The sequence below is a fragment of the Rhodopirellula europaea 6C genome, from assembly GCF_000338295.1.
Taxonomy (GTDB): Bacteria; Planctomycetota; Planctomycetia; order Pirellulales; family Pirellulaceae; genus Rhodopirellula; species Rhodopirellula europaea.
In genome coordinates, this window is record NZ_ANMO01000094.1 from 1 (window position 1) to 93704 (window position 93704).

Here is a 93704-nt window from a genome sequence, read left to right on the forward strand (position 1 = left end):
CGTTCGCAGATGAAGATGATTCGCAACGTGCTTCTGCTGATGTTCACACTGCTGAACTCAACATTTTGTTTAGCTACCGACCAAGTCTGGGACAAAGTCGTCGTCGAAGGTAAACAGCAATACGTTCGTGAACACCCTTTGGCAGGCTATTGGACAAGAGAGAATCGTCCGCGATTCGACCCTATTAGCACTGCAAATTGGAAAGGTTACACCACGCGGTGGGAGATACGTGACTCGACACTTTACCTGACTTCCTTCGACGCCACTATTGATGGGCAACCAGTCGATCCAGAATCGATATTCGGCGAGGGGAAGCTTCCAATCCCAGCAAATTGGTTCACTGGAAAGCTGACTGTTCTTCGCCGCGGATTTCCTGTGCCCTTCGACAAGCCACATTTTGCGTCGGCTTCTCTGTACCTAATCGAACGTGGCAAGGTGTGCCAGATGCGGTATGAATCACGGATGCGTTTTGAGCTTCCGCAGGGGCGACACGAATTTACATTGAAACGTGAATCCGGTCAGTTCATCGTCTCGAATCCGCGATCAAACGTGAAGGAGATTCCGGAGGTGCTGACCGGTGATGTTGTCCATGGTCTTATCGACCGGAACGGATTTTCGCTCAATTTCACAGACGAATCTGACGAGCTTGCAAATGCACTGCTGCGCGGAGACACTGGTAATGAGTTCACACTCTTCCTTTCCACCCCGCTTCGAGCCGATGGCATACGCGCGGTCAAGATCAAACGTGAACACCCACTGCGAACCAAGCGATGAACCGAAGTCGCGGAGTCGTCGTTTTTACAATGGAAAATCAATCGCCGCGACTCGGTTATCGCGGTCGTTATCCGACTGAAGATTTCTCCTCGTGCCTAGATTCGGAATCCGCACTTTACTCATCGGCGTCACCGTTTGCGCGGCTGGCCTTGCGTTGTACCCGTGGCCGCAGGCTGCGAAAACGACCACTTTCGAGGACCTGTCCACGCATCCGATTGTAGTAAGAACTGTCATTAGCGAACTTGAACGCATGCCCGGTGGATGCTCGCTTGAAGAGTTTGAACTTAAGCTGAAGGAGATCGGCAATGTCAGAGTTCCGCTGGAGCACTGCAAGGACTTTGAGTTCTATTGGTCAATCAATACCGGATCATTGAATGCTCCACATTTCATAATCGCTGGCAACTTCGCACTCCATGACGGATATCGTCTCACCCACGCTACGGTTAACATTGTTGAGAAGTTGGGAGGCGCGTGGCGCACAATCTGGTTGGCGGATTACGCATCAGAAACTCCCGATTTGCTTCCACCTAGGATTCGTGGCCAAGGGAATCCGGGCGGATAACCATGCCATCCACCGAAGGACGGCATGGCGCGGTTATAAATGGAAATCACATTGGCCGTCCTCGGTGATGGCGGATGTTCTGGCACTGAGGACCCTACCTCATCATGCATATCACCCGCCTCGCTGTCGCTCTGCTTTCCGGGTTCGTAAGCGCATCGGCGTTTGCCGTCGAGCCGCTCGCGGCAGCCCAGCGACGGATCGAAGAAACGTGGAAGCAGGAATCGAATGCAGGACACGCTGCCTCGGATCGACTCAAGGTGCTTGCTACCGTCATTCAAAACGAATTGAAGATTGACGCGCCGATTTGGTGGAAGAAGCAAATAGCGGCAACGCTGTCAGACAAACCGTCCAATGCCTCTCCTCGAATCAAAACGAATGCGACGATCGAAGAACGAGGTCAGTCTCCCAATCATCGACACGTAATTGTCATGAACGACGGACGCGAGTTTCCAATTGATTTACTCCCAGGCGATTGGGAGTGGGAAACTGAGTATGCCAACGTTTACAAGCACAAGGATCATGCTTACGTCTTGAAGACCGGAGGTGGACTCAATCCGTACCCTGTGTTCAAGGTCTCCACGCTCAGTGGCAAGCTTGTATGGCAGACAGAGATTTCGGGTTTGCCTTGGGTCGACATTGCTGGTGGATTGGGCAGGCATCGTACTGGCCCTCTGATCCACGATGGGGACTTTGTTGTGTTCTCCGCGCCAACCTGCGGCACTGGATACGCGTTCGCGATCGACGACGCAACGGGTGAGTTGCGGTGGCAATTTCATGTTGACGTCCAGGGTGATCCAAACGCACCCTTATTTGGTAATCCACCGTAATCTCGCAACACTAAGCCAGAACAATGACAATCGGGATAGGGGCCCGGTTGCCCGGGACCCCTCCCACACCACCTAGCATGCGGGACCGCACTAGGCGGTTCGTCGCAAGGATGCAAACGACTTCCAACGCTCTTCTAGATTCAACAAGCCCTCGGCGGTCAGGTACTCGATCGATAAAGCCCGCTGGACGCCCGACGTCATGGAAAGACGCCAGGCTCCCTTGCCGCTCAACGCGAAGCCGCGAGCAACACGAGCGGACACGCTCAAGGAAGTCAGCTTCTTTAGCCGAGTCTTCGCCTTCCTCCACTGCTTCCAGTAGCAAGCTCGAACACGTCGCCCCGGTGTTGCCTGATGAACAGGGCACTTGTCCAAGGTCACGAACGTTGTCCTGACTTGATCCAGTGCAGAGCATCCCAGCCAGCCCGACGCGTGAGAACGAAACTCGCGAAGACGCGATGACATGGACACGCCTCGGCTCTTACCAATGATCCTTCCGGCTCGCTGCAGCGAGTGGTCCTAAAGCGAAGATCAGCGTCAGCTTGACTCGGTGATGCATACACTGGGTAGGTCTTTTCGTTGGGCCGTCGATTCGGCATGTCGAGAACTGTCACCACTGTCGGGGTTGCACCAGCTCAATTCAACGACGACCTTGGCGACATCGGCGCACCAAAGTAGGCGACCCTCAAATGTCGCCATTCCCATAAGGGACCATAAGCGACACGCCCTTCTCTGACGAACAGGGCGAGTCGCAGTTGATTAATCGTGCGTTTAGTCAGCGAGCAAGTTCTCGGCACACGATGTCGTCGAACACTCTCAGCCAACAATGGTCACATGCGAATGTTGGCTCCGCTGGGCATGCTGCCACCAAAGCATTGCACTAGCGGTTCGATGCCCCTTTGCGGGACGTTCGCACATTCGGCGACGTCATTGATGCGATCATGTTCGGGATCCAACAACGCGTGAAGGAACTGCATGGTTAATAGCTCTGGGGGCTAAAAAAAACGCTGCCATGCCCACCGTCCGGGAACGATGGGCATGGCAGATTTGACTGGCCTGGCGATTGCTAGTGAACCAGTTGATCCTTGAGCTTGCCGATCAGTTCGCTAGCTTGTTTTAGTGTCAGATGCTGCGGCGAGGAGACGCCGTAGACCTCGTCCAAGTGGGAAGCCAACCGCGTGTTGGTCTTCGACGCGATCGCATGGATCGCTCGTACCTGAAGCGGCGTCCAGGATCGGAGCCATCTGATCATCGGCCGGCCGCTCCTCGTCGTTGACCGCCACACCGCGAGCGATCTCGAGCAACTGGCGACGGTTCGGTCTGGCGTGCTCGACGGTGACAAAGAGTGTCGCCAGTTCCACCGGCAGCTGAACGACTGGCGACAAAATCACCACAATGTTGCGGGTCGTTTTGCCGGAGACCACCGCGTGGTGGATCGCTTGCACGATCTCTGCCGACTGCAGGAACCGATGAAAGTTCTGCAGGACCAGGATGTTTGTCCCTTCGCCTTCGCGGTTTCGAAACGCATGGATCGCTGATAGCGGATCCTCGGCATCGGCAATCGGTGGGCTGAGCCCTCGGTCGATATCCCACGTGGACAGGCTCCACTGCTCGACACCGCACAGCAGTGCCAGTTCGGAGATCGCATCTTCGTGTTCGTGCGAGTGAAGGTACCATCTTTCGATGATACGACCAAAGGTGACGATGAATGCCCGGTTTCTGAACTGGGCGTTCCAAGCCAACTACGCGCGATCATTTTTCGCGACGAGAGCGAATGGCCTAACGCGATACGGGCTAGGTGCGCAAGCACTTGGCGAATGGGACGTTCCAATCCCAAGCGAAGACGAACAAAAGCAAATCGCGTCGTTCCTTGACAACGAGACGGCGAAGATTGATGCGTTGATTGAGAAGCAGCAGCAGCTCATCGCCTTGCTCGGGGAGAAACGTCAGGCCGTCATCAGTCATGCGGTCACCAAAGGCTTGAACCCCGACGCCCCCATGCGAGATTCCGGCGTCGAGTGGTTGGGCGAAGTGCCCTCGCATTGGACGGTTTGCCGATTGAAGCACGCTTTCAGCTTCTTAACTTCCGGTCCCCGTGGGTGGTCAGACTTGATTACAGACAACGGAACGAGTGTCTTTCTCCAAAGTGGCGACTTGAACGATGAACTCGGACTTCGATTGGATACCGCTAAACGAATTACGCCACCGACGAATGCTGAAGGCGTCAGGACAAAGATGCAAGATGGCGATGTCGTCTGTTGTGTCACCGGCGCGAACACTGGACGGGTTGCCGTTGCGACGAAACTAAACCAAACCGTCTTCGTAAACCAACATCTTGCGTTGATCCGGCCAAGACACGATTTGGCACATCCGCGATTTCTCGCCACGCTGCTCGCCGCGACGCCGACGAGGACGTACTTCGCAGTAAAACAGTATGGCCTTAAAGAAGGCTTGAGTCTTACCAATGTTGCTGAGACTCCGATTTGCCTTCCGCCAGTTTCCGAGCAAGAAGACATCGTTAACTATCTCGATAAAACCGAGAGTAAAATGCGGCGACTTCGCGAGATTGCCGACGACCAAGTGGAACTTCTCCAAGAACGCCGCACCGCACTCATCTCCGCCGCCGTCACCGGCAAGATCGACGTGCGTGGCTGGAAGCGTCCTTCCGCAGCTCCCAAAAAAGAAACCGAAATGGAGGTCGCATGAACGTCACCTCCCCGCAGCAGATTGACATGTGGCTGGCTTCACCGTCGGAACACCAACGGCTGGAGTTCAAGGAGGCCAAGGAACAGTTCGACAACAAAAAGCTGTACCGATATTGCGTGGCAATCGCCAATGAAGGCGGTGGGCATCTGCTGCTTGGTGTGAGTGATGCTCCGCCGCGGCGGGTGGTCGGCTCGCAGGCATTCAACAATCCGATCGAAATGGCTGAGAAGCTTTTCCGAGCAGTTGGTTTCCGGGTCGACATCGAAGAGGTTTCTCACCCAGATGGTCGCGTGGTCGTCTTCCACATCCCAACACGCCCCCTCGGGACGGCCTACGCCTTTGAAGGTGCCTACCTGATGCGGGTTGGTGAAGCCCTGATCCCCATGTCCGAAGACAAGCTCCGCCGAATTTTTGCCGAAGGGCAACCCGATTGGCTCGAGACACCGGCCAAAGATGGTCTGTCAGCACAGGATGTCGTGGACCTGCTTGATACGCAAACGTTCTTCGAGCTCCTGAATCTGCCCTACCCAAGTGACCGCCAGGGAGTCTTGGACAAGCTCGGTGCCGAACGCCTCGTTAGTGAAACTGCGAGCGGCTTCGCAATCAGCCACTTGGCAGCAATTCTTGTCGCCAAGGACCTGCGGCAATTTGATGACGTCTCACGCAAGGCTCCACGCGTCGTGACGTACAAGGCAAAGGACAAGCTCGACACGATCGCGGACAAAACTGGCAACAAAGGCTACGCAGTCGGCTTCCAGGGGTTGGTTCGGTACGTGATGAGTCAGTTGCCGCAGAATGAAGTGATTGAGAATGCGCTGCGGATTGAAAGCAAGCTGTTACCAGAAGTTGTCATCCGCGAACTCTTGGCCAACGCATTGATCCATCAAGACTTTTCCGAGGGTGGCGTTTCACCCATGGTTGAGATCTACACCGACCGGCTTGAGATCTCCAATCCCGGCGAGCCTTTGGTTCCGGTGGAACGGTTCATCGACGGTTATCAATCACGCAACGAGCGACTGGCTGACTTAATGCGTCGGTTCGGTATCTGTGAGGAAAAGAGCAGCGGGATTGACCGGGCCGTGCGTGCGGCGGAGGTCCATCAACTACCGGCCCCTGACTTCCAAGTCAGTTTCAAGCGAACGATTGTCGTGGTGTTCGGGCCAAGAGCATTCCGCAAAATGGACCGGGCGGACCGCATCCAATTTCGAGCGAGCAAGGGAGGGACAGAGAAGCATCGTGCCCGAACGAAGCGTCATATCGAGGAATTTCGTGAGGCTGGTGGATGGCGTCGGATCACCGAGATTGATGCGGATGCCGTGACGAAGCACGTAGGCGAGATGATGTCTCGCAATGCGGCTGCTCGAACCATTCAAGGTAAGCTCCAATCGATCAAGTCGTTTACGAAATGGCTGGCCGATCATCACCGGCTTCACATCAATCCGTTGTCGATGGTACGCAAACCTGACCCCAACGCAGACCGCCGGCATGAACGTCGAATGTTGCTTCCAGAGGAATGGCAATGGATCGTGACAGCACTCGATCAACAACCAATTGACCGAAATAGCATGTCAGCACATGAACGCGTATTGCTCTACCAGACCGCGATACAAACGGGCTTACGGGCGACCGAACTGGCTGAACTGACTCGTAGCAAACTCATACTGCTCCGCGGTACGCCCCATATCTTGTGCGATGCGGCTGGCACGAAGAACCGTAAACCCGCAAGACAATTCCTCGATCTCAACCTCGCCAACCAGTTGAAAGACCATGTCGCCACGAAGCACCCTACGGCATCGGTCTTCGGCATCGGTAGCAAGGAAGAACTCTCGCGGGGCCTGCGAGCTGACCTTGCCGCGGCAAGGAAACTTTGGCTGCGATCTTTCACGGACGAACAGGAACGCATTGAGGCCGACGCCTCAGATTTTCTTCAGCGAACCAACTACGACGGTGCTCACCTTGTTTTTCATAGTCTGCGGCACACTTGCGGGGCATGGCTGGCGATGAGCGGGGCACACGTCAAGACCGTTCAGACGATCATGCGCCACGGCTCGATCACCCTGACGATGGACCGTTACGGGCACCTTTTTCCGGGTGAGGCCGAGGGTGCCGCGTCAAAGATTGCGGCGATGCTGGGCAAGCCCAGACAACATGCCAACTTGCCTGCGTTGGGGTAGTCCGTGACTTCCGCTGTCCCTGGGAAACAGCTATCCTGCCAAACTGGCGGGTTAAAACTCGCGCAGGGATGGTGCCAAATCTGTCACCATGGACCTTTGAAAGCCCGTGGCGGCAGGTCGAAATCACGAAAAACACCGTAAATCACGCACCTGCCCAGGTGGTGGAATTGGCAGACACAGGGGACTTAAAATCCCCCGGACGTTTAGTCCTTGCGGGTTCGAGTCCCGCCCTGGGTACTTCTTTGCGACGTCGCGGAACCGATTGCGACGCGGCGTTTGAATTTGAAACGCCGCTTTCCGCAGCGTTCGTTTGGACATCGATCCCGTCCAAAACTTCTGACAAAAAAAGCCGCTCCGGCGTGAGCGGGGATCGCTTACGCCGGAACGACTTGAGTTGATTCGCTGACCTAGACAGGATCCTAGCGAGCCCATTGACTGAATGAGCTCCCGGGTGCCTGCGTTCGCTCAGGGAGCGACCGGCAAATCAAAGTCGCCGGACAAATCGCGGTAGACACAGTGAATGTGGTTGGCTGGGTTGCCGGCTGGATCGGCTTGCGTGTTCACAAACTCGATCAAGAATCGTTTGCCTTGCACTCGGTAGTAGTGACCGATGCCTGGCTCGAGGGCGCCCGCCCAAGCAAAGTGCACCTTGCTCCAACCGTCTGACTCAATCTGTTGTGAACGTTCGGCTGCGACTTCTTCGGGTGCGACTTGGACATACAAATCGACCAAATCACGAAGTTGCTTTTGTTGATCCGGGTTCAAACTCGAGTAGGCAATCCCTTCGGGTTCCCCAACTTCGGGCTGAGGTTCACCGGCGAATCGAATTTCTCCCAAAGCTTCTTCGGCGATGCGGGCGACCTTAAGCTGTTTCGCATCCAACGAGTTCACAAGCTTGAACGCGAGCTGTTCTTCTTGGTTCAGAACAGCAGTGCCTTTGCCAAGCGTGACACTGGTTTCGTTTTTGACAACCGCTGGGTTGGTCGCCATGAACTGCGGTGTGGAGTCAACAACCTTTCCACCACGGCAAACAAAGTTCAGCGACAAGTGGTGCCCTTCGAATGACAATCCCCATCGTGCGTCTTCGCCTTCCGCTTTCACATCGCCGAACAACGTGACGTAGTAACGCTGTGGGTTTCGTTCCCAAGTTCCTTTGCCGGCTTCCATTTCATTGAGGACTTCCTCCAACAACATAATCCGGTTGGCTTTGCTGTAACCGGCTTCGCTGAGTGCGGAACGCAAAAGACGCAAAGCGGCGGTTCGCTGAGCATCGTTCATCTGCTCGAGCATCAAACCTTTGCGTTCTTTCTTTGGAATGAAGTGCCAGCCGACTCGTTTGGGCGAGTCAAACGCCATCACAGCGTCGGCCTTTTGTTCGGTTGTCAGCGTGTCCAAAAACGCGACGGCAAAGGTTTGCATTTGTTCGGCGGGAGAAGCCGCCAATTTCCAACCGGCGAGTCCAACGACCGCGACGGCGAAAAGAGAAAGCGTGGCAAAACGAATTTTGTTCATGGCGGGGAGGTGAAAGGGAGGAAGTGAGTCTCGGAACGGCAACCGATCCGAAAGGAGGGAACCCGGCGGAGCGGGAAATCAGCCACGTAGGGTAATTGATTCCGTCGTGGGAAACACTCTCAGCGGGTGCCACAATTTGCCATGAGGACGAAGAATTGAGACCAATTCCCCCCAGGGGCCGGCGGAAGCGTCCGATCGATCGACTCCGATGCAATCCGAAACATCGGTGTTTCGATCGAACGTGTCGACTTGATCGATGCAGCCAATCCACTCTTCCGGCAATGGCTCAGCCGGCGTTTCAGGCGTCCCAGCAATCCGAATTCCAGCTTGAAGCATGCCAATTTGCTGCTTGTCCAGGTTGATCGCCGGCATGTGCGTCAGGCCCTCGATCGGCGGTCGGAGGTATTTCAGCATCGGTTCGGGCGACTTCTTTTCGCGGTCATCGTCATCGAACATGAACTCGCAATCGAGCGTGTCGTCCAGAGTGAATCGCCCGACCTCGTTTCGAATCAACTTGGTCATCACCGCCGCGCAACCACAAGCGGCAGCGACATCCATCCCCAGCGTCCGCAAGTAAGTCCCCGATCCACAACGAACGTCCAATCGCATCATCGGTGGCTCGTACGAAATCAGCTTCACCGAGTCGATGAGAATTCGACGCTTGGGCATTTCGAAATCTTCGCCGCGACGTGCTCTTTTGTGAGCCCGTTGCCCGTCGACCTTGATCGCCGAATGGGCCGGCGGGATTTGCTCCACCACGCCGTGAAAGTCCTTCAGCACTTGCTGGATCTCCGTCGCAGTAGGCAGCTTCACGTCCGTCTGCGTGATCACCTCGGATTCCAAATCGCCTGACTCGCTCGATACACCGAGTTTAAAATCAGCGAGATACCGTTTGCCGTGCTGCAGCACCCAAGGTGTCAAACGTGTCGCCGATCCAATCGCCAGCAACACCAACCCTTCCGCCAACGGATCGAGCGTTCCGGTGTGCCCGACCTTCAACTTGCGGAGTCCGAATTCACCGCGCAGTCGTCTTTGGGCGCGGTTGACCAAATCCCTTGAAGTCGCGCCCGCCGGTTTGTAGCAAGGCAAAAAACCGAGCGGGGAATGTTCGCCGTTAGGGTCCATAAAAACGCGTCAACTCAGTGAATAAAAACGACATTGAAAATAAAAAAGCACTGGGCCATCCAAGAACGGACAACCAAACGCTCCCCCCGGTTCAAACCGAAATGGCTCGCAGATACAGGTGACTGACCAAAGCCAAAATGCTCTCGACAACAATGAACAGAATCCTCGCGGTGATCACGCACAACAAGGCGTGAGTGGGATCGGTCACGGTTCCCAACACGATCAATGTCACCCACTCGCGAACGCCGGCGCCACCGGGCAACAACGACGCAAAACCGAGGACCATGCCAAGGCTGATGGCGGCGGTGGCAACGGTCAGCAACTCGTGACCAACAGGCAATCCATTGTAAGCGGGAATGGCCTTCATCACGCAAGCAAAGGACAACCCGATCAAACACCAAGACAACAATGACCAGGCCCAGCCCGACATCAACCGGGGCCAGGTGATCGCGGAAGAGACATCCGCCGCGGCGGTGGACGAAGTGGTTGATCGATCTGCACGTGGCGCTGCACCGGTCGACTCACCCGTCGATTCAACAGATCGAGACCGAGCCCGTCGCTTGCTCACCAATTCGATGACGCGACGCATCACGGGAGGAAGAGTCGGTATGCAAGCGGCCACCGCCATCGCCGACGCCGCCCATTTCACCCACTGAGGAAGTGGTGTCGACCACATCAAACATCCCGCCAGCGCACCACCGACGGACATCATCAACAGCGTTTCGAAAAACACGCATGTGGTAGCCCGACCGATCAGAAGCTGCCTCGACGGGGTGTCTCCCATCACGGCAGGCAAACTGGCCGTGTTAGACGTCGACACCACCGCGGACACACGAAGCACCACCACCATCGCTTTGCCGGGGATGTACTTCCCCGCGTGCCCGAGCAACTGAGCGGCAGTGGCTCTCATCAACGAACAGGGAACATGGAATCCGCGCAGGGCTCCATGCAACACGCAAGCCGGTGGCAACAAACCAACGGCGTAAAAGATCGCCGCCAGGATGATCGATCCCAAAGAAACGTTCTGCCACGTCGGAAGAGACTCCAGCAACCGAGTCCGTTCTTCGACCAGCGATTGCCGATCGGCCGAAGATGTGTCGACTGAATCTTCGCCGTATGGTTGATCGATTGCGGACGGATTTGTGGCCAGCAACTCTTCATCGAGCGCGTCGACGCGAATTTGCACCGCGGCGACTTCGGTTCGCCAACGCTCGATCGCATCCTTGGCCGCCAAAAGCAATCCAACGACAACCAGAACTGCAATGAGTCGTTTGGCCCAGCGCATCCATCCAGCAGTCCGCCGAACGGGAGCAGGCTCCCGCGATTCGGATTCGGCGGAATCAACCACAGATCGTTGGCTCGGATGATTGTGCCATGAAGTGGCTCAAACGAATGGTCTGACTTCCGGCCCGCGAATCGGTTCGATGGATGAATCGAACTCGCGGACCGGTTGAGCAGACAGGTTCATTCGCTCCAAGAGCAACGAATCAGTTGTCAGCGAGAGGTTCTTTTTTCTCGGTGATCACTTCGGTCTTTTCAGACATCTCTGCGTTCAACTCGATGTAGCTCTGCCACTCTTCAGGCAGATTATCTTCGTGGAAAATGGCTTCCACGGGACACTCCGGTACACAGGCTTCGCAGTCGATGCACTCTTCCGGGTGGATATACAACATCTGTTCGCCTTCGTAGAAACACTCCACAGGGCAAACGACGACGCAATCGGTGTACTTGCATCCCGAGCAGGGTTCAGCAACGACGTGCATGGTCTAACCTTCCAGTTTGATTGAGAAATGGAACGACCCAACTGAATCGTTCTCGCACTATATCGGTTCGAGCAAGGCCGTAACTTCGATCAAAACAAACGTGCTCTGAGCGACTATCCTCGCAGTTCGCCTATTTTGCCATTTCCGCCGTCCCCGGCAAACCCGCCTCCATCGACAATTTGGTCACTTTCAACCTGATGCAATCTTCTTCCGCCCGTTGGCAAATTCGCACTCGTCCCAATCGTCACTACCCGTTTTTGTCGCGACACCCTTGGGTCATGGCCAACGCATTGGCACACGCAACGCTCCGCGAAATGACTCCCGAGGTCGAAACTGACGACAGCCAGTCACCACCTGCCGACACGAATGCCGCCGCCGAAACGGACCAACAGGCTGCTGAATCGGATCCCAACGATCGCCAACTTCCGGTGTGCGGTGACATCATCGATTTGCTCGATTACGACGGAAACTGGATCGCTCGCGGATTGATCAACCCAGCCAGCCGTCTGCGAATCCGACTTTATGCGTTCTCATCGGAAGAACAAATTGATGACGCAATGTGGGCAGAACGCATCGAGCAAGCTGTTGCGCGTCGACGATTGACCGGCGCACCCAACCCGCAAGGTGGCGAACGCCTGATCTTCAGCGAATCCGATCGGATGAGCGGTCTGATTGTTGACCGGTACGCCGATTGCCTGAGCGTCCAAATCACTGGCGGAGCCCTGATTCCGCGAACGGAAATGTTGATTCGCGAGGTCACTGCTGCGGCGGCCCGCCATCAAACGCCTTGCCAACGAGTCTTGGTTCGGATGGACGACGCCACCGTCAAACACGAAGGCGTCTCGGAAGAAACCTTGGCTGAACTTCAGTCGCTCACCACCCTGGATAGCGAAGCCGATTCGACCGTGTGGTACCAACACAACGGTTTGGAGATGGCGATTGACTTGCAAGACGGCCAGAAGACTGGCGGCTATCTCGATCAACAGCTCAACCATGCCGCCGCAGCCAGCTACATGGCCGACCGGCGAGTACTCGACATCTGCACCTACACGGGTGGGTTCGCACTGGCCGCGGCGCGGGCTGGTGCCAAAGAAGTGGTTGCTGTCGATAGCAGCGAGCGAGCCCTGGACATCGCCAAACGCAATGCCGAACGCAACCAATTGACGAACGTTCGATTCGATCAAGGTGACTGCTTCGATGACCTGAAAGAACGGCGTGATCGTGGCGAACAGTTCGATGCGATCATCCTCGATCCACCACGATTTGCTGGCTCACGCAACCAAACTAACGCCGCGCTGCGAGCCTACACGCGGCTGAATGCCTCGGCGGTCGATTTGCTGCCACGAGGCGGAATTTTGGTCACTTGCAGCTGCTCTGGCCGAGTCTCTCGAGCGGACTTTTTGAACATGCTGGTCGACGTCGGACGGAAGCGAGGTCGCGACCTTGTTGTTCTCGAAAGTCGTGGCCCTTCACCCGATCACGTCTTCGCGGTCTCGTGCCCCGAGAGCGACTATTTGAAGTGCATCATTGTTCAGGCGATTTAACTGGCTGCCGAATATGCGATCTTTCCTTTCGGAATCTTGAAGAATTTCGGTGCGGGGTAGGATCGCGGAACGCGCATTTCAACTATAACGGACGTGTACTTGTGACGGCTTGGAAGTCAGCTACATCATTCGGCGTTTGCCTTGCTTTTCTCCGACGCCTAACAATCGTAAGCATCACTCCAGATCGAGGCCCGCGGTGTCCAGCGTAACGATCAAAGTCCTACACGGCGCCGACCGTGGAAAGGTCTTCGAGGGGATCGAGCCTCCCCTGACCATCGGGCGAGAGGAGGGGAACGACATTCAGCTCAATGACGAGCGGGTCAGTCGTTGTCATCTCAAGATTCAGAGGGACAACGAGCGATTGGTGTTGACCGATTTGGATAGTACGAACGGTACCAAGGTCAACGGGACAGAATGCCAGCTGAAGATTCTCCGACACGGCGACTTGGTTGCGGTCGGCCGCAGTCTGTTGTTACTAGGATCCGAGGAACAGATAGCAGCGCGGCTCCAGGCGATCGGTGGCGGCAGCAAGGGTGCGATTCAGCGAGACGTTAAGTCGTCAGACGAATCGATGGCGGTCGATCTTCGCCAGGACCCAAAATCCCCCGTTCCCGTCGATGCGTTGCATGTGGAAGATCTGCCGGCAATTCCAGATGATTTGACTCCTGGCCAAAAAGCACAACTGTGCGAAATCCTGGATTACCTACAATCTCGACTGGAAAGATTGATCGAATCTGCGACCACGCAGGAGGATTCGGAACAAGTCGTGCTACAGCAGGCTGCTTGGCAACGTCTGCTCGATGTCCAATCGCGGCTGGCGACCCTCAATCGAAAAATCACCGATCCGCAGTGGCCCTGAGCAACCTGTTCTCGTGGGCTGACTAGCGATTCGCTTCCGAGTCATCGACCTACGAAAGAACACTTTGAGCTCTCCCCAATCCAATCTCGCTCCGCCTGCTCAAAACACCGCTTCGTTGACCGCGAATTCGTCCCCGACTGATGCTGGCCAATCGCCCGCGACCGAATATCGCGAGCTGCGGGCCCCCACCCAGACCCTGGGAACCCTGATCGAACCACCGATCTGCGACGCGGAATTGCTGCTGAAGAACAATCTGGCGACCGCACATGCAGAAATGCCCGCCGGATCATTCTGGTCCGATTTGCGAAAGGTCGCTCGAGAACAACTAGTCGGCGATGCCCGGCGCTACACCTCTTCCTACCGGGACGTTGCCTCATTCTGCGCAGACCAACCAATCGGGACCGGCGAAAACAATAGCCGTCCTATCGTGATGGCGGGCCACCAACCAACCCTGTTTCATCCCGGGGTTTGGTTCAAAAACCACACGCTGCAAAAAGTCGCTGGCGAATGCTGTGCGTTGCCAATCAATCTGGTCATCGACAACGATGTGGCCGCGGCGAGATCGATTCGCGTTCCGCAATTGCGACCACTCGCCAACCTAGCGGGTGATGACGCGGATGCTCCCCTTCGGGGGACATGGCAGAGCGTCCCGTATGACCAAGGCGGCGAAACGCTCCCGTTTGAACAAGCACAAATTCGAGACAAGGATCTGTTCGATCACTTCGATTCGGGCGTCCGCCGCCTGATCGCGCCGCTGGTTTCCGATCCGTGCGTCACCGCTCTGTGGAAGCACGCACGCGAAGCGATCGCTCGTTGCGGCATCGCCGGATGTGCCCTGGCTCAGGCTCGTCATGCTCTCGAAGCGGAAATGAATTGGCAGACACTCGAGATCCCTCTCGGGGTCGCCGTCCGTGGCCTGCCGTTCGCTCGCTTCGTGATGGAAATCATCGACGAAATTGAGCGATTCCAATCGGTCTACAACGGATCGGCCGATCACTATCGTGCTTGGCACGGCATCCGCAGCTCGGCTCACCCGGTCCCCAATCTTGGATTGCAAGACGGTTGGTACGAAACACCGCTGTGGGTCTACGGCAACAACCAACCGCAACGTCGCGGCGTCTGGGTTCGCCGTGAGGGCGACCAATGGCACATTAGCGATGCCCCATCCGGAAACACTGGATCGAACTCGGGTTCCGCCGGAACGATTTCGGTCAAGGTTTCAGCGACCGACCGTCAACTCGCATCGACTCAATTGGCCGAGGCGGCATCTCCAGAATTCAAACTCCGTCCTCGGGCCCTGATGACGACGATGTTTGCGCGATTGGTTCTCAGCGATCTGTTTTTGCACGGAATTGGGGGCGGAAAATACGATCAGCTCGCCGACCGCATCATCACTCAGTTCTTTCAAATCACCCCGCCCGGACTGCAAGTCGTCTCAGGAACGATTCGGTTGCCCGGCCAGGAACCTGACCATTCCCGCGAAGATTTGCGACGGGCACTGCTGCGGAAAGAACGTGAACTTCAGTTCCAAGGTGAGAAATGGCTCGACGATTCGAACTCGGATCAGAAAGCACTTCGCGATCAGAAACTCGAATTGCTCGACCAAATGCCAACGTCGGGAAGCCGACGGAAGTGGCATCATTCGGTCTCTCGCCTGAACGCTCAAATCACCCTGCAGCTCACCGAACAACGTCGCGAAACTCGCGGTCAATTGGCACGATTGGACCAAGAAGCGGCAACGGAAAAGATTGTGTGCAGCCGCGAACTTTCGTTTTGCCTCTTTCCCTTGGAATTCCTTCAAGAATCCTTTGCCAAAATGGCATGAGCGTGACGATTGGAGTTGTCGAGCGCTAATTTTTCGCTATTCTCTGCCGTTTGCCGACGAACAAAGTTGGTTTTTGGCATCAACATTTAACCCGCGAGTAGCATCGGATGAAGGTCGTTAGTAGCATTGGAGCGTTGAAGTACCGCCACCCGGATTGCCAGGTGGTCAAGCGACGCGGCCGTATTTACGTGATTTGCAAGAGCAATCCAAAGTTCAAGGTCCGTCAGGGCGGCGCGAAGAGCAAGAAAGCCCGACGCTAGGCAATCCGTCTCGTCGAAGACCGGGTGACTTGGTTCGGCGCCTTTTTCGATGAGACCGGCATTGTCACGCCCCATATCTTCCATGACTCCCCAGCCTTCGACGCCCAGTGATTCACTGGCAAACGGTTCGGGTGAGCGCTCGACGGAAGATCTCGATCCGAGGAAAGCCCGCATCGCTGCGGCGGAAGCTTTGGATCACAGCCCCATCAATCACCCGGCCGTCTCATCGATGGCGAACAATCAAGACGTCCACCAGATCGACGTCTGCGAGTTCGCAAGCCTGTCGCGTGACGACCTTGAAAGATGGGAACAAATCCGATCTCTGCGACATGAGTTTGCACCGCCATTTTTCGCCGCCCGTTTCGCCGCGGCGGTCAACGCCGTTCGAGGCGATGTGCTGACCGCCGTTCTTCGATCAAGCGACGGCACTCCCCTGGGTTTCTTTCCCTTCCATCGAGTTGGCGGCGTCGGCGTTCCAGCGGGACGTTTTCTCAACGACGCTCAAAACGTAATCGCGATTCCCGGTCTCGAAATCGACTGGACCGCGATCGCACGAGCGGCAAAAGTTCGTGCCTTCAATCTCCACGCGATCGTCGGAAGCGATCCGGACTGGGTCGACCGCTATCACTTGCAATCAGTCAAAGCTTTCCGGGCCGACTTGGGAGGGGATTCGGGCGACTACCTCAGACGCCTTGAGAAGGAACACCGAACGATTGGCAAGCAGGGTCAAAAGACTCGCAAGCTTGGCCGCGAGATCGGCGCCGTCCGGCTCGAGATGGACTGCCGTTGTCCCGATATTTTAAAGCAGACCATTGCTTGGAAACGCGCCCAATATCAACGCACCCACATCTTGGATCTATTTCTTCCCGAATGGACCCGAGATCTGATCAAGACTCTTCACGAAAACTCGCTCACGCAACCTGGTCTGCAGTCCGATTCGGCTGTCGCGGGTGACGACTTTTCCAGCGAATCCCTACGTGGAATTTGCTCGGTGCTGTGGGCGGGCGACCGTCCCGTTGCGACCCACATCGGAATGATCGAACACGGACGACTGCATTATTGGTTCCCGACCTACGCCCCAGAATTCGCGAGATACTCTCCGGGAACGGCCTTGTTCACCGAAACGATTCGGGCCGCAACGCAGCATGGGATCGACTGCGTCGACATGGGCTACGGTGAGCAGCAGTACAAGACAAAACAAACTGGCACCACAACGCAGGTTGTTCATGGAACGATTACCGACTCACGATGGCACCGAATCGCTTTCGCGGCGGAAGCCACCATGGTCCAGGCCCTCAAACGCGTCCCAATGAAAGAGACGGTGAAACGTGCAATTCGGAAGATCAACCCATCGGCGGGTATCAAGAAACTAAAATAGCTCGCCGTTTCCGACGAGCTATTTTCGATTTCAGTTTGCGGCGGTTTGCCGCGTCGGTCACTGCTTACTTGCTTGGTGGCAACAGGACCGAATCAATCACGTGGATGATGCCATTGCTGGTCATCACATCAGTCTTCACGACCTTGGTCTTGTCGTTCAGCATCACGGTGCCGTCTTTGACTTCGATGCTGACTTTTCCGCCGAGGGTTTCGGCTGAATCCAAGGTAACAACCGTCTTCGCTGGGACTTTCCCTGCAACGACGTGGTATTTCAAAATCGCAACCAACTGATCCTTGTTTTCGGGTTTCAGCAGGCTTTCCAGAGTGCCCTCAGGCAGCTTTTCGAAGGCTTCATCAGTGGGCGCGAACACGGTGAACGGGCCTTCGCCGCTCAGCGTTTCAACCAAACCGCCGGCTTTCACCGCGGCAACCAAGGTATTGAACTTCGCCGCAACCGCGGTTTCGACGATGTTCTTCTTCGATGTTTCGTTGTGGTGGTCCGCTTGTACGGTTGCGGGCAGAACAAACAGAGCCAACGCAGCCAAAATGATCTTCTTCATCGTAATATCCTAAGTCTCGAACATGAGGTGGGAACTCGAGCTTGAAAGAAGCAGTCCAGCGACGGCCGTGGCCGAACTGCCTCACTCGATTGGCTGATTCGCGAATCGCTGGACTGTACGTCTCGGACAAGCGGCAACCGGAAAGATTTTTCTGAAACGGTGATAAAGACCGCCGTTTCAACTTTGACTACAAATTGCAAATGTTGCGAAACCTCAACGCACACGGCGGGTTAGAACTTTTGAATCAACTTTGGTTTCAGTTTGTACGCCCGGCACTTCCGCTCAGGTGACGACTGATTCCCCGCTTCTCATCTGACCATTTCGAAGGGTTGCCTAACAATGAGCCGTTTGTCCCAAGCCCAACTCGCTCCTAAATTGCGTTTCATTGCCATGCTAGCGATGGCCGCTGGCCTTGCGTTCCAGTCGGCCTCCATCGCGAATGCCCAAGGCCGTGGTGGCCGAGGCGGTTTTCCAGGTGGCGGCGGCGGAGGCGCCATGTTCGGCGGTCGCGGTGGCGGATCCACCCTCGGCCTGCTGCGCGCTGAAAAAGTTCGCGAAGAACTCGGCATCGACGAAAATCAAACCGAAGCCCTGAAAAAGCTTGAAGAACAATCCCGCGAGCGATCGCGACCAGATTTCGACTTCCGCAACGCATCGGAAGAAGATCGCCGCGAGTTCTTCGAAAAAATGCAGTCGCAGCGTGAAGAGCAAGAAAAAGAAACTCGCATGCAGCTTCAGGAAGTCCTGACGCTCGAGCAAATGGAACGGCTCGATGAAATCGGCATCCAGGCGCAAGGCTTGATGGCACTGTCGTCGCCCGAAGTCCAAGAAGCCCTGACGATGACCGAAGAGCAAAAGAAGAAGCTCACAGAGATTCGCTCAGGAATGGAAACCAAGATGCGTGAAGAAATGCGTGAGATCATGCAAAGCCGCGATCGCGAGAAAATGCAAACCGCGATGGAATCGATGCGTGAGAACATGGAAAAAGAAGTGATGGCCGTTCTGACCACTGAACAAAAGAAGAAGTTCGAAGAGATGAAGGGTAAACCATTCGACCTGGAAGCCCTTCGCGGTGAACGTGGTGGTCGCGGCGGACGTGGCGGAGCAGGCGGCGGTGCTCGTGGCGGACGCGGTGGAGATGGTGGCGAGCGTGGCGGCCGAGGTGGACGTGGCGGTCGCGGCGGAGAATGATCCCACCTGAAAGCCACACTCCTTTCAATCAACGCCTCGCTCGTGACTGATTCATGGGCGTCGACATGGTTCGAAACCGAAACGACTCAAGCCGCATGTGTTATCACATGCGGCTTGTTTCATTGGTCAACTGAGTTTTGTTTGATGAGTTTTGTTTGACGCCCGGGCGAAGGCTGCTCTGGCCGATTCGTCCGTCAGGCTCGAATCGAATCAATCTGCTGGGCATCCCGCGTCTTTGGACCAAGCCGATCCTTGGTGCCAAAGGCGTCCAACATCGTGTTGTAGACATCAATTCCCTCCGCCCCAACGTCCATGATCTGGCCCGTCTTGAAGCGACCATTGGCGCCGGTGATGCAGTGGAAAACTCCCGACAACTCTCGCTTCACATCGTTGTGGCGACCATCTCCTGATTCGGTTGAGATGGTGATCAACGAGTTCTCCAAAATCGTCCGCCCATTTGGCTCTTTACACTCATCGCTATCCAATGCACTCAGGAAGTAAGCAACCTCCTGCATCTTCATGTGAGCATGAGCACGGAGCGCCTCGTTCTTCTTTTTCTCGTTGAACTTGTGCCACCACTCGTGACTGCAGCCTTTGTCACCACCGGCGTTTTGCTGCTGCGCATCATCAAATTCCCACAGCTTTTTACCGTTGTACATGTAGTCGCCGGTAAGACGGATTCGTTCGCCAGCAGCCAGGAACGTCAGTGCACCAAAGCGAACGCGATCCATCTGAACGGCCAACGCATAAACGTCCGACAGCAAACGCCATTCGGATGAAAGTTGCTCCAACGTGATATCGATGCCTTGGCCACCGGGATCAGCCGGTCCGCCATGCGGAATGATCGAACGAGGCGGGATTTGCGGCCCGCTGGATTGCCGATGCTTCATCGCAAACGCGCGTTGCTCAAATTCGCGAATGCGATCCAAATGATCCGCCACGCGGGCGCGAGACGATGCCCCGAGAGGCGAGTTGGCACCTGTGTAGTGCCGATAATCTTCGACAACCGTGTCCAACACGCTTCGCTTCAATCTCTCACTTCGATCGCCACCTGCCAAAGCGACGCCGCCAAAAACACGCTCAAACAGCTCGCGAGGCTTTTCCTGAATCGTTGCCGCAACGGTTCCGTCCATGTTGTAACTATGGACATAGCGTCCAACCCGCGATCGGCGAAAGAATGTTCCGCCGACCAATGTTGGCACCATGCCCTTTGGCAGACCGTCGGGATAGTGAGCGCGGCGAATCACCTGGTCAATGGACGGGCCGCCGGACTTGGCTTCGCCGTCGGGTGGTTCAGCCGTGAAAGCAGCGGTGGCGCCATCGTAGTGTGCATTGATGCCTTTTTCGTCGCAGCGAACCTGATCGACCTCCCGCATGATCAGCAACTTCTTGCTTAGCGGCTGCAGTGGCTCAAGAACCCCTCGGAACCCTTCCTTCTGCAACGGCGCAGGAATGCCCAAACCGAAGAACACGTTGAACGCACGAACCGGAATTTCCGGCGTCGCATTCGCGGCCGACGCAGTCGAGGTCAACATTTCTTCCAGAAGCGGCAGGCCAACCGTGGCGGCGCCCACGCTTCGAAGCATCGTGCGGCGGTGAATCCGTTTGTTCTTCATGATGGGTCCTATTGAAAACACTTGGACAGGTGAGCCAGGAACAACGCCCAGGCCAAGACTGCTGATTCAAATTGCTTGAGATGCTTTGGTTACGGTTCGTCCTGCGATCGAGTCTTCTGCACCAGATCGCTCATCACCACCGCCGTGATCAAATCGGCGTACCGACCGCCCGCACTCGTAGCCGCCTGATGAATCTGCTGTACCTCGGTTGCATCACGGGCACCCAAAGGTCGCCCCATCGCGAATTGTGTCACTTTCCACGTCAGAGTTTCGCGAACGCGGTCGCTGGTCGACAGCAGCTTCATCAACTCAGAGGGCGTCGTGTATGGCTGCGGCTTTGCTTCGCCGGGGACCACGAGCTGACCTTCTGAACGAAGCTGATTGCCAAACTCGTCTTTGAGATGAAACGCCCCCAGACCATCGAACTGCTCCAAGCCGAACGCGAGCGGCTCAAACTTGATGTGACAACCGCCGCACGATTCGTTCTGAATCCGATCCTCAGCGACATCGCGATGAGTCATCCCGGGTTTGGGTGGCACCGGCGTCGTATCGACGCCCGGCGGAGGTGCACCGATTACTCCACGAAGCAAGTCTCTCATCACGAACAGACCTCGCGTGACCATGGACGCATCATCGCCCCCAATCGTCAGCACGCTACCTTGCGTCAACAAACCTCCCCGGACGGGTTCACCCGACAGATCGTATCGACGAAGCCCACCTTCCTGCGGCTTCAATCCGTAGTGCTTGGCCAACTGAGGAGTCGCGTAGGTGAACTGTGCGTCGAACAAATCGCTCATCGGACGCCCCTGCTTCCAGACCAACTCTTCGAAGAAGGCGAGCGTTTCGGCACGCATGTCCCGCCCCAATTCCGGCGTCCATTCAGGAAACCGCTCTTGGTTGGGCTGCATGTTGGTGAGCCGGTCCAGATTCAACCAGTCGGCTGCGAACTGCTTCGACCGCTCGACGGCTCGTCGATCCATCAGCATTCGCTCCACTTCCGCTTGGCAGCGATCTTTGTCCGCGAGTCGTCCATCTCGAGCTGCCTTCAACAAGGCTTCGTCTGGCGGCCCGCCCCACAGGATGTAGCTCATCCGCGACGCCAATTCAAAGTCGGTGACTCGCTGGTTTCCACCTCCGTCGGGCTGCGTTTCGATGCGATAAATAAACCGAGGCGATTGCAACATTGCCTCGACCATCAGCCCAACACCTTGTTCGTAGTCGCCGCCCGCACTTGCGACCGCAGTCAAAATTCCGCTGTAGTTGGTTACCTCGCGATCGTCCAACGGACCACGCAGCAACCATTCACCCGCCGCCGCGACAAATTTTCTCGCAGTGGCATCCGTGTTCAGACTTTGTGACTTTGAAAAACGCTTGGCGAACTCGAGCACATCCATTCGCTGAACGATCATTTCCGCAAGCTGCGAATAAGCCTCCACATGCTTCAAGTCCACGCTCAGGTTGTATGCGGTGTTGCTAAACCCGTCGGCTCGCAGATCTGGCGGCAACAACCGCGTTGCTTCTTTGGCGATATCCACACCAACCGCACTGCGAACCGTTTCGATGTATTCGGAAACGGTAAGACGCTGAACCCAATGGTCACTTGCCCCTGGCTTGGAGGCGTAAACGGCGGGATCGATCATGTCGATCGACCAAACCGCCCCATCATCTATCCACTCTTTGATCACTGCCTGATCGGATGCCGAGAGGCCGGGCCCCTGCGGCGGCATGTCGCCGGAAACAATCTGCTCCCACAGCGGGCTTTCTTCCGCGTTGCCAGACAAAATCACTTTCCCGCTTTCGCCGCCCTCGAACGCGGCTAATTTGCGAGACAGATCCAGGTCACCTTTCTTCGAGCCGGTATCGTGACACTCCAAGCAATGGCGGGCGAACAAAGGAGCCACCTTTGTCGCAAATGTTTGCTCCGCTCTCGCTAGTTCCCGACGTTGAGCTTCGTGCGGGTCGATACCAGCTTTCGGACCGGCGGAATAGTTTTGCGAGATTTCCGCGCTGCTCAATGCTCGGGAATAGATCGCAACGAGATGAAACTCACCCAACCAAGGCCGTTCTGCCTTTCGCTCATTCGCCAAAATCAATGGAAAGCCGACATTCCAATTGCTCAGCCGCCCGTCCACTTTCCTCGACTCAGTTTGTTCGCCGTCGACATAAAAACGCACTCGACCGTCACTTCCCCGAGTGAAGACCACATGGGCGAGTTTCGTTTCGGCCTTTCCATTGCCACTGCCTGTATCAGGAATTCCGTTGTCGCTGGTCGACGTTGCTCTCAAACGAAACTGATACCGATCACGCTCCTGCCCCAGTGTGAAGTTTCGCTGAACTGAGCTGCTCGACATCGAAACGATTCGAGCAGGCCCCTTTTGAGAAGTGTTCGTTGGCTTGATCCAAGCTTCGATCGTCAATGCGTTGGACCGCTTGCACTGCGTGGCCAACTTGGCAGCCGAATGGACCGATTCGATCTTGGTTGCCGAACGCACCACCAGGGCGCTGTCTTTCCAAGTCACCGCGGATGGTTTCTCGATTTTCAGATCCAGCGATTTCCCGCTGCCGCTGCGATCTTTAACCACGTCGCCTTCGCCTTCCTCAAACGTATAAAACGCCGAGAGACCAAGACTGACCCGCGTCGCATCCGCCGCGGATGCTGGTGGAGCAGACACCTGCACGATTACTCCACACGTGATGGCAACGAAGACACACCAACGCAGTTCCATCGCGATTCTTCGCTCATTCACCATTGATCGATTCGCTAGCTCGCAGGGCGTAGGCGCTAGCCTTGATGCCAACACCGCCCCCTACTGTAACGCAGCACACCGCAATTTGCTGGTAACGGGCAGCACGAGGCCACCGAGAGACGCTTCAGAACGTTGCCAGTAATGAGGCGCCGGCAACACTGCACAGACGAGGGCCCTCAAAAATCCGTGGCTATGGCAGTCGTTTCGCCCGAGATAGATCGAGCTTGAGCCATTGAAAATCGAGTCAGTCGCAGAGCACGACGTATGCGATTGCTTGTGTGCGACACCCACCGAGACTCAAGTGAATCGCATCAATCTCCGCTTCTTCCGCCAACTCCGCGGCGATGCCATGCAGCTCAATCGAAGGGCCTTCACTTGGATGCGTCGCGATTTCAATGTCAGTCCAACTGACGCCTCGCCGATGACATCGCAGTGCCTTGAAGACGGCTTGCTTGGCCGCCCACCGGCGAGAGAAATGGCCTGTCGCGTCGGGCCGTTGAGCACAGTGGTCAATCTCGGCTGCCGTGAAGACACGCTCTAGAAATTGCTCTCCGTGTTGCTGAATCATTTGAGCGATCCGAGCACACTGAACAATTTCCGTCCCGACTGCCACGATTGCCATTGGTTAACGCAATCCACAATTGCGTCGGGCCCGGTCAACCACGCTGGCCGCGACCTCGCGAGCCCGCTTGGCACCTTCGGCCAAAATATCTCGTACTGTATCCAGGTCTGATTCCAATTCTTCACGCTTCGCTCGAGCCGGGGCAAAGTACTCTTCGCTCACTTCGGCGACGGCTTTCTTGATTTCGCCATATCCAAACCCGCCGGCGCGATACTTCGCTGCCATGGCCTCGACCTCTGCCGGACCAGCGAACAACTGATAGAGCTGGAACAAATGATCGTCGGTCGGATCCTTGGGATCTTCCATTGGCCGACTGTCAGTCACGATCCGCATGATTTGCTTGCGAATCTTTTTCACGTCGCCAAACAGCGGCAACGTGTTGTTGTAACTCTTGCTCATCTTCTGACCGTCGGTGCCGGGAACCTTCGCGCCGACGTCCAGTGTCTTCGCCTTGGGCAACACAAACGTCTCGCCGAACGCATGGTGAAATGAACCAGCCAAATCACGACAAACTTCGATGTGCTGAACCTGATCCACGCCAACCGGAACGATTTGAGAGTCGTACGCCAAGATGTCAGCAGCCATCAACACCGGGTAAGTGAACAAGCCAGCGTCAGCGGGCAACCCCTTGGCCTTTTTCTCTTTGTAAGCGTGGCAACGTTCAAGCAAACCCATCGGCGTTCCCGTCATCAGCAACCAAGTCAGCTCGGCTACTTCGGGGATATCGGACTGCACGAAGAGGTTGGCCTTGGAAGGATCCAATCCCAACGCCAACAAATCCAACGCGGCATTGATCACATTTTCGCGAAGCACTTCCGGTTCACGAACAGTGGTCAGGGCGTGCAAATCGGCGATGAAGTAAAAGCCCTCATTGTCTTCTTGCAAATCAATGTATTGGCGAATCGCACCGAAGTAGTTTCCCCAGTGGGGACGACCGGTTGGCTGGATTCCCGAGAGCACTCGCATAGGTCAGTCAAACAAAGAAGAAATTTCGATCAAAGAAAGCAACTCAGAACCTCTCAACTTAACCAAATCTCACGGCTTCGGGAGATCACCCCCCGACAAAGAATTGGCTTCGACGCGAAATTCAAAATCGTCCATCGTGATGGGCGACGGGGATCGCGAAACCAGCCTTTGCAAACGGAAACAACCAGCGTGTCATGCGAAGCTCACGGTCGCCCAACCGGCTATCAATTCGATTCAGTTTTGCTCGGAGCATCCACTGCGGGTTCATCGTCCGATTCAAGCAACTCATCCAGAGCTTCCAACATCTTGCGACGAGGTTCGGGATCGTTGGCTGGAAATCCTAGGTCTCGTGCAACAAAGCCAGTCTTTGGATGCAGAGAATTCGGGTTCAATCCGATCTCATCGAGCGGCTTGCGTTTCAAGATCATGATCGTCGCAGCCGCCAAATCTCGCACTTGGGCCTGAATCTGATTGTCTCCGATGAACTCGAAATCCGTCACCGGACGCTCGTCTTTTAACCTCTCACGCACCGTGTTCACGTTGCTCTCATCGCCAAACCGGCTGATCAGCTGCAACGAAAAGGCAACTTCATCGATGCCGGATTCCGCTTGCTGGACAATCTTTTCCGCAAACGGCAGCGTTCGTTCCAGATCTCTCTGCAGCGATACCCATAAAACCTCGGGCCGACTCGCTTGGTTGCAACGCGGGATCCACCCCGCCAAAAGAACGCGAAAAGGTTCGGCCAACTGGTCGTCCCGAAGAACCTCCGCCGTGACACTCATTCGCAACATCCGCAGCAAAGCTTCTTCGTGGATGTTCGACAGTTTTAATTCGGGATCGTTGAAGCAAAGCAGCATCCCGATCACGTCCGGTGCTGACGGCAACTGCGACTCAATCCACTGACGCCGCTGAACTCGCGCGATCACCTTTTCCAAAGCGGCCATCCTGGCCTCCGTGCTGACCTCGAGTGCCTGAACAAGATCTTCGTGCCTGAGCATCATCTCGACGAAGACTTCTCGCAGTCTCGGTCCATCTCCCAAAACCTGTTGAAAAACTTCCCAACCTTCGAACGATCCGGGCTCGCCCTCGAGAAACGAATCGATCCGTCCGGCGACGGCACTGTTGACGATTCCCGTCGCAACATCTTCCGCTCGAAGACGCACTTCCAAATCATCGTGCTCGATCGCCGCGATTCTCAGAGCCGGGAGAGCGTCATCTGCTAACTTCCTTAAACCAGCGGTCGCTTGTTCACGAACAGCAAACTCGGGTGCACCAAGCTGTGAGATCAATTCGGCGATTTTGATTCGTCTCGCCTGTTCCTTGTCTGATCCTTCCGTCTGCTCTCCGGGGTCCGATTGGTCTTCGCCAAACCCTGGTATCACCGTCGGAACGTCCTCTGGCATGACCGCCTGAGCCTGAAAGACGCTGGCAATTTTCTCCGGGTCCATCGGGGGCTTGCGAAACGACTTCATAGCCACGCGATCCGTTCCTGGATCGCTCTCACTCGATTCCGCTGCCGGATTGGAATCGGTTGGCGAATCAGCTTCGCTGGCTTGCCCGAATGCGACCGTGGGTGACAGCACCAACACTGCAACCACCAACGCGGACGAACGAATCCATTCGGTCGTGAGAAAGGTTGAGAACAAAACGTCTGCCTAACGGGAAAGGTTTGCGTAACGGGAAATCTGGACGGCAACCGCTCTTTGAAGTGTACCAAGAACCACGCTCAGACAGCAGCGATCCTGGAACCGCCACTTTGGCCAGAGAATTGTTCGGTTTCGAAGATTGGCCCCCCGGAGGAACGCCTAGCTCTTCCGGGCGGCGAGCGTGCCGAATACGGTCCGCCCCAAAAGGCGAAAAAGCGAGGCAGAAAATCGGTTGCCCAAAACTGACGCCGTGGCTAGGCTGAAGGCACGTCGTGGAGAAATCGCATCCCCTCCACTGTGACGTTTGTTTAGGGATTTGCGGCCGCTTGCAGCCTCACTGCTAAAAAGCCAACACATGAAACCGATCGCAATCGATCCGGTCGAAATGACCGATCATGCGTCCCGCGCCGCGGGACCTTCTTCCACGGGTTTGTCGACCCAGTGCGTTCACGGGAACATTGATCCCGATTCGCCTTCGCGACAACACGCCGAGGGCGCTATCACGGCACCGATCTACTCGGCCTCGACTTTCACGTTTGAGTCCACTGACAAACTTTTAGATTTTGTCGAAGGTCGCGAGCAACGCGAAGAGTACGGGCGGTACGGGAATCCAAACGAACGTTTGGTCGAACAGAAACTGGCCGCACTCGACAACGCGGAAGACGCGGTGGTTTATTCCAGCGGCATGGCGGCGATCGTCGGGTTGCTGATGAGCCGCTTGTCATCCGGCGATGAAATCATTTTCTTCGACCAGTGTTACCACCGCAGCCGTGAATTCTGCGGCAAGCACTTGGCGAAGTTCGGTGTTGTCACCCGACAGGTCCCGACCGGTGACTTTGCCGCGATGGAAGCCGCGATCACCCCGCGAACCAAGATGCTGGTCAGCGAGTCGCCCACCAACCCGCACCTGACATGCGTGGACCTGGAACAGTTTGTTGCTTTGGGCAAAGCACACGAAATCGAAACGCTGATCGACGCGACTTTGGCGACCCCGCTGAACGTTCGCCCGCTGGATCACGGCGTCGATTACGTTTGGCACTCCGCCACCAAGTACCTCGGCGGGCACAACGATTTGTTGGCGGGAGTCATTTCTGGCCGCAAAGAATTGCTGGATCCGATCCGTGCCCTCCGCGGTTGTTTGGGAAGCGTGACGTCGCCGCACAGCATGTACTTGCTCGAACGCGGATTGAAAACGTTCTCGTTGAGGATGCAACGTCACAACGAAAACGGTCAAGCCGTGGCCGAATTCCTCCATCAGCATCCCAAGATTGAACGTGTCTACTACCCAGGTTTGCCAAGCCACCCGACTCACGCAATCGCCAAAGAACAAATGCTGGGATTCGGCGGCCTGATCACTTTCACGGTCAAAGACGCTGACTGGAAAACCACGTCTCGCGTGGTCGACGGAGCCAAAATTGCTCGCATCGCTCCCAGCCTCGGTGGCACCGAATCGTTGATCGAACAACCGCTGGTGATGAGCTATTTCCATTACAGCCCGGAAGAAAGAGCTTGCTTTGGAATCGCTGACAACATGATTCGATATTCTTGTGGCATTGAAGATTCAGCAGACTTGATCGCGGATCTGGATCAAGCGTTGGCGGCGATCTGAGATGAGCTCTTCCAACTCGAACCACAAGTTTCGAACTCGCGCGATTCACGTCGGCAACGAAGTGGATCCACAAACCGGCGCGGTTGTTCCGCCCATTCATTTCGCCAGCACGTTTCGCCAACCCGGCGCGGGCGAGTGGGGCCAATACGACTATTCACGCAGCGGCAACCCAACTCGGACTGGCCTGCAAGACACGCTCGCCTCACTCGAAAACGGTTGCGGATCGCTGGCGTTTTCGTCGGGCATGGCCGCCATTCACGGGGTCACCATGCTGTTGGAATCCGGTGATCACGTCGTTGCGGGATCTGATATCTACGGCGGTGCCTACCGATTGCTGCACCAGATCTGCAATCGCAGCGGCATCGAAGTCACCCTGGTTGACGTCACCGATTTAAACGCGATCGAAAACGCGATCACCGATCGGACCAAGCTGATTTGGACCGAATCGATCGGTAATCCTCGGATGACGATTTCCGATTTGCCGGCGATCGCTCGCTTGGCCAAGTCCAAAGGAATCCTTTCAGGCGTCGACAACACGTTCGGCACCCCGGCACTTCTGCGACCTTTGGATTTTGGCATCGACATCGTGATGCACTCGGCAACGAAGTACCTGGGCGGTCACAGTGATTGTTTAGGTGGAACATTGGCGGTCGCAGATTCCGAGCTCTACGACCAGCTTTACTTCGTCCAGAACGCGACCGGTGCCGTGCTCGATCCTATGAGCAGTTTCCTGATTTCGCGTGGGCTGAAGACTCTCGACCTGCGTGTTCGCGAGCAATCACGAACGGCACTTCGATTGGCGAAGTGGTTGGAAGCCCATTCCATGGTTCGATCCGTGCTCTACCCAGGTTTGGCATCGCACAACCAGCACGAGCTGGCCGGACAATTGTTCGGGCAACACCAAAGCGACTCAGATGAAACGCACTTCGGTGCCATGATCACGTTCGAACTGGATGCGACCTTGGACCAAGTTCGCGAGGTTTGCCAATCGACCGAACTGTTCCATTTGGCCGTCAGCCTCGGTGCGGTGGAGTCACTGATCGAACAGCCCGCCACGATGTCCCACGCTTCTTACGCACCGGAAGCTCGCGCGGCTCATGGGATCACCGATTCGTTGATCCGTCTTTCGGTTGGTCTGGAATCGCCTACCGATCTGGAAGCAGATTTGGATCGTGCGATCTCGATCATTGGTTAGCCCCCTCGTCTGTCGGGTGGAATTAGCCCAGGACTGAATCAGGTTGCCGCATCACTGAGAGCCGTCTCAGCGAGGGCTCGCTTTGCTCAGCGACTTTCGGATGCGATTGCACTAGAATATTGGCTGCGAATTCGCCCCCGCCTGCCGCCTGCCTGATTCCGTCCACCATGCGTTTCCCCGATCTGTTCACCTCCCGCGATGCATCGCGAGCTGCTGCATTGCAATGGATCGCGCGGCAGGCGGTCGAGGGACTGACCGCGGGACGCCATCGCTCACCCCACAAAGGGTCCAGCGTCGAGTTCAAAGAACACCGACCTTACGTTCCCGGCGACGAACTGCGAAACATCGACTGGCGTGCCTTCGGAAAGAGCGACCGGCTCTACATCCGCGAATTTGAAGAAGAAACCAATCTGCGGTGCACGTTGTTGGTCGACCGCAGCGGCAGCATGAAGTACGCCGGCAGCCGAGCTTTGCAACTGACCGACTCCAGCACATCGATTGGTAAACGCAAACAAGATTACGCGACCGCGGTTGCGGTCGCGATTGCATACATGATGCTTTCCAGCCAAGACGCGGTTGGACTGATGACATTCGACGACCGCATTGGCGACTCGTTGCCTCCGCGGACGACGCCCTCCCACTTGCAATCACTGCTCGCGATTTTGGCGGGCGATTCGGGTGGAGGTGAAACGGACTTGGGAACCGTCATTCGCCAAGCGATGTTGAAACTCCCTCGCCGCTCGCTCGTGGTGCTGATTTCCGACGGCCTCGGCGACCCGGAATCGCTGGGCAAGGCACTGGCTTCTCTGCGAGCTCAACGCCAAGAGGTCGTGTTTCTACAAATTCTCGATCCCGACGAAATTGACTTTCCTTTTCATGACCGAATCGAATTTCGCGACTTAGAAAACACTGATCATCGCGAAATCATTGACTCGAGACAGATTCGATCTCGCTACATCGAGTCACTTCAGCGTCACAATGCGACGTTGGAAGCGGCCTGTCGTCGCAACCGGGTTGACCATGCATTGATCACCTCCGACGTGCCAGTGGTCGATGCACTGGCTCGTTTTGTGGCGTTGCGTCGCGGAGGCGGAGTCAGTGGTGCTCTGAGCCTGAACACCCCGGCCGCGACCAACTCGACGCCACCGACTTACAAAGCCGTTGCATCAAAATTGAGTTCATCGCCGGAGGACATTTCCTCACGATGAGTTTTCTCAATCTCGGACTACTCGCCGGCGCACTGGCGTTCGTGGTTCCACTGGCGATTCACCTGCTCTTTCGCAGTCGTTATCGATCGATGGACTGGGGAGCCATGTTCTTGTTGCAGGATGTCGTCGCGAAAAATCGGCGACGCATGCAGTGGCATCAATGGATCTTGCTCGCACTTCGATGCGCGATCCCCATTCTGCTCGCTCTCGCGATGGCACGGCCGTTGCTTTCTTCCGCTCGAGCGTTGCCTGGTTCCGAGCCGTTGACTTTGATTTTATGCCTCGACGACAGTCGTTCGATGCAAGCCTCCGGTCGCTTGGATCGCGTCTTGCAAGCAACCAATGGACTGATTGAAAACCTGTCCCGCGGCGACGAAGTCATCGTCATTCGAACCAGCCGACTCGCCGCATCGTTCCAACGTTCTGCGCCGCGAGATGCATTGGCGGAACTCACTGAAGTACAATTCGCCGGCCCACCCGCTGACTACACCAATGCGTTGACCGCTTGCCTGGATGCCTGCAAAGAGGCATCTCATCCCAGCCGCCGGATCGTGATCTGCAGTGACTTTCAATCCAATGGCTTGGCCGCTGGAAACCGATGGATTGATGCCGTGGAGGACGCCCAGGTTCGCCTCGAACGAATGACGCCCACGCCGCGAGTGGATTTGCTCAACGTGTCACAGACGGACGATGTGCTGGACAACGTTGTCGTTGAGTCACTGTTGCCCAATGCACCTGCGGTGTTGAAAGATCGAGCGGTCAGCTTCACCGCGAAAATCCGCAATGATTCCGATCGGCCGATCTCGCGATTGACTGGACGCTGGATTTACAACGGGCAATCTGTCCAAACGACCAACGTCGACATCGAACCCCGAGGCATGGCCGCCGCCTCGTTTACTCTCACCCCCGAAACATCCGGTGATCACACGTTGGCCTTTGCCATCGAACACACCGACGCGATTGTTTCTGACAACCGCCGACGATTGGGGTTTCATGCCTCGCCTCAAATTCGCGTTTGGTTGGTGGATGGAAACCCTTCGGACGAACCACTGCAAAGTGAAACGGATTTCCTGCGATTGGCTCTCAGTCCCTTCGCATTCGCGAGTGTCAACCAAAACTCGCAAGCAAGCACCAATCCACGTTCCGATCTCGTCAGCAGTCGGGTGTTCACAGGATCGCGATGGAGCAACGAACTTTCGCGGGCGATCAACACCACTGATCGTCCCGATGTGATCGTCTTTGCCAACGTCAAACAAGTTGGCTCGCGCCGTGACACTGACAACGATTTGCTCGATCGCTATCTCGGCATGGATGGGAAGATCGTTTTCTTCGACGGTGATCAAGTGGATTCAAAGTCCTGGAATGATCAGTCATGGTTGCCAGCCAAAATCGATCGACTCATCACCGCGTCCGACGTCCAGGCAATCATCGAAAACGAAACCACGGTCTCGGCTGAAATACAAGAGAACCTTGGCTTCACGATCGAGCCGCCCCGAGGCCGACAAAGTGTTTGGGGATCGCTGCAAGATGCGGGCGACGGGATCTGGGAAGAGGTGCGAGTCGGTCGGTATCGCCGCTTGTTGATCGATGACTCCAATCCCGCGACCACCACGGTTCTGTTGCGAACGTCGGACCAAGCCGCTTTGGCAATTCGTCGATCCAACGTGATTCAATTTGCAATTGGATGCGACGCGGAGTGGTCAACGTTGCCGCTGCGGGCTGTGTATCTCCCGATGATGCAGCAATTGATTCTGGACTTGGTGGGAAACCAAGAATCCATGAATGTGGTCGCTGGACAACCGATGCTCGTCCCAGGAACGGCCTCAACGTGGACGGTCGTCTCGCCTGATGGTTCCACGTCGACGCTGCAAACCAACCCACCCTCCGATTCTGATGCGACGACCGACGACCAACGGTCCGGTGTCTTCAGCGAGACGCAGCTTGCCGGGATCTATCGCTTTCGACCGGACAGCGAATCGCAATCGGACAATTCGACTTCATCGCAAACGCTTCTTCGAGTCGCGGAGATTCCCGCGGAAGAATCTGACCTTCGATCACTGGAATCCAGCCAAATCGAAACCTTCGCGAACCGATTGAACGCCCGTTTGTTCGACTCGCCCGAAAGCTTGATCGAAGCGACAGCGACGGATCGTTTCGGCCAAGAGATCTGGCGTCCGATGATGTTTCTGGTGCTGCTGGTGCTGATCACAGAATTGCTTTGGCAACAGTTCGCCGGGCGCCCAAAATCAGCTGCGACCGCTTGGAAAGCTCCCTTCGCGTCCGCCGGGAGTCGTCAATGATCCCGGTATGTCCTCGACCGAACATCGCCAACCTGCGGTTCTCTTGGGACCTGCCAGTCTGGGCGATCCTTGCCATCGCGATTACCACTGGGTTGGTCGCTGCGTGGCTGTACTTGCGCGAGACACGGCAAATCCCCGGGACTTCGGCTTGGTTGCTGCCTGCCTTGCGATCCACCGCGATCATTCTGACGATCCTGCTGTTGGTCGGTCCGATATGGCATCACCGACAAGTCACCGGCCAACCGGCTCGACTCATCTTCGCGGTCGATCAATCACTCAGCATGAGCGTGCGTGACTCGTCCGATCCACAATCACCCGACCGACTTCAGCGTTCAATGGAACGGCTGTTCGGCAAAGATGAAAAGGATGGTTGGATTGAAACACTTCGGTCAACTCACTTGATCGACGTCATGAGCTTTGATGCGACCGCTCAATCACGTTGGAAGTCATACGATCTCGACGACGTCGCTGCGGAATCGCTTGCCGAAACGGTCCTCGTCGAAGCCAACGGGTCCACCACCAATTTGTCCGCGGCCCTTCGGCCGGTGCTGCCGTCGACCGGCACCGCCGAACCGAACGAATCCCAAAGTGTCGCGAACGACGATTCCCAAACGACCGGGTCTTCGTTGGCGGTGGTGTTGATGACTGACGGTCGTGATTCGGCAGGCGTGGATGACGCGTCTGACTTGGCTTGGCAACTTTCACAATCAGGATGGCAAGTCCACACGATCGGGGTCGGCAGCGTCGACGAACCAACCGACATTGGAATTACGAACGTACTGCATCCTGAAAGAACCGCTTCGGATGGACGTCTCACCGGAACCATCGTTGCCAAACACTTCGGCGTGACCAACGAATCACTTCAAGTCGAACTTCGATCCGGTGAAAACGTTGTCTGGTCGGACACCTTCGTCGCTACCCAAGACGGACAAACGGAAGTCGAGTTCGATCTTCCGATGAAGCCGCTGACCAACCAACTTGCTGACAACGAAGTGCGAGGTGTCGATCGCGACAGTGTCGTCCTTCCTTTTTCTGCCTCGATTCGTCTGACAGATCAACCGAACCAAGCGAGTCTGAGCCAACCCGAAAATGACCGCTGGGATTTCCGAGTCGCAGCGGCCAGTCGCGATCGTCGCCTGCTGATTTTGGACGGTTCATCACGATGGGAAACTCGCTACATCCGAAACCTGCTTTCTCGCGACCCCGCGTGGCAAGTCGACACGGTCCTGTTCGGTCCCGGCACAGATTCGCCGGTGATTAAGCGAGGCGGTGACGAAGGCGATGTTCCCGCAACCATGGACGATTGGAACCGATACGACGCGGTCGTCTTGGGGGAAGTCCCACCGGAACAATGGACAACAATGGATTCCGATGGGTTGCGAGAATTCGTTCGCCGTGGTGGAGGGCTGATTCTGCTCAATGGACGATACAACCGCCTGTCCAGAATCGAATCACTGAACGAACTCCTGCCAGTCGAATTCGTCGCCGCGGCTCCCACGTCCGAAAACGACGATCTGATTCGATACCAAAGACAACAACCCGCGGTTCAGTCGATTGGCCCGACCACGACCGGTCGATCTCAGCCAGTGATGCTGCTCAGTTCCGACGTTCAATCCAACGGTGAACTTTGGCGAAGCATGCCGGTGCCTTCCGTCATTCCGGTCACGACCGCCCGCGCGGATTCGGAGGTTTGGGCGGACGCATTGGTGGAACCGACCGACACATCAACACCGACCGAAAATCGAGTGCCCTGGTTGGTCACACGACTGTTTGGTGCGGGGCGAGTCTTCTTCTTAGCGACCGATCAAACATGGCGTTGGCGTTACAAGATCGAAAGCCAGCTGCACGGTCGATTCTGGAATCAAATTTTGACCGCCGCGATGCAGCCTCCTTATGCCGTGCGGGATGACTATGTTGCTATCGGGACGGACCGAATCGATTACGAGGCGGGACAATCCGCGTTGATCCGAACTCGACTTCTCAACGATGCACAAGGCGTCAATCTTGACGCCGGGTCAAACTCGTCCACCACAGTCGATGCGCTATTGATACGAGACGACCAGATCATCGCCACGATTCCCATGAATCTCGATGACGCTTTCAGACAAACTTACTTGGCCCAAACGGCGCCGCTTCCGCCCGGTGCCTACCACGTACGAATTCGAGCGAGTGGCTATGACGCATCGGCTTTGAAAGCCACAACGCCCATCTGGGTCAAAGCCACTCAAAACAGCGAACTGAATCGTGTCGCGGTTGACGAAGCGACTTTGAGAGAAATCGCGGGCGCCGGCGAGGGCAGCTATTACCACGAGTCGTCTGCGGAAGATGTTCTGAGCCAGTTGATACCGTTGTCCCGTGGACAAATCATCGAAACTGACACGTTGATTTGGGAGTCATGGTGGCTGTTTGGTGTCATCCTGGCACTCCTGGCAACCGAATGGTGGATGCGTAAAAAGGTGGGATTGGTATGAGCGAAGTACCGTATGGAATGACGGGGCAATTCCCCGCCTCGAATCACCAGACCCCCAGCGAGATGCTGCCAGCGACTCGCGAAGCGTTACGTGTGTTCGCCCGACGTCGTGCGACACTGCAGTTTTGCCGTGGCATCGCCATGGGTGCGACGGCGTTGATCGCTGGAGTGGTTCTTCTCGCATTGGTCGATCACTTTGCGAGGCCGACGACTCTTCCGCGAATCTTGCTCAGCCTGCTCGCCTATGCCGTTGCCGGATGGGTGGCCTATCGCAATGGGATCGCATCCGCCTTCCAAAGTTCACCTTCCGAAGTTGCCGGCAGTTTCGAGGTCGCTCAAACCAAACTTAGAGGCCAAGTCCTTTCTGCAGTCGAATTAAGCGAAATCGATCATCTGAATGGATCGCCCGACTTCAGGCGAAAGCTGCAAACGCATGTTGCCAATCAACTGAGCGGTATCGAAGTGCGGCACTTGCTGCCGTGGAAGCTGATTCAAAGTGCCACGTTGATGCTGTTCGGTTTGGTGGTCGTGATCGCATCCTTGGGATTAATTTCAACACTCGAACTGCCACGGCGGTTTGCCCGCGTGTTGCTCCCGATCGCACCGATCCAAAGAGCATCGCTGACGAAGATTCATTTGATTCAACCAAACCCGCCTTCCGCGATGGTTGCCGAAGGAGATCTGGTCGGCGTGGTGGCGGAGATCGGACGATTGGGACGTTCCGAAGTCTGGCTAGAAATTCGAGACGATGCCGGTGAAGAGCGCCTGCGAATGGTCCGACGTTCGACGGATGATCAATCACAGATCGATTCGAACGATACCGAACTCCCAACCTATTCTGCTAATCTGCCGGTCCAGCAGACTCCGGTCGACTACCGCATTTTGGCGGGTGATGCGGAGACGCTTTGGTACACGCTGACACCTCAACCACGGCCTCGCGCGACATCGTTCGAAAAAGAGTATCAGTACCCGACGCACCTCAAATTGCCGAACGAAACCGTTACAGAAGACCATGGTGATCTGACAGCTTTTGTCGGTACAAAGGTCACGATGAAGGTCAGCTTTGACCAACCCGTTCGCGATGCCGAAATGCGTTTTTCTTCGCGGGGCACCGGATTGGCGTTGTCCCCCAACCCTTCGAACGAACATCAGTTCGAAATCACGGTTCCGATCTCCACTCCGGGCAGCTACCGACTCGATGCGGTCGGATCTGACACAGGGCTGAACAATCCGTTCTCGCCTCGCTACACGATCGATCCGGTGATCGATCGCAATCCGATCGCGATGTGGGACGACTCAACGCCACGTCGACAAATCGTTTCTCCCGCTGCGGTTCTCTCATTGGTCGGGCATCTCGAAGACGACGTGCCGATGGACCACGTCATTCAGCAAATTCTGCTGGAAGGCGAAGGAGTCACGGAAATCAAGAAGTCATTGGACACCCCAAGCCGATCCGCTCGCGTGGAATTGGAATGGGACCTGGCACGCTTTGATGGACGCGAAAAACCTGATGTGACGCTTCCGTCTGGTAGTCGACTGAAAACTCGCCTGATCGCGGTGGATCGATCTGGGCATCGCGGTCAATCCAATTGGATCGACATCTTCATCGCACGTTCGGACTTTGATCCCGACCGACACCAAGACCTGATTGAACACCAAGATCTCTCTCGACAAATCACCTCCTGGTTCGAAGAACTGAACCTGATCGGTCAAGGCATGCAAACGAGCATGAAGGAAGCGATCGATTCACCTGACACGACTTCGTTTCTACTCGAGGCCGATCTCTCGGATCAAATCCAATCACTTAGGAATCAATGGGAATCGATCTCGGGATTCGACAATGAAGACAGCACCGTCGCTCCCACCAACAAATCCCCTATTTCAATCCGCAAACGACTGACCTTGTTGAGCGATCCAGTATTGATCGATCAATGGTCACAACTGGATTCCGCAGCGAATTTTGCTCTCCAACAACTATCGTTTCACTACCAAGCCTGGCAACAAGTTGGCAAACAGTTGCCAGGAAAGGAATTTGCCCCCGAACGCAAACGGCTGGCCGGATCACATGTTGGTGATGTGCGGTCGATCGTCAACTTGACCTCTCGCTCGATCGATTTCACCAAAGCGATTCTCGCGATTGATTTGGCGAAGGGGGTCTCGCGGGACATGCAAACGATCCAGAACAGCGCAAAGATGCTCGGTGACATCGCGGCCAACGTTCCGCTCACCAGACTGCCAGGACAAAGTGAACTCATCAACCAACAGTTGCTACAAGTCAGCCAATTGCTGAAATCGATGGAACCGGATCTGCCCGAGAACGTGAACGGTTCGCATGAGAATGTTCATCGATTCATCGACGACCGTACTCGGATGATTTCAGACGGTCGTGATCGACTCAAGACTTCGCAGGATGGCAGCGCCGAGGCTCCATTCCGCCACACGATGCGTCAGCTAGCGAATGATATTGAATCGCTACGAAACCAAAGTTTGTTCAATGGGAACATCAACAACCAAATCGCTGCAGCGACAACGGAGTTCACTGCAGAACCGCTGGGCTGGGCCGGTCAATTGCGTTCACTCAACCGCACCGGAAAGCAATGGCTCGATCAAACCAAGAAGAGTGCTTCGCTCGAGGAACGAGGCGATTCGAATGACCTGACCGAGTCAAGAAACATCGAACGGCTGCACTCCGAGCACTTTCAAAGATTGCATGATGCGATCCTTGAACGACTCGATCGATTGGAGCGAGTGGAAGAAGCTCGAAGTGACGCCCAAGTCATCGCGAGCGCCGACCTCGACCTCATCACTCGCACCATGAACGCAATCATGTCTGAGGGATTCGTCCCGCCGGAAAGTTCAAACCTTGATGCGGTGGCTTTCTTCGACAAAGTCTACAAGGCCGTCATGACTTTGGACGCTGGAAACAAACTGCATCGCCTTGAAAAGCAATTGCAGTTTGTGGCGAACCGAGAACGCTATTCAGTCGATTCGATCGACGCGGTGATTCAACAACCGATTCGTTTGAAACACGTTCAAGTCGCCAATGAAATCCCAATGGCCCAAATCCGCCATGTGGGGCTGGATCAAGAAACCGGGCAGCAGCTCCAAAACACCCGCTGGAATCAGGATGCAACCCAGGCACGCGAACGTTTGGACAACCGACGTTGGAAAAACCAACTTCCGGTATCGGCCGCCATTCCTATCGAATCCATTCTGACGACTTATCGATCGGCGTGGAACGATCTTGATCCGCTGATGGAAGAAGCTCGTGCATTCCTTCGCGGCCTGACTCCGAGCTTGTCGGATCAAGCACGCGAGGCAGCCGAGGAAGCCAAGCAACAAAGCGAGACGATCGAAGAAGACCAAACCAAACGCCCCGATTCACCCGAGCAAGTCGCAGCAGACGCGGAATCGAAATTCGATGAATTGAAGGAACAAATCGGCGCGGTCGCTGAACAGCTCGCCGACCGAGCCAACAACGCGGACTATTCAAAAGCAGATGAGGCCCAGGTCGCTCGCGATGCGGACCAAGCGATAGCCGCCATCGAAGAACGAACCGAAAAAGTTGCCAGCCAGCTTCGCGAGAATCAACCCGACGAAGCAGCCGAATCGTTGAGCGATCTATCCAAAACGCTCGACGCCATCGCGGATCACTTTGAGGCAGTCGACTCGGACGAAGACACCTCGGCGACTCGCGAAGCTCTCAACGAAATGTCTCCGGCCTCCGAGTCCGTCTCGCCCATGGACAACCAGTTCGACGCGGCGGAATCGGTTGCGAAGGCCAATCAAATGACTCCGGAGCAATTGCTCGAACAGCTCAAAAAGAAGCTCCTCACCGACCAACCGATGCAGGAATCTTTGCAAGACATCACCGAGAAAACGATTCGCGCCGCGGAACAAATGATTCGCGAAGCGGCGACCGAAGAAACCAGCTTGCGTCGCAACTTGGAACGGTCCGACGCCGAGTTCTCTGAACAGAAGCGGATCGCTCGCAACGAATTGCGTTCGCTGTCGGATCGCACAAACGCCGTCCGCGATCATCTTCTCGCAATGGCGGAGCAGGCCAGCGGTTGGTCGAACGAAAGTGCGACTCAACAAAAAATTCAACAACTTCGCCAGCAGCTGTCGTCAGCGACGCAGAGAGCCAACGATGTCCAGCGTGACGATGCGTTGTTGGAAGAACTGCAAGACGCGAACGAATCACTTCGCGATGCCGTGGAAGACGCGGCAAAACAGACATCCAAGATCAACGAAAAAGCACAGAAGTCGCAGAAGAATGCGTTGCACAACAACGAACAATCGCGAACCAAGGCCGCTCGGCAATTGGAGGCGATCCAGCGACGTGGCAAAAACCAATACCTGCAGTCACTGCAAAGGGCAAACCAGCAATGGAGCCGCAACGTGGAAGAGGCGGGACGCCGCATTCAGCAAGCACAGAAACAAGAACGCAACGCTCAGAACAGTTTGGATCGAGCCCAAGACAAACTGAAGAAACAACCCGACGACGAGTCAGCCAAACAGGAGGTGGCGGAGAAGCGAGCTCAGGTCGAAAACGCCCGAAAGGGCGCCGAGGCAGCCAAACAAACTCGCGACTTGGCACGCAAATCAGAAACCGAAGCCAAGCAACGATTCGAAAAGGCTCGCAATCGCATGGTCGCCAACTTGGACGCCGAAAACCCTGCGGCCGAAATGCTTTCGCGAGTCACTCAACAAGCAACCGAAGAGCTTCAAGACCTAGCCACCTCACTCGATTCCGTCCAAGAATCACTGTCGATGGAAGACTCTTTGAGTTCACCTGAATCAGCCAACAAGGCCTTGGCCGACCAGCAAAATCGTCTCCAGCAATCCGTCGCGATGGCAGCCGAAGAACTTCGACGAGCAGCACGGCACGAAGAGCGACTCGGCAACGCAACGTCGGCCGAGAAACTGAACGATGTCGCGAAAGACGTTGAGTCGGTCAATGAGCAACCGATGAGCGTCGCACAACAATCGCTGCAAGCAGGGAAGGCCGAACAAGCGAACCAACAACTTGCCGACGCTGCCGCTCAACTGCGAAAAACGGCTGACTCTCTTGCTCAGCAGAACACCGACGCATCGGCCGATGAAAACCAATCCGAAGAGGCCTCCGACGGCGAACCTTCGTCGCCTCAAAGCGAAAAGCTCGCCAAAACGCTTGACGAATTGGATCGTGCTCTCAATTCGCCACCGCCAGAGATGGGAGACAACCAATCGGAATCGAGCGAATCCCAATCGTCGCAATCGCAATCAGATTCCGAGAACCAGCCTTCCGATCAATCCTCAGAAGGTCAATCCTCTGAGGGTTCGCCCGGCCAGCCCCAATCGGACGCGTCTTCCAGCCAACAGCCGAATTCGCAATCAGGTTCCAACCAACCGGAGACTTCCGGGCAAGCTTCTTCCACGTTGGCCGAAGCTGCTCAACAAGCCATCCGCAATCTGGCTCAGCAAAGACAGCGACAACTGCAGCAGATTGCTCAGGCGGGCGATCCATCTCAACCGTCTGACCAGAAATCATCGCAACAAAGCAGCTCCCAAGCGAACAACCCAGCAAACGACTATTCACAGTCACAGGACAATTCGTTGATTGACGCGAGTGACTGGAACATCGCTGACGGGGACTGGGGCGAACTGCGTGAACGCCAGACCGATGAAGTCATTCAGGATCGAAAGGTTCGTATCCCGATGACGTATCGCAAAGCTGTCCAGGCCTACTTCGAAGCCGTCTCTGCCGAAGCTGCAAAGACCACCTCCTCCAAATCATCGGGCAGGTGATTGCTATGCACTCCACCAAACGCAACCATCTGGACCGCAGGGCTTGGCTGAACCACCTACTTGCAGGAACCGGTATCGCGTGTTCGAGCTTGCTGGACTCAAACACATCGTCATTCGGCAGAAAAACCTTCGCCGAAGAAGATCTGACAGACCTCTATGTTGACGATGCGATTGACCAATCCGTGGACCGAGGCGTCAAGTTCCTCCTGCGATTACAGAAAGACGATGGCTCTATCGCGGACCGCGGTACCGCGACCGCAATGACATCGCTCGTCATCATGGCGTTGGCTTCGGTGGGAACCATTCCCGAACCGGGCACTCCGGAAGGGCGAGCGATGAGCCGAGCGATTGAATTTGTGCTGCAGCCTCGCAACCAAACCAAAGGCTACTTTGGACATCACGATGGATCGCGGATGTACGGGCACGGCATCACCACACTGATGCTGACTGAGATTTTGGGAATGGGTGCGACCATCGACCAAAACGCACGCATCCACAACGCGCTCGTGCAGGCCATCCAAGTCATCTTGAAGTCACAAGCGGTTCGCAAACCGCAACGACTGCAGGGTGGATGGCGATACAAACCCGACTCCAGAGATTCCGACTTGTCGGTTTCGGTTTGGCAAGTCATGGCATTGCGATCGGCAAAGAACGACGGATTGGATGTTCCCGCAGAAGCCATCGATTTCGCAGTCGAATACTTGCAAGAATCCTACACCTCACCGCTCGATAAAAATGGCCAACCTCGTGAAAAGGTTGGTGGTTTTGCTTATACACCGGGCACCCATCACCCCGCTTTCACGATGACCGCGGCTGGGTTGTTAGCCATGCAGACCTGCGGCCGCTACGACTCGCCGCTGGTGGGAGGCTCCGCCGCGTGGTTGCTCGAACACCCGCCACGGACGAATGAACGATTCTTTTTCTACGGCATGTACTATTACGCCCAAGGCATGCACCAAGTCGGTGGAGAAGCCGCGGAAACAGCGGCCAAGTTGGTTCCCGAACTGCTGCTGAGACTGCAAGCGGACAACGGGTCGTGGGTCAGCCACCAGGGCGAAGAACGCAACGTGGGCGTTGCCTACGCGACTTCTTTGGCGATCCTCAGCCTCAGTGTTCGCTATCACTACCTACCGATTTATCAACGCTGATCGTTGGAGAGTCCCGTCATTTGGGGCCATCAAACTCGTCTGGCAACTGGCAAAGAGCCTTTTCACGCCGAATCGCGGCTTGGTTTTTAGGCGTCGAAATCCAAGCGACCGAATTGGATTGACAATCGGATGCGACGCAGGAATACTACCGGCAACGTTACGTGGTGCCGGTGTTCCAAAGCTTGGATCACTGGAAACAGGGAACTTCGGTGAGATTCCGAGACGGCCCGGCCGCTGTATCCGACGCGAAGCTGCTGACTTGGCATCTTCCAAGCAAACATTCCTCTTGTGCCATTGTCATTGATCGGAATTATCCGTGACGGACGAGAAGGCGAGCGTTTGCGAGTTTGCGTCGGGAGTCAGAAGACCTACCACGAAACGGACACTATGTGATCTTCTTGGGCGAGATCGGTGTCGAGGCGAAATCCTTTTTTCGCTTGGCTGTTTCGTTGAATCCCAGTTCGAATTCTGAAGGCAACTTCCGCGCGGGTCCATCTCGTTCGGTAAGCACAGAGTCGGACTGACACGATCGCTTCGCATGGTCCCGTCCGCTCAAAAGCATTGCCACCGCTATCGCTGCGTTTCCGCCCGTGGTTTCACCTTGGTCGAATTGCTGGTTGTGATCGCCATCATTGGCGTCTTGGTTGGCTTGTTGCTTCCCGCCGTCCAAGCGGCTCGCGAAGCCATGCGGCGTGCGTCCTGTCAAAACAATTTGCATCAAATCGGTTTGGCTCTGCACAACTACCATGCGGCCCACAACAAGTTTCCGCCCGGCGCAATCGAGGTGCGACCTCAATTCCCAAACGGAAAGCAATTGGCGTGGTCTGCGTTCGTTCTGCCGTTCATGGAACAGTCGGGCCTGCATGAACAGATCGATTTCAAGTTGGCGTTTGATGCGCCAGAAAACGAACCTGCCGCGGCGACCGTCTTGCCGGGATTTCTTTGCCCGAGCACACCTCGCTCCGACGGATTGATGCAGGGACGTGGAGCCTCCGACTACGGCGGAATCTACGGCCAACGCATCACCGGCCGCAACGATCCTCCCAATGGAATGATGCTTCACGACCGAGCTCTCGCGATGCGAGATGTTTTGGACGGAAGCTCTCATACCGTGATGATTTCAGAAGACGCGGCCTTTCCCGATGGGCAGTGGATCAACGGACGCAACTTGTTTGACCAAGCGTTCCCGATCAACAAAGCACCCAAATTCGAAAACGACATGCGTAGCTTTCACGTCGGTGGCGTGATGATCCTCCGCACGGACAGTTCGGTCACCTTTCTGACTGAACAACTCGATCTGCAAATCCTGGCCGCGCTCTGCACGCGAGCCGGACACGATGACGCCACCCTGTAAAACACCATTGAATCAATTCTTTCCGGATCTGCCGTGAACCCTTTCAAATCAACCCGCTTTGCTCGTCGGCACCAACTGCATCTGGCCATCGAGAACCTCGAATCACGTCAACTTCTTGCCGCCGGACCTTACGCTCCCGCCGCAAACGAAGTTGGCTCGACCGCAATTGATCGAGAATCACCTTCGATCGTTGGTTGGGCGACCGGAGTCGCGGAATACAACGCGGGTGCAGAAGTGGACGCTGTTTGGCAGGACACATCAAAAGCCCTCGGTCCGGCGGAAGGTCAATCGGGAAGCATCGTATCGCTGGGACGATCTGGTTCACTCACGTTGACGTTCGACGATCCCATTCGAGACGGCCTGGGGTTTGACTTTGCCGTGTTTGAGAACTCGTTCTCCGATACCTTCCTCGAACTGGGCTACGTGGAGGTCTCGTCAGACGGAGTCAACTTCGTTCGCTTCGAGAGCGACTCTCGCACCGACTCGGCTGTCTCCGCATTTGGTTCGCTTGATCCAACCAACCTGAATAATCTGGCGGGCAAGTATCGAGGCGGATTCGGCACACCGTTTGACCTGCAAGAACTTCGCGGCACCGCCGGTCTCGATGTCACCGCCATCACGCATGTGAAGTTGGTCGACATCTTTGGCGACGGATCATCGCTCGATGGACAAGGTGACCCAATCTACGACCCAACTCCGACCGTTGGCAGCGCGGGACTGGATGTCGATGGCGTCGCGGTATTGAACGCGAAAGAGACCGGCGCCGCGACAGTCGACTTCGAAACATTGGGGGCCTCGCTGGGTGCATCGGTCTTCTCCAACCAAGCACCTGATGGTTTCGAAGAAGAAGAATTGCTGCTCAACAACGACTTTGACGCCTTGTACGGAAGCTGGCAGGGATGGTCAATCTCCAAAGCAATCGACACCACCACTGCTGGATTCTCCAATCAATACAGTGCCATTACGGGCGTAGGACACGACGGCTCGGACAGCTATGCGGTTGGGTTCTACTCGGAATACGCCGAGGCCGAGAACCGTCCCACCATTCAATTGGATCCCGAAGTGGGATCGCAGTTTGATTCGCTGTGGATCACCAACACAACCTACGCGGCTCTTTCGATGAGAGACGGTGATCAATTCGCAAAAAAGTTTGGTGGTGCCAGCGGCACGGACCCTGATTTCTTCGAAGTTGACATTCATGGACTCAACGCAGCGGGCGATTCCATCGGCATCGTGACTGTTGCTCTCGCAGACTTCCGTTTCGCGAATTCTGCTGACGATTTCATCGTGGACGAATGGGTTCATGTCGACCTGTCCTCTCTACAAAACGCTCAAGCACTTCAATTTCAAGTTCGATCATCTGACGTCGGCGACTTCGGAATCAACACGCCAACCTATTTCGCTGTTGACGACGTGGTCTTGCGACGGCCTCAGGTTGCTTTGGATTTGGCGGGCACCGATCTCTTAGAGTCTGAATCGATGACCGGCCGCGTCTCGCGACCATCACTGGACAGCAGTTCGCCGATGACGGTTTCGATCGCCAACTCGGACAGCTCACTGGCCAGCCTTCCCGCCCAAATCACGATTCCGGCGGGAGCCGACTACGCCGAATTCACTGTCGCGACTATCGACGACGAGCTGGCCGGACCGGACCAGCAAATCAGCCTGACCGCCACCGCGGACTTGCAAGCCCCGCGGATTCGCGAGCTGAACATTCTCGACGACGATGCGACTGGACTGGCATTTTCGAGCGACTCCATTCAGCAAACTGAGGGTGAGTCCGCGACCACACTCACGCTTCGCCGAAACGATTTAGACCTATCTGCCCCGCTGGCCGTCTCGCTTTCCGTGACGCCCGAGTCTCGGCTGAACTACCCCGCATCGGTTAGCTTCCCGGCTGGCCAACGTGAGGTTTCAGTCACGGTCTCGATCACAGACGATGCCAAACATTCGCCGACTCAGACCATCGAACTGGTCGCCAGTGCGGATGGTCGCGCCGATTCAGTGGTCGCCGTGGAACTACTCGACGATGATTTGCGAGCGTTGACCACCACCGCACCTTCCGCTTCCTTGAACGAAGCCAATCCGGACCAAACCATCACCGCGATCATCCGTCGCAATGATGCATCGCTTGACGATCCGATGACGGTCTCACTGACCAACCCAAACCCAAGTTTGCTGACGATGCCATCGTCGGTCGTAATTCCATCGGGCTTTGATTCCGTCGAAGTATCGATCGGTGTCCTCGACAACGACATCGTGAACACCGGCAGCACCTTCACTGTTGTTGCCACTCACGCGAACGCTACAAACGCCGATTTCGATGTCACGGTGGTCGACGATGAAGAACCCACCTTCGAGCTGGTTCTTCTCGATTCAAACAGCGACACACTCGACCAAGTAACGGAAGGCCAATCCGTCCGACTGTCTGTTACTCGACCAGCTGCGAACGTCGACGAAACCATCACGGTGACGCTCAGCCAATCGCTGAATGATCGAGTCGATGGACCGCTCGAAGTCACCATTCCCGCCGGTGCATCTTCAGCTGAAGTGACATGGACCGTGGAAGCAGACCAGACTCTGACGGGCAATTTGGACTGGGTCATCGAAGCAAGCACACCGGGCTATGGAACCGCGAGACTGGAAACAGTCGTGATCGATGCCGATTCGCCGACACTGGCTTTGGTGGGTCCAACCGAGTCGCTCTCAGAGTCCAACGCAATATCGATCGGCGACTTCGAGTCATTTGGGCAATCTTTGGCAACCGGTGAATTCATCAACAACGCCGGTCCATCGGGCATGTTCGTCAATGGCGACCTCACCTTTGGAAACTCGTTCAGCAATGCCTTCGGCTTTGACAGTTGGTCCGGTTTCGCGATCAGTCGTGGATCGGACACGACAACGCCAGGCTTTTTCAATCAGTATTCCGCGATCACAGGCGAAGGTGATCGCGAATCGAACACCTACGCCATCGGTTTCAATGGAGCTGACACGGTTATCCGGCGTTCCGATGACTCACGTCCTTTTGAATCCATTGCGGTCACGAACACGACCTACGCAGCATTGTCGATGCTCAATGGCGATGCCTTTGCCAAGCGGTTCGGCGGCGAGTCAGGCGACGATCCAGACACGTTTGTTTTGACGATCATTGGTAAGAACGCTAGCGGAGAATCGATCGGAGAAATCGAATTCCATCTGGCCGACTATCGAGCCGAAGACAACTCGCTGGACTACATCGTCGATGAATGGACCACGATCGACCTGACGTCGATCGGAGCAGCAACCGAATTGCACTTTGAGATGGCGTCCACCGACGTCGGTCAATTCGGAATGAACACGCCGGGTTACTTTGCGATCGATGACGTGCAACTAGCAGCACCGAACGATGGCTTGCCCCAAATCACTGTCCAGCGTCAAACGCTCAACGATAGCGAGTCTCTTGAAGTCAGTCTGACCTCGGATCGAACCGATGTCTCGCTTCCAGAGACCGTCGTCATCCCGGCTGGCCAGAACAGCGTGACCGTTCCGATCCGATTGATTGACGATCTGCTAGCCGAAGGCGACCAAGACGTTCTGATCACCGCGTCAGCAGACGGCTTCGAACCGCAAACCATTGTTTTGACGGTTGAAGACGATGACGCTCCAACGTTGACAATCACTCACGCTTCGAACGATTCGCTGAATGAGTCAACAAGAGTCATCGTTGACATCGAAGATGCTGGCGCAAACCTAGATGCGGAATCATTCGACAACGGTTCAAACCTTTCTGGAAAAATTGAATCGGGACCACTCGAGTTCCCCAACTCATACAACGACGAATTCGATTACTGGAGCGGTTGGGCGGCATCCAACGTGACGGACGTGACAACGTCGGGCTATGGAAACCAGTACGCTGCCTACTCCAACTTGGACGCTGAGCAACCTGGTGGCGGTGAAGATTCCGACACATTCTTGATCGGAGCGGGCAGTGGTGGTACGGCTCCCAGCGTCACGCTTCCAGAAACCCTGGGCGACGCGAGGTTTGAATCCATCGCAATCACAAACAGCACCTACGCTGCCTTGTCGATGTTGGAAGGCGACAGTTTCGCGAAGCGTTTCGGCGGAGAAACCGGAGACGATCCCGACTACTTCTTGCTGACGATTGTCGGACTGAACTCATCGGGTGAGACCGTTGGCACGATCGACTTTTATCTCGCCGACTATCGATTCGCAGACAATTCGCTGGATTACATCGTTGACGAGTGGACCACCATCGACCTGACGTCGCTGGATGGAGCCTCGCAACTGCGATTCGATCTGTCTTCGTCAGACGCCGGCGACTTCGGAATGAATACTCCAGCCTACTTCGCCGCTGACAATGTCGTCCTCGATCAAGTGACAGAAACGCCGACCTCGGTCGTGATCCACCGAAACGACGCGGATCTATCGTCGGCTCTTTCAGTCACATTCGAATCTGACGATGCACGATTCGCGATTGATACTCCGATTGAAATTCCGGCCGGAGCCGACTCCGTCCGCGTTCCTGTGTCGATTTTGAACGACCGAATGGTCAATTCAGACGGTACCGCGACCTGGACTTTCTCGGCGGATGGTCATGACAGCGGCACGGCTGTGGTTTCCGTTCAGGATGACGAGATCCCTGGAATCGAAATCACTAGCCTGCAGTCCCCGTCGCAAATCGTTGAAGGGGCAACGGCAGATCTCTACGAAGTGCGTCTGACAGAAAAACCGGAATCCGATGTGACGATTTCGATCGACGCATTCATTGAATCGATTGATGCTGGCGAGCAGCTATCGATTAGTGCCTCCGCATTGACGTTCACCCCCGACAATTGGGATGAACCGCAAACGATCGCCGTTTCCGCTAACATGGATTTTGCGCAAGAGTCGGACCAAACCGTTCAACTGACCTTCGAAGTCGACGCTGACCTCAGCGATTTCGGTTACACAGGCGTTTCGGCCGAGCAAGAAACCTTCGCTCTCATCGACTACCAGCCGTCCGAGTTGAGCCTAGCGGTCGAGGAAGGCGAGCTCGTTCTACGAGACAATCGCGACAGTACCGTTTGGATGTCGAATGCTTTGAATGACGAGTTCGACCTCGTTCTCAATGATGAAGATCAAACTCTGGCAATTAATTCACTTGCGAGTGCGACCGGTTTGGTAACGATTGATCTAGGTGACGGAAACGACCAAGTCACGCTCGACACAACTTGGTTCACGTCGATTGACGGCGGAGACGGATTCGATCGTTTGGTGCTTCAGCCCAGCGATGGCGTCCCGAACGACAGCCAGCCGCAAGAAATTGACCTCGCTGCATGGTTGCAAAATCGCGTGGTTGGTTTTGAAGAGTTCGTGTTGGGTGCATCCGGTGCCGCTGAACCTCTGACATACCAACTGGACTCCGCACGCCTGAATTCGCTGCTGGGAGCAACCGCACCAACAATCACCAGCATTGGAAGTCAAAACTTAAGACTGACCGGCAGTTGGCAACTCGGAGTTCCTATCGTCGGGGACGGTTTGGTTCGCCAACGCTTGGTCTCTGACAACATCGAAGTTCACGTCATCACCAGCACTCCATGGCAAAACGCGATCCGCAGCGAAGATGTCAACGCCAATGGGGAAGTGACAGCGCTCGACGCATTGACGGTCATCAACCGCCTTAACTCAGGTGAATCCAATGAGTTGTCGACACCAAACGATCCGAACGAACTGATCGGTCGATTCTACGATGTCTCCGGTGACGGACGCGTGTCTGCACTGGATGCTCTGAAAGTGATCAACTATCTGAACGGTGACAACGCTTCTGGAGAACAACTCACCGCGTCGCCGATCAGCGAGTCACCGAACGTTTCGCCCGCTCCATCCGGTGACCAATCGGCCGCCCCGGCCGTATCAAGCGAAACTGGCACCAACGCTGACCAACGGAGCGAAGTTTTCGCTTCGATCGTTGATCGCACAGACCTGCTTGGGGCCACTTCCGATTTGCCGTTTGTTGGTTCCAATTCGACCAAGCTGTCCCTCGACCGGATTGACCAACTGTGGAGCGAAACAGGCCGCGATTCTGACGAAGAATCGGCCTCGTCTGAGAGCGTTGACTTCACCAATTACCTCGAGTTATTGGGTGACCAAGCGTGACCAAACAGACTGATACTCCGCGTTCGCCCTGCGTTGGGGTTTGCCAAGTGGACCAGCAACGGTTGTGCGTTGGTTGTTCCCGAACTTTGGGCGAGATTGGCCGATGGTCGATTGCATCTCCCGAAGAAAAACGTTCCATTCTTGAGTTGGTACGCCAGCGGCGGTCCGCTCAAGCTCCGTCAATCCAAACAGTGCCTAGCCAACCAAACAGTGCCTAGCCAAGCCAATTCGTGAAGCCGCGTCACACGTCGCGGCTCGGCCGATTGGCCGCCCCATTTCCGTACCTTTGATTTTCCCGATTGAGTGTTCCTGTGAATCCAAATAACAACCTGCAACGTTTTGCAATCGTCTTGAGCATGATCGGCATCGCCGTCGCGTCTCGTTTGCTCCCGCACCCACCCAATTTCACGCCTCTGGCAGCAATGTGCCTGTTTGCCGGTGCGGTGACAATCTCGCCAAGAATCATGGCTGCGGCTGTGATCGTCGCAATGTTGGTCAGCGACTCGATGCTCGGGTTCCACTCGCTGATGCCGGTGGTCTACGGTTGCCTTCTGGCGAACTTCGTCATCGGTCGCAAACTGCTGGGTGCGAATGCCAACGCGATGAAAGTGGTTGCTGGTTCGCTGATCGGCAGCGTTCTGTTTTTCCTGGTCACCAACTTCGCCGTCTGGGTCGCGTTCTACCCCTCGACGTTGACGGGATTGGCCGCCTGCTTCACCGCCGCGATCCCCTTCTTTCAGTACACCCTGGCGGGAGACCTGGTTTACAGCGGATTGTTCTTCGGCGTGTACGCATTGGCGACCAGCGGGTTGACCGTAACCCAGGGCAAGCTCCAGCGAGTTAGAGTTCCCGTACGAACTGGTGAATAGTCTCGTCTAGTTTGGAAATTCCACCGAACTGGAATCCGAGTGATTCCAGTTTGGCAGATGACATCTCGCGACCCGACGATTTGGGTTCGCCTAGAATCTTCGCTCGAGCTCCCGTGATTGCCATGACTCGTTCGGCAACTTCATGCTCGGAAAAGAAACGATCGCAGCAATTGTAGGTTTCTCCCGCAATCGCATGATCAGTCGCGAGCAAGGTCGATATCGCCGCGGCGACGTCCGCGACATGAACGACCTTGCCGCCTCCTTCGGCTCGAACGGATTCGCCTCGAGCCACTGACTGGATCAGCCCGTACCATTTTGAATCCTGGACGGGATCCTCCACCCCGTAGATGGAAACCGGCCGGAGCGTCGCTGCATTCAGACGACCAGAACTACCGTAGGCATGGACCATCGTTTCCATGGACGCCTTGCACGCACCGTACAGCGAACCTGGACGAAGCGGGTGTTGTTCGTCCAACGGAATGCCGTCGACGACGTTTTGGTGCACGGCCCCCGACGAAACGAAAATGAATCGCTCAAGCGCTTGGGCACAAGCCGTCTCGAGGAGCGAGATTGACCCCATCAGATTGGTTTGGATGTAGTCGAGTGGCTTGTTTGGAGCACTCATAAAACTGTCGCCCTCACGAGCCAGGGCGGTATGAACCACGGCGTTACAACCAGACACCAATTGCTCGATTGACTGCGGATTATCCAGCTCACCTTGGACCCAATCGACGCCCTCCAACCGCGGGGGATCGTTCTTGCGGGTCCATCCTCGAACAGAATGACCGTTCCGTAGCAGGTCAGAAACGACGTGTTGACCTAAAAAACCGGTTGCGCCGGTGACTGCGACAAGCATCAGAAAACCCGAAATGCGAAAATGAACCCACTTACAAGCCGCTAGCGTTCCCACAGGGCACGCAAAACGCTTTTTGACTAGTTGACTTTCGAAAGGATCGTTAGAACGTGGGCTTCCGCCTGAAACGTTTATCCATTGAAAGCTGTCCTTTGTCTTCCACCGCATCCCCTTCTCAAGACGCCGGCACCGATACCTCGAGCAATACCGCCGTTCGAGATGAGATCCGAAATGTCGTCATCATCGCTCACGTTGACCACGGGAAAACCACACTGGTGGATTGTTTGCTGCGGCAAAGTGGACAGTATCGCGATGCGGAACTGAAAGGGGAACGGATCCTCGATTCGAACGACATCGAAAAAGAACGCGGAATCACCATTCTGTCGAAGAACATCGCGGTTCACTACCGCGGTGTGAAAATCAATCTGATCGACACCCCAGGTCACGCGGACTTCGGCGGCGAAGTCGAACGTGTTGTCCAAATGGCCGATGGTGCACTGGTGCTGGTCGATGCCGCGGAAGGCCCCATGCCACAAACTCGGTTCGTGCTCGAAAAAGCACTGCAAGCCGGCGTCAAACCGATCGTTGTGGTGAACAAAGTGGACCGCCCCGACGGCCGTCCTCCCGAAGCTCTCGATGAAGCTCTCGAATTGCTGGCCGATCTGGGTGGAGAAGAACAACTCGACAGTGCGGCTTACGTTTTTGCCAGTGCGAAAGAAGGCTACGCGACTGACGATCCAGCCAAACCCACTGAAGACATGCGTCCGCTGCTGGACCTGCTGGTTGACCATTTGCCTGGTCCAACCGTCGATACCAAATCTGATTTTCAGATGATGGTCACGACGTTGGATTGGAGCGAGTACGTTGGCCGGATCGCCGTCGGCCGCGTCAACGCGGGAACGATCCAGACTGGCCAAGCGGTGGACGTCCACACGATTGATTCGTCGGGAAATCCAATCGTTCGAAAGATCAAAGCATCGGGTCTGTACGTCTTTGACAAACTAGGCCGAGTCCCCGCCGAATCCGCTGGTGCTGGCGACCTCATTGCACTCGAAGGGCTTGATGACGTCGAAATTGGTGACACGATCACCGCGCCGGAAACCGGCAAAGCTCTACCAAGACTGAAAGTCGATGAACCGACATTGGAAATGGTCTTCAGCGTTAACTCATCGCCCTTGGCTGGCCGAGAAGGCAAGTACGTTACCACCCGTCAAATCAAAGCTCGCTTGGAGAAAGAACTCGAACGCAATGTTGCTCTTCGAGTTTCGATGATCGAAGGTACCGAAGCCTACGCCGTCGCCGGACGTGGTGTGCTTCACCTCGCCGTATTGATCGAAACGATGCGTCGCGAAGGTTACGAACTGAGCGTCGGAAAACCTCGTGTGGTCTTCAAAGAGATCGACGGCAAAAAGCACGAACCATTCGAAACCCTTCGCGTGGAAGTCCCCACCGAGGTGATGGGTCCGGTCATGGAACTTGTTGGTCTGCGTCGTGGTCAGTTGGAAGAGATGAAGCAACGTGGTGAATACAGCCTTTTGCGATTCATCGTTCCATCGCGTGGTCTGATTGGTTTGCGAACCCGACTGCTCAATGCAACTCGCGGCACCGCCATCATCCACCACCGCTTTGAAAGCTATCGCGTGGTCGAGGGCGACGTCCCTCGTCGAGCCAACGGTGTTTTGATCTCGATGGTTGGCGGCAAAACCATGCCGTTCGCCCTGTTCGCCTTGCAAGATCGGGCTGAGCTGTTTGTTCCGCCGAGCACCGAGGTTTACGAGGGAATGATCGTCGGCGAAAACGCTCGTGAAAACGACATGACGGTGAACCCCTGTCGCGAAAAGAAACTGACAAACATGCGTGCCAGCGGTAGTGATGAAAACGTCATCCTGAAGCCACCACGTGATATGTCGTTGGAAGCTGCCCTTGAGTACATCGAAGACGACGAATTGGTCGAGGTGACTCCAGAATCGATTCGCTTGCGTAAGATTTTGCTGAAGGAATCCGATCGTCGTCGGCAAGGCCGCAACGGCTGATCCTGATCGATGCAGTTGCTTTTAGTTCGACACGCGGAAAGTGAGAACAACGCGAAACCGGTTCATAATCGCGTTTGCGATCCGAGCATCACCGCTCGAGGTCGCTTGCAAGCTGACTGCTTGGGTAAATGGATGTCTGGACTGGCGATTGATCAGTTGATCACCAGTCCCTTCCTTCGCACCCTCGAAACGACTCGGTCAATTCTTCAGCACGCTCACGCCCCGCCGCGCCGGTATCCAGTCTCGGTCTGGCATGACGTTTTTGAAAATGGTGGTTGCTACCATGGCCACCACGAAAAGAACTTCGCAGGCGCCCCTGGGCTCAACCAATCCGCAATCCAGTCGTTCTTTCAAGAGATCGCTGCTCAATTCCCCGACCGTGATCCGCCTCCGTTGACATTGGATCCGGAGATTGATGAATCGGGCTGGTGGGGCGGAAAAGATCGCGAGCTTCCCGAGGAGATGCAAGCACGCTCTCTCGCGGTGATCAAACGGTTTGAACAAACATTCGCTCAACAGCCTGACGAGGAAATACTCGGCGATCGAGAAAATCCGGTCGTGGTGCTGATCGCTCACGCCGATTTTTTGCGTGAGATGCTTTCACAAATGTTGGCGGGACGAGTGGCGATGGATGCCATTGGGCCAATCCCCAACACCTCGATCACTTCTCTACAATGGTCAACAATGGGCTGGAAGTTGACGTCCCTCAACAGTGTCACGCACTTGCCACCGAGACTCGTCACGGGTCATCAAGCGTTGCTTTCTTAAACCTTCGCTTTTCTTCGGTGGAAGCAGACCCGAGGTGATACCGGCGACGTAGACGTAGCAGTCCATCGCAATGGCATTGTTGTTCCGTTGCCAGTTTCTTTGAATCACACTGCCTTCATCATGCTTCTGATCGATTCGCTTACCAAACGATTCTCGATCGAAAGCGGGACCGTCCATGCCGTTGATGGGCTTTCGATGCGGGTAGCTCCCGGTGAGGTTTTTGGACTACTTGGTCCGAACGGGGCCGGAAAAACAACTACCTTGCGGATGGTGCTGGGACTGCTGGAACCGGACGAAGGCTTCGCAGAAGTTGCTGGCATCCGCACTTCCAAGGATCCTTTTGCTGCGAAGGCGAAACTTGGGTTTGTCTCAGCCAGCGACGGAGTCTATCCGTGGTTGTCGGTTCGCGAGATGCTGCTTTACTTTGCGGACTTGTATGGCGTCGCGCCAGACCAAGCGACCGCGAGACTGAAAGAGCTTGCTAGCGTGATGCAGATTGAGGCACTCCTCGACCGTCGCGCCGGTTCGCTCAGCACGGGTCAGCGCCAACGAGTGACCTTGGTGCGAGGCTTGATCCACGACCCTCCTGTGATGCTTCTAGATGAACCAACCCGTGGACTCGATGTCGTGGGGGTGCAGACAATCTTCGAGTACATCGAACATCTGCGTGCTGCGGGAAAGGCGGTTGTGGTCTGCACTCACCGACTGGACGAAGCAGAGCGTCTGTGCGACCAATTTGGGCTGCTGCATCGCGGCCGCATTCGTTATCGAGGCACATTGAATGACCTTCGAGAAGAAACCGGACGAGAACATCTTGTTGAGATGTTTGTCGATCTGATGAATTCCACTGACCCGGCGTTGACCGAGGACCACGCGTGAAACTTTCCTGGTCCCGGCTCGGCCGGCTCACTCAAAAAGAACTTCGGGAAACCTTGCGTGACCGACGGACGATGCTGACTTTGGTCATGATGCCATTGTTGGTTTATCCATTGCTCAGCATGGCGTTGAACCGCTTCTTGCTTTCGTCCGGCATGCCGGCGGAGCAAGCATTCATGGTCGGTGTCTCATCGCCTGATGAGCGAGATTTCTTGCAGACGCTGATCGAAGATCCTCGCAGCGCACCTCCGGAACCCATCCTGAAGGTCAACGGCGGTCAATTGGCTCGGTTTGAGGTGGTTGTGCCAGAAGAACTCACACCCGAAGAAGCGTTGTCTCAAAACCTGCTCGACATTGCGGTGCAGTTTCAACACGGCCCAAGCTCCATTCAGTCGATGGAGATCGTTTCGTACAACAACGATCAGGGCAGCAGCACAGCTCAGCGAATTCTGACCGAGCGTTTGCAGTGGTTGCAGCTGTCTGAAAGCCTTCAAATCGTTCAGCGAATTGATCCCAATTATCAACCGATCGATTTGAGAATTCGATCGATCGGAGAGAAAGCATCAGGATCCATTCTTGGCACGGTGATCCCCTTGGTTCTGGTTTTGATGACCATCACCGGCGCCGTTTATCCAGCGATCGACCTGACGGCTGGTGAAAGAGAGCGAGGCACGATGGAAGCACTGATGGCTTCTCCTGTTCCGCGTTGGTGGGTGTTGCTTGCCAAGTATCTTGCGGTTGTCTTCGTCGCCTTCCTCACCGCGATGGCAAACTTGCTTGCCATGTTCGTGACCATGAAGGTGACAGGACTGGTCAGCATGCTGGCGGGTGATTCAACAGTCGGGCTGCTGCAGATCACGCAGATTCTCGGTCTACTGCTGCTGTTCAGCTGCTTCTTCTCGGCGTTGTTACTTTCGCTTACCAGCTTCGCAAAGTCGTTCAAAGAAGCACAGGCATATCTGATTCCCGTGATGCTGCTTTCGCTTGGCCCGGCGATGCTTTCCCTGATGCCAGGCGTGACACTGGAGGGACCGCTGGCCGTCGCTCCGCTTCTGAATATTGTTTTGCTCGCTCGGGACATCCTATCCGGCACCGCCACCACCGCAGGCGCGGTCGTGGCCGTCACCAGCACACTGTTCTATGCGGCGGCGACTTTGGGCATTGCCGCGCGACTGTTTGGTAGTGACGCGGTTGAGCGAACTAGCCAGAAATCATTTGGTTCGCTTCTTCAACGGCCCGATACGGTTACCAATCATCCCAGCATGAGCCAGGCTGGGTTGGTTGTCGCCTTACTGCTGCCAGCCTCATTCCTGATCTCGAACGGTTTGATGCAGTGGCTGCGAATCGTGTCCGATTCCATCTCGGTTGGTTCACAGCTGTTGCTAAACGCATTGAGCCTGATCTTGGTTTTCGGTTTGATTCCACTTTTTGCAACTATCATTGGAAAGCATCGCATCCGATCGACGTATCGATTCGTGATGCCACCGCTTGCGTCAATTCTGGGTGCCATTGTCTTGGCGGGAGGAGCCTGGGCGTTTGCACATGAAGCCTTGGCGTTGGCCGACCAGTTTGGAATCGCCCTTCTTTCGGACGACCAAATTGAACGCACAAGGTCTTTGCTAGACAAATGGAAAACGGTGCCACCATGGCTACTCTTGTTGACGATGGCGGCAACCCCGGCTCTCGTCGAAGAGTTCTGCTTTCGAGGCTATTTATTCTCCGCATTCTCGGCTGTCCTTCGCCCTTGGCAAACGATCTGCACGACCGCATTGCTATTTGGACTCTTCCACGTCTTTGTCGGCAGCACGTTGTTGGTCGAACGCTTTCTACCCACCATGCTGCTTGGATTACTGCTGGGATGGGTCGCCTTCCGAACCGGCAGCGTCTGGCCAGGAGTGGTCTTGCACTTCTTCCATAATGGAATGCTGGAATTAGCCGCGCGTTATCATGACAAGCTCGATTTCCTCGGGCTCAGCGATGCAGATGGCTCCAAGCACTTGCCTTCCAGCTGGCTCGTTGCTGCGGCACTCATGGTCATGATTGGCATCGCGATTGTCGCATGGTCGACACGAAGACAAGCCAGCGAGAGCTCAATCCAGAACTAGCTGGTGTGCACAGCTTCAACTTCTTCGCTTCCCACAAGCGTGTCGCTCGTTGAAGCGGATGCCGCGTTCGTCTTCTTCTTGCGAGCGGCTGCGTTTTTCTTCCCAAGATTGTCAACCAAGTAGCTGACCTGGGCCTGCAACTCTTCCGCATGCTCTAAGAAATAACTGAGCTGAGCCAGCGATTCGTGTGACGAATTGGCAATGACCTCTACCTTGCCGATTGGCACCGACTCGTCTTCCCCTGGTCGAGTTGCGAAGAGCGGGATTCGGACAACGCTTTGCATTGACTTCTCCGGCAAACGGATACTTTGCCAAGTCGCATGATAGCCTTCGTGCAACCAAGCCATATTCGCGTCGATTTGCACTTTTGCGAGATCATGCCGTTTCGCGAATTCGACCAATGGTTCCCAGACTGGTTCCCAGCAACCATCGCCTTGAATCTGGACACTGCGCAAATGCTTGGCTGACTCACAATCCTTCGGACGCACCGCAAATGAATGGGCAAAGTGGTACAGACGCCCGAGAAGAAGGCGACACTCCGAATGACCGAACGTTCGAGTCAGAACCAAGAAGCCCAAAACGGCTCCTGCTCCCAGAAGAACCAGCCAGTCTTGATTGAACCGAACTGAGAGTACCGCGATTGTTGAGCTAAGCGTGCAAAGGCCAGCAACCACCAACAACATCCCATTTGGACCGAATTTTTCGTTCAACAGGTGATGCAAATGTCCTCGGTCCGTTGCATACATACTGCGTCCCGTCATCCATCGTCGAATGATTGCTGCAGAAGAGTCGAACAACGGCAGAACCAAAATCGCGACCGGTGCAGCAACGACAACCGCGGACTCCTTCAATGAGCACCACATTGCCAAGACGCCGACCATCAGCCCGATCATCATGCTCCCCGCGTCGCCCAAAAAGATTGTGGCGGGCGGGCGATTGAAGACCAAGAAGCCGAGCAGTGCGCCACATAAAGCAGTTGCCGCAATGACGGTAGATGCAGAGTGTCCACTCGATGCACTTAGCAATGCCAGCCCGCCGCAAACAAACGCGCCGACCGTGGTCGCCATGCCGTCGGCTCCGTCAAGCAGATTGAGCGCGTTGATCGCGAGCAACAACCACAAGACACTGACGGGAATCGCAAAAATCCCCAAAGGAATCTCGAAACCGAAGAGCGAGATCGATCGCATGACCGTTCCACTTCCCACAACGATCATCGCGATGACGCATTGAGCGAGTAGCTTCTGTCGGCCACGCAGTGCCCACTTATCGTCAATCAAACCAACGATCAAGATCGCCGACGAGGCACCCAGCAAAACAAACCAACGAGATGACAACTCCGTCATCTTGCCGAATTCCGCCCAACCACTTTCGTAAGCGATGCCAACCAGGAACGCGATACCGGTCGCGATGAAAACGGCTAACCCGCCCGCCAATGCGATTGGCCGATCATGCAGTTTCCTCTCCGCATCTGGGTTGTCCACCAATCCCACTCGAATTGCGAATGCACGCACCACCGGCACCAGTACCAGCATCGCGATGAAAGCAGCGGCAAGAGTAACGAGGATGAATGGTGTCATTGCTAGTTGATTCAATCAGAGAAGGGCATTTTGACACGGTGAAGGCAAAGAATGTCATGACAGGAACGATGTCAGCTGATGACAACCGGTAAACCCTGTGTGACAAGAATAGCTCTTTATTCTAGTACAACGTCTCCGTGATGCATCATCTTACGCGTCCGCTCGAAAGCTATCCCCCGCGCGTACGAAAAGTTAACGGAACTCCGCGAAAATCGTATTGGGCAATCGTTCCAAACCGTAAATCTCCCCGAATCAGGTGTCCCAAGAAGGGGCCACCGCCCCTCCCAAATACCGAAAACACAAGGAAACCAGCAGGCGGACACCTGTGGTTCCAGTGCCCCCCGGAACAGTCTCACTAACCAGGCGGACTGCTAGCACCCCCATTTCATGCACATTTGGCTAAACCGGCATCGCAGAAGGGGCGATAAAGAGTGCGGGGACTTCGCCTGCTAGCAGAATCGCTGCAAACGGTGCGACCCTGATTCCAAACGCCGTTGCAGCCAGTTCGAAGGGCAAGATGGCGGCTGGAAATGTTGCACGCACGAGTCGTGTGATCCAGATAGATCCGCCGCTAGGGGAGCCGGCATTATGACCCAGCTTAATCGACATGACGCGTCCGTCCGCCCGAAGCTATCGAGGCGAAACATCATTCGTCAAAGAGCTCAACGAGCCTTCTTGGCGAGTCTTGCGGCGGGTATTTTGACAACGGGGATGACCGGCTGCACCATCATGGGTGGCCTGCAATCCAAGCTGACTCGAAGTGAGTGCATCGACGACTTCATGGTCTCGCATCGCAACAAAGTCATGGCAGAAAAGGCCTGGTTGCGAAACGCTCACTGCCACAAAAAACACCGCCATTCGAAAGACCTCCGAAAGGGTTTTATTGATGGCTACATGGAAGTCGCGACCGGCGGATCTGGGTGCACTCCCGCGGTCGTGTCTCCTGACTACTGGGGTTGGAAACATCAATCTGGCGATGGGCAAAGTGCCGTCAATGCTTGGTTCGAAGGTTTCCCACTCGGAGTGAAAGCCGCTGAACAAGACGGAATTGGTTACTACAACCAGATCCGTATTCAAACCCCAATGCGACCAGCTTCGGCGGCTATGACCGGATCAATGGCCCCAACGCCAGTTGCTCCTGTACCGCCCATTCCAACGGCCAATGTCTTGCCGCCAGGCATTCAGTTGGGTGAAGGTGAAACTCTTGTGCCAGGCCGAGTCACGTTCGAAGAAGCAAACGAACTGACCGGTACAAACGTGGACATGAATCACGTGAAACAGCAAGCACCGCCTACACCGCCTGCAATCAAATCTGTATCACCGAAATCGAATATCACCAACGATCCATTCTCACAGGTTGCACCTTCGCAAAGTAACGAAACCTTGGTTGCGGAAGGTGCTGGAGCAATGCTGAGTGACATCCCACAAGAAGGTGGCGATCAATTTGGTGATCCGACCGACATCAAACAACTGTTCCCGGATGTTGACAGCGTTTCGTCTCCTCAAGACACCAGCGCATCAGACCTTGTCCCGCGGACAAAGCAAACCCCGGTTAGCACTGATGTGGCAGAACCAACCCAAGACGAAATTGATTCGGTAATCGAAGAGATTTTCGGACGGCCAGATCGCCAGGCCCAATCAAATGAAGCAGTCGAATCGCCTGCAAACAATCAATCGATGCAATTCTTGTTCGATTGATTTCTGACCGTTCCTCAACCACAGACCAGTCCGGGCGGCTTTGCACCCGATTGCACTTTCAGAGAGTTCAAGGATGAACATCAACCTCTTTCAAACTCGAGTGTGGAAACACATTCGCACCACGGTTGGACTTGGCGTGGCCGCCTCGCTGGTCGCTTCACTGACCGGCTGCTCGTCACTGACCCAGCCAATCGATGGTGTTCCAGCTCACCGATTGCCGCCCGAATTCTTTCCGGCACCCAAGAACAACTTGGTTCCGGTTGATATCGCGTTGCTGTCTCTTGAGCCACCACGAGACTACCAGCTCGGCCCCGATGACATCCTCGGTGTCTACATTGAAGGCGTTCTGCCTTTCAATCCGCCCAACACTCCACCTGAGCCACCTCCGGTCAATTTCCCGGAACAGGACAGCACCCTGCCACCGTCGATTGGTTACCCAATTGCGGTTCAGGATGATGGAACTCTGTCGCTGCCGCTGATCGAACCCCTTGAGGTCGAAGGCCTCACGCTCGATCAAGTCCGCGAAAAAATTCGTGAAGCCTACATCGACAATGACATTCTGCGAGAAGAAAAAGCTCGTCCGATTGTCACGCTTATCAAGGAACGAACCTACGATGTGATCGTGGTTCGGGAAGATGGATTGGGACAGGGAAACCAACGGAACCTCCAGACGCAGGCGAGTGAGTTCATTCGGGGCACGGACAATTCCGCCAGCGGCGGCTTGGTCAAACTTCCTGCGTACAAGAATGATATTTTGCACGCTCTGGTTGAAACCGGCGGTTTGCCAGGTCTGAACGCAAAGAACGAAGTTCGGGTTCTGCGAGCCAGCGAAGCTGACAAACGCAAACGAGCTCAGTTTGTTCGAGACTTCTACGCGTCTCAACGCAACGCCATGCTCGACCCATGTGTTTGCCCGCCGGAACTTCCGCCAGACCCATCGATCCTTCGCATTCCATTGCGACTTCCACCTGGAGTGATCCCAAACATCACACCGGAAGATGTGGAACTGCAAGACGGCGACATTGTGTACATCGAAAACCGCGAGACAGAAGTTTTCTACACTGGTGGTTTGTTGCCCGGCGGCGAGTTCCCACTCCCTCGTGACTATGATCTCGACGTCCTCGGTGCGATGGCTATCGCAGGCGGTGGCATCGGACAGACGACTGGCGGTGGAGGAGGATTCGGAGGTGCACGGTCGGTTGGTGGAGTTCCACCTGGAATGCTGTATGTGCTTCGTCAGACACCATGCAACGGACAAGTTGCAATCGAGGTTGACCTTGCCCGGGCCGTCAACGACCCGCGAAGTCGCCCACTGGTTCAACCTGGTGACACTCTGATTCTTCAATACAAATGTGAAGAAGAAGTGCTGAACTTCAGCCTCGGTACATTCTTCACCTACGGTATTCAAGAACTACTGCGAAACTAGTCCTCGACCGACGATCGAGTCAAACAAACGAAACGTCGCCTCTACCCAGGGGCGACGTTTTTTCGTTGACCAAGCGGCTCCCGACCGGCCTCACAGCTTCACAAGCAAACTTGATCCCAGTCGGCTCACCCAAACCTCTGGAACAGGAGCCTCAAAAGTCATCCGCTCTTTCTTCGTGGGATGCATGATGGAAAGCCGCCAACTATGAAGTGCGATCCCAGTCGGCCAAGACCGCTCGCTTCCATATTTGATGTCGCCCAAAATGGGGAACCCAGCCTCGGACCATTGCAAGCGAATTTGATGCTTGCGGCCTGTGAGTGGCTTGACCTTAAGAAGCGTTGACTCGCGGTCGTACCCTGAAACTTCGTACTCCAGACGAGCCTCCTTGGCATCAGCTCTGGAATGATGAGCCACACACATGCGGTGAGCTGCATCGTCTTTGTAGACATCGTCGACCAAAGAGCCCTGTTGCTGCTCGACTCGGCCTGCGACAACCGCGAGGTACGTCTTCTTCGCTCCATCGCCAGAATGATTGGCGAACTGAGGCGTGAGTCTGCTGGCCGCTTTACTGGTTCGGGCCATCACGATGACACCCGAAGTCATCGAATCGAGCCGACTCACAATTCCGAGATAGACCTTCCCCGGTTTGTTGCACGTCCGTCGGATGTAATCACAACCGAGCGAATGCAAAGTCGGCTGCCCAGCAGCTCCCATCGTCGCTAACTTGGTCGGTTTGTTTACCACGAGCAAATGGTTGTCTTCGTAGATGACGTCGACTTCGCTCATGTTTCTCGAATCCCAAAATAGAAAGTTTCGCCACCGATGGGTGAGTCAGCCAACGCGAATTTGAAGTCAGGCAAGCGTTCGCTGGACCAAGCCCAGAAGATCCTGCAGGACGTATTTGGGTATCGCTCATTTCGCCCCAGCCAATCTGCCGTCATTCAGCACGTTCTCGCTGGTGAGCACGCCATGGTGATCATGCCAACAGGACGTGGCAAGTCGATGTGCTTCCAAATTCCCGCGTTGCTGGGGAGCGGCACCGATCTGACGTTGGTACTTTCTCCGCTGATTGCTTTGATGCAGGACCAGGTCGATGGGCTGGTAGCAAAAGGCGTCGACGCGACGCTCATCAATTCCTCTTTGGATCGAAGTGAACGCGAAAAGAGGCAGAAGAACTTACGCGACAACCAATATCGTTTGCTATACGTGACGCCTGAACGATTTCGCAAACCTGAGTTCCTAGACGCAATTTCGGGCCGAAACATTCAGCTGCTCGCAATCGATGAGGCACACTGCGTCAGCCAGTGGGGCCACGACTTCCGACCAGATTACAGCAGAATCGCCGACATCCGGAAACAACTGGGCTCTCCCACCACGATTGCCCTGACCGCGACGGCAACCGCGGAATGCCGGGCGGACATCGTGGATCAAATTGGCCTGGCCGAATGCGAGATGAGACTGTTCCATGAAGGGATTGATCGTCCCAATTTGCGGATCGACGTCGAGTCCGTGATGGGCGAGAACGAAAAATACGAAACGATTCTCGAGGCACTTTCGGCCCCACCATTTTCTCCAACCGACGATACGCCCGTTGGCGGCGCTATCATCTACTTCTCGCTGATCAAAACGCTGGACCGCTTCAGCGACCTGTTGTTGGCACGGTCTATCGATCATGTCTGCTACCACGGCGATCAATCACGAAAGGATCGCCGTCGGATACAAAACGAATTCATGTCCGGCGAACGAGACCTCGTTTTGGCCACTCCCGCATTTGGAATGGGAGTCGATAAAGAAGATATTCGGCTGGTCATCCACGCTGAAACCCCTGGATCGATCGAATCCTATTATCAGGAGATTGGTCGAGCGGGCCGTGACGACAAACCAAGCCGCTGCCTTTGGCTATACGATCAAGACGACTTGATGACGCAGATGCAATTCATCGAGTGGGCCAACCCCGATGCGGATTTCTACGACCGTCTCTTGTTCGCTCTGGAACATCATGCGGATCGATGCACTGCCTACGGCTTGGACTGGCTTCGCAAGGAATTGCAACGGGTCAGTCCACATGACCACCGGGTCGACACAGCCATTGCGATGCTCGATCGACATGGTGTTGTCGCAGGCCCAAGAGAACCGGAATGCTTTCAGCTGATTGGCGTTTTGCCAGAGAAGTTCCGTGACAACGGTTGGCTGGCGGAGAAACGACAGCGAGATCAAAAACGTCTGTATGCGATGGTGCAGTTTGCAGCGACACCAGCAGAGGAACGCCAAGCGTTCCTCAATCGGTACTTTCTAGAAAGCACGATTATTGGTTGAGACAGCTAGGCCACCTGATGCTTCAAACAAATCCAACGCCTGCACGGTTTCTGCGACATCGTGCACACGGATGACATGAGCCCCCGCCGCTGCAACCGCCATTGAAACGGCCAACGTGCCAGCCATCGGGTTGTACTCGTCATTCAAATTACGTTCATTTCGATCCAAAACTTTGCGAATGAAACCCTTTCGGGAATGACCAATCAAAATGGGTGAGCCGATGGAAGCAAAACGATTGGTCGCTCGCAGCAAGGTCAAATTGTGGTCGTGTGTTTTCCCGAAACCGATGCCGGGATCGAGGCAGATTCGCTCGGGCTCGATTCCCTGGTCCAAACAAGCCTGCCGTCGAGCCAGCAAGTACCGCTCGATTTCATCAACAACGTCGCGGTAGCTGGGATCGTCCTGCATCGTCTGCGGAGTGCCCTTCATGTGCATCACACAGACGCCAACACGTGTCTTGACGACGACCGCCGGCATTTCCGGATCGCCTTCCAGACCACTCACATCGTTGACGATCTCCGCGCCCGCCCGAATGGCTGCATTGGCGACGGACGCTTTGCTGGTGTCGATACTGATTGGAATGGCCAAGCAATTCGCCAACCGCTCGATCACCGGCCCCACTCGTTCCGTCTCAATTTCCGCATCCACCGGATCGCTATACGGCCGCGTGCTTTCGCCGCCGATGTCGATCAAGTCGGCTCCATCAGCCTGCATCTTCAGAGCGGTTTCGACCGCTAGGTCCAATGTTTCCGAGGTGGTCAGCTGCTGACCAGGAGAAACAAATCGACCACCATCCGAGAAGCTATCTGGGGTGACATTCAGAATCCCCATCACCAGCGGACGCCGGCCGATTTCTAAATCGCGCCGAGAAGTCCGCCAAACAGCACGCTGCATCATGTGTAGCGAACGTTCTGGTGTTCAGGTTCGAAGAAGGCAGGGAGCATCGAATCCACTCGCAACAACCCTTCGCGAGTCAACTTCACTTCATCTGGATGGATCTCCGCCAACCCTTCTTCAACGTAGCCTTCCCAAACCGATTTCCAATTTTCGACGATATCAACGCCGAACTTTGACTGAAAATATTCGCGTTCGAGGAACCCACGCTTGAGCAACAAAATCATCTCGCGGATCAGTGCTTGATGCTCGGTCGGTACAAACCCACGTCCCAGAGGCAGCTCTCCACCTTCGATCGCACCGAGGTACTGCTCCATGTGCGGCAAGTTCTGGTAGTTAGCTCCTGCGGCGTGGCCGAAACTCGCGATTCCGGTCGCCAACAAATCGGCACCTCGCCACAGATTGTCGCGATACGAAAAGTTAACTTTGCCCGTATCTTTGACCAACGTGTAGGCACTGCTGACTTTGTAGCCCGCCGATGTCATTTCGTCGAAGGCATAGCTGACCCAGTCACGCTTGGTCTGCCAATCCGCAACAGGACTTTGAATTTTGTTGCCCAAGATGTCGGCGCTATAAACCGTGTTAAACGGCAATTCCATTTGGTAGATCGTCACACTCTCCGGTGACATGTCGATCGTTCGCCGGATGTTGTCTTTCCAGTTTTCCCAGGTTTCTCCGACCATTCCCGAGATCAGGTCGATGTTCACGTTGGGGAACTGAGCTGCTTCGATCCATTCCCAGGCCGAGAAAACTTGTTTGGAAAGGTGTGCTCGACCGTTCTCTTCAAGCAACTTGTCAGAGAAGTTTTCGATTCCCAAACTCAATCGGGTCACGCCCAATTGCTCTCGCAACGTTTTGACCTTGGTCTCACTCAGCGTGCCCGGTTCACACTCAAACGTGACTTCTTCGGCACCATCCCAAGTGATGTGCTCACGCAATCGATCGGCCAGTTTCGTCAATTGTTTCGGGGACAGAAAACTGGGTGTCCCTCCGCCGAAATAGACGAAGCGGAACGGTCGATCGCCCATCACTGGCAACTGACTGACCATCGAAATTTCATTGCACAACGCGTCGACATAGCGCTGGACTTCTTGTGCTTTGACGTCAGTGAAGACTTTGAAGTAACAAAACTTGCAGCGTTTCCGACAGAACGGGATGTGCAGGTACAACCCCAGCGGATTTTCGCTCGTCGGCGCAGAAGCCATCCGCTGCTTCACTTCATCGAGCGAATCCGCCTTCCACTGACTGTAGGGCGGATAATTACTGATGAAGTAACTACCGACTTCAGTCTTGCTGCCTTCGGGCTGTTTTTCGCGAGACTCGTCCTGGGTCGATGCAGTCGTCATAGGTTTCCCGTTTGCGTGCGAATGGTCTACTTCAGAATAGTCGATTGGCTGCAAACACCGAACCGGTGAGCTCCGAATCGAGTTCAGAAACGCATTTCTTAAGAATGTTTACTTCGGCCCAAAACTTCGAACCACGCCTTCGTCATCCGCGATGACCAAGCGTTCCCCTACGATGGCGGGTTCGCCGATGAAGGCCCCCCGAATCTCGAAATTCCATTTTTCATCCCCATTCTCAATCGACAAACGCAAGAGTCGTCCGTCGGTGGAAGCGACCCAGACATCGTCACCGGCGATAACGGGCGAGGCATCAGCACGTCGTTTCAGTGTCACCCTCCAGCGCAGTTTGCCCGTTGATCGCTCGATCGCATCCACCGTCTTGTTTCGGCTCGTGACGATCACCACATCATCATTCACCGCAACACTGCCGCGATATTCTTGGGCTCGATCCGGATCGCTGTACTCCCACGTCGGCATGCCGTCCTCTTCGGAATCGTTCTGCGGAGCGAAAGCGTACAAAACTCCATCCATGATCGGCACAAACAATTTGCCGTCACGGATCGCTGGCGTGCTCCCAGTTGGTCCGCCAAGTGGAATTGCATCCCGCGAAGCCTTCCCGGTGGTCAAATCCACCACGTGAAGGCCACCGTCGCACCCGCCCAAATAAGTCTTCCCATCGCCGACAGAAGCTCCACACCGAATTTGATCGCCAGTTTCGTATTTCCAAATCAGCTCTCCAGACTTCATCGCGAAGCAATACAAGCTGCCGTCCTGACTAGTCACCAAAGCTCTTGGTTGCAGCTCGATTTCACCGGATGCTCCAAGACGACGCAGCGTATAAAACGATGGCGAAGCACTGATCTCTCCATCCGTCAAACCTTTCCAAAGCTGCTCCCCCGAGGCTGGATCCCAGGCGACGACATTTCCTTCGACGTCGCCCGACACCAAAACGGTGGTTTGAGTCGCCGACCATGCATCGATCTGTTCCGTCGTCATCGGAGTGGTCCCTTCGGGCAGATCACCGGCATCCAAAACATTCACCGCACCAATCGCCTGGCTGATGTTTTGCGGAACGAACAACGAAGGCGAAGCGACGAAGCCTGTGTCCAGCTCGTGACGCCAGAGTGATTCTCCCGTCGACAGTTCGAGAGCTTCCATTCCGCCCATCACATCGACGACAAAAACATGCTTGCCGTCGCTGACTGGAGCCGCCTCGATTGCCTCGGCGGTTTTCGTTTCCCATTGCAGAACCAACTCGTCTGCAACTCCCTTCGAGCGAGCACCTGTTGCGGCAAAATCGCCTCTGGAGGTGGGCCAAATCTGTGAGCTGAGATCCTCTGCCGTCACCGATGGCAAAACGAATCCACCCAGCAGCAAGGCAAAGCAGCAACCGAAGCGAAGCATGGCGGGAACCTTTCTGGCCGACGAGTTGTCTTGGAAGCGTTGAAACGTGTCTTGGCGGCAGTAAAACATGGTCAATTCAGCACAATTTGTGACATTGAGATCGGCCTCCCGTACTGCCCTTCGGAACGCTGCCGACTATTATAACCTCGTGGCGAAGTCTCGCCCCATCCATCCTCCATCCCGACCACCGAACATTTATGATTTGTGTCAGTCTCGGCCGCGCCCGCCACAAACGCATGATTGCCGAACACCAGTTCTTGGTCGAACAAGGTGCTCAGCTCGTTGAACTGCGTCTCGATTACATTTCCCGCGCCGTCGACCTGAAACGATTACTCAATGACCGTCCGGGCCCCGTGGTCGCCACGGTTCGCAGGAAAGAAGATGGCGGTCGGTGGGAACGATCCGAACAAGATCGCTTGATGCTTCTGCGGAGTGTCATCGCGGCGGGTGCCGAGTACGTCGACATCGAAGCCGACGTCGCGGCTCAGATTCCTCGCTACGGCAACACCAAACGAATCATCAGCTACCACGACTTCAGTGGCACGCCGGAGAACTTGGACGAATTGCACGAGGCCATGGCCGCCGAAGACGCGGACATCGTCAAAATCGCGTGCATGGCGAATTCATTCTCGGACAACATCCGAATGATCAACCTGTGCAAGAACGCGAAAATTCCGACGATCGGAATTTGCATGGGCGAAATCGGCATGCTGACGCGAATTCTTGCCAACCGCGTCGGATCTCCGTTCACCTACGCAACGTTCAGTTCCGACAAAAAGCTTGCCCCCGGCCAGCTCAACTGGAAGGAAATGAACAGCGTTTATCACTACGAAACGATCAAGGAAGACACTGCGTTGTTCGGCGTGATCGCGGATCCGGTCGCCCACAGCCACAGCCCATTGATCCACAACGCCGCGTTCGTCGATGCGGGACTGAACGCACGCTACCTTCCACTTCGCGTGCCGAAGGATGATCTACCATCTTTCATGAGGACCTGCAAAGAGCTGGGTATCCAAGGAATTAGCATCACAATTCCTCACAAGGAATCGGCGTTGCAATACTGCACGCAAGCCGAATCCAGCTGCACGGGTATCGGGGCGATTAACACGATGATCTTCAACGGCGACGATCGCCTCGGCTACAATACCGACTATCGCGCCGCAATGGATTGCATCGAAGAATCGTTCAAGATCGAACGAGGAACCGAGAACTCGCTGCAAGGCAAAACGGCTTTGGTCCTCGGCGCCGGCGGCGTCTCGCGAGCCATCGCGTGGGGCCTACGCCAACGCAAATGCGATGTCACGATCAGTTCGCGAACCCGCGAACGGGCCGAAATGTTGGCTGCTGACATCGGTTGTCGTGTGATCGACTGGGAAGAACGCCACGAGGCCAAGGTCCAGCTACTGATCAACGGGACGCCCATCGGTATGCACCCCGATGTCGACAACACCCCCTTCAATCAATCGGCACTCAATCAGTTCATGGTCGTGTTCGACACGGTCTACAACCCTGAAAACACCCTTCTGATCAAACAGGCGACGCAGAAACAATCTCGTGTGATCACGGGCGTCGATATGTTTGTTCGCCAAGCTGCGTATCAGTACAAGCTGTTCACCGGACAAGAAGCGTCGATCGAGTTGATGCGAAAGAAGATCAAAGAGGCAACCAACCCAGTTCGCCTGAACTAGGACGGAAACGGCGTCGCTTCAATGCTCGACAGATGAGCCTTTAATTCCTCAGATCGACAGCATTCGGTTGCGAGCCACGACGGGCCACTTCTCGATCGCTCGATGATCACGCACGCATTCCGCGTGCTGATGCAGTGCGACGGTCGGACAAACATGCACGGGAACTCCGTACAAAACGTCACCACAACGAAGTCGGCAAGGCAGCTTCGTTCTCAGAACCATGTGCTCTTCGTTGTGGCCAACAACCTCGTGATCGGCGTCGAAGTTCAGCCAACGCACGCGAGGCAGCGGCATTTCTGACGCGATCGACTTGTGTCCGAGATCCAAACAAACGTCGAACTTGGTCGGCCGACTGATCACGCGAGTCAAAACCACTGCGGCAGGTTCGAAGGGCATTGAGGGCGAAAAAGTAGGCTGGCCCGCATCCCACAATACGGTCGTTCCTGCACCGGTCTCAACTTTCACTTGTCGAGCACGTGCGTCCGCCTGCCAAAAAGCTGACGTGGGCGTTCCACCAGCGACCAAACTCATCCGATCGCCACTCGCTCGCTGGATCTCCTCAAACCAAGTCCAGAATGGCTTCACGACTTCGTCGAATTGACGCCTCAATTCTTCCGAGTCGGTGTCGTGCAGATGACCGTCGTAAACATGGATCCCGGCCAACCGAAGGTGATCGCTGGCTCGGATCGAGCGAACCAATTCAGTTGCAGCATCGGTAGGTGCGATGCCCGTCCGATGCATTCCGACATCAATGTCAATCCAAACGCTTCCCTGCGAACCGGCCGCTTGAAACGCTGATTCCAAGTTCGCCACAACCGATGGGTCATCCACGAGGCAGGAAAGCTGACAACTCGGATACTGTTCGACCAGCTTCACGAACCGTCCGATGTTTGGCCCGACCGGCTGAGCCGCCAAAAGGACATCCGCCGCCCCAGCTTTCGCGGTCATCTCGGCTTCCGCGATCGTTGCGGATTTGAAACGAGTGATTCCAGACGCGATGCTCAACTCCACGATGGCGGGCATCTTATGAGTTTTGACATGCGGCCTTAGCTTGTCCGCTCCGCCCGCCATCTCAATCATTCGGTCCAAGTTGGCTTGAACTCGGTCGGCGTAGAGCAACAATCCAGGCGAGAAAACCTGGTCAACATTGTTCACTTCGTACCAGGGGCTCGATTTGGTTGCCGTAGAAATGCGAATTCGATCAGTCCAATGTTTCAAGTTCAACGGGCAAGACCAACTCGGTTCCCTGACGAATCACGGTCAAGTCGACAACATCGCCGCTTTCATAGTTCTCAAAAATCAGCGTCAGGTCCGAGGTCGATGCGACAGCCATATCATCGACCGCGACAATGATATCGCCCAGGACAATGTCTCCGAAACGAGTCCGACGGGTCGGACGCAATCCCGCTCGCTCAGCGTTGCCGCGCTCAGGCATATCCAGGATCAAGACTCCGGGTGGAAGCTTGAACCGCTTGCTCATCGAATCGCTTGCAACCGTGATCGCGATTCCGGGACGAATGATACGCCCGTGTTCGATCAGTTCAGGCACGACCCAACGAACCGTATCAACAGGAATCGCGAATCCGATTCCTGCGTAGGCGCCGGACGGGCTGTAGATTGCGGTGTTCACACCAATCAATTGCCCCGATCGATCCAACAATGGTCCACCGCTGTTTCCGGGATTGATAGCGGCGTCGGTTTGAATCACATCTTTGATCGGCACCCCGGAGTCCGATTTGATTTCGCGACCGAGTGCGCTAATGACTCCCGTCGTAAGCGTTTGATCCAGCCCGAACGGATTGCCGATGGCGAGTGCCGTCCGACCAACTTCTAAATCAGCCGACACACCGCGCGGAATCGGACGCAAACGTTCCGGTGGAGCGTCGATCAGCAGAACCGCCAAGTCTTTGTCCGGAGCGACACCGACTAGCTTCGCAGGAAAGCTGGTTTGATCATCGAACGCGACCATCGCGACGTCTGCATTCTGAATAACGTGGTTATTGGTCACAATGTGTCCGGCTTTGTCCCAAACAAACCCGGTCCCACTGCCTTGCGGGATCTCCTGCACATTCATGCTGAAGTAGTCGCGTGCGACCTTCGACGTCGTGATGTGAACGACGGATGGAGACGTGACGCGAAACAATTCGATCGTTCGCGTTTCTGAATCGGCCAGGTTGCCGGCAGAAGGAACATGCACAGGAATATCCGGTGCAGCCTCAGGCTCTTCAACTACTTTCGAAGCCACCGCCGGTCGTTGAGTTTCGACCGCAGCTGGAACCATCCGCTCAGCGTTGGGACGCCAGAACAAAAGGCCAGCCACCATGAACATCAGGCCCAAATTCATGACAGCCAAGACAACGATGGCGGATCGTTTCGAGGCCGACATCACGACGCGGTGAGACTCCAATCGCGACGTTGACGACTGCTAGGAATCCCCATTTTCTTGCGGTATTTCGTGACCGTCCGGCGAGCGACAGTCATACCAGCCTTCTTCAACTCGTCGACGAGGTTCTCGTCACTGTAAGGTTTGCTCTTGTCTTCTTTATCGATCAGCTCTTGCAGTTTCAAGCGGATCGTGTCCCAAGCAACATCATCGCCGTCTTCGGTCTGAGTTCCACCGACGAAGAACCGACGCAACGGAAGAATCCCGCGAGGCGTCTGAATCCACTTGTCGTCCACCGCGCGACTGACCGTTGTCACGTGGACACCGACCTTGTCCGCAATTTGTTGCATCTTCAGTGGCTCAATCGCTTCCGGACCTTCATCCAAGAACCGTTTTTGATGCTCGACGATTGCCTCGGATACCCGAGTCAAAGTACTTCGCCGCTGCTCGATCGAATCAATCAACCACTGCGCACCGTTGATCTTTTGTTTGATGAATTCTCGTTCCGCATCCGTGCAATCCGAAGCTTGCAATCGACGGCGGTAATACTCGCTGATGAACAACGTTGGCACACGATCATCATCCAAGCGAACTCGGTACTCGCCCGATTCGTCTTGTTCCAAAATGATGTCTGGTGTCACGTTCGGAACATAGGTCTCCAAGAAAGCAGCACCAGGCTTCGGATTCAAGAGATGCAACTCTTCGCGAAGCTCTTGGATCAACTCGATTGAGAAACCAGTTTTCTTGCTGATCTGCGGAAGCCGGTTCTCTGCCAGATCATTGAGATGCGATCGAATCAAAGTCGACAGCTCATCGAAGTGCGCGACCGAAGGATCCAACTGCGATATCAAGCATTCACTCAGATCGCGAGCGGCGATACCACTTGGTTCCAATGACTGAACCACGGCCAACGCTTCTTCAGCCTTCTCGTAGTCTTCTTTCGAGTGTCCCGATGGCAACAGATCGGCCAACGGCATTCGCAGATAACCGCCATCGGAAGCGTTCAGCGTGCTGATGATGCGTTCGGCAATTTGCTCCACCTCATCATCAATGTCCATTTCCGCAAGCTGATGCAGCAGATAGTCATTCAACGACTCGGGTCGTGACTGAGCGTTAGCCATCATGTCGTGGCGACGGTCAGCGTCTTCGGACATGCGGTTTGCACTTTGACGAAACGAATCATCAAACGTGCTCGGCAAATCCGAGTCCATGTTCAGCAAACGCTCGAAGTCATCCTTGTTGTCGTGATCGTTGTCGACAACAAGTTCCTTTTCGTTCTCGCTGCGAGTGTCCTTGTCCGGGACCTCATCGTCGCCATCGTCCGGGTTCAATGGATCCCCGGTTTGTTGCTCCAGCAAAGGATTCTCGTTCATCTCCTGCTCGATGCGTTCCTGCAATGCCAACGTGGGCATCTGCAGGATTTCCATCGACTGGATCATCCGTGGAGCGAGTTTTTGTACTTGGCTTTGCCGGGCCTGAAGCCCCACTGACATCCGCATGAGAATCTTTTCTGAAATGCGTGACGTGAATCGAAGGGAAGGTCGCCACCTCAGCGAGAACCGAGTGAGCGAATTCGGTGCCAATTCATCACTGGCATGAGGATTATAACCGCTGTCTACCCGTCAACGCATCGGCAATTATCTCACGATTGGCATATTCCAGGACACTGCCCGATGTAATCCCACGAGCCAAACGAGTGATTTCCACCGGAAATTCCTGCATTAAGTTCGATAAATACAGCGAAGTGCCATCACCTTCGACCGTCGGATTGGTCGCCATGATGATCTCAGAAAAATTTCCGGTTCGCACCCGTTCCACGAGTGAATCGATGGTCAGTTGGTCGGGCGTGATCCCGTCGAGGGGTGCAATTCGACCGAGCAGTACGTGGTACAGACCGGAATAAACGCCCGAGGCATCGAGACTGAGCAGATCGCGGGGCTGTTCGACGACGCACAAGCGGGTCGCGTCCCGTTTTGGATCCGAGCAAATCCGGCACAACTCCGTCTCGGACAGGTTGTAGCAAACCGAACAATAGCGAACGTCGGTGCGAACCCGACGAATAGCCGACGCCAGTGCTAACGCCTCATCCTCATGGACTCGCAACAAGTGAAACGCCAAACGCTCAGCACTTTTGCGACCGATCCCCGGAAGCTTGCTGAGTTGGTCGACTAGATCAGAGACCGCACCGGCATGTCCGCTCATCCATTGCCGCCCGTCAAACTCGACAGCAGCCCATCAACACCGGGCATGTTCAAATCCATGTCCGACGCAAGTTGGCTGATCGCACTGGCGTACAGTTGCTTTGCAGCCGCGCCCGCCGCGTTGGTTGCGTCACGGATGGCATGCTGAAGGTCTTCGGGGGCAACCACTTCGCCGCCACCAACGCCCAAAATCTCCGGCGCAATTTCGACGGACTGAACTTCACCAATCCCATTCATGACAACTTCAACGTGATTGCACGATGAACTGGCCGAGACACGCTCGCTCCGCATTTGCTCGTTGAGTTCCTGCATCTTCTGCGGGATTTCTTGCAGCTTGCCAACCATCGATGCGATGTTGCCGAGATTGCCGAGGCCTTTGAACATGGGTCCAATCCAGTGGAACGAGAGTCAGGGATGACAAATGAAAGAGTATGAGTAGAAGGACAATCGAATCGACCAGCCTCACCCGCGAGGAGTGTCGACTCGAACGATTTCTGCCCCCAGCAATTCCACGCAAGACTGAACCAACGGATTGGCTTGTATCTCACGCATTCGTTGCATTCGATTTTTGTTCTTCGGTTTCGCCGCAGCGACCGGTTCGATTTTTTTGACAGCGGTCGCCTCAAACTGCAAGGTAGCACGCCGGCCAGTCACCCGTGAAAGCGTACGGAGGATTTCCTCCTTGTGCTCAGGCATCTGGCAACGACTGAACGCCAGCCCAGAGTTGCCGGGAAAGATCAACCGGAGCACACCGGGTTCGGGCGAATCAACGCGTTCAGCGGCCTTTGCCAAAGTCGCCGTCATCGGATCCATCTCTTGCAAAACCTGAGACCAACTCGATGTCGCTTCGTCGCCGGAAATCACGGGATAACCGTCGGTGGATGTCGTTGATTCGGTCGCGGTGGCCGACTTTTCCGCGCCCTCACTCTGCGGTGGTGTCGCGACAGCAGCGGCAACGCCACTGGATGAAACCGCCTGCGATTGCGTTGCGGGCTGCGAAGATGTCGCCGCGGCGGGAGCCGAATCGACGGTAGGAGAACCAGACGGAGCCGCCGCAGCGACCGAGGCGGTCGCACTCGTCGCGGCTCGATGATCCCCGGATGGTGCGGCTGGAGAGTCCACCCGAACCTTCGTGTCTGAACCGACGGCGGGCGAAGCTGAATTGGATGGGCCCGCAGATGGCGGCACTGCAGCCGCACTCGGTGTCGAGCTAGCTACCGCGGCTCGCTTTTTTTTTCGCCAGCTGATTTACCACCACCAGCTCCCGACGCTGCCGCGGTCAAATCGGAGATCGCTTGCAAATCGGGCAGATGGCAAACCTGAATGACGGTTGCTTCCAGCAAGACGCGGGCATGAACGCTATGTCGGATCCGCACCAGCGTTTCGTCGACCAAGCCGACAATGGCGAGCACCGTTTGCAACCCCCAGCGTCCGGCCAGCTCGCCGAGCGAACCGTGCATCGATACAGCCGCGTACCTCATCAACGATGCTTCGCACCCAACGGCGACCGCCATCAAATCGCGGAAGTAGCCGAGCATCTGTTCCGCCAGACGCCCCGCGTCGACACCCGCTGCGATGGCTTCGTCAATTTGCGAGAGCGCCGCCGAGGCATTTCGATCAGCCATCGCCTCTGCCAATCGATGCAGTCGTTGATCGTCGGCCGTCCCCAACATCGTGTGGACATGGTCCGCCGTCAGATGACCATCGCTAAAACTCAGCACTTGCTCGAGCAGCGACTGGCTATCTCGCATCGACCCAGCAGCGCGACGCGCCAACAACTCCAACGCTTCGTCTTCGACTGTGTTGTCTTCGGCTTCAACAATTTCACGCAAACGCTGCACGATCTTGTCGCTTTCGACCGGAGCGAAATCGAATCGTTGGCAACGGCTGAGCACGGTGATCGGAATCTTTTCCGGATCCGTCGTGCAAAAGATAAACTTGACGTGCTCGGGTGGTTCTTCGAGCGTCTTCAGGAGCGCGTTGAACGCGGCTCCCGTCAGCATGTGAACCTCGTCGATAATGTAGATCTTGTACCGCGATCGACTGGGGCGGACACCAACGTTGGCTCGCAGCGATCGAATCTCATCGATACCGCGATTGCTGGCACCGTCGATTTCGATCACATCGACGTCTTCTCCGGAATCGATCGCCTGAGCGACGTCGCTTTCATTGTCCGGATTCGCGGTCGGACCATCGGGGTGATTCAGAGCTTTGGCAAAGATCCGAGCCGTGCTGGTCTTGCCGACACCGCGAGCCCCCGTGAACAGGTAGGCGTGCCCCACTCGAGAAGTTTCGATCGCGCCCTGCAAAGCACGGGCGACGTGATCCTGGCCAACAAGTTGCGTGAAGTCCCGTGGCCGATATCGTCTCGCGACAACGACGTAAGAACCGTTGTCCGCAGATTGATCGTCGCTCACAGATTCACGTGAAGTCGTAGAAACGGGCAGGAAAACGGCTGGCAATTGCGTCTGCTCGGTGGCGGCAACCCTCACACAAAGTTACACCGCTTATGGCTGCTCCAGTTAAGGCCTGACCAGGTTCACGACTCACAGTCGCAAGGGTCGCCACCATCGAGCAGATCGCAGCATCCAGTGTAAGACAAGCATCGGATTTGCGAAACCCTTCCCGAACTCAGTTTGAGGAAGTTGCTGCGTGATTCGCTTCATCGCATCGATCGCAGTTTTCGGTTACTCTGAACAGCAGCGGTGGCCGCTATCGGCGATGCTCTGGCCCAGTCTATTCTGCAAACGATTCGTCTATGAATCTTGCGAAATGCTGTCGCTGGAGCGAAATAAGAGCCCACTCGGGTGAATCTTGTCGGGAATGAAACAGATGGAAAACGGGTTCGAATCCCAAACAGAAATCACCTCCGACCCCATCGACGAGATTGAGTTGGAACCAAGCTGGAACGCTTGGCAATCACTCCCGGAGAGATGGCAGCAGAACCACGGGTCGCTGCTAATGGCTTTCGCGACACTCGTTTTCCTGACCGGAATCGGAGTCCTCACCTACCGACAAAACCAATTCCGCCCACCAGCTTTTCCCGATGCGTCTAGCATCAACCCTCCCAGCAACGAACAGTTGACCGCCCTGGATCTTGCCAATGGCGAAGTGTCTCTCCAAGCAGCAAACAGCTCGGCCGACCAAATCATGATCCGCGTGATCGGTGCGATCCCAGGTGACGCATTGGTTTGGCTGGCGATCTACAACGCGGAGACTTCATTCAACGACCCGGAAAATGCCTTGGTTGCCGCTCAAGTTCCCGTTCAGCCAAACGGAGTGGCCGCTTGCACGATCCCCATCGAGCAACTGCCGACACGATTCGCCATCGCGGCGTTTCATGACACGAACAACGACGGTGCATTGTCACGGAACCAATTCGGCATCCCCGCCGAACGTTACGGATTCAGCAACGACGCACGTGGCAAGTTCGGACCGCCCGCATTTGAAGAGGCGGTCATCGATCGACCCGCGAATGGCGAAACGCCAATCGAGATTCAAATCTACTGAACGATGCCTTCGGCAAACGTATGTTGCCGAAACGAGCGTCGAATCAGCCGGCATCCTTCTTTAGGTGGCTTCTGCAACCAACGGTGGTCGCCTTCGTTTGAGCTGTGACGCTAGCAGGAAAATCAGCAACCCCGTCCATACGAACACAAAACCAATCTTGCGTGGCAAATCGAGTGTCTCACCAAACAAGACATAGCCAACCAAGAACTGCAACGTCGGACCGATGTATTGCAGGATCCCCATCAGCGACAAATCCACTCGCTGAACTGCCGCCGCGAAAAACGCCAGCGGTGCGATGGTGATCAGCCCAGCACCAAGTAGCATCCCAAATTCGGTCGTGGTGCCGGTTTGCATGGTGGACACACCGTCCGCCAAACGCATTCCCAAGTAAATCGCTGCCGGAACCACAAGCAGTGTGACCTCCACCATCAAACCGAGCAGCACTGGCAGCGAGGCTTTCTTCTTGACCAGCCCGTAGATCGCAAACGAGCTCGCCATCGCCATCGAAACCCACGGCAAACCTCCGTTGCCAACCGCCATCACGGATACACCGACTGCTGCGAACCCGACCGCCATCCACTGAGGCCATCGAAGGCGTTCGCCCAAGACAACGACTCCCAACACCACGTTGAGCAATGGGTTGATGTAGTATCCCAGCGATGCTTCGAGTACCCGATTGTTGTTGACCGCCCATATGAAAGCCAGCCAATTAATCGCGATCATCACAGCCGCGATGAAGTAAACCGCCCAAACGTTTCGACTGCGCAGTTGTTGGCAGACGGCCTGAAATCCGCCCCAGCGGCCACGCCACAGCATCACGGGCAGAACCAACCCCAACGTGACAAACGACCATACGATCCGATGGCAAACCAATTCCATCGAGTCGGCATTGCCAATTTGTCGCCAGTAGATCGGGAACAGCCCCCACATCGTGTGAGCCAACAAGGCGCACACCAATCCGATTTTTAGCTCACCGCTATGCGAATGCTTCGTTGGCTCAGCCACCGGCGTGGCTTACGTTGGAACTCGCTTCACTCGTGACACTGTTTGCATCCAACATTTCGCAAATTGACTGAGCCAATTGCTTGACGTGCGGATCCTGCACCATGCTGTGGTGATGACCAGGCGTCGAGATCACATCAACACCTTCGGACAGATGTGACCATCCTCGATCGGCACTGCCTTCGGTTTCAAACGGCACGTCAGTTGGCCGGAACAGAACGATCCGCGTCTCGATGGGTTGCATCTTGTACTGCGTGGTTAATTTCAGATGGTGGTGGAACAGCGTCTTCAAGTCGTCAATCGCCCGAGCAGCCACATCGGCGGGTGTGTTTTGGTCAAGCACGCCCAGCTTCTCCGCATGTTGCCACAAGAAAGGCAATTGCTCTTCGCTCGGTAGTTGCAGCAATTCATCCAACGACAAATCGATGCCGTATTCCAATCCCACGTTGGCTTGGTCTTCGGCGGGAACCAAATCGCTGGCCCCGCTTGGAATGGACGAATCCAGCAGGATCAGCCCCTCGACCTCGTTTCCATCGGCGATCAGTTGTTGCGCAACTTCCATCGCAATGACTCCGCCGACCGACCATCCGCCAATCACATACGGACCTTCAGGTCGAACCGAGCGAATCGCCTCGACATATTCAGCCGCCATGGCCTGCATCGTCGATGGCAATTCCTCTTTTCCATGCAATCCCCTCGCACGAATCGCGTACATCGGCTGGTCGTCCGGCAGATGCGCCGCCAGCTCTCGATAGCAAACAACGATACCGCCAGGTGGGTGGACCATGAACAACGGAGTCCGGTCGCCAGTCACCTTGAGCGGAGCCAGCAATTCGTTCAGTCCATTGTTTCGCAGATTGGATTCGTCCGCATAGAAGTCCACCGACGCCTGTCCAAATCGCCGCGACAATTCGTTTGGATAGAGCGACGCCAATCGCCCTGCCATGGCAGAAATATCGGCGAGATCAAACAACAATGAAGATGGAACATCAACGCCCAAGTCTTCGCTCAACCGGTTCGTCAGCATCGCGGCCTGAAGCGAGCTGCCTCCGAATTCAAAGAAGCTTTGATTGATCCCAATCGAGTGCACTCCCAAAACGTCGGTCCAACGATCCGCGAGGTGTTGTTCCAATTCGGTGCGTGGAGGCTGATGAACCGACAGATCAGATGCATCCGGTGCAAAGTCGGGCAGGGCATTTAAATCGACTTTGCCGCTCGCCGTCATCACGAACGAGTCGACTTGCTGCATGTGCGCTGGTCGCTTGTAAGGCGGCAAGTGCTCGGCCAGATGATGCTGCAGCGACAGCACCACATCATTCCAATTGGCCTGATGAACCACCGCGCCGTTGACATTTGAGTTCGCTATGACATCACCCGAATCTAACTCAACGAACGCAATTGATTTCGTCGCCGCGGAATCGCCAATTTGGCGGGGCACCACGGCTGCCTGTGCGACCGCAGGATGATCCCGCAAAACGGTTTCGATCTCGGTCGGCTCAATGCGATAACCACCGACTTTGATCTGCCGATCCATGCGTCCCAGCACTTCGACCAATCCGTCCACTCTTCGGCGTCCTTGATCGCCGGTCAAATAAGCTCGTCGTCCATCGGGAAGGTTCACGAACCGTTGTTTGGTCAAGGATTCATCGCCGAGATAACCATCAGCCAACCCGGCTCCAACTAAAGTAATTTCACCGGCAAAGGTGGGTGGAACTTCCAAATGATTTGCATCCACCACAACCACATCGGTGTGATCGGCTGGTAAACCAACCGGGATGCGACGATTCGAATGCACGTCGCTGATGCGATACGCAGTCGCTTCCACCGCAGCTTCGGTCGGGCCGTAGCAGTTCCAAATCTGGGCTTCGCTGCTTCGGCGAATCAATCGCGGCAAACTCTCGGGCATCGACTCGCCACCGATCCACACATGGCGTAGCGAATGGCAGTGAGCGAACTTGCGATGCGATGCAATCAGATCAATCCAAGAAGGCACGCCGACCAGAACCGTCACCTCATCGCGAATGATTTGCTCCACAATGGAATCAATGTCTGCCACGTGTTCCGCATTGGGCCAAATCACTTCGGCACCTTGCGAGTAGGCAAACAAGGTCATCCCCAGCCCCGCATCGAACTGATGCGACAACGGCATCAACATTTTGTCAGCGGAATTCAACGGCGTGATCCGACTTCGCCAACGCAGGGTATTTGCAATCGCACCGTGCGAAACGATCACGCCCTTTGGCACGCCAGTCGTGCCCGACGTGTAGATCACGTAGGCAGCATCCTCACTTGAGACCCTTGGTGACTTCGCATTTCCGTTGGCCGAGGACTTGCCATTCCCGTTGGACGCACCATTTTGCGATCCCGTGAGCTGATCCCAAGTCAAGCTCTCAACCCCCGGAATCGCTTTGCTGCCGGCTTCATCCACCAGGATTGTCTTGGCGTTTGTTTGCTCGAGCACCAAATCAAGCAACACAGACGGACGAGTCGAATCCAGTGGCACTGGAACCGCACCAATTTGCTGCAACGACAAGATCAAATCCATCGCCCGCTTGCCAGGTTTGGCAACCACAGGAACAAAATCGCCAAGCCCAACATGATGCGAACGCAAACGGCGAGCAATCAACTCTCGCGTCGCGATTGATCCTGGAACAACCGGTTCGGTGGAGCAAGAAAGCGAAGGGCTGGCCGGCTTCAACTTCGGTGAACGGAACAAACGATTGAAAGATCGGCGTCCATTGCTACCCGCCGGCGCTCTTTCGCAAGAACCTGATACCGTCGACTGCTCAGTCCGATTGGCGGCCTGGGCGATCAGTCCGTTCAGTGTCTTCGGCTCATCCGTCGCCGCACCATTTCGCGATGCCTTCGAATTGGCATCGGGTCTCGCGGAGGCTTTGACGGCCGTAATCGTCTCGATCGGTGCATCGGGTTTGGCAACCAATTTCCCGAGCAACGAGACGAATTGATCCGCCATCGCTCGCATCGTGTCGGCTTCGTACAGATCCTCGCAATAAACAATCATCCCACCGAGATGGTCGCCAGTCATCTCGAAGATGAATTCCAAATCGTAGTGACAAGTTTGGTGCGGTACCGGATAGCTTTCCTGCCTCAATCCTCCGATTTCTTTCACCTCGGTCGCGGATGGGAACAAGTAACCGGCTCGTCCCTCCTCTTCCCGGACGTGAGCTTTCTCAAACGTGCAAGAAACCTGGATCAGAGGACTGCGTCCCGTGTCGCGAGGTGGATCCACGTCCCGAACGATTTGTGCAAATGGATACTCCTCATGTTGCATCGAATCGACTAAACGATCGCCAGCGCGACGCACCAGATCAACAAACGTCGGGTTGTCGGAAACATCCGCGACCAACGGCAGCATGTTCACAAAGAACCCAACGGTGTCTTCCAAATCCGAATAGGTCCGGCCAGCGAACGGACTGCCGATAACGAACTTGTCTTGGCCGCTTGCTCGCTTCAGCATCACTTGAAGGGCCGCCATCACCACTGATGACGATGTCACCTGAGCCTGCTTGGCGACCCGATTGATTGCTGCACCAACCTCTTCGGCACATTCGATCCCAACCACTTTCGCGGATTGAGTGAACGTGGTTGGACGAATGCGGTCAGTGGGAATTTCCAATACTTTCGGGACGTCGGTCAGCGTGGTCGTCCAGTATTCCTTCAACGACTGACCTCGCGGCGAATTCAGCAAATGACGCTGTCGCAACACCAGTTCGAAGTAGTCCTTCTCTGGTGGAATGATGGCCGGCGAATCTCCCACCAAATACTGTGGGTAGAACTGTTTGATCTCACCAAGAATCAAGATCAGCGACCAGAAGTCGACAACGATGTGATGCGTGGTCGCAACCACCACCCAGTCGTCTTCTGCCAATTGAAACACACGGATTCGCATCATCGGTCCATTCTGCAAGTCGAATGGACGTTGAGTTTCCGCAATCACTGATTGAAGCAGTTCATCTTCCGTGTGCATGCGACCGTTCGATGTCGACCAGTCCTCGACGACAAACTCAGGTTTCAATTCGTCGTGAACGATCTGCTGCAGTTCACCTGACGAATCAGTGAAAGTCGTTCGCAACGCGGCATGCCGCTGAACCACGCCCTCGATCGATTTCCGCAACGCGTCGACGTCCAACGTGGATCGCAAACGAGTCGGCAGGAACACGTTGAACGCAGTTCCGTTTCGATTGCGACGAAACGCGTACCAAAGCCCGGTTTGTTGATCCGACATCGGATAGCGCTGACGATCTTTCATCGCCGGGTCATCAGCAATAGCCTCCTGAACTCCAGCTCCAACGTGCGTGGACGCACCGGATGCGTCACCGGTTTCCATCGCCAACGATTCGCTGAGCGTGGCAACCAAAGATCGCAGGCTGGACCCTCGCATCAATGCACCGATTTGGAGCTTCAGCTGCAACTGCCCTTCGATCCAGTTACGAAGCTCAACCGCCATCAAGGAATCCAACCCCATCTCCAACATCGGCCGGTCCGCATCCAACTCGGCGACGTTGCCACCCAGCAACGAAGCCAGCTTCACCGAAACAACTTCGTGCAGACATCGCTCGCGATCCGCTGCTGGGATCTGCCGCAGCGATTCGCCATTGATCGTTTGCTCGGCATCGTTGCCACCGCGAATCAAGTGCGCGAACCGTGGCGAGACATCTTTGGTCAGCCCTAATCCTCGCCAACGCGACCAATCCATCCGCAGCACACTGCACTGGGTCGCTCCGCGATGCAGCGCACGAGCCAAGCATTCCGTCGCTTCCGTCGACGAGAAATCCAACACACCCTGCCGTCGAAGACGTTCACTCAGTTCTTCGCGTTCCGCCAAGTAACCGACTTCGCCGAGGTGTCCCCAGTTGATGACGGTCGCGGGAAGACCGGAAACTCGACGGTGATGAGCCAATCCGTCCAACAACGCATTCGCGGCGGAATAGTTGGCTTGTCCAGCATGCCCAAACACACTCGACAGCGACGAAAACAAAATGAACTGATCCAATACACGATTGCGAGTCGCTTGGTGCAAATTCCATCCGCCCAACACCTTCGGCCACAACACTCGATCGAGAGTCTCACGATCGAGGTCGACAATCATTTTGTCTTCCAGCACCATTGCCGTGTGCAACACGCCACGCAAAGGCGGCAACTCTTCATCGATGTGATCGAGAGTCCGCTGAATGTCATCGGGATTGGTGATATCGCATGGCAACACGACAACCTTCGTTCCGCGAGAACGCATCCGTTCGATTGCTGGAACAGCTTCGTCGCGGATCGTTTTGCTTCGCCCGCTCAAAACCAATGTGCCGGCACCGGATTCGGACATCCAATCCGCCACCCGCAATCCGAATCCGCCCAATCCGCCAGCCAACCAGTACGTGCCATCGGCTCGGAACTGATACTCGCCCTCGTCTCGAGCTCGCACTTTTGTGGGTGGAGCGGTGTAGTCGACGATCACCTTGCCGATGTGTTTGGCCTGCTGCATAAACCGGAAAGCGGAAGCTGCCTCGCTCGCCTCAAACCGTTTGGGTTCGTGCCCGCGATATACCTTCGAATTGAACTTCTGAACCACCTCGCGCAAACGCTTGCCCATGCGTGCGGCTTGCTGCTGAAACAGCTGATCCAAATCGATCGCAAAGAACGCGAGGTTGTTGCGTAGCGGGTACATCCCCAAAGATTGATCGGCGTAGATATCCCGTTTGCCAATCTCCAAGAATCGACCACCAACGCGAAGCAAACTCATCCCGGCGGGAATCGCTTCACCCGGCAGCGAATTGAGAATCGCATCAATCCCCGGTTCCCCACGAGCCTCAGTCAGATTCGCGATTTCGGAAACGAAGTTCAACGATCGCGAGTCGTGAACGTGTTTGACGCCCATCGATCGAACATGATCGCGCTTGAGATCGCTTCCCGCGGTTGCGAACACTTCGACGCACAATTCTTGAGCCACCTCGATCGCCGCCAGGCCAACACCGCCGCTGGCCGCATGAATCAAAATCGATTCATCATCTCGCAACCGAGCACACGTGTTCATGGCGTGATCCGCGGTCAGCCACGCGACTGGGATAGCCGATGCATCAACCAGATCGATTGCCGTGGGAGCTTTCGCGACCAATGCGACGTTGACCACGACATGCGTCGCAAAACCGCCGGGTGCGACCGCGATGACTTCATCACCGATTGCGAATTCGTTGACGTTTTCGCCAACCGCTGTGACAATACCGCTGACTTCGGCACCCAACGCGACTGGCCCCGGTGGCAATCCGGGGTACAAGTCCAACACCTTCATCACATCGCTAAAGTTCAGCCCCGCGCCGGCAACTTGAATTTCAACTTCGCCGGTTCCCGGTTCGGCACGACCGAATGCCTGGTGCTTCAGTTCGTCAACTCCCGAAGCGGCTCCTTTCATCAGACGGCTTGCGGGACGCTCATCCGATGCAAGAAGAGCATGTTGCAGTTCTCGGTGCGTGTCGGGCACAAAACGATGCAAGTAACGCACGCCATCCCGCAACATCACCTCGTCTTCCGCATCGTTCCGCGACCATTCAGCAGCCAATCCCTGCAAAGGCAGATTCGCGTTCGGATCACAATCAACCAAACGTGTCTGCAGCGATCCAATCTCGCTAACAATGACTCGGCCAATTCCAACCAGAGGCATCTGAATCGCTGAAACAGGCTGATCCAGCTCGTCACCTGATTGAGCCCCCAGGGTAACCATGGTCAATCGCGTCTTCGGCCGATCGGTGATCGCCTCCCAGCTTTGGACCAAATTCAAAGGAGCCCGCGTGGTCAACAGCGTGCTGTCTCGCAACGCGTCACTGGCGTCCGTTGCAGACATCGCCTCCAACGACAGCGGATCCACCGCATCGATGGCCCACAAGTACACCAAGTGCCAGTTGTCGCTTGATCCACAAACCCCAAGCTCTTCCCACAACTGCGAATACGACTGCTGATCATCAGCATCGACCCAGTAACATTCTTCCTGGACCGATTTGTCACCGACAAATTGCGTCGGCTGTTGCGATGGATCTTGAATGGGGTGAACCCAAATGAAATCTTCGCGAGACTTGCCCCATCCGCGAACAAGTTCATCCGCTAAATCGGCCGGCGAGAATACGACGAACTTTTCGTTCGCTGCGGTGGAGGTTTCCTCCGATTCATCAGCCTGCCAACGATAGCGATACATCAGGTCTTTGGTCGACTGCTCGCTTTCGGCGCCCACTCGGCGGCTTTCAAATCGACTGATCGACCCAACATGCGTCCCGTTGTCCAGGAACAAATCCAGGTCCGCCAACAGGCGATGTTCTGTCTTCAGTCGAATTTTCGCGTGAACGATCAGATCGCGATCCAAACCAGCCGATTGAATTTGATCCAAATCAACTTGGACATCTTCCATCTCATGCGGCAAATACAAACCGCCGGGTGAACGGCCAAACAACGGATCGCAAACGACCATCGCGTGGAAGCAACTGTCCAGCACCGCGGGATGAACGAGGTATAGCGACGCTTCCGCATCAAACGCTGGCGTGCGGACGGATTCATCCAACCGCACCTTCGCGATTGATTCTCCGTCACGCCGGACACCTTCCCGGATTCCCTGAAATGCTGGTCCGTAGTTCAAACCAATCGACTGACAATACTCATAGCAATCTTCGTCATTGAACGATTGCAAACAACGCTCTCGCCCAGCTTCCAATTCCGCTCGCTTGGCGTCGGCATCGATCGGCGACGGAGTCCCGTGGGTTGCCGCCAGAAGTGACGTCCATTCCTCGCCCGGAATTTCGCGATATCGAATTTCAATCGAACGCCGATCTCCCGCCAACGATGTTTCCAAACGATGCGGTTGCGACTCATCCAAAATCAGAGCATTGAGCAATTGCAAACGCTGCAAACGAATGCGAGTCGGCGCCGGGTCACCTGCTAATTCGCTAGTTCGCGATAGCACCGCAAGCGATCCTGCCAGTGACATTTCAAGTCCTGCCGCGGCAGGGAACATCGCTGCGCTACGGACCCTGTGATCGAACAAGTAGGCTTGATTGTCGCCGTCAATTCGGCCACGAAAGACAGGATCGGCTGACGGCTCGGCGTCACCCAACAACGGATGAACGGCTGTCATCAATCGACTACGCCGCGATTGCTCCGATTCCGTCCACAAACTTTGACGCTGCATCGGATAGAGCGGAAGTTCAGCCCGCTTGCTTGGCCGCGAAATCAATCCCGACCAATCTAAATCAAACCCAAACGCGAACAAGTCACTGACGCCATCCAGCCACTGACTCTCGTCGTGGTCAAACAACTCCGAATCACCGGCAGTTTGATCTGGCTTTGGACGACGCGCCGTGGCAATCAATTGAATGTTCTGCGACGTGTGGCCATAACACTCCGTCGTCGCGAAAGCCAGCACCGGGTGCGGCCCGAGCTCAATTCCGATGCCATAGCCGGACTTTGCAGCTGTCATCACCGCGTCGGCAAATCGAACGCCTTTGCGAACGTTCGTCCACCAGTAGTCACCGGCCAAGGAATCCGTTTCGTCGATGGCTCGCCCCGTCACGGTTGAGATCATCGGAGTGTGCAGAGGTCGAGTCTGAATCCCATTGAGCGACCGCAACAACTCCTCGCGAACGGGGTCCATTTGCGGACTGTGGAACGCGTACTCGACCGCCAAACGTCGGCAAAAAATGCCGTCTTCTTCGATCGTAGTCGCCAATCGTTCAATCGCTTCGCTGTCGCCTGACAATGTGATCGACGCCGGTCCATTGACCGCGGCGATAGCGACTGAATCTGGCATTTTCGGATCGATCTTTGCAAGTTCCGCGATTCGCTTTTCGGCTTCTTGCTCGGTCAGTCCCACGGCGATCATTGCACCGCGACTGGTGGCCAGATCCATCGTTCGGCCGCGATGGATCGCCACTTGGCAGGCATCCGCAAAGTCCAATCCACCTGACAAATGTGCCGCAGCAATTTCGCCGACGCTGTGCCCGATGATCAAATTCGGGCGAACACCAACCGACGCCCACATCTCGGCTTGCGCAACCTGGATCGCAAACAAAGCCGGCTGCGCGATGGATGTGCGATTCATCCGGGTCGTTTCCGAATCGCGATGAAGCTCATCGATCAAGGACCATTCCGACGCATGCTTTCGAAACTCGGCATCAATGCGTTCGATGGTCTGGCGAAACACCATGTTGTCTCGATAGAGCCCACGTCCCATCGCCCACCATTGTGGTCCTTGGCCACAACACAAAAACACGACGCCCTTTTCGCGTTCGTCACTGCTCAATCGCGACGGAACAACAGAGGCCTCGTTTGCATTGTCGCTCGATCGCAATGACTCAGACAAATGCGACAGTTCATCACGCAGCGAATCGAAGTCTTCGCCAACAACCAATGCGCGGACATCGTGATGCGTTCGGTGATGAGCCGCCGTGCCTGCGACAGCAGCCATATCAAGTGAATCTTCACCGGCCGTGGTATGTTCAGCCAGCCACTCTTTCCAGTGACTTGCAACATGCGCGAGAGACTTCCGATCAGTCGCTGAAACGGGCAAGACAATCGAGTTGGTTTGCCGATTCGGGCTTTCCACTGTGCGGCCAGGGTCAACCACAACGGAACGGTTCGCTTTCGTTTCCCGCGGGGCTTCTTCAACAATCACGTGACCATTGGCGCCGCCGTAACCAAAACCATTGATGCCCGCGATTCTCGCAGGACCATCAGCGATCCAAGGTTCCAGTTCCGTCGGGATATGAAGGTTCCAACCGCGTAGATCGATCTCCGGATTTGGTGTCTGCAGATGCAGGTGAGGCGGAATGGCTTGGTGGTGCATCGACAGCGCGACCTTGATCAAACTCGCGATTCCTGCGCCGGCTTCCAGGTGCCCGATATTGGTTTTCACCGAACCGATGCGGCAAGGTGATTCGCGGTCCTGATCGCTCGAGGCGATAACCCGTCCAAGAGCCCCCGCTTCGATCGGATCCCCAACCGCGGTTCCGGTCCCGTGAGCTTCAAAGTACTGGACGTCTGACGGATCAACCTCGGCCAACTCACACGTCCGTTTGACCAAGCGTTCTTGTTGCTCACCGCTGGGGACAGTCAATCCGGGTGTCCGGCCGTCTTGGTTCAGCGCCGTCGCTCGAATCGTGCAATAGATTCGATCGCCATTCTTTTGCGCTTCACGAAGCGGCTTCAGCATCACCATTCCCGCACCTTCACTGCGGGCATAACCGTTGGCGCGTGAATCAAACGTCTTGCAGCGTCCGTCGGGTGACAACACGCCAAGCTGACTGAAGGCGACATAAAAGTCGGGCATGATCAGCGCATTGACGCCGCCGGCAAGTGCCGTCTCGGCTTCACCGTTCCAGATCGCTTGGCAAGCCATGTGGAGCGCAACCAAAGACGACGAGCATGCCGTGTCAACAGCGACGCTGGGACCACGCAAATCAAAGCAATACGAGATGCGATTGGCGGCAATGCTGCTGGATGATCCGGTGTTCGTGTACGGCCCCAACTCACCGCGATCTTCAAAACTCAGGCTGGCGACCGCGTAATCGATGCTGCTGATTCCGGTGAACACGGCGACCGGTCGACCGGCCATAGAACCAAGCGGAGCACCGCCGTCTTCCATTGCCCGATAAGCGACTTCCAACAGCATTCGTTGCTGAGGATCCATCGCCGCCGCTTCACGAGGCGAGATACCAAACAACGTCGGGTCAAACTGATCTATGCCGCGAACGTAGCCGCCCCATTGGCTCTGCGTTTTACCAAGCATTGGCTCATCGGGCCGGTAGAACTTCTGCAAGTTCCAACGGTCCTCGGGCGTTTGGGAAATGGCATCCGTTCCCGATGCCAGCAGATCCCAAAATGCGGACGGATCATTCGCATCCCCGGGGAAGCGACAACCGATGCCCACAACGGCAAGTGGTTCGTTCCTCACGCCAATCCCTACCTTCGAAAAGTTCGTTTGTGTCCTAGGTCGATCGCTCACCGGTCATCCCTGGTGGCGAAGAGCATCTGTTGGTCGCATTTGCGACGCACGCCAAATGGGCAACGATGCCCCCAAAATCCCAATCCCTAAACCAACCGCCATGCCTCGAACCCACACGCTGGTTGCGATGGTCGGTTGCAGCAATCCACCCGTAGCTTCGCTGTTGGCCAACACATTGAGCAACAAGCTGGCACCAATCCCACCAAGGACGGACGCCAACAAAGCGAGCATCACCGATTCACACAGAATCACGCCAGCGATTCGCTTTGCCGGCCAACCGATCGCTCGCAGGATTCCGATTTCACCGGTCCGCTCCAAAACGCTGGTCATCATTGTGTTGAGCGTTCCGATTGCACCAACCAGCAACGCGATCGTCGATGTCATCCAAGCCATCGCGCCGGCCAACTGCATTCGCGTGTCGGACCGCACAAATTCGTCCGTTGCCAAAGGCAGCAATTTAGCGTCCACCGCTGTGATCCGCTTCACGACGGACTCGACCTGCGCCGCTTCGATGGACTCATCCAGCACCACGTTGATGTAGGTGATTTGCCCGTCTCGTCCGGCCAACTCCTGAAGTTGTTTCAGCGGCACGATCATGGATCCATTTTCCCAAACGCTTCCGCTTTGAAAAACGCCCGCGACCAAGAACGGTTCGTCGAACAAGTTCAAGTTCGCTCCGGGCTCGCAATCCAAACGGCCCGCCAAATTCTCGCCCAAGTAAACCTGCCCGATTGTCTCGGCATTCTCCGCCAAGCCCGGATCAGCAGCACGCATTTCGTAATCGGTGAACAACCACGAATCCGTTTGCATGCCCATTGCAGGAATCCCATAAACCTGCTGGTCTTCCGCCGACAAGGTTTCCAACAAGACTCCCGCCGCATCGGAGACGCCTTCGACCTGGGCGACCTCCGCGACATAGGACTCTTCCAGCGAACTGCTTAAACGATCCGCAGATCCCTGCCGTGAAACAACCACGTCGACGCGATGCGATTCGTAAACGCCTCGAAAGGACTCCGTGAACCCTTCGGCCACGCCCGACAAAGCCATCACCGAACCGATCGCCGTGGCCAACGCCATCAGCGTCAGTCCCGTTCGCAGCGGTCGCCGCCACAGGCCTTTGAGCACGAAACCAAAGTAGGACAACGGATCACCTAGAAATCAAAAACGAAACATCTGGACAAAGAATTCGATGACAGAGCCAGAGCACTTCCGCTGGGAAACGGCACAGGAAAGCGGTGTGGGGCAAAACACACCGTGAATCAGGGCATTGTTCACGTTCCACCGCAGATCGATCGGACGACAAATCGGCTTAAATTCAATGGTTCAAAGGTACCACCCAGCGTTGGATCACGAAAACCCTCTGAATTTTGGCTATCGTAGTGACGACGCTCAAACGTCCCCTCCCCACATCCCCTCTCCCTCGCAAGTGACCCCCATGCCGAGTTTCACGCTCTCATTCCCTTCAATGCGAAATTCTCGCCTGAAAACCCATGGTCTGTCGGCCGCCTCCGCCGCACTGGCCGGATGGGCCCTTCTCTTCCCTTCCATCGTCACAGCCCAAACCCGTGGGCCAGCCGAAAACGCCGCCAAACAAGATCGTTTTCACATTACCGCACGGGCATCCGAGATCGATCCCCGAGTGAAGGCCTACCCGGAAATCAACTTTTTGATCGAAGACGCCAAGGGAAAACCCGCCGATCAACAGCAGGCGATGTTCAACCCCAACGTCAATTCGCGAGGCCAATTGGTGATTTGGTTGATGGGCCACAACTCTCAACTATTCGAGAAATTGGGCGACTATGGCCTGCACGCCATTCGAGTCCACTACGCCAACAAATGGTTCAGCATCTGCTGCCAACAGAATCCTGTCCCACCAACCTGTCGCGGCAACATGCGGCTGGAAGCAGCCACCGGCGAAGACTACACCGACGAAGTCGACTTGGCCAAACCGGATGGGATGTCCGAGCGAGCCTTCCAATTCGTCCGTTGGTTGGCCGAGAAAAACTCACCGGGAAACTGGGAGCAATTCCTCAACGACGACCGTACGGATCTGAACTGGGACAAAGTCATCGTCGCCGGCAGCTCCCACGGTTCGACGACCGCCTCGCGTTTTGCAAAGCACCAACGGGTCGCTCGCGTTGTCGCGCTGTGTGGGCCGCGAGATCAGCATCAGAATTGGCAAGCTCTTCCATCCGCGACGCCACCCAATCGCTATTTCGCGTTCTCGCATGTGCTGGATGGTGGCTGGGTCGATGACCACTATTGCCGCAGCTGGGAAATGCTCGGACTCAACGCGTTTGGCCCCATCGTTAACGTGGACGAACAATCTCCACCTTACGGCCACACACGTCGGTTGATCACCGATTTCGACGTCAACGGAGATGCCAAACGAGCCCACAGCAGCGTTCAACCAGGTCGCTCCGCCGCCAAGGATCCTCAAACAGGCGAATACAAACACGAGGCCGTCTGGCGATACCTATTCACTCATCCGGTTGATCAAGTCGGAACGCCGGTCGATCGAGATCCCGACTGCACTCACGACCAAAAACAGTGAGCGAAAAAGGTCGTCTCTTTAAATCAGGTCAGTGAGAACGTGACCATGCACATCGGTTAAGCGACGGTCAACACCGTCGTGTCGCACCGTCAGTTGTGTGTGATCGATCCCCAACTGATGCAAGATGGTCGCATGAATGTCGTAGACCTGAGTCGAATGGGCTCGGTCGAGCGGCTTATAACCCCAAGGATCCGATTCGCCCGACGTGATGCCGCCGCGAATTCCGCCGCCGCACATCCAATTCGTGAACACATATGGATTGTGGTCGCGTCCTTTCTGACCTTGCGTGCTCGGCATACGGCCAAATTCAGTCGTCCACAAAACGATCGTGTCGTCCAGCAAACCGGTTCGCTTCAAATCTTTGATCAATGCGGCGGTGCCAACCGCCATGCCTTGGGCCAACGGGCCATGGTCACGCTCAATGTCTTCATGCGAATCCCAATTGCGTCTCGGAAAACCGTTGTCGTTGCCAGACCAAATCTGAACGAACCGGACACCACGCTCAAGCAAACGGCGCGCGATCAGACACTTCCGCCCAAAGTACTCGGCCTCTTCGGCTGGATTGATCTTGTCCGGATAAGTCGCACCAATCCGATCCAGACCGTACATTTTCATCGTCTCCGCGGTCTCGCCTGAAATGTCCAAGGCTTCGGGTGCATGCAACTGCATCGCGGCGGCCAACTCATAAGATCGAATGCGTGCGTCCAGCCGTGAATCGCCCGGGCGTTCTTGCAGATAACGATGGTTCATTCGATTCAACATCGCCAAACCCTCTCGATCACCTAGTGCCGAAATGAAATCGGCTCGCGCGGAGAGGTCATCGATCGGATTGGCACGTTGGGGAAAAATGGTGGTTCCTTGCGCCGATGCGGGCAAGAAAGCTGCTCCCCAATTCTTTGGCCCGTTACTGGCGAAACCTCGGTGGTCCGGGAGCACCACAAAAGTGGGCAGGTTCTCATTGATCGCCCCGAGGCCGTAGCTGACCCACGAACCCATTCCCGGAAAACCTGGACGCTGAAAACCGGTGGCTTGCAAGTAAGTGGCCTGAGAGTGCACGCCAGTTTTTCCGACCATGTTGTGCACGAATGCAATGTCGTCGACACAATCACCCAGTGGTGCCACCACCTCACTGAGCATCTTGCCTGATTGACCATGGGGCGAAAAGCGAAATGGCGATTTCATCCATGGCCCCAGACCGTCTTGGAATGTTTCTACCGGTTCGCCGAAGTCGGATTGTTCGCCGTGCAGCTTTTCGAGCAATGGTTTGTGATCCCACAAATCAATGTGGCTGGCGGCTCCTGCCATGAACAGTTGCACCACACGTTTGGCTTTGGGTGGATGGTGCAGCA

At 55.6% G+C, this 93704-nt stretch carries 60 protein-coding genes, 1 tRNA gene, 1 other RNA gene and 1 riboswitch; of the genes, 32 read left to right on the top strand and 30 right to left on the bottom strand.

The genetic code is table 11. The features are described from left to right. Window positions 1-774, top strand: a 774-nt coding sequence (locus tag RE6C_RS07850; protein ID WP_039961539.1) for a hypothetical protein, incomplete at its 5' end; no start/stop codon positions are given. Between the two features lie 666 nt (window positions 775-1440). Beyond that, window positions 1441-2163 (top strand): PQQ-binding-like beta-propeller repeat protein, encoded by a 723-nt coding sequence (locus RE6C_RS07860; protein WP_008655426.1) that lies wholly within the window; start codon window positions 1441-1443, stop codon window positions 2161-2163. A gap of 90 nt (window positions 2164-2253) precedes the next feature. On the opposite strand, the gene RE6C_RS07865 is transcribed toward RE6C_RS07860, so the two are convergent. Continuing rightward, window positions 2254-2625, bottom strand: coding sequence for a hypothetical protein (locus RE6C_RS07865; RefSeq protein ID WP_008655427.1), 372 nt, complete (start codon window positions 2623-2625; stop codon window positions 2254-2256). A 641-nt stretch (window positions 2626-3266) separates the two neighbouring features. Beyond that, complete coding sequence (locus RE6C_RS07870; RefSeq protein ID WP_008655429.1) at window positions 3267-3902, bottom strand: AAA family ATPase; 636 nt, start codon at window positions 3900-3902, stop codon at window positions 3267-3269. On the opposite strand from RE6C_RS07870, the gene RE6C_RS07875 reads away from it, so the two are divergent. The 3 genes from RE6C_RS07875 to RE6C_RS07890 all read left to right on the top strand — a co-directional run bounded on the left by RE6C_RS07875 (window position 3865) and on the right by RE6C_RS07890 (window position 7277). Beyond that, window positions 3865-4866: a restriction endonuclease subunit S gene (locus tag RE6C_RS07875; RefSeq protein WP_160167195.1), complete on the top strand. Its 1002-nt coding sequence runs from the start codon at window positions 3865-3867 to the stop codon at window positions 4864-4866. The two genes, RE6C_RS07870 and RE6C_RS07875, sit on opposite strands and share 38 nt — an antisense overlap. Continuing rightward, window positions 4863-7040, top strand: coding sequence for an ATP-binding protein (locus tag RE6C_RS29440; protein ID WP_008655432.1), 2178 nt, complete (start codon window positions 4863-4865; stop codon window positions 7038-7040). Before RE6C_RS07875 ends, RE6C_RS29440 begins: the two co-directional genes overlap by 4 nt. Window positions 7041-7192: 152 nt before the next feature. Beyond that, window positions 7193-7277, top strand: a tRNA-Leu gene (locus RE6C_RS07890). Between the two features lie 228 nt (window positions 7278-7505). Here the strand turns inward: RE6C_RS07890 and RE6C_RS07895 are convergent. The 4 genes from RE6C_RS07895 to RE6C_RS07910 form a co-directional block, all read right to left on the bottom strand. Then, window positions 7506-8552: a DUF3500 domain-containing protein gene (locus RE6C_RS07895; protein ID WP_008655434.1), complete on the bottom strand. Its 1047-nt coding sequence runs from the start codon at window positions 8550-8552 to the stop codon at window positions 7506-7508. A gap of 78 nt (window positions 8553-8630) precedes the next feature. Then, on the bottom strand, window positions 8631-9677 hold the full coding sequence (gene truB / locus RE6C_RS07900) for a tRNA pseudouridine(55) synthase TruB (protein ID WP_008655435.1): 1047 nt from the start codon (window positions 9675-9677) through the stop codon (window positions 8631-8633). A 91-nt stretch (window positions 9678-9768) separates the two neighbouring features. Next, window positions 9769-11025, bottom strand: coding sequence for a lysylphosphatidylglycerol synthase domain-containing protein (locus tag RE6C_RS07905; protein WP_008655438.1), 1257 nt, complete (start codon window positions 11023-11025; stop codon window positions 9769-9771). 139 nt (window positions 11026-11164) lie between these two features. Further along, complete coding sequence (locus RE6C_RS07910) at window positions 11165-11440, bottom strand: ferredoxin family protein (protein ID WP_007333249.1); 276 nt, start codon at window positions 11438-11440, stop codon at window positions 11165-11167. A gap of 179 nt (window positions 11441-11619) precedes the next feature. Between RE6C_RS07910 and RE6C_RS07915 the strand changes: the two genes are divergently transcribed. From RE6C_RS07915 to RE6C_RS07935, 5 genes are all read left to right on the top strand, one after another. Then, the gene (locus tag RE6C_RS07915) at window positions 11620-12984 is read left to right on the top strand and encodes a class I SAM-dependent rRNA methyltransferase (RefSeq protein ID WP_008655440.1); all 1365 of its coding nucleotides are present in this window, start codon (window positions 11620-11622) and stop codon (window positions 12982-12984) included. Window positions 12985-13180: 196 nt separating this feature from the next. Then, a complete protein-coding gene (locus RE6C_RS07920; protein ID WP_007327679.1) occupies window positions 13181-13843 on the top strand; it encodes an FHA domain-containing protein in 663 nt (220 codons plus the stop codon). A gap of 64 nt (window positions 13844-13907) precedes the next feature. Further along, complete coding sequence (locus tag RE6C_RS07925) at window positions 13908-15668, top strand: hypothetical protein (protein ID WP_008655445.1); 1761 nt, start codon at window positions 13908-13910, stop codon at window positions 15666-15668. 107 nt (window positions 15669-15775) lie between these two features. Next, window positions 15776-15928, top strand: a complete 153-nt coding sequence (gene ykgO / locus RE6C_RS07930) for a type B 50S ribosomal protein L36 (protein WP_007327677.1) — start codon at window positions 15776-15778, stop codon at window positions 15926-15928. An 82-nt stretch (window positions 15929-16010) separates the two neighbouring features. Then, window positions 16011-17306, top strand: a complete 1296-nt coding sequence (locus RE6C_RS07935) for a GNAT family N-acetyltransferase (RefSeq protein ID WP_008655448.1) — start codon at window positions 16011-16013, stop codon at window positions 17304-17306. Window positions 17307-17370: 64 nt separating this feature from the next. Here the strand turns inward: RE6C_RS07935 and RE6C_RS07940 are convergent, their stop codons facing one another. Next, window positions 17371-17865 (bottom strand): fasciclin domain-containing protein, encoded by a 495-nt coding sequence (locus RE6C_RS07940; RefSeq protein WP_008655450.1) that lies wholly within the window; start codon window positions 17863-17865, stop codon window positions 17371-17373. Between the two features lie 339 nt (window positions 17866-18204). Here RE6C_RS07940 and RE6C_RS07945 point away from each other — a divergent pair, with 339 nt between their 5' ends. After that, complete coding sequence (locus RE6C_RS07945) at window positions 18205-19056, top strand: hypothetical protein (RefSeq protein WP_008655451.1); 852 nt, start codon at window positions 18205-18207, stop codon at window positions 19054-19056. A gap of 194 nt (window positions 19057-19250) precedes the next feature. On the opposite strand, the gene RE6C_RS07950 is transcribed toward RE6C_RS07945, so the two are convergent. The 5 genes from RE6C_RS07950 to RE6C_RS07970 form a co-directional block, all read right to left on the bottom strand. Continuing rightward, entirely contained in the window at window positions 19251-20672 is a 1422-nt protein-coding gene (locus RE6C_RS07950) for a DUF1552 domain-containing protein (protein ID WP_008655452.1), read from the bottom strand. An 89-nt stretch (window positions 20673-20761) separates the two neighbouring features. Further along, window positions 20762-23344 (bottom strand): DUF1592 domain-containing protein, encoded by a 2583-nt coding sequence (locus RE6C_RS07955; protein WP_236618022.1) that lies wholly within the window; start codon window positions 23342-23344, stop codon window positions 20762-20764. Between the two features lie 319 nt (window positions 23345-23663). Further along, entirely contained in the window at window positions 23664-24041 is a 378-nt protein-coding gene (acpS, locus tag RE6C_RS07960) for a holo-ACP synthase (protein WP_008655454.1), read from the bottom strand. Between the two features lie 3 nt (window positions 24042-24044). Next, the gene (gene trpS / locus RE6C_RS07965; protein WP_008655455.1) at window positions 24045-25007 is read right to left on the bottom strand and encodes a tryptophan--tRNA ligase; all 963 of its coding nucleotides are present in this window, start codon (window positions 25005-25007) and stop codon (window positions 24045-24047) included. Window positions 25008-25231: 224 nt separating this feature from the next. Further along, entirely contained in the window at window positions 25232-26653 is a 1422-nt protein-coding gene (locus tag RE6C_RS07970) for a hypothetical protein (protein ID WP_008655458.1), read from the bottom strand. Between the two features lie 355 nt (window positions 26654-27008). Between RE6C_RS07970 and RE6C_RS07975 the strand changes: the two genes are divergently transcribed. From RE6C_RS07975 to RE6C_RS08030, 11 genes are all read left to right on the top strand, one after another. Further along, on the top strand, window positions 27009-28262 hold the full coding sequence (locus RE6C_RS07975) for a trans-sulfuration enzyme family protein (RefSeq protein ID WP_008655459.1): 1254 nt from the start codon (window positions 27009-27011) through the stop codon (window positions 28260-28262). A 1-nt stretch (window position 28263) separates the two neighbouring features. After that, window positions 28264-29457 (top strand): trans-sulfuration enzyme family protein, encoded by a 1194-nt coding sequence (locus tag RE6C_RS07980; protein WP_008655461.1) that lies wholly within the window; start codon window positions 28264-28266, stop codon window positions 29455-29457. 167 nt (window positions 29458-29624) lie between these two features. Further along, window positions 29625-30665 (top strand): DUF58 domain-containing protein, encoded by a 1041-nt coding sequence (locus RE6C_RS07985; protein ID WP_008655463.1) that lies wholly within the window; start codon window positions 29625-29627, stop codon window positions 30663-30665. Next, on the top strand, window positions 30662-32965 hold the full coding sequence (locus RE6C_RS07990) for a BatA domain-containing protein (protein ID WP_008655465.1): 2304 nt from the start codon (window positions 30662-30664) through the stop codon (window positions 32963-32965). The genes RE6C_RS07985 and RE6C_RS07990 overlap by 4 nt, the downstream gene beginning before the upstream one ends. Beyond that, window positions 32962-35436 carry a VWA domain-containing protein gene (locus RE6C_RS07995; protein WP_008655466.1) on the top strand — a complete coding sequence of 825 codons (2475 nt, stop codon included), beginning with the start codon at window positions 32962-32964 and terminating at the stop codon, window positions 35434-35436. Before RE6C_RS07990 ends, RE6C_RS07995 begins: the two co-directional genes overlap by 4 nt. Then, window positions 35433-41225: an IgA-specific metalloendopeptidase gene (locus RE6C_RS08000; RefSeq protein ID WP_008655467.1), complete on the top strand. Its 5793-nt coding sequence runs from the start codon at window positions 35433-35435 to the stop codon at window positions 41223-41225. The genes RE6C_RS07995 and RE6C_RS08000 overlap by 4 nt, the downstream gene beginning before the upstream one ends. Beyond that, window positions 41222-42373 (top strand): prenyltransferase/squalene oxidase repeat-containing protein, encoded by a 1152-nt coding sequence (locus RE6C_RS08005; protein WP_039961549.1) that lies wholly within the window; start codon window positions 41222-41224, stop codon window positions 42371-42373. The genes RE6C_RS08000 and RE6C_RS08005 overlap by 4 nt, the downstream gene beginning before the upstream one ends. Before the next feature lie 145 nt (window positions 42374-42518). Continuing rightward, window positions 42519-42763: riboswitch (cobalamin riboswitch) on the top strand. A 148-nt stretch (window positions 42764-42911) separates the two neighbouring features. Next, window positions 42912-43727 carry a DUF1559 domain-containing protein gene (locus RE6C_RS08015; protein WP_008655479.1) on the top strand — a complete coding sequence of 272 codons (816 nt, stop codon included), beginning with the start codon at window positions 42912-42914 and terminating at the stop codon, window positions 43725-43727. A gap of 33 nt (window positions 43728-43760) precedes the next feature. Then, window positions 43761-49862 carry a DUF4465 domain-containing protein gene (locus RE6C_RS08020; RefSeq protein ID WP_008655481.1) on the top strand — a complete coding sequence of 2034 codons (6102 nt, stop codon included), beginning with the start codon at window positions 43761-43763 and terminating at the stop codon, window positions 49860-49862. Between the two features lie 47 nt (window positions 49863-49909). Then, window positions 49910-50080: a DUF1289 domain-containing protein gene (locus RE6C_RS30050; protein ID WP_236618028.1), complete on the top strand. Its 171-nt coding sequence runs from the start codon at window positions 49910-49912 to the stop codon at window positions 50078-50080. A 93-nt stretch (window positions 50081-50173) separates the two neighbouring features. Beyond that, window positions 50174-50731, top strand: a complete 558-nt coding sequence (locus tag RE6C_RS08030) for a DUF6580 family putative transport protein (protein WP_008655484.1) — start codon at window positions 50174-50176, stop codon at window positions 50729-50731. Here the strand turns inward: RE6C_RS08030 and RE6C_RS08035 are convergent. Beyond that, window positions 50703-51587, bottom strand: coding sequence for an NAD-dependent epimerase/dehydratase family protein (locus tag RE6C_RS08035; protein WP_236618023.1), 885 nt, complete (start codon window positions 51585-51587; stop codon window positions 50703-50705). The genes RE6C_RS08030 and RE6C_RS08035 overlap by 29 nt on opposite strands. A gap of 149 nt (window positions 51588-51736) precedes the next feature. On the opposite strand from RE6C_RS08035, the gene typA reads away from it, so the two are divergent. From typA to RE6C_RS08055, 4 genes are all read left to right on the top strand, one after another. Next, window positions 51737-53617: a translational GTPase TypA gene (gene typA / locus RE6C_RS08040; protein WP_008655485.1), complete on the top strand. Its 1881-nt coding sequence runs from the start codon at window positions 51737-51739 to the stop codon at window positions 53615-53617. 9 nt (window positions 53618-53626) lie between these two features. Beyond that, a complete protein-coding gene (locus tag RE6C_RS08045; protein ID WP_008655489.1) occupies window positions 53627-54385 on the top strand; it encodes a histidine phosphatase family protein in 759 nt (252 codons plus the stop codon). A 120-nt stretch (window positions 54386-54505) separates the two neighbouring features. Continuing rightward, complete coding sequence (locus RE6C_RS08050) at window positions 54506-55264, top strand: ATP-binding cassette domain-containing protein (protein WP_008655491.1); 759 nt, start codon at window positions 54506-54508, stop codon at window positions 55262-55264. Continuing rightward, complete coding sequence (locus RE6C_RS08055) at window positions 55261-57366, top strand: ABC transporter permease subunit/CPBP intramembrane protease (RefSeq protein ID WP_008655494.1); 2106 nt, start codon at window positions 55261-55263, stop codon at window positions 57364-57366. Before RE6C_RS08050 ends, RE6C_RS08055 begins: the two co-directional genes overlap by 4 nt. On the opposite strand, the gene RE6C_RS08060 is transcribed toward RE6C_RS08055, so the two are convergent. Then, entirely contained in the window at window positions 57363-58943 is a 1581-nt protein-coding gene (locus RE6C_RS08060) for an MraY family glycosyltransferase (protein WP_008655496.1), read from the bottom strand. The genes RE6C_RS08055 and RE6C_RS08060 overlap by 4 nt on opposite strands. Window positions 58944-59531: 588 nt before the next feature. Here RE6C_RS08060 and RE6C_RS08070 point away from each other — a divergent pair. Continuing rightward, window positions 59532-60641, top strand: a complete 1110-nt coding sequence (locus RE6C_RS08070; RefSeq protein WP_008655498.1) for a hypothetical protein — start codon at window positions 59532-59534, stop codon at window positions 60639-60641. A gap of 73 nt (window positions 60642-60714) precedes the next feature. Then, complete coding sequence (locus tag RE6C_RS08075; protein WP_008655499.1) at window positions 60715-62067, top strand: polysaccharide biosynthesis/export family protein; 1353 nt, start codon at window positions 60715-60717, stop codon at window positions 62065-62067. A gap of 90 nt (window positions 62068-62157) precedes the next feature. Here the strand turns inward: RE6C_RS08075 and RE6C_RS08080 are convergent, their stop codons facing one another. After that, window positions 62158-62853 (bottom strand): RluA family pseudouridine synthase, encoded by a 696-nt coding sequence (locus RE6C_RS08080; RefSeq protein ID WP_008655500.1) that lies wholly within the window; start codon window positions 62851-62853, stop codon window positions 62158-62160. A 36-nt stretch (window positions 62854-62889) separates the two neighbouring features. On the opposite strand from RE6C_RS08080, the gene RE6C_RS08085 reads away from it, so the two are divergent. Continuing rightward, a complete protein-coding gene (locus RE6C_RS08085; protein WP_008655501.1) occupies window positions 62890-64383 on the top strand; it encodes a RecQ family ATP-dependent DNA helicase in 1494 nt (497 codons plus the stop codon). Here RE6C_RS08085 and folP read toward each other — a convergent pair. From folP to RE6C_RS08100, 3 genes are all read right to left on the bottom strand, one after another. Then, on the bottom strand, window positions 64360-65280 hold the full coding sequence (gene folP, locus RE6C_RS08090) for a dihydropteroate synthase (RefSeq protein WP_008655503.1): 921 nt from the start codon (window positions 65278-65280) through the stop codon (window positions 64360-64362). The genes RE6C_RS08085 and folP overlap by 24 nt on opposite strands. Beyond that, window positions 65277-66623, bottom strand: a complete 1347-nt coding sequence (locus RE6C_RS08095) for a coproporphyrinogen-III oxidase family protein (protein WP_008655504.1) — start codon at window positions 66621-66623, stop codon at window positions 65277-65279. Before RE6C_RS08095 ends, folP begins: the two co-directional genes overlap by 4 nt. 108 nt (window positions 66624-66731) lie before the next feature. Continuing rightward, window positions 66732-68093 (bottom strand): outer membrane protein assembly factor BamB family protein, encoded by a 1362-nt coding sequence (locus tag RE6C_RS08100; protein WP_008655505.1) that lies wholly within the window; start codon window positions 68091-68093, stop codon window positions 66732-66734. 128 nt (window positions 68094-68221) lie between these two features. Here RE6C_RS08100 and aroE point away from each other — a divergent pair, with 128 nt between their 5' ends. Continuing rightward, window positions 68222-69712, top strand: coding sequence for a shikimate dehydrogenase (aroE, locus tag RE6C_RS08105; protein ID WP_008655506.1), 1491 nt, complete (start codon window positions 68222-68224; stop codon window positions 69710-69712). Between the two features lie 48 nt (window positions 69713-69760). On the opposite strand, the gene RE6C_RS08110 is transcribed toward aroE, so the two are convergent. The 8 genes from RE6C_RS08110 to ffs form a co-directional block, all read right to left on the bottom strand. Next, window positions 69761-70867: a D-TA family PLP-dependent enzyme gene (locus RE6C_RS08110; protein WP_008655507.1), complete on the bottom strand. Its 1107-nt coding sequence runs from the start codon at window positions 70865-70867 to the stop codon at window positions 69761-69763. A gap of 46 nt (window positions 70868-70913) precedes the next feature. After that, entirely contained in the window at window positions 70914-72098 is a 1185-nt protein-coding gene (locus tag RE6C_RS08115) for a S1C family serine protease (protein ID WP_008655508.1), read from the bottom strand. Beyond that, complete coding sequence (gene rpoN, locus RE6C_RS08120) at window positions 72098-73594, bottom strand: RNA polymerase factor sigma-54 (RefSeq protein ID WP_173401779.1); 1497 nt, start codon at window positions 73592-73594, stop codon at window positions 72098-72100. The genes RE6C_RS08115 and rpoN overlap by 1 nt, the downstream gene beginning before the upstream one ends. 103 nt (window positions 73595-73697) lie before the next feature. Then, the gene (gene recR, locus RE6C_RS08125) at window positions 73698-74297 is read right to left on the bottom strand and encodes a recombination mediator RecR (RefSeq protein ID WP_007327785.1); all 600 of its coding nucleotides are present in this window, start codon (window positions 74295-74297) and stop codon (window positions 73698-73700) included. Next, window positions 74294-74680: a YbaB/EbfC family nucleoid-associated protein gene (locus RE6C_RS08130; protein WP_007327784.1), complete on the bottom strand. Its 387-nt coding sequence runs from the start codon at window positions 74678-74680 to the stop codon at window positions 74294-74296. The genes recR and RE6C_RS08130 overlap by 4 nt, the downstream gene beginning before the upstream one ends. A gap of 78 nt (window positions 74681-74758) precedes the next feature. Then, window positions 74759-75418 carry a DNA polymerase III subunit gamma/tau gene (locus RE6C_RS32785; RefSeq protein WP_236618024.1) on the bottom strand — a complete coding sequence of 220 codons (660 nt, stop codon included), beginning with the start codon at window positions 75416-75418 and terminating at the stop codon, window positions 74759-74761. Between the two features lie 92 nt (window positions 75419-75510). Next, entirely contained in the window at window positions 75511-76713 is a 1203-nt protein-coding gene (gene dnaX, locus RE6C_RS32790; protein ID WP_236618025.1) for a DNA polymerase III subunit gamma/tau, read from the bottom strand. A 57-nt stretch (window positions 76714-76770) separates the two neighbouring features. Next, window positions 76771-76865: signal recognition particle sRNA small type (ffs, locus tag RE6C_RS30060), an RNA gene on the bottom strand. A gap of 254 nt (window positions 76866-77119) precedes the next feature. On the opposite strand from ffs, the gene RE6C_RS08145 reads away from it, so the two are divergent. Further along, window positions 77120-77806: a DUF2141 domain-containing protein gene (locus tag RE6C_RS08145; RefSeq protein WP_008655516.1), complete on the top strand. Its 687-nt coding sequence runs from the start codon at window positions 77120-77122 to the stop codon at window positions 77804-77806. A gap of 60 nt (window positions 77807-77866) precedes the next feature. On the opposite strand, the gene rarD is transcribed toward RE6C_RS08145, so the two are convergent. From rarD to RE6C_RS08160, 3 genes are read right to left on the bottom strand one after another with little or no spacing between them, the layout of a single operon-like run. Continuing rightward, window positions 77867-78811: an EamA family transporter RarD gene (gene rarD, locus RE6C_RS08150; RefSeq protein ID WP_008655518.1), complete on the bottom strand. Its 945-nt coding sequence runs from the start codon at window positions 78809-78811 to the stop codon at window positions 77867-77869. Further along, entirely contained in the window at window positions 78804-89750 is a 10947-nt protein-coding gene (locus RE6C_RS08155; RefSeq protein ID WP_236618026.1) for a type I polyketide synthase, read from the bottom strand. Before RE6C_RS08155 ends, rarD begins: the two co-directional genes overlap by 8 nt. A gap of 54 nt (window positions 89751-89804) precedes the next feature. Next, window positions 89805-90944 carry an ABC transporter permease gene (locus RE6C_RS08160; RefSeq protein ID WP_039961555.1) on the bottom strand — a complete coding sequence of 380 codons (1140 nt, stop codon included), beginning with the start codon at window positions 90942-90944 and terminating at the stop codon, window positions 89805-89807. A 292-nt stretch (window positions 90945-91236) separates the two neighbouring features. Here RE6C_RS08160 and RE6C_RS08170 point away from each other — a divergent pair, with 292 nt between their 5' ends. Beyond that, entirely contained in the window at window positions 91237-92355 is a 1119-nt protein-coding gene (locus RE6C_RS08170; protein ID WP_039961568.1) for an alpha/beta fold hydrolase, read from the top strand. 18 nt (window positions 92356-92373) lie between these two features. On the opposite strand, the gene RE6C_RS08175 is transcribed toward RE6C_RS08170, so the two are convergent. Beyond that, a complete protein-coding gene (locus RE6C_RS08175) occupies window positions 92374-93702 on the bottom strand; it encodes a DUF1501 domain-containing protein (protein WP_236618027.1) in 1329 nt (442 codons plus the stop codon). Between the last annotated feature and the right edge of the window lie 2 nt (window positions 93703-93704).

Coding starts and splice junctions, on each gene's coding strand:
- RE6C_RS07860 (WP_008655426.1), top strand. CDS start 1,441: ATGCATATCACCCGCCTCGCTGTCGCTCTGCTTTCCGGGTTCGTAAGC.
- RE6C_RS07865 (WP_008655427.1), bottom strand. CDS start 2,625: ATGTCATCGCGTCTTCGCGAGTTTCGTTCTCACGCGTCGGGCTGGCTG.
- RE6C_RS07875 (WP_160167195.1), top strand. CDS start 3,865: ATGAATGCCCGGTTTCTGAACTGGGCGTTCCAAGCCAACTACGCGCGA.
- RE6C_RS29440 (WP_008655432.1), top strand. CDS start 4,863: ATGAACGTCACCTCCCCGCAGCAGATTGACATGTGGCTGGCTTCACCG.
- RE6C_RS07895 (WP_008655434.1), bottom strand. CDS start 8,552: ATGAACAAAATTCGTTTTGCCACGCTTTCTCTTTTCGCCGTCGCGGTC.
- truB (WP_008655435.1), bottom strand. CDS start 9,677: ATGGACCCTAACGGCGAACATTCCCCGCTCGGTTTTTTGCCTTGCTAC.
- RE6C_RS07910 (WP_007333249.1), bottom strand. CDS start 11,440: ATGCACGTCGTTGCTGAACCCTGCTCGGGATGCAAGTACACCGATTGC.
- ykgO (WP_007327677.1), top strand. CDS start 15,776: ATGAAGGTCGTTAGTAGCATTGGAGCGTTGAAGTACCGCCACCCGGAT.
- RE6C_RS07935 (WP_008655448.1), top strand. CDS start 16,011: ATGACTCCCCAGCCTTCGACGCCCAGTGATTCACTGGCAAACGGTTCG.
- RE6C_RS07940 (WP_008655450.1), bottom strand. CDS start 17,865: ATGAAGAAGATCATTTTGGCTGCGTTGGCTCTGTTTGTTCTGCCCGCA.
- RE6C_RS07945 (WP_008655451.1), top strand. CDS start 18,205: ATGAGCCGTTTGTCCCAAGCCCAACTCGCTCCTAAATTGCGTTTCATT.
- RE6C_RS07950 (WP_008655452.1), bottom strand. CDS start 20,672: ATGAAGAACAAACGGATTCACCGCCGCACGATGCTTCGAAGCGTGGGC.
- acpS (WP_008655454.1), bottom strand. CDS start 24,041: ATGGCAATCGTGGCAGTCGGGACGGAAATTGTTCAGTGTGCTCGGATC.
- trpS (WP_008655455.1), bottom strand. CDS start 25,007: ATGCGAGTGCTCTCGGGAATCCAGCCAACCGGTCGTCCCCACTGGGGA.
- RE6C_RS07975 (WP_008655459.1), top strand. CDS start 27,009: ATGAAACCGATCGCAATCGATCCGGTCGAAATGACCGATCATGCGTCC.
- RE6C_RS07980 (WP_008655461.1), top strand. CDS start 28,264: ATGAGCTCTTCCAACTCGAACCACAAGTTTCGAACTCGCGCGATTCAC.
- RE6C_RS07985 (WP_008655463.1), top strand. CDS start 29,625: ATGCGTTTCCCCGATCTGTTCACCTCCCGCGATGCATCGCGAGCTGCT.
- RE6C_RS07990 (WP_008655465.1), top strand. CDS start 30,662: ATGAGTTTTCTCAATCTCGGACTACTCGCCGGCGCACTGGCGTTCGTG.
- RE6C_RS07995 (WP_008655466.1), top strand. CDS start 32,962: ATGATCCCGGTATGTCCTCGACCGAACATCGCCAACCTGCGGTTCTCT.
- RE6C_RS08000 (WP_008655467.1), top strand. CDS start 35,433: ATGAGCGAAGTACCGTATGGAATGACGGGGCAATTCCCCGCCTCGAAT.
- RE6C_RS08015 (WP_008655479.1), top strand. CDS start 42,912: ATGGTCCCGTCCGCTCAAAAGCATTGCCACCGCTATCGCTGCGTTTCC.
- RE6C_RS08035 (WP_236618023.1), bottom strand. CDS start 51,587: ATGCTTGTCGCAGTCACCGGCGCAACCGGTTTTTTAGGTCAACACGTC.
- RE6C_RS08045 (WP_008655489.1), top strand. CDS start 53,627: ATGCAGTTGCTTTTAGTTCGACACGCGGAAAGTGAGAACAACGCGAAA.
- RE6C_RS08050 (WP_008655491.1), top strand. CDS start 54,506: ATGCTTCTGATCGATTCGCTTACCAAACGATTCTCGATCGAAAGCGGG.
- RE6C_RS08060 (WP_008655496.1), bottom strand. CDS start 58,943: ATGACACCATTCATCCTCGTTACTCTTGCCGCTGCTTTCATCGCGATG.
- RE6C_RS08070 (WP_008655498.1), top strand. CDS start 59,532: ATGACCCAGCTTAATCGACATGACGCGTCCGTCCGCCCGAAGCTATCG.
- RE6C_RS08075 (WP_008655499.1), top strand. CDS start 60,715: ATGAACATCAACCTCTTTCAAACTCGAGTGTGGAAACACATTCGCACC.
- RE6C_RS08080 (WP_008655500.1), bottom strand. CDS start 62,853: ATGAGCGAAGTCGACGTCATCTACGAAGACAACCATTTGCTCGTGGTA.
- RE6C_RS08085 (WP_008655501.1), top strand. CDS start 62,890: ATGGGTGAGTCAGCCAACGCGAATTTGAAGTCAGGCAAGCGTTCGCTG.
- folP (WP_008655503.1), bottom strand. CDS start 65,280: ATGATGCAGCGTGCTGTTTGGCGGACTTCTCGGCGCGATTTAGAAATC.
- RE6C_RS08095 (WP_008655504.1), bottom strand. CDS start 66,623: ATGACGACTGCATCGACCCAGGACGAGTCTCGCGAAAAACAGCCCGAA.
- RE6C_RS08100 (WP_008655505.1), bottom strand. CDS start 68,093: ATGTTTTACTGCCGCCAAGACACGTTTCAACGCTTCCAAGACAACTCG.
- aroE (WP_008655506.1), top strand. CDS start 68,222: ATGATTTGTGTCAGTCTCGGCCGCGCCCGCCACAAACGCATGATTGCC.
- RE6C_RS08115 (WP_008655508.1), bottom strand. CDS start 72,098: ATGTCGGCCTCGAAACGATCCGCCATCGTTGTCTTGGCTGTCATGAAT.
- rpoN (WP_173401779.1), bottom strand. CDS start 73,594: ATGCGGATGTCAGTGGGGCTTCAGGCCCGGCAAAGCCAAGTACAAAAA.
- recR (WP_007327785.1), bottom strand. CDS start 74,297: ATGAGCGGACATGCCGGTGCGGTCTCTGATCTAGTCGACCAACTCAGC.
- RE6C_RS08130 (WP_007327784.1), bottom strand. CDS start 74,680: ATGTTCAAAGGCCTCGGCAATCTCGGCAACATCGCATCGATGGTTGGC.
- RE6C_RS08145 (WP_008655516.1), top strand. CDS start 77,120: ATGAAACAGATGGAAAACGGGTTCGAATCCCAAACAGAAATCACCTCC.
- RE6C_RS08170 (WP_039961568.1), top strand. CDS start 91,237: ATGCCGAGTTTCACGCTCTCATTCCCTTCAATGCGAAATTCTCGCCTG.